This window comes from Leclercia sp. CFBP8987 (assembly GCF_034044995.2).
Classification (GTDB): domain Bacteria; phylum Pseudomonadota; class Gammaproteobacteria; order Enterobacterales; family Enterobacteriaceae; genus Enterobacter; species Enterobacter tamurae.
The window spans coordinates 4,752,775-4,868,117 of the sequence record NZ_CM188255.1; the positions used below are offsets into that span (position 1 = coordinate 4,752,775).

The window sequence follows — 115,343 nt, forward strand, 5'->3', positions numbered from 1 at the left end:
ACCCTGCGGTAACCATCGCGCTGTGGCTGTTTGCCTGCTTCGACAAACGCAAGGTTGTTCCCTTTATTGTGGCGCAGTTTGCCGGTGCCTTTTGCGCCGCAGCGTTAGTTTACGGGCTCTATTACAATCTGTTTGCTGACTTCGAACAGACACACCATATGGTACGCGGCAGCGTCGAGAGCCTTGACCTGGCGGGTATCTTCTCAACCTATCCGAATCCGCACATTAACTTTGTGCAGGCCTTCGCGGTGGAGATGGTGATCACCGCTATTCTGATGGGCGTCATCATGGCGCTGGGTGATGATGGCAACGGCATTCCGCGCGGGCCGCTGGCACCGCTGCTGATCGGTTTACTGATTGCGGTGATCGGTGCGTCCATGGGGCCGCTGACGGGCTTCGCCATGAACCCGGCGCGTGACCTGGGGCCAAAGACCTTTGCCTTCTTCGCGGGCTGGGGCGATGTGGCCTTTACCGGCGCGAAAGATATTCCCTACTTCCTGGTGCCGCTGTTCGGCCCGATCGTTGGGGCATCGCTGGGCGCATTCGGCTATCGTAAGCTAATTGGACGCCATCTGCCGTGCGACACCTGTGTGGTTGAGGAGAAGAAAAGCCTCTCCCCGACTGAATCAAAAGCTTCGCTGTAATCTGACTACGGGACTCATAAAATGACTGACAAAAAATATATCGTTGCGCTCGACCAGGGCACGACCAGCTCCCGCGCTGTCGTTATGGATCATGACGCGAACATCGTCAGCGTGTCACAGCGCGAATTCGAGCAAATCTACCCTAAGCCAGGCTGGGTTGAACACGACCCGATGGAGATCTGGGCATCGCAAAGTTCAACGCTGGTTGAAGTGCTGGCGAAAGCGGATATCAGTTCCGACGAGATTGCGGCAATTGGCATCACCAACCAGCGTGAAACCGCCATTGTCTGGGAACGCGAAACCGGTAAGCCGATTTATAACGCCATCGTCTGGCAGTGCCGCCGTACCGCGGATATCTGCGAGAAACTCAAGCGAGACGGCATGGAAGAGTACGTGCGCAGCGCCACCGGCCTGGTGGTGGACCCGTACTTCTCCGGCACCAAGGTGAAATGGATCCTTGACCACGTTGAAGGCTCCCGCGAGCGCGCCAAACGCGGCGAACTGCTGTTCGGCACCGTGGACACCTGGCTTATCTGGAAGATGACCCAGGGGCGCGTTCACGTCACCGATTACACCAACGCCTCGCGCACCATGCTGTTCAACATCCATGAGCTGGACTGGGATGACAAAATGCTGGACGCGTTGGACATCCCGCGTGCCATGCTGCCGCAGGTGCGTAAATCGTCTGAAGTGTACGGCCAGACCAACATCGGCGGTAAAGGCGGCACCCGTATTCCGATTGCCGGGATCGCCGGCGACCAGCAGGCGGCGCTGTTTGGCCAGCTGTGCGTCAAAGAAGGGATGGCGAAAAATACCTACGGCACCGGCTGCTTCATGCTGATGAATACCGGCGAGAAGGCGGTGAAATCAGAGCATGGCCTGCTGACCACCATCGCCTGCGGCCCGCGCGGGGAAGTGAACTACGCCCTCGAAGGCGCGGTATTTATGGCCGGGGCCTCGATTCAGTGGCTGCGCGACGAGATGAAGCTTATCAGCGATGCCTTCGACTCGGAGTATTTCGCCACCAAGGTGAAAGACACCAACGGGGTGTATGTGGTACCGGCCTTTACCGGTCTGGGCGCGCCATACTGGGATCCGTATGCCCGCGGGGCGATTTTCGGCCTGACGCGTGGGGTGAACTCTAACCACATTATCCGCGCCACGCTGGAGTCGATTGCCTATCAGACCCGTGACGTGCTGGAAGCGATGCAGGCTGACTCCGGCATTCGTCTGCACGCCCTGCGTGTCGACGGCGGCGCGGTGGCTAACAACTTCCTGATGCAGTTCCAGTCTGACATTCTGGGCACCCGCGTGGAGCGCCCGGAAGTGCGTGAAGTAACGGCGCTGGGGGCGGCTTACCTTGCCGGTCTGGCGGTCGGCTTCTGGCAGAACCTGGATGAGCTGCAGGAGAAAGCGGTCATCGAGCGTGAATTCCGCCCGGGCATCGAAACCACCGAACGCAACTACCGTTACAGCGGCTGGAAGAAAGCCGTGAAACGCGCCCTGGCGTGGGAAGAGCACGACGAGTCCTAATAGTTCCCCTCACCCTAACCCTCTCCCCAAAGGGGAGAGGGAATTGGAACACCCTCGCGGGTCCCCAGCCCGCACCCCACCCCACTCTGTGATAAACTTCGTGCAATTCCTTTTGACCGCACGAGTACCCCATGAAACGTGAACTTGCTATCGAATTCTCCCGCGTGACCGAAGCCGCCGCCCTGGCAGGCTACAAGTGGCTTGGCCGTGGCGACAAAAATATCGCCGACGGTGCCGCCGTCCATGCCATGCGCATTGTGCTTAACCAGGTCAACATCGACGGCACCATCGTGATTGGCGAAGGCGAAATCGACGAAGCACCAATGCTGTTTATCGGTGAGAAAGTCGGAACCGGCAACGGCGACGCGGTGGATATTGCCGTCGACCCGATTGAAGGCACCCGCATGACCGCCATGGGGCAGGCTAACGCCCTGGCCGTGCTGGCCGTGGGCGATAAAGGCACCTTCCTCAATGCGCCCGATATGTATATGGAGAAGCTGATTGTCGGGCCGGGCGCCAAAGGGGTTATCGATCTCAATCTGCCGCTGGCGGATAACCTGCGCAATATCGCCGCCGCGCTCAATAAACCGCTGAGCGAACTGACGGTCACCATCCTGGCAAAACCGCGTCATGATGTAACGATTGCCCACATGCAGCAGCTGGGTGTGCGCGTCTTTGCTATTCCCGATGGTGACGTGGCGGCCTCTATCCTCACCTGCATGCCGGACAGCGAAGTCGACGTGCTGTATGGCATCGGCGGCGCGCCGGAAGGGGTGGTTTCCGCCGCGGTGATCCGTGCTCTCGACGGCGATATGCAGGGGCGTCTGCTGGCCCGTCACGACGTGAAAGGCGACAGCGAAGAGAACCGCCGTATCGGTGAGCAGGAGCTGGTCCGCTGTGCCGCAATGGGCATCGAGGCCAATACCGTGCTGCGTCTCGATGATATGGCGCGCAACGATAACGTCATCTTCTCGGCCACCGGCATCACCAAAGGCGACCTGCTGGACGGCATCACCCGCAAAGGCAATATGGCCACCACCGAAACGCTGCTGATCCGCGGTAAATCACGCACCATTCGCCGCATTCAGTCGATTCACTATCTCGACCGCAAAGATCCCGACGTGCAGACCCACATTCTGTAAAACCATTTGATCAATTGAGCTTTCCGGCCCCCACGGGCTGGAAATCTCCCTCTCAGGTAAGGAAGATAGAACCCGAGATCAGCACAGGAGAACATCATGGCAGACTGGGTAACAGGTAAAGTCAAAAAGGTAGAGTTCTGGACCGATGCGCTATTTAGTCTCACCGTCCATGCGCCCATTCATCCCTTTACGGCCGGGCAATTTGCCAAGCTGGGGCTGGAAATCGACGGCGAACGCGTGCAGCGCGCCTACTCCTATGTCAACGCGCCGGATAACCCGGATCTCGAGTTCTATCTTGTCACCGTCCCCGATGGCAAACTCAGCCCGCGCCTGGCGGCCCTCAAACCAGACGATGAGATCCAGATCGTCAGCGAAGCCGCTGGTTTCTTCGTGCTTGAGGAAGTTCCGGACTGCGACACTCTGTGGATGCTGGCGACCGGTACCGCCATTGGCCCGTATCTGTCGATCCTGCAATACGGGAAAGACCTGGAACGTTTTAAAAACATCGTGCTGGTACATGCCGCACGCTATGCCGCTGATCTGAGCTATCTGCCACAGATGCTGGAACTGCAGAAGCGCTATGAAGGGAAAGTGAAAATTCAGACGGTGGTGAGCCGCGAAACGGTGCCAGGTTCCCTGACCGGACGCGTACCGGCGCTGATTGAAAACGGTGAACTGGAAGCTGCCGTTGGCCTGCCGATGACCGCCGAGACCAGCCATGTGATGCTGTGCGGCAACCCGCAGATGGTGCGCGACACCCAACAGCTGCTGAAAGAGACCCGGCAGATGACCAAGCATTTACGCCGTCGGCCGGGCCATATGACTGCAGAGCACTACTGGTAATTAACGGTACTTTACGTCGATCGTATCTTTGCCGTATTTGTTCTCGCCCTGGGTGCCCACAAACGCGCCCAGGTCGACAATAATCATCACAAAAATAATGGTCGGGATCAGCCTGCCAACCACCCACGGCAGCATGGAAGGCAGCATCGACCAGTTGCCCGCCAGTAGCATCCACGCCAGCACTACCAGCAGCGCCCATAGCCCCGAGCGCCCCCGATCGTGCAGACGTTTCACTAATACCGCCGCGGTCGGCCACAGCAGCGAAACCAGCGCGAATGCCGCCGTCTGGGTATTTAGCCACGCGTTATTGGCAAGAATAAACAGACCCAGCATGGCGACAATCCATACGCCAATCCAGATCCAGAAATCACGGCGTCCAATACGCCCTTTGAATGAAAACAACCACTGCTGTATGGTCATGCCAGGTTCCTTATTATCATTGCGGAGCGTAGTTTACCCTGGAGTCGCATCCTTTTGACAAGCCAGCCAGATATCGTTTTAATCGTCACAGTAACATTCAGAGACTTTATTGATGAAGATGTGGTTTCACCTTATTTGGCTGGGTTTAACACTGTCGTGCGCGAGCGTTTCTCTGCGCGCTGCTGAGACATCCGCACCGGCAACCGCTCCCTATGTGATGCCGGGCGCGCCGTCGTTTGATCAATCCATTAGCCTGTTCCGCGAGGGCTTCAACAGCGATAACCCCACTTTGTCGCTGAATGAGTTTCGCGCCATAGATGGCGCCCGCGATACCCCCAATCTGACCCGCGCCGCCAGCAAAATTAATGAGAATTTGTACGCTTCAACGGCGCTGGAACGCGGAACGCTCAAAATCAAGAGCATGCAGATCACCTGGTTGCCGATCCAGGGGCCGGAGCAGAAAGCCGCCAAAGCCAAAGCGCTGGAGTACATGAGCGCCATTTTACGGGCGTTTACCCCGGCGTTGACCAAATCACAAAGCCAGCAAAAGCTGCAAAAGCTGCTGGCTGCCGGTAAAAACAAACGTTACTACGCCGAAATGGAAGGCGCGGTTCGCTATGTAGTGGCAGATAACGGCGAAAAGGGGCTGACCTTCGCTGTTGAACCGATTAAGCTGGCGTTATCTGAGACCCTCGGCGGGGCGAATTAATGACAAAAAGCAAAGCCTTTCGAGGGAAAATCTCTATACTGATTCACAGACCATGCTGCCCAGCCGGGTGGCCATATTCCTTAATTCGCTCTTGAGCGTGGAGAATTGAAATGCGACATCCTTTAGTGATGGGTAACTGGAAACTGAACGGCAGCCGCCACATGGTAAACGAGCTGGTAGCGAACCTGCGTAAAGAGCTGGCTGGCGTGACGGGCTGTGCTGTTGCGATCGCTCCGCCGGACATGTACCTGGATATGGCTAAACATGCCGCAGACGGCAGCCACATCGTTCTGGGTGCACAGAACGTTGACGTTAACCTGTCTGGCGCGTTCACCGGTGAAACTTCCGCTGAAATGCTGAAAGATATCGGCGCGAAATACATCATCATCGGCCACTCTGAGCGTCGTACTTACCACAAAGAGTCCGACGAATTCATCGCTAAAAAATTCGCTGTGCTGAAAGAGCAGGGTCTGATCCCGGTTCTGTGCATCGGTGAAACCGAAGCCGAAAACGAAGCGGGCAAAACGGAAGAAGTCTGCGCACGTCAGATCGACGCCGTGCTGACCACTCAGGGCGCGAGCGCGTTCGAAGGCGCGGTTATTGCTTACGAGCCAGTATGGGCGATCGGTACCGGCAAATCTGCCACCCCAGCGCAGGCTCAGGCAGTTCACAAATTCATCCGTGACCACATTGCTAAAGCAGACGCGAAAGTGGCTGAGCAAGTGATCATCCAGTACGGCGGTTCCGTAAACGCAGCGAACGCCGCTGAGCTGTTCACCCAGCCGGACATCGACGGCGCGCTGGTTGGCGGCGCATCCCTGAAAGCAGACGCTTTCGCGGTGATCGTTAAAGCAGCAGAAGCGGCTAAACAGGCGTAATCGCCTTCATCCCTCTCCCCTATGGGGTGTACGGTCCGGGGACATGGTAGACAGGTGTTCGGGGACATGGTGAACACTTTTTAACATCCTTTACCCATGGTGATCGACTTTTTCTTCAGGTCGATCACCCCCACTTTCGTGCTGTACCACCACACCTCGTAACAACCGTCCTCCTGTGTCTCCCTCAGCCCCACCTGCTCGCCCCTGAACGCCTTGCCCGCGCTCAGACTGACACCCTTCACGCTCAGCTTCCCGCTGATATCCACCTTCCTGACCATCACGCCCCCGTCGTATTCCGGCGGTGTGGTGTGGCTGCGGTACTGCCGCACGGACGGCTGGTAGCGTGAGGCCGGAACCGCCATATCCAGCCCCTCATGGGGCCGTTCGAGGTTATACACCGTCCGCCAGTGGTCGAAGGCGCGCTGCAGCTCGCTGCTGTCCGCGAACCACTTACCCTGCAGGACTTCCGCCTTCAGGCTGCGGTGAAAACGCTCCAGCTTGCCCTGGGTCTGCGGATGGTAGGGCCGGGAGTGGCCCACCCGTATCCCCTGGCGCATCAGCCACAGCTCAAGCGCCGTCCAGGTGCCGGTGGTGTCGCCCCAGGGTGCGCCGTTGTCCATCGTCATCCGGTCCGGCAGGCCGTAGCGTTCAAACACCCCGACCAGTTGCTGCTGCACGGTCTCACGCCGTTCATCGGGGCAGTGCATCAGGCACAGGGAAAAACGGGAGTGGTCGTCCAGCAGGGTGAGCGGATGGCAGCGCCCGCCGCCGAAGGGAAAGTGGCCCTTGAAATCCATCTGCCAGAGCCGGTTCGGGGCCTCATGTTCGAACCGGCCTGTGGCCGGAACGCCCGGTGCCACACCCGGCAGCAGGCCGTGGCGGGCCATCAGGTTATGGACGGTGCTGAAGGCGGGCATGCGGTGGCCCTGGTCTTCCAGCCAGCGCTTGATCTTGCGGGCGCCCCAGCGTTCATGACGGGCATGGGCCATCCGCAGCAGGTCAGCGATGTCGTCTGATGAACGGTTGGGGGAATGACGGGGCGTACGGGGACGATCCTGAAGGCCGGATAAACCGTCCTCAGTCCAGCGATGAAGCCACTTGTAGCCGGTGGCAGGTGAGATGCCGTAGTGACGGCACAGTGCGCGGATGTTCGCCCCGTCCTGCGAGGCGAACAATACAAACTCGGTACGTAATGACATGGTATCTCTCGCATCCCAGGGCATAAGCGACTCCATAAACGGGTTCTTATGCCTCAGTTGTAAGTGTCTACCATGTCCCCGAACAAGTGTTCATGATGTCCCCGGACCGTACAGGGGAGAGGGCAAGGGTGAGGGGAACAGACCGCACTGAACTACAATTTCCCCAGAACACTAAACCACAGATAGTCCAGCGGCAGCAGCACCAGATACGTTGCCACCGCCAGCGCCAGGCAGAGCAGCATCCCCGCCCGGGCAGGCACCCTCCCCAGCCCCATCGCTACCACAATCGGTGACGCCTGATACGGCAGCAGCGGTGTGGAGTACCCCAGTACCTGAATCATAATTACCGACAATAACGGGAAGCCGGTGGCGTCCGAGAAGCTTTGCGCCAGGGTGGTGTACAGCGCCGGAACACCGTTGGCGGTCATGATGAAATTCAGCGCGGTGGTAATGCCGGTCAGCGCAAGGAAACTGGTGAACGGCGCATCGGCATCCAGCGGCATCACCCGCATCAGCGCCTCGCCCACCGCACTGCCGATCCCGGTCTGTGTTACGGTGATCGCCAGTCCAAGGATGCCCGCCACGTAAATACAGGTCCGCATGTTCACCCCGGCCGAGAACTCCTCCCCGGTGATAAAACCGATCCGCGGCAACATCACCACCAACGACGCCGCAAGCCCGGTCCACGCCGGACCAATCCCGTGCCAGCTCTCCGTCACCCACATCACCAGCACCAGCGCCAGCAGCCAGGCGAGACGCTTTTCATCACGACCCATGGGCGCCGGCGGCGTCAGATCCTTCACTGGTTTTGGGGCGCCAGGGAACAGCCAGCAGATCAGGCCGATCAGAATCAGGCCCTTAAGAATGCCCAGCACCGGCGTGTGCAGCAGCAGGTATGGGACATAGTTGAGATGAATACCGTACGAGCCTTCGGCCGCCCCGCTCATCACCAGGTTGGGCACGTTGGCCGGGAGGATAGTGGCCGACAGCTGGAAGGTGCCAAAGCCCACCGCCAGCGCCAGACCAAACCACGCCCGGGAGCCGTCGGCAATACCGGCCCGCTTCGCCATCGCCGCCACAATCGGCATCAGCAGCGCGATGCGCCCCATGTTGGAGGGCATTACAAATGCCAATGCATAGGTGAGCAGCACCACGCTGGCCACCATCAGCGGCCAGGAGTCGTTGAGCCTGGACGACAGCGCCCGCGCCGCCCTGTCCGCCAGCCCGGTTTTGCGGATCGCCACCCCCAGCACAAATCCGCTGAACACCAGCCAGAATGCCGACGAGGCAAAGCCGCCGAAGATCACCTCCGGCGGCGCAATTTTAGCGATCATCGCCGCGGTAAAGAACAGCAGCGCGGTGAGAAATTCCGGCAGCAGGGAGGTTGCCCACAGGATGATGGTGACGACGATAATCAGCGAGGGCAGAAACAGCGGGTGAGTGAACCAGAGCGACATGCCTGTCTCCTGTAGAATTTTTCAGCAAGTCTACGGCGGCAGGCTGCGGGAGTAAACGCTATTTATGGTGGGGTCACTGCAGGATATCGCATTGATGATCCTGCAATTCCTCAGCCGAGGCGAGGTTAAACGTCAGCAGATTGCGCTCGGTTGCCAGCAGGATAAACGACCCATCCGCCTGCTGGGCCATCGCCATACCGTAGCGCCCCATATGCTTGCGCGCATCAGGAACCTCTTCAGCCAGCATCATGAATGGGCTGCGTTTCACCAGCTCCGCTTCCGTCACCCGACGCGCCAGATACTCGTGCCCTTCCAGCCCGCCGGGGAACGGCAGCCATTGGGTGCTGATTTTTCCCTGATTAGCATTGAGCTTCTCGCGCACGTCCGGGCGCAGGCAGGAGATATGGATATGAAAATGATTTTGCGTGCGCCCGGCCCGCGAATTAATGGCCAGCGATACCGCGCTGTTGGGTATCTCCGCGCCGTGCTTCAGACGCATAAAACTGCGCGCCTGCCATGCCAGCCAGAAGAAGTTGGGGGGTCTGCGCCTTCGTCAGCAGGGGGCTTTCGCTGCCATTGATCCGGTACGTTGGCATCAGCAGATACTGCAGCGGGCCGTTGCGATCCTTGAAGACCACGTAGCCTGCATCGGGCTTTACCTGGGCACAGGGGGCGGGATTGCGGTGTTGCAGCTGTCCGGGCAGACACTGGTCGAGAACAATATGGCGTAACGCATCAGGATGACCGGCGGTCTTGAACCAGACACCGACGATGACACTCGTCACCACCACCAGCGCCAGGAGGAGTAAAACGGCTTTTTTCATGACGCGTTCCCTGTTTTCGGTTGAACCAAAAGAGTAACGCACTTTAATGACAAACAAAAAAGCCCGACAGTATGATTCTGCCGGGCTTTCAAACGCTATGGATGATTAACGCTTGCTGATCTCATCGAAAGTACCGCCATTCGAGAAGTGATCTTTCTGCGCTTTGGTCCAGCCGCCGAACACCTGATCGATGGTGAACAGCTTCAGTTTCGGGAATTCGTTTTCATACTTCTTCGCCACCGCTTCATCACGTGGACGGTAGAAATTCTTCGCGGCGATCTCCTGGCCTTCCGGGGTGTAGAGATACTTCAGGTAGGCTTCCGCCACGGCCCTGGTGCCTTTCTTGTCCGCTACTTTGTCGACCACAGAGACGGTCGGCTCAGCCAGAATGGATTCGCTTGGGGTCACGATTTCAAACTTGTCTTTACCCAGCTCGTTGGTCGCCAGCAGGGCTTCGTTTTCCCACGCAATCAGCACATCGCCAATACCGCGTTCCACAAAGGTGTTGGTAGAACCGCGCGCGCCGGAGTCCAGCACTTCAACGTTTTTAAACAGCGACTTCACGAAATCCTGGGCTTTAGCCTGGTCGCCATTGTTCTGGTGCAGAGCGTAACCCCAGGCGGCCAGATAGTTCCAGCGTGCGCCGCCGGAGCTTTTTGGGTTCGGGGTGATGACCGACACGCCCGGTTTAACCAGGTCGTTCCAGTCGTGGATCTGTTTCGGGTTGCCTTTACGCACGAGGAAAACGATGGTGGAGGTGTATGGCGCAGAGTTGTCTGGCAGACGTTTGATCCAGTTTTTATCAATACGACCGCGTTCCGCGATAGCGTCCACGTCATATGCCAGCGCCAGGGTCACCACATCGGCTTCGATACCGTTGATGACCGAGGTCGCCTGCTTACCGGAGCCACCGTGCGACTGGCGGATCACCACGTTATCGCCGGTTTCCTGTTTCCAGTGAGCGGCGAACGCCTTGTTGTACTGGTCGTACAGCTCACGTGTCGGATCGTAAGACACGTTCAGTAACTGGATATCCTTTGCCAGAACGCTGGTCGATGCCAGCAGTAAAGTTAACCCCACGCCCCATTTGTTCATCGTCCCACTCTCTTAATATTGTGTTTGATGAGTGCAGCGTGCCAGAAAGCGAACCAATGATTAAAGAATAAAAAAAGATTGGCTATAACGTAGAGGAATAAAAATCAGGCGATGGGTGTAAAAAAGCCGGGTGGCGGCTTCAAGGTAAAAGCAAAACGGTAACCCAGGGTTACCGTTTTTAGTGTTTTCACCCTCTCCCGTGGGAGAGGGCTGGGGTGAGGGCATCAGACTGCACAAATCCAGTAGGCCGCCACCCGGCAACAAATCGCTGATTAGTACAGTTTTTTCGCGCAGTCCAGCCAGTCACCTTTGAACGGACGCTTCATGCTTTCGATGGCGTCGATGATGTCATGGTGAACCAGTTTTTCGTTCTGAATCCCGACGCAACGGCCGCCGAAGCCCTGCTGCAGCAACTCAATAGAGTACGCGCCCATACGGGAGGCCAGGATACGGTCGTAAGGACCCGGGGAGCCGCCGCGCTGGATGTGGCCGAGAACCGTGGCGCGGGTTTCGCGTTTGGTTTCGGTTTCGATGTAGCGTGCCAGCTCTTCGATGTCGCAGATGTGCTCGGTGATCGCCACGATGGCGTGTTTTTTACCTTTAGCGATCCCGGCTTTGATTTCCGCAACCAGGTCTTCACGGCTGAATTCGACTTCCGGCACCACCACGAACTCACAGCCGCCAGCAATGGCTGCTGCCAGGGTCAGGTCGCCACAGTAGCGGCCCATCACTTCAACGATGGAGATACGCTGGTGTGAAGAAGAGGTGTCGCGCAGACGGTCAATCGCTTCAACCACGGTGCCCAGAGCAGTGAAGAAACCGATGGTGTAGTCGGTGCCCTTGATGTCGTTGTCGATGGTGCCTGGCAGACCGATGCACGGGAAGCCCATTTCAGTCAGGCGTTTTGCGCCCATATAGGAGCCGTCACCACCGATAACCACCAGCGCGTCGAGGCCGCGTTTTTTCATGTTCTCGATAGCCACTTCACGGATGCGCTCTTCGCGGAATTCCGGGAAACGCGCGGAACCGAGGAAGGTACCGCCGCGGTTAATCATGTCGGAGACACTGTAGCGGTCGAGCTGCACCATGCGATCTTCATACAGGCCCAGATAACCGTCATAGATACCAAAAACTTCCAGACCTTCCGTCAACGCAGCACGAACTACGCCACGAATTGCTGCGTTCATGCCGGGCGCATCACCGCCGCTTGTCAACACACCGATTTTCTTAATCATGACTACCTCTGAACTTAGGAATGCAAAAATGAAATCTGTTGCCGGAAGACTTCTGACGACCAACGAATACTGCAAATAGTATATCAATCACTTCCAGCTGAATTGATTCAGGTCAGGCCATATGGCGGTTATTTTTCCACAAAATGCTGGCCTGGTTCACTTTTTTACAACGAATTACGAAAGCTCAAATGTCCATTGCCTGGCTTAGGTACGACTGAGCAGGGATCCTGGTGGATAATGACGTCTGACCCCGGGAAACGCTGCAAAATCGCCTGCTCCACCTGCTCAGCCACCAGATGTGCCTGAACCAGCGGCAGGTTATCTTCCATTTCTAAATGAATCTGAATAAAGCGGGTCGGCCCTGACTGCCGCGTGCGAAGATCGTGAGCACCGCTGACGCCTGGCCAGGAGGTCACAATTTCAAAGATTTCATGCCGTTCTGCGTCTGGCAAGGCGCGATCGAGAAGCGATTGCACCGCCTCGTACCCCATGCGCAACGCACTGTATAAAATATAAAAGCCAATCCCTAATGCAAACAGTGCATCGGCCCGGTGCCAGCCATACCAGGCCAGACCGAGCGCAACCAGGATCGCGCCGTTCATCATAACATCAGACTGATAATGAAGCATATCGGCCCGTACCGCCTGACTTTGTGTTTTACGCACAACCCAGCGCTGGAACGTTACCAGAACCAATGTGCTAATAAGTGCAATAACCGTCACCACCACGCCGACCCCGGGATCTTTCATCGGCGATGGGGTATACAGGTGCTGAATGCCGGTTAAAAAGAGGAACAGCGCCGAACCGGAAATAAACATGCTTTGCGCCAGCGCCGCCAGCGATTCCGCTTTGCCGTGACCAAACGTATGCTCTTCATCCGCTGGCTGCAGGGAGTAGCGCACTACCCACAGATTAGTGACCGAGGCGGCAATATCCACCAGAGAATCGACCAGCGCCGCCAGAATACTGACTGAACCGGTATACCACCATGCGAAAATTTTAATCACTAACAGGCACGACGCCATGATCGTCGCAGCGATTGCGGCCCGGCTTACCAGCCGCCCATAGGATTGATTCATAAACACTCCTGTCATGCTATGCCGCTAGTATAACGGATGCAGAGGAGGCATTAAGATGAATAAACGGTTACGACGTTTGAATGATGGGCAAAAAAAACCCCCTCATCATGAGGGGGAAGACAGGGATGGTGTCTATGGCAAGGAAAACAGGGTCTACTGGTTACTACGGGTATTGCTACTAAAAAGCGTCGATTCAGCGTTCTTTTGCATCCGTGCAACCTCCCGCAACTGATCCATCCGTTGCTGGTGTTTCTGGTTCAAAACCGCTTGCTGCTCGGGCGTTAGCAGGTGAAACATCTGGTTGCGGACCTTGGCCATTTCGACCTGTCGGGCAACCTGCTCCTGCGCCATTTTATCTGCCTGAGCGCGCACAGCGCTTTCGTCAAAATTTTCTGCGGTGACAAGGCGGTGCATTGTCTCCATTTCGCTAACATTAACAGGGGGCTGGTCATGACGAGCCCGCTGCATAAGATCTCGCATCTGTTGACGCTGATGTTCGGTTAAACTTATGCCGTCGAACATATGGCCCTGGCCACTCTGCTGCGCGATGCCCTCCGTTGAGGGGCGGTTATCGCCGGTGATGACTCCAGCAGCCTGGCTAAATGCACTAAACGCCAGCGTTGAGGCCATGACGGCAGCGGTAACTTTGCGCATCACTTACTCCCAAAATCTTTCGTGTCGCGATTCAACGAGAGACAGTCTACGATTCAGGCTGCAAACATGCGTCAGGGGGTGTAAAACAACGTAAAGTCATGGATTAGATAGCCTTGATGACGTAATTTCTGCCTCGGAGGTATTTAAACAATGAATAAAATCCTGTTAGTTGATGATGACCGAGAGCTGACATCCCTTTTAAAGGAGTTGCTCGACATGGAAGGCTTTGACGTGTCGGTGGCCCACGACGGGGAGCAGGCGCTGAGTCAGCTCGACGATAGCATCGACTTGCTTTTGCTCGACGTCATGATGCCGAAGAAGAACGGTATCGACACCCTTAAAGAGCTGCGCCAGACGCACCAGACCCCAGTCATTATGCTGACCGCGCGCGGCAGCGAACTCGATCGTGTATTGGGCCTTGAGCTGGGTGCCGATGACTATCTGCCTAAACCTTTTAACGACCGTGAACTTGTGGCGCGTATTCGGGCGATCCTGCGCCGTTCTCACTGGAGCGAGCAGCAGCAGAACACCGACAACGGCTCGCCGACGCTGGAAGTCGACTCCCTGAGCCTCAATCCGGGCCGCCAGGAAGCCAGCTTCGATGGCCAGGCGCTGGAACTCACCGGCACCGAATTCACCCTGCTTTATCTGCTGGCGCAGCATCTGGGCCAGGTGGTATCGCGTGAACATCTGAGCCAGGAAGTGCTGGGTAAACGCCTGACCCCGTTTGACCGTGCGATTGATATGCACATCTCCAACCTGCGCCGCAAATTACCGGAGCGCAAGGATGGTCACCCGTGGTTTAAAACCCTGCGTGGACGCGGCTATCTGATGGTGTCCGCTTCATGATAGGCAGTTTAACCGCCCGCATCTTTGCCATCTTCTGGCTGACGCTGGCACTCGTTTTAATGCTGGTTTTGATGTTACCTAAACTCGACTCACGCCAGATGACGGAGCTCCTCGACAGCGAGCAACGTCAGGGTGTGATGATCGAGCAGCACGTGGAAGCAGAGCTGGCCATCGATCCGCCCAATGATTTGATGTGGTGGCGCAGGCTGTTTCGCGCTATCGAAAAATGGGCGCCGCCCGGACAACGCCTGCTGCTGGTCACCAGCGAAGGCCGCGTGATTGGGGCCGATCGCAATGAAATGCAGATCATCCGCAACTTCATTGGCCAGGCGGATAACGCCGATCATCCGCAAAAGAAAAAATATGGTCGGGTAGAGATGGTGGGGCCATTCTCCGTCAATGACGGGGAAGATAACTATCAGCTCTACCTGATTCGTCCAGCGAGCAACTCCCAGTCCGACTTTATCAACCTGCTGTTCGACCGCCCGCTGCTGCTACTGATTGTCACGATGCTGGTGAGTTCACCGCTGCTGCTGTGGCTGGCATGGAGCCTGGCGAAACCGGCGCGTAAGTTGAAAAACGCTGCGGATGAAGTGGCGCAGGGCAACCTGCGACAGCACCCGGAACTGGAAGCCGGGCCGCAGGAGTTCCTGGCGGCGGGTGCCAGCTTTAACCAGATGGTGACCGCGTTGGAGCGGATGATGACCACCCAGCAACGGCTGCTTTCTGATATCTCCCACGAACTGCGCACCCCGCTGACGCGTCTGCAACTGGGCACCGCCCTGCTGCGCCGCCGGAGCGGTGAGAGCAAAGAGCTGGAGCGTATCGAAACCGAAGCGCATCGTCTGGACAGCATGATCAACGACCTGCTGGTGATGTCCCGCAATCAGCAGAAAAACGCGCTGGTCAGCGAAACGGTGAAAGCCAATCATCTGTGGCATGAGGTGCTGGATAACGCGGCATTCGAAGCGGAGCAGATGGGGAAATCCTTCACCGTCAACTTCCCGCCGGGGCCATGGCCGCTGTACGGTAACCCCAACACGCTGGAGAGCGCGCTGGAGAATATCGTGCGTAACGCCCTGCGCTATTCGCATACCAAAATCGAGGTGGCGTTCTCGGTGGACAAAGACGGTATCACCATCAACGTCGATGATGATGGTCCTGGGGTCAGCCCGGAAGATCGCGAGCAGATTTTCCGTCCCTTCTACCGCACCGACGAGGCGCGTGACCGTGAATCAGGCGGTACCGGGCTGGGTCTGGCGATTGTCGAAACCGCTATTCAGCAGCACCGCGGCTGGGTGAAAGCGGACGACAGCCCGCTGGGGGGATTGCGTTTAACGCTCTGGCTGCCGTTGTATAAGCGTTCGTAATTATCCTCTCCCCAACGGGGAGAGGATAGATTATCTTCCCCACAATCTCCGCGCATTGTCTTCGATCTTGTGGCTAAGTCGCCGCTTCTGCATAGTTCGGGTCCAGCTGATCGATAACCCCGCCGCCGACAGCAGGCGGTGATACTGATCGTCATCAAAAGGCATATGCCAGGCGATAGCGCAGGCGTCATGCACCGAGACATCGCTCAGGCGGGAAACCAGCGTCAGCGGCGCATCCGCCGAAACTTTACCCGCGACAATCACCCGATATAACCAGCCGGTTATCCCGGCATTTTGCATTTGCGTGGCGATATCGGTGATCCCGAAGTGGAAATTGAGTTTGAAGCACGGGGAGCGCGGCTGGGTCACCTGGATCAGGGCGTCACCCCAGCGAAAGATATCCCCGATAAAGACGTTCTTCTCGGTTAGCCCCTCAGTAGAGAGGTTTTCGCCAAACGCCGGGGCGACAAAAAGCCCGGCCTGGTCAGGGTATTCGCTTGCCCAGTACGCATAATGCTCGCGTGGATAGTGGCACAGCGCGCGATCCGGCCCGCCGTGGATTTTCTTCTCCGCCTGCTGATCGCCCACCAGCCCCTTTTCGGTGAGGGTGAGTTCGCCGTCAACCTGCACTTTAGCAATCGCGCTCGGGCGACTGCCGTCATAATCCTTTATTTTTCCAATAAATACGTTAGCTGGATAGTCCATCGCGGCTCCTTACGCAGATTGTGGGTATAAAAAAAGCGAGTCATCAGACTCGCTTCTCACAGACGGCTTTGCACCTTATTTTTTAGCGGCGAAACGTGCTGCTGCTTCGTCCCAGTTCACCACGTCCCAGAAGGCTTTGATGTAGTCCGGGCGACGGTTCTGGAATTTCAGGTAGTAAGCGTGTTCCCACACGTCCAGGCCCACGATTGGGAAACCGGATGCGCCAGAGATTGCTTCACCCATCAGCGGGGAATCCTGGTTTGCAGTTGAAACCACAGCCAGTTTGTCGCCTTTCAGGACCAGCCATGCCCAGCCAGAGCCGAAACGGGTCGCAGCGGCTTTTTCAAACTCCGCTTTGAAGTTGTCAACGGAGCCGAAGTCGCGCTCGATAGCGGATTTCAGGTCACCCTGCAGGGTGGTACCGGTTTTCAGGCCTTTCCAGAAGAAGCTGTGGTTAGCGTGGCCGCCCGCGTTGTTACGCAGTACGGTTTTCTTGTCAGCCGGCAGTTGATCCAGTTTGGTGATCAGCTCTTCAGCAGGCAGGCTGGCAAATTCTGGCAGGCTTTCCAGCGCCGCGTTGGCGTTGTTAACGTAAGTCTGGTGGTGTTTGGTGTGATGGATCTCCATCGTCTGCTTGTCGAAATGCGGCTCAAGGGCGTCGTAAGCGTACGGCAGGGATGGCAGGGTATAGCTCATAATCATCTCCATTATTGTCGGGCGGCAAACGTGTTAATGCCGCGTAAGCAGTTGGTTCATTATAGTTAATTAAATGATATTGAAAATGTTTATCAATGCCGTAGTTTTAATAAGGTTATAACTTTTAGTTATGTCACTGATCTGGCGGGGCGTGTGGTGGCACTCAGGGGTAAGCAGATATTCTATTACGCCGCGTTATGGCTGCGGTGGCGCCACTGAACCGGGGTCATCCCCACTTCGCGGTTAAACACCACCGAGAAATAGTTACTGTCCTCAAAGCCGCACTGCATGGCGACTTCGCTGACCATCAGTTCGGTGTGCTGCAGCAGATACTGCGCGTGGCAGATGCGCAGCTGGCGCAGGTAGTGGTTTACCGTCATCCCGGTCTGGGTACGGAACTGCTGGCGCAGGGCTCGCTCGCTGCACTGCTCCTGCTCGCAAAACTTCTCCAGCACAAAGCTGCGGTTCAGGCTACCGGCCAGAGCGGTGATCAGCTTATCCAGCAGCGCTTCCGGTTCGCTGGCCGCCGGGTTATCCGGGGCATAACGGTAGCGTTTGAGCATGATCGTCAGCTGGGCAAACAGCAGCTCGGCCATGTCGAACGCGTGGGCATCGTTCTTCAGGCTCTCCTGCTCCAGCTGGGCGATCACCGGGCGCACCTGCGCCATGCCGTTGCTGCCCAGCCGCCAGTGCGGAGTGCCGCCGGCCCTGAGAAAACCGGGAATGTTCGCCGCCCAGTCCACGTTGAGCTTCAGCCGGTCGGGGCAGTAGATGATGTTCTGCAGCACCAGATCGTTAACCGAGGCGTAGGAGTGTTTGTCTTCCGCGCGGATATAAAACAGGTCGCCGCGGGTGATGCGGTACGGGCGATCGTTAAGGATATGCAGGCCATTGCCGCGCCACACCAGCACCAGCTCGCAGAAGTCGTGGGTGTGCTCAGCAAAGACATTTTGCGGATAGCGGTCCGCCACCGCGACGGCCTGGGCGGCGGATGCAAAAAAATCGGCTCTGCGAAGAATCAACTGTCCTGCCACATCACAACCTCACCCGGGAACAACCTGCCATTATTACCCGGTTTGCGGCAATAAAACGGTGATTTTCCTCGCGTTACTGAAGCGAGGCATCCCGGCCCTGGCGAATGTCGCGCGGGGACCAGGAAAACTCCCGGCGAAACAGGGTCGAAAAGTGGTTACTGTCGCCGAAACCGCAGCGATAGGCGATATCCGTGACGCTATCGTCGGTATGGCGCAGCAGATGGCGCGCTTTGATCAGCCGCAGCCGGTTCAGGTAACGCTGCGGCGTCTGCCCGGTGTGCTGCTTCAGCTGGCGATGCAGGGTGCGTAGCGAGAGCGAAAAGTTATCCGCCAGCGTCTCCCAGCAGACATCCTCCGCAAAGTGATCTTCCAGCCAGGCCATCAGCTGATTGAGCCGGGCATCGTTATCCGCCGCCCCTTCCACCAGGCTACCCCGTCGCAGCAGCACCAGCAGTTGCATAAACAGGATCTCGCGGCTGGCGAGGGCGTGGGTGGTCTGTCCCTCTTCGGACTGCTCCATCTGGCTGACCAGCTGGCGCACCTGCTGCAGCGTGGACTGATTCACCCGCCAGTGCGACGGGTAGTGACCGTCCTGCTCCTGAGGCAACAGCTGGTTCAGTCCCGACAAAAACTGGAACGCTTCCGGGGAGCGATAGAGCACGTTGGTCAGGCACAGGTTGTCGGTATGTTCATACATATGCCGATCATGATCGCGGACAAAGCACACCGTGCCGCCGCTGATGGTGTAGGGCTGTCCGTTGAAGACATGGATGCCCGTGCCGTGCTCTACGATCACAATCTCATGGAAATCATGATGATGTTCCGGAAAGGCAGCCTGGGGCAGCCGCGGCTCAATCGCCACAGGCGAGTGGCCTGAAGGGAAAAAATCCACGCTGTGCAGTACGGTCATAACGGTTCACCAGATGATAAATGTTCTCAAAATAGTAATTTAGGGTTTCCCGGCTCACCTTAAATTTTCGACAGCAAATGGCGCAAAGCCTGTCGCTTTTTCAAGAAACGGCGGGAAAGATCCGGAAATGCGCCCACCGTCACATCCCCCGAAATCCCGGCTATTGGCGGGAAATGTGAACTCCCTCACGTTCATCTTTGCTTTCTTGCCAGCGCCTGAAATGCGCTGTCAGTGGCAAGAAGGTCACTGACGCTTCCCTTTTTTACACTGTCCGGCAATGACTTCAGGAAGGACCGGACCATGACTTTTCGCCATTGTGTGGCTGTCGATTTAGGCGCATCCAGCGGCCGCGTAATGCTGGCGAGCTACCACCGCGAGCAGCGCACCCTCTCCCTGCGCGAAATCCACCGTTTCGTGAACTGCCTGCAAAAGCAGGACGGGTTTGACTGCTGGGATATCGACACCCTGGAAGCGGAGATCCGCACCGGGCTGAATAAGGTGTGCGAAGAAGGCATTCACATCGACAGCATCGGGATTGACACCTGGGGCGTGGATTACGTGCTGCTGGACAGCAACGGCGAGCGCGTGGGCCTCCCAGTCTCCTATCGCGATAGCCGCACCGACGGGGTGATGGCGCATGCGTTAGCACAGCTCGGGAAAGCGGAGATCTATGGCCGGAGCGGCATCCAGTTCCTGCCGTTTAATACTCTGTATCAGCTGCGCGCCCTGGTGGAACAGCAGCCGGAACTGGTGGCGAACGTTGCGCATGCCCTGCTGATCCCGGACTACTTCAGCTACCGTCTCACCGGCCAGATGAACTGGGAATATACCAACGCCACCACCACCCAGCTGGTGAACATCAATTCTGACTCCTGGGACGAGAACCTGCTCAACTGGACCGGCGCGCCGCGCGACTGGTTTGGCACCCCAACCCATCCGGGCAACGTGATTGGTCACTGGATCTGCCCGCAGGATAACGCGATCCCGGTGGTGGCTGTCGCCAGCCACGACACCGCCAGCGCGGTGATTGCCGCCCCGCTGGCCTCGAAGGATGCGGCGTATCTCTCCTCCGGCACCTGGTCGCTGATGGGCTTTGAGAGCAAAACGCCTTACACCAGCGATAACGCGCTGGCAGCGAATATCACCAACGAAGGCGGGGCCGAGGGCCGCTACCGGGTGCTGAAAAACATCATGGGCCTGTGGCTGCTGCAGCGGGTGCTGAAAGAGCAGAACATCTCTAACCTGCCGGAGCTTATCGCAGAAACCGAAAAGCTGACGGCCTGCACTTTCCTGATCAACCCGAATGACGACCGCTTTATCAATCCGGCCAATATGAGCGCCGAGATCCAGGCCGCCTGCCGCGACAGCGCCCAGCCGGTGCCGGAGAGCGCCGCCGAGCTGGCGCGCTGCATCTTTGACAGCCTCGCCCTTCTGTATGCCGAGGTGCTGCACGAGCTGGCGACCCTGCGCGGTAAGCCCTTCAGCCAGCTGCACATTGTCGGCGGCGGGTGCCAGAACCAACTGCTGAACCAGCTCTGCGCTAACGCCTGCGGTATCACGGTGTTAGCCGGGCCGGTTGAGGCGTCGACACTCGGCAATATCGGCATTCAGCTGATGACCCTCGACGAGCTGACCAACGTGGATCAATTCCGTCAGGTGGTGACCGGCAACTACGGCCTGACCACCTTTACCCCTCATCCCGATCATGAGATTGCCCGCTACCGCACGCAGTTTCAGCAACAACGACCGACAAAGGAGCTTTGCGCATGACCACTCAACTTGAACAAGCCTGGGAACTGGCTAAACAGCGTTTCGCCGCCGTGGGCGTGGATGTCGAGGAGGCTCTGCGTCAGCTCGACCGTCTGCCCGTCTCTATGCACTGCTGGCAGGGCGATGACGTCGCCGGTTTTGAGAACCCGGGTGGCGCGCTGACCGGCGGGATCCAGGCCACCGGTAACTATCCGGGTAAGGCGCGTAATGCCGCCGAACTGCGGGCGGATCTGGAGCTGGCCCTGAGCCTGATCCCGGGGCCAAAGCGCCTGAACCTGCATGCTATCTATCTGGAATCCGACGAGCCGGTGGAGCGCAATGCCATCAAGCCGGAACATTTTAAGAACTGGGTCGAGTGGGCAAAAACCAACAAGCTGGGGCTGGATTTCAACCCCTCCTGCTTCTCGCATCCGCTGAGCGCCGACGGCTTTACCCTCGCCCACGCCGACGACGAGATCCGTCAGTTCTGGATCGACCACGTCAAGGCCAGCCGTCGCGTGTCGGCCTGGTTTGGCGAACAGCTGGGCACCCCGTCGGTAATGAACATCTGGATCCCGGACGGGATGAAAGACATTACCGTTGACCGCCTCGCCCCGCGTCAGCGTCTGCTGGCGGCGCTGGATGAGGCGATCAGCGAGAAGCTGAACCCGGCGCACCACATCGACGCCGTGGAGAGCAAGCTGTTCGGCATTGGCGCCGAAAGCTACACCGTAGGCTCCAGTGAGTTCTACATGGGTTACGCCACCAGCCGTCAGACCGCCCTGTGCCTGGACGCGGGCCACTTCCATCCCACCGAAGTGATCTCCGACAAAATCTCCGCCGCGATGCTGTATGTACCGCATCTGCTGCTGCACGTCAGCCGCCCGGTACGCTGGGACAGCGACCACGTGGTGCTGCTGGATGACGAAACCCAGGCCATCGCCAGCGAGATTATTCGCCATGACCTGTTTGACCGGGTGCACATCGGCCTCGACTTCTTCGACGCCTCCATCAACCGCATCGCGGCCTGGGTTATCGGCACCCGCAACATGAAAAAAGCCCTGCTGCGCGCCCTGCTGGAGCCCACCGCCGAGCTGCGCGCGCTGGAAGCCGCAGGGGATTACACCGCGCGTCTGGCGCTGCTCGAAGAGCAAAAATCCCTGCCGTGGCAGGCGGTATGGGAGATGTACTGCCAGCGCAACGACGCTCCGGCGGGCAGCCAGTGGCTGGATACCGTGCGGGCTTATGAGCAGGACGTATTAGTTAATCGCAAGTAAAGACATTGCCCGGCGGCGCTTCGCTTGCCGGGCCTACGGGTAAAAGTAGGCCGGGTCAGCGCAGCGCCACCCGGCATTTTCAAAGGAAACACAGAATGCAGACCATCACTCAATCCTGGTTCGTCCAGGGCATGATCAAAGCCACCTCCGACGCCTGGCTGAAAGGCTGGGACGAGCGCAACGGCGGCAACCTGACGCTGCGCCTGGACGACGCGGATATTGAACCCTTTGCCGCCGACTTCCATCAGAAGCCGCGCTATATCGCCCTGAGCCAGCCGATGCCGCTGCTCGCCAACACGCCGTTTATCGTCACCGGTTCAGGCAAGTTCTTCCGCAACGTGCAGCTCGATCCCACCGCCAACTTAGGGGTGGTAAAAGTGGACAGCGACGGCGCGGGCTACCACATTCTTTGGGGGCTGACTGACGACGCGGTGCCAACCTCTGAGCTGCCGGCCCACTTCCTCTCCCACTGCGAGCGAATCAAGGCCACCAGTGGGAAAGATCGCGTGATCATGCACTGCCATGCCACCAACCTGATCGCCCTGACCTTCGTGCTGGAGAACAACACGGACGTTATCACCCGTCAGCTGTGGGAAGGCAGCACCGAGTGTCTGGTGGTGTTCCCGGATGGTGTAGGCATTCTGCCGTGGATGGTGCCGGGTACCGATGAGATCGGCGAAGCCACCGCCATTGAGATGCAAAAACATTCGCTGGTGCTGTGGCCATTCCACGGTGTGTTCGGCAGCGGCCCGACGCTGGATGAGACCTTTGGTCTGATCGACACCGCCGAGAAGTCTGCTGAAGTGCTGGTAAAGGTTTATTCGATGGGTGGCATGAAGCAGACCATCACCCGGGAAGAGCTGATTGCGCTGGGCAAACGCTTTGGCGTCACCCCTATGCAGTCGGCGTTAGATCTGTACAAATAAGAACATCGCGCCCCGCTCACCGAGACGGGGCGAACTACACCTGCAAACCCTACAAAAATCACCTCATTAAGTGGAGTAAAAGCAATGAAAATAAAGACAAGCTTGATCCTCACCGTTGCCGCCCTGGCGTTGTCCGGTTCTGCTTTAGCGGAAGTAAAAATCGCCCTGGTGGCGAAATCCTTAGGTAATGGCTTCTTCGAAGCGGCAAACGTGGGTGCCCAGGAGGCAGCCAAAGAGTTAGGTGATGTTAAAGTGATCTATACCGGACCGACCACCACCACGGCCGAAGCGCAGATCGAAGTGCTGAACGGGTTGATCGCCCAGGGGGTGGATGCGATCGCCATCTCCGCCAACGATCCTGATGCCGTGGTGCCAGTGCTGAAAAAAGCGATGCAGCGCGGGATCAAAGTGGTGTCATGGGACTCCGGTGTGGCGAAAGCCGGACGCCAGATCCACCTCAACCCTTCCAATAACGCGCTGATTGGCGAGACCAACGTCAAGCTGGCGGCCGAAGCGCTGAAAGCGCTGAACGTGGAGAAAGGCGATGTGGCGGTGCTGAGCGCCACCCCAACCTCCACCAACCAGAACACCTGGATTGCCGAGATGAAAAAGGTGCTGCCGCAGTACCCGTCCGTCAACCTGGTGACCGTGGCCTATGGCGACGATCTGTCGGATAAGAGCTACCGCGAAGCGGTCGGCCTGCTGAAAACCTACCCGGATCTGAAGGTGATCGTCTCTCCGTCGTCGGTCGGCATCGTGGCCGCAGCGCAGGCGGTGAAAGATCAGGGCAAGATCGGCAAAGTCTATGTTACCGGCCTGGGCCTGCCTTCTGAGATGGCCGGCGCGGTGAAATCCGGTGCCAGCAAAAGCTTCGCCATCTGGAACCCGATCGACCTCGGGTATGCCGCAACCTACTTAGCGGATGACCTGGTAAAAGGCACGGCGACCAAAGACGAAGCCAGCATGGGCAAACTGGGCAAAGTGAAGCTGGATGCCGACGGCAGCGGCGCGATGGCTGAGCCGTTTGTTTACGATGCCAGCAATATTGATAAGTTCTCGAAGATTTTCTAACAACTTCACCCCTCACCCTAACCCTCTCCCCAAAGGGGAGAGGGAACCGATCGAGCCCCTCGCCCCTATGGGGAGAGGGGTTGGGGTGAGGGGGAATTTCTGGAGAACTATCATGACCCCATTGCTTCAGCTTAAAGGCATCACCAAGGTTTTCCCCGGTGTGCGCGCCCTTGAGAACGTGCAGCTCGAACTCTGGCCCGGCAAAGTCACCGCCCTGATCGGTGAAAACGGCGCGGGCAAATCAACGCTGGTCAAAGTGATGACCGGCATCTACCAGCCCGACGAGGGCGAGATCCTCTACAAAGCCATTCCCATCAACCTGCCGACCCCGGATTCGGCGCACAAGGTGGGCATTACCGCCATCCACCAGGAGACCGTCCTGTTCGACGAGCTGTCAGTCACCGAAAATATTTTTGTCGGTCAGTACCTCTATAAAGGCATTTTCAAGAAGCTCGACTGGCCGGAGATGCACCGCCGGGCGCAGGCGATCCTTACCCGTCTCGAGGTGCAGATTGACCCGCGCGCGACGCTGAAAACCCTGAGCATCGCCCAGCGCCATATGGTGGCGATTGCCCGGGCGCTGTCGTTTGACGCCCAGGTGGTGATCCTCGATGAACCCACCGCCGCCTTGTCGCAGCATGAAATTCTTGAGTTCTATCAGATCGTTGAACGCCTGAAGCTGGAGGGGAAAGCGATCCTGTTTATCTCACACAAGTTCGACGAGATTTTTGAGCTGGCGGATCACTACACCATCCTGCGCGATGGCGTGTTTGTCGGTGCCGGGGCCATCAACGACATCACCGAAGAGCGGATGGTGGCGATGATGGTGGGCCGCGCCATTACCCAGACCTTCCCGAAAGTGGCGTGCGAAAAAGGCGACACCGTGCTGGAGGTGAAAAATCTCTGCCACCCCACCGAGTTCGCTAACATCTCCTTCACCCTGCGCAAAGGCGAGATCCTCGGCTTTTACGGGCTGGTGGGGGCCGGGCGCACCGAGCTGATGCAGGCGCTCTCCGGCGTCTCGCGTCCCTCCTCCGGCAGCATCGTGCTGAACGGTAAAGAACAGCATTTCCGCCAGCCGGCGGACGCCATCCGGGCCGGGATTGTCTGCGTGCCGGAAGAGCGCCAGAAGCAGGGGGCGATTATCGAGCTGTCGATTGCGCAGAACATCAGCCTGCCGCAGCTCAGCAAGCTCAACCCCAACGGGGTGCTGCATGACGATCGCGAGTGGCAGCTGGCGGATGAATACGCCAGACGCCTGCAGGTGAAAGCCTTTAGCTGGAAGCAGGCGGTGGAAACCCTCTCCGGCGGCAACCAGCAGAAGGTGGTGATCGGCAAATGGCTGGCGACCCACCCGGACGTCATCATCCTCGATGAACCGACCAAAGGGATCGATATCGGTTCCAAAGCGGCGGTGCATCAGTTTATGTCCGAGCTGGTCAGTCAGGGCCTGGCGGTGATTATGGTCTCCTCCGAACTGCCGGAAGTGATGGGCATGGCCGACCGCATTATCGTGATGCATGAAGGGCTGATGGTGGCGGAATATCAGGCGGGGGGCGCGACGGCAGAAACCATCGTCAGCGCCGCCAGCGGTGCCAGACAGGAGGCCGCATAATGGTGCAACAGCTGCTTAAACACCGCGAGGCGCTGCTGGCGGCGGTGATCGTCCTGATGATTATCGCTATCGGCGCTCGCGTCCCGTCGTTTATCGCCCCGGGCAACCTGGTGGAGATGTTTAACGACACCTCGATTCTGATCATTCTCGCCCTCGGGCAGATGATGGTGCTGCTCACCAAGGGCATAGACCTGTCGATGGCGGCCAACCTGGCGCTGACCGGGATGATTGTCGCCCTGATTAACTTTAACTACCCCGAGGTACCGGTCTGGGCGCTGCTGATCCTCGCCACCGTGCTGGGCCTGGTAATGGGCGTCATCAACGGCCTGCTGGTGTGGAAGATGGGCATTCCGGCGATTGTGGTGACGCTCGGCACCATGAGCATCTACCGCGGGATTATCTTCCTGCTCTCCGGCGGCGGCTGGGTCAACTCCAACCAGATGGGGGCTGACTTCCTCGGCCTGCCGCGTGCGTCGGTGCTGGGCCTACCAGTGCTGAGCTGGTGCGCCATTGCCGCCCTGCTGCTGGTGGGCTATTTCCTGCGCTACAGCCGCACCGGACGCGCGCTCTACACTGCGGGCGGCAACGCGACGGCGGCGTACTACACCGGGATCAACGCCGGGAAGATGCAGTTCGTCAGCTTCTGCCTCTCCGGAGCGCTGGCCGGGTTCTGCGGCTATCTGTGGATCTCGCGCTTTGCGGTGGCCTATGTCGACGTGGCGAACGGCTTTGAGCTTCAGGTGGTGGCGGCCTGCGTCATTGGCGGCATCAGCACCATGGGCGGTACTGGCCGGGTGCTCGGTTGCCTGTGCGGAGCGCTGTTCCTCGGGGTGATCAACAATGCCCTGCCGGTGATTGGCGTATCGCCTTTCTGGCAGATGGCGATCTCCGGAACGGTGATCGTGATTGCGGTGCTGCTCAATGAGCGCGGCAACAAACGCAAAGGACGGCTGATCCTGCGCGATGCGGCGCTGGCTCGTCAGAAACAGGCGGTAAGATCATGAGTAAAGTAATGACGTCTGAAGAGATTAAAAACACCCCCGCCCCGGCAGGCATTTTCCAGCGCCTGCTGTGCTGGGAAGGTTTTCTGCTGGCGGTCACCCTGGCGGTCTTTGTGGGTAACGCCCTGGCCTCGCCATACTTCCTTGATATCTGGAACCTGTCCGACGCCACGTTCAACTTCACCGAAAAGGCGATCATCGTCCTGCCGATGGCGATGCTGATTATCGCCCGGGAAATTGACCTGTCGGTGGCCTCCACCATCGCCCTGAGTTCCACGGTGATGGGCTTTTGTGCGGCGGCCGGGCTGGATACGCCATGGCTTGTCTGCGTGGGCTTAGGGGTGGGGCTGTTGTGCGGGCTGTTCAACGGCCTGCTGGTAACCCGCTTTAACCTGTCGTCGATTGTGATCACCATCGGCACCATGAGCCTCTATCGCGGGATCACCTACATTCTGCTGGGCGACCAGGCGCTGAATGCGTACCCGGAGAGCTTCGCGTGGTTTGGTCAGGGGTATGTCTGGGGCGCGCTGTCGTTTGAGTTCGCGCTGTTTATCGTGCTGGCGGTCGTGTTTGCCTTCGTGCTGCACAAGACCAACTTCGGGCGTCGCACCTATGCCATCGGCAATAACCCGACCGGGGCCTGGTATTCCGGCATCAACGTCAAGCGTCACAACCTGCTCCTCTTTGCCCTGGTGGGGCTGATGGCCGGACTGGCCTCGGTGCTGCTCACCTCGCGTCTGGGCAGTACCCGTCCGACCATTGCGATGGGCTGGGAGCTGGCGGTGGTGACCATGGCGGTACTCGGTGGGGTCAATATTCTCGGCGGTTCCGGCAGCATGGTAGGCGTGATTATCGCCGCCTTCCTGATGGGGCTGGTCACCTTCGGCCTGAGCCTGCTCAACGTGCCGGGCATCGTGATGTCGGTGATCATCGGCGCGATGCTGATTTTGGTGATCTCCCTGCCGATCGTCACCCGCCGGATTATGCAGCGAAGACGGATTTAATCCCCTCACCCCTGCCCTCTCCCCAAAGGGGAGAGGGAGAAAGGCCGCACGGAGCAGTCCCCTCGCCCCTCCGGGGAGAGGGTTAGGGTGAGGGGCGCAGATTTGCAAAATCACCATTAAGGAGAATTATCATGAGCTTTATGTTGGCGCTGCCGAAAATCAGCCTGCACGGCGCAGGCGCAATCGGCGATATGGTTAAGCTGGTGGCAACCAAACAGTGGGGCAAGGCGTTGATCGTCACCGATGGTCAGCTGGTAAAAATGGGCCTGCTCGACAGTCTGTTTACCGCCCTCGACGAACAGCAGATGTCATATCAGCTGTTCGACGCGGTCTTCCCGAATCCGACGGAGGAGCTGGTGCAGGAAGGTTTTGCCGCTTACCTGGCCGCAAAGTGCGATTACATTATTGCCTTCGGCGGCGGCAGCCCGATCGACACCGCGAAAGCGATTAAAATTCTCACCGCCAATCCGGGCCCGTCCACCGCCTACTCCGGCGTCGGCAAGGTGATCAACGCCGGGGTACCGCTGGTGGCGATCAACACCACCGCCGGCACGGCGGCAGAGATGACCAGCAATGCGGTGATCATCGACTCCGCGCGTCAGGTCAAAGAGGTGATCATCGACCCGAACATCATCCCGGATATCGCCGTGGATGACGCCAGCGTGATGCTTGATATTCCGGCGTCTGTTACGGCCGCCACTGGGATGGACGCCCTCACCCACGCCATCGAAGCGTATGTCTCCGTGGGTGCTCACCCATTGACTGACGCCAACGCGCTGGAGGCCATTCGCCTGATCGCCCGCTGGCTGCCGGAAGCGGTGGATAACGGGCATAACCTGGAGGCACGCGAGCAGATGGCCTTCGGCCAGTATCTGGCCGGGATGGCCTTCAACAGCGCCGGACTCGGGCTGGTGCACGCCCTGGCCCACCAGCCGGGAGCCACGCACAACCTGCCGCACGGCGTGTGTAACGCCATCCTGCTGCCGATCATCGAAAACTTTAACCGTCCGAACGCCGTGGCGCGCTTTGCCCGCGTGGCGCAGGCGATGGGCGTCGATACCCGCGAGATGAGCGACGAAGCGGCCAGCATGTCGGCCATTCAGGCGATTCGTGACCTGAGCACCCGCGTCGGCATTCCGTCCGGCTTCAGCACGCTGGGCGTGACCAAAGCCGACATCGAAGGCTGGCTCGATAAAGCCCTCGCCGACCCCTGTGCACCCTGCAACCCGCGCGTTGCCAGCCGCGACGAGGTGCGCGAGCTCTATCTGGAGGCATTATGATCCGCAAAGCCTTTGTGATGCAGGTGAACCCTGACGCACACGAAGAGTACGAACGTCGCCACAACCCGATCTGGCCCGAGCTGGAAGCGGTCCTGAAAGACCACGGCGCGCACCACTACGCCATCTATCTGGATAAGAGCCGTAACCTGCTGTTTGCCACGGTAGAGATCGAGTCGGAAGAGCGCTGGAACGCGGTGGCAAACACCGATGTCTGCCAGCGCTGGTGGAAATATATGGGGGAAGTGATGCCCTCTAACCCGGACAACAGCCCGGTGAGTACCGGGCTGCAAGAGGTGTTTTACCTGGCCTGATGGGTCAACGCTGCCGCGCTCGCGGCAGCGATATCCCGCTTATTGCTCAACGTAAACGCCGACAACACCGTCACCGCCAGCACAAAACAGCCCAGCATCAGGTAGGTCTCCTGGAAGCCGATCCGGTCATACATATTCCCGGCAAAGGCGGAGAGGAAAATCGCCGCCAGCTGTTTGGCAAAGTTGAAGCCAATCAGGTAGATGGTGGCCGACAGTCGGGTATCGAACACGCCGGTAATGTACTTGAAGGCGCCCACCAGCAGGAACGGCACTTCCAGGGCGTGCAGCATCTTCAGGGCCACCACTTCCACGGCGGTGGTCGCAAATGACGAACCAATAATGCGCGTCGCCATTATCACCCCGGCAATCAGCAGCGTATTTTTTGCGCCGATGCGGTTAATGATCCACGGGGAGCAGAACATGATGATGGCGTTGCAGATCTCCCCGGCGGTGGTCGCAAAGCCAAACGCCCGCGTCCCCTCCTCCGGCGTGGCGAAAAAGGTTTTAAAGAAGGTGGCGAACTGCTGATCGAAGACGTCATACACGCAGGCCACGCCAATCACGTACAAAATGAACATCCACATTTTGCGCTGGCGGAACAGGTTAAAGACGGTTCGGGCAGTGATCTGCGGCTGGTTAGCGCCGAGGGCGTTCATCACCTGCGCGGTCTGGTTGGGCTTCGGTTTGGCGACCACCAGCAGCAACATCAGTATCAGCGCCGCCCCGGACCCCATCCAGAATACATATGAGGGATCGATACTGAACAGCACCCCACCCGTCGAGGCGCATAGCCCCCAGCCCAGACAGCCAAACATACGCGCCTTGCCGTACTCAAAGAAACTGTTGCGGCTCACGCGTTCGATGTAGGCCTCAATCGCGCCCGACCCTGCCGAGAAGACGAAGCCGATATAGATCCCACCGCTCAGCGCCCCAAGCCAGATATTGGTTTTCAGCAGCGGAGCGAAGACGAAGAGAAAAAAGGGCGCGAACAAAAACAGCAGCACCGCGATGATCCACAGCAGGTGTTTTTTCAGCCCCAGTTTGTCCGACACTATCCCCAGCACCGGCTGGAACGAGATGGCAAACAGCGAGATGCAGGAGAAGACGATCCCGGTATGGGTTTTATTCAGGCCGATGATATCCGACAGCCAGATCGGCAGAAACGGGAAGCAGGTGGCCATGATGAAGAAGTAGAGAAAGAAGAACGACCCGAAGATCCAGAAGTTAGGGTTGTCTTTGTGGGTACAGGCAGTCGTGTTCATTATTTTTATCCTCAACTCAGGGCCGGTCGCCCGGCCCATTGCCCTTATACGCGTTCAACGCCAATCAGGATGGCGGTTTCCGGATCCAGCACCGGCAGAGCCAGCCCCGCCTGCATCAGCCATTCGCCACTCACCGTTTGCGGGGACTCCATCCACGCCGGCAGCTTGCGCATGGTGTGTCCCCCTTCGCCAGTCAGGCGGATATTGGGGTGATCGAGCAGGGTGATGCGGTACTGCGCGCTGGCTTCGAGGCCCGGCATGCGCAGCGGCATCATCAGGGTGTAATCCGGCATCGCCAACTGGCTGACAATAAACAGCCCCTGGCGCTGATCCTGACTCACTATCCCCTGCGCCAGCGTGGTGCTGTCGGGCATATCCACCCGCCACTGGGTGCCGTGGTGGATCACCTCCCGCCACTGCTTATGCAGGGCCGCATAGTGCCGGTAGCCTTCGCGCTCCTGCTCATCCACGGCGAGGGGATCCAGCTCCAGTCCCATATGGCCGAACAGCGCCGTCAGGCCCCGGAAGGCAATGCTGTGCTGACGGAAAGTGGCATGGCATTTATGATGACCGATATGCGCGCCCATCACCTCCGGCGGGAAGAAGTAGCTCATGCCACGCTGGATAGTATTACGTTCCAGCGCGTCGTTGTTATCCGACGCCCAGAAGCGATGGCAGCGGGTCAGGACTTCATAGTCGATACGCCCGCCGCCGGAGGAGCAGGATTCAAACTCCACGTGCGGGAAGCGCTCGCCCAGGGTGTCCAGCAGACGGTAGAACTGGCGGGTCTGGGCGTCGGCAGCGGCTTTGCCGTTATGGCCCGGCTGCACCAGCTCGCGGTTCATGTCCCACTTCACGTAGTCCACCGCGTGCTCGCCCAGCAGCCAGCTTATGCGCTCCAGCAGGTAGTTGAAGGCGGCAGGAATGTTGAGGTTCAGCACCCACTGGTGGCGACCGGTGGCCTGCTCATAACCTGGCAGAGCCAGCACCCAGTCCGGGTGGGCACGATACAGATCGGAGTCGGGGTTGATCATCTCCGGCTCGACCCAGATACCAAACTCCATCCCGAGACTTTTAACGTGGTTGATCACCGGCGTTAAGCCGTTGGGGTATTTCTGCTCGTCGAGATACCAGTCCCCCAGCGCCGCATGATCATCGTTGCGCCCTTTAAACCAGCCATCGTCGATGATAAAGCGCTCCACCCCCAGCGAAGCCGCTTCGTCTGCCATCCGCATGATGTACTCAGGGTCGTGGTTAAAGTAGATCCCCTCCCAGGTATTGAGATGCACCGGGCGCGGCTTGTTCTCCGGGAAACGGATGATGTTGCTGCGCAGATAGCGGTGGAACTGCTGACTCATGCCGTTCAGCCCCTGGCTGGAGTAGCTGGCGTAGAGGCGTGGCGTCCACAGGGTTTCCCCCTCCGCGACCGCCATCTCACCCGGCAAATAGAGCGCTTCGGCCTGCAGGTAACGACGGCCATCGGTTTTGACCTCCGCGCGCAGGCGATGGTTGCCGCTCCAGCCCAGGTGCACGCCCCAGACGTCGCCGTGCATTTCGCTAAAGCCCGGCGTGCCGCCGATCAGGGCCGGGAAATGCTCGTGGGAGCTGCGGCCGCGGCGGTTTTCGATCACAAAACTGTCGTGCTCCAGCAGCAGGCGATGCGGCTGGAATTCGCGGATCCAGCGGCCATGAAACGCCATCACCTCGCGGGCACGTTCCGCCAGCGGCAGGGTGACGGCCAGGCGATCAACCTGCCACGGCTGGCTTTTAAGGTTAGTCAGGCCGTGGCGAATCGCCAGCACGCCGCTGTCATCTAGGGCGATCTCGCTGGTCAAACGCAGGCCGGCGGTATCATCTTCGGCGGTGAGGGTCAGGGATTGTCCCTGCTGCGCTACCGCGACGGTACGAAACCGCGGCGAGCCATCCAGCCCCTGTCTGTGACCTTCAATGCCCGGGGCGCCGAACAGCCCGTGGGCAAGTTCAGCCATCAGCGTGATCGGGGAGTCAACGTCCAGTCTGCCGTTGGCGATTGGGCGGGATAACGTAGCCGCATCCTGCGGCGAAAAGTGGCGAAGGTGCGGCCCCCAGTAAAGAATTTCGGCGAACGGGTGGGTTTTGATTATCACATCCACCGTTTCGCTCGCGAGTCGTAAAACTGCCTCTTGCATCGGACATCTCCTGTCATCGGGATATCCTGAGTGTTGATCCGAAACGTTTCGGATACAAACCAAAACGTTTCGGATCTGTGATCGGGTTTAGAAATTGGGGAAAATTATGCCGTCTGGCCCGGGGAGAATTCTGGCTGCCACAGCACCTGAAGCTGGCTGATGTCGTCGCCGTTAATCAGCTGGAGCACCATATCGGCGATCTGCTTGCCCACCCCCTGACGGGTGGACTGGATCACCGCCGCCACATCGATATCGACAATGCTGTCCTGCGGCAGACCGTCGTACACCACCAGCGCCACGGCGTTCTCGCCGGTTAAACGTCCCATCTGTGCCAGCGCCATCGCGGCCCCGTCGCCATGGGTGTTGCAGTCGGTGACGATCGCCGTTGGAGCGACATCCAGCGCCAGCAGCGCCTGAGTGGTGGTGTAACCCGCCCGGCGTGAAGGTGGCATGGTGCGCAGCCATTCGCTGGAGAGCCCCGCCTCGTTCAGGGCATCAAGGTAGCCCTGGCGGCGCTGGGTAATAAACGCCTGATTGTTGCTCTCACCCAGCAGCGCGATGCGCTGATGACCCTGCCCGATTAACCGTCGGGTCGCGTTATACGTGCCCGCATAGTTATCGAAGTCAAACCAGGCGTAGGGCTTCGGCAAATGGCTGCGGCCCAGCGCGAGGAACGGGAACCCGGCGGCCTGCAACTGCTCGAGACGCGGATCGTTATCCAGGGTATGGGCCACGATCAGCGCATCCACGCGACGGCTCTGCACCATGCGCATGTAGCTGTGCTTGTCGGCCAGATCGTCGTCGGCAATCAGTAATAGATCGATCTCATGTTGCGCCAGTTCGTGGCTAATTTCGCCGACCATCTCCATAAAGACGCTGTTATTGAGCGGAACGGGATGCACCGGGAAGACCAGCCCTACCGCGTCGATTTTGCCCATCTTCAGACGACGGGCAAAGGTATTCGGCCGATAGCCGCGGCGCTGCGCTTCGGCTTCCACGCGGGCACGCGTCTCGCTGGAAACGTCAAAATAGCCGTTGAGGGCGCGGCTCACCGTCGTTACCGACAGTCCCAGTTCTTTGGCAATGGCTTTAAGCGACATGATTATCCGTGTCTTTGGGTGTTAGTTTTGTTCCGCCACCATGAGCGCCCAGGTATCGGGCTCAAGGGCTTTGAAGATGTGCGGCTGGTCTGCAGGATAGCAAATATAGTCCCCTTCCCCGAGCGCTTCCGGTGCGTCGATGAGGCCAACCAGCGCCCGACCCTGAGTAATAATAATGTGTTCAACGGAACCCGGCGGATGGGGATGAGATATACGATCCGCACCCGGCTGCGCCATCAGCATGTAGATATCACGTCGGGCCCCCGGCGGGCAGGTCGCCAGCAAAATGGCCTCATAGTTAGCCTGTTCGGCACTGACTTTTGTCCCTTCGCCACGGCGGATCACCTGGGTCGTGGGCTGTTGCGGTTCCAGCAAACGGGCAAAGGGAATATCCAGCGCCACGCAGAGCGACCACAGGGTTTCGAGGCTGGGATTGCCGTTGCCGGACTCCAGTTGGGAGAGGGTGGATTTGGCGATCCCGGCCCGGCGAGCGATCTCTGCCAGTGAAAGCCCGGTCCGCATGCGCTCCCGCACCAGGCTTTTGGCGATTACGCTGATTGGCTGCGTCATAAAACGGTCTCTTGTTCTATAAATCGAACGAATCGTTCATCTTGATAAACGAATGTGATGCGTTCATTATAATGGATACTCGTTCGATATGGCTAAAATTGTATGAAACAGGCTTTCTCTTGTCTCAAAGGCGACACCATCAAGGCGATTATTCTCGTGTGTCTGGCGGTGGGCGTGGTGGGGATGTCCTACGGCTCGCTGGCGATGGCGTATGGCTTCCCGCTGTGGGTACCCTTTGTGCTCTCGATTTCGGTGCTGGCGGGCGCCTCGGAATTTATGTTTATCGGCATCGTCGCCAGCGGGGGCAACCCCCTTGCCGCAGCGGCGGCCGGGCTACTGGTCAACGCCCGCCATGTCCCCTTCGGCGTGACGGTGCGTGAGCTGGTGGGAAAACGCGGCGCCAGCTTTCTTGGCTGCCACATTATGAATGACGAAAGCGTGGTGTTTGGCCTGTCGCAAAAAACACCTGAGCAGCGCAAGGCCGCCTACTGGCTCTGCGGTCTGGGGGTGGCAATTATCTGGCCGCTGGGCACCCTGCTGGGGGCGATGGTCGGCAAGCTGCTGCCAGAGCCGGAAACCATCGGGCTGGATGCGGTGTTCCCGGCCATTTTACTGGCGTTGGTCGTTCCCGCCTTTAAGAACCGCACCACGCTGATCCGCGCCTGCAGCGGCGCGGCCCTGTCCCTGGCCGCCGTACCCTTTGCCCCGGTCGGCCTGCCGGTGCTGCTTTCCCTGCTTGGCCTCGCGACGAGGAAGAAATAATGGAAAACATGACCGTCTTTATTCTCGGCATCGCCCTGCTGTCGGCGGGCACCTACCTGATGCGTCTCGGCGGAGCGAAACTGGGCAGCCGGTTAGCGCTGTCTGAACGCTCCCAGGCGCTGCTGTCGGATGCGGCAACGGTACTGTTGTTTTCGGTGGCGCTGGCGACCACCTTCTATGAAGGGGAACATTTTGCCGGAATGGCGCGGGTGCTGGGCGTAGGCTTTGCGGTTTTCCTCGCCTGGCGCAAGGTGCCGTTGATTTTCGTGATCGTCGCAGCGGCAGTGGTGACGGCGTTATTACGCCTGGCAGGCATAAACTAAAAAAGCGCCCCGGGGGCGCTCTTTCGACAGATACTGTGCTGTTATTTGTTCAGTTCAGCGGTCATGTGTACACGGTTACCGGCGAAAGCCTGAGTAATGGTGTAAGACGATGCGCCTGCCTGCTCGGCCTGAGCCGCGATTTTCGCTTCTGCGCCATCAATGGTGCTGGCGGAGGCGGTAACAGACTGGGCAGCGAAAGAACCGAAAGAGGTAGCCAGAGCGATTACTGCAACAAAAGTTTTGATGGTTTTCATGATATAAATCCTTGCGATGAGTTGTTGTTGTAAGGCGTTGTGCCTTGATGTGATAAATAATAGGCCTTATCACCGACAACTGATAGCGGAAGGATTTGCTCTCAACATTCAAAATTATTGATCAATAATCAGACGTTCCGGATGGGTATAAATCGTGGCTCTTCCTGGCTTGCAGAACCCAACCAGCGTCAGGTTACAGCGCTCGGCCACCTCAACCGCCAGTGTGGTGGCTGCAGAGACCGCAAAAAGAATCTCAACCCCGCACATCGCCGCCTTTTGCACCATCTCATAGCTGGCCCGGCTGGAGACCAGCGCGGCACCCTGCTGCCAGGCGTCACTCTCTCCCGCCCGACGACCCAACAGTTTATCCAGCGCCACATGGCGTCCGACATCTTCATGCCCGCCCGCGATCTCGCCCGACGGCATTACCCAGGCGGCGGCATGGGTACAGCCACTCAGCTGTCCGATGGGCTGCACGTCGTTGAGATGCGCCAGCGCCCGATCGAGATGGGCAAGGTTAAAACGCTGGGTGAAGGACAGCGGCACCACGGGCTTGCCGATATCGTTAAGCTGCTCCACGCCGCAGACGCCGCAGCCGGTGCGCCCCGCCAGCGCCCGCCGACGTTCTTTTAATCCCATAAAGCGGCGGCTGGAGAGTTCAATCTGCACTTCGAGACCATTGCAAACGGATATCACCTCCATGCCGTAGATCTCACGCGGGTGCTCAATGATGCCTTCAGACAGCGAAAAGCCGATGGCAAAGAGCTCCAGATCTTTCGGCGAGGCCATCATCACCACGTGGGAGATACCGTTATAAACCAGCGCGACGGGCACCTCTTCCGCCAGGAAATCGGGAGTCGGAAGGCTAATCTGAGGGGGTCTGTGTACCCGGCGCTCTGCCACGCCGACAGGTAGCGACGTAATGCGGGTATCACCATTTTGTTTCAACACAACGAATATCCTGAGCAACCACGGGGGAGGCCTGCTATTGCACCATACTTTTCCAGCCTGGCGCATAGTATGGATCAATTTTTACCGCCCTGTCCGCGCAACTTTACCGAAGATTCAAACCCGAGGGAGAAACAGATTTGTAACAGTTTCGGGGCACCATGTGATCAATATCACATTTTATAATCATCACCGTGATAATACGTTCACTTTGTTTTAACGCCGTTGGAACAAGCGTACCGACATTGTGGTATTCTGGCATACCCCTCGTGGAAATGAGGGTTTAACGCAAATTTTCAACTTTGCGGTCAAAAAATAGCCGTGAAGTAAAACAATAATCACCCCCAATAATTCGCGCGCAGGCGCGAGGAAATGAAGGGTAGCAATGTCGAAACAAGGAGTGACCATGCAGGTCAGCAGAAGGCAGTTCTTTAAGATCTGCGCTGGCGGTATGGCAGGCACCACGGCGGCGGCACTGGGCTTTGCGCCCGGCGTAGCGCTGGCGGAAACACGGCAGTACAAACTGCTGCGCACCCGCGAAACCCGTAACACCTGTACGTACTGCTCTGTCGGCTGTGGGCTGTTGATGTATAGCCTCGGTGACGGTGCAAAAAACGCCAAAGCATCTATTTTCCATATCGAAGGTGACCCGGATCATCCGGTCAACCGCGGTGCGCTCTGCCCGAAAGGGGCAGGTCTGGTGGACTTCATCCACTCAGAAAGCCGCCTGAAATTCCCGGAATATCGCGCGCCAGGCTCCGATAAATGGCAGCAAATTGGCTGGGACGAAGCGTTCGATCGCATCGCTAAGCTGATGAAAGAAGATCGCGACGCCAACTTCATGGCGCAGAACGCCGAAGGCACCACCGTTAACCGCTGGCTCTCCACCGGCATGCTGTGTGCCTCTGCCTCCAGTAACGAAACCGGCTATTTAACCCAGAAATTCACGCGCGCACTCGGTATGCTCGCGGTCGACAACCAGGCGCGTGTCTGACACGGACCAACGGTAGCAAGTCTTGCTCCAACATTTGGTCGCGGTGCGATGACCAACCACTGGGTCGACATCAAGAACGCCAACCTCATCGTGGTGATGGGCGGTAACGCCGCCGAAGCGCACCCCGTCGGGTTCCGCTGGGCGATGGAAGCCAAAATCCACAACGGTGCGAAACTGATTGTGATCGATCCCCGCTTTACGCGTACTGCGTCAGTGGCGGATTTCTACACCCCGATTCGTTCAGGTACTGACATCACTTTCCTGTCAGGCGTACTGCTGTACCTGCTAACCAACGAAAAATATAACCGCGAATACACCGAAGCCTATACCAACGCCAGCCTTATCGTGCGTGAGGATTATCACTTCGAAGATGGCCTGTTCAGCGGTTACGACGCCGATAAACGCAAGTACGACAAAACCAGCTGGAACTACGAGCTGGATGAGAAAGGCTTTGCGAAGCGCGACACCACCCTGCAACACCCGCGCTGCGTCTGGAACCTGCTGAAAGAGCACGTCTCCCGCTATACGCCGGACGTGGTGGAGAACATCTGTGGGACGCCGAAGGCCGACTTCCTGAAGGTGTGCGAGATGATCGCTGAAACCAGCGCTCACGATAAAACCGCCTCGTTCCTGTATGCCCTTGGCTGGACGCAGCACTCTGTCGGCGCGCAGAACATCCGCACCATGGCGATGGTTCAGCTGCTGCTCGGCAACATGGGGATGGCTGGCGGCGGCGTCAACGCCCTGCGCGGTCACTCCAACATTCAGGGTCTGACTGACCTCGGTCTGCTGTCGCAAAGCCTGACGGGTTATATGAACCTGCCAAGCGAGAAACAGACCGACCTGCAAACCTACCTGACGGCCAGCACACCAAAACCGCTGCTCGAAGGCCAGGTGAACTACTGGGGCAACTATCCGAAGTTCTTCGTCTCAATGATGAAGGCCTTCTATGGTGACAAAGCGACGGCGGAAAACAGCTGGGGCTTTGACTGGCTGCCGAAGTGGGACAAGGGTTACGACGTTCTGCAGTACTTCGAGATGATGAACCAGGGTCAGGTCAACGGCTATATCTGCCAGGGCTTTAACCCGGTGGCGTCGTTCCCGAACAAGAACAAAGTTGTCGCCTCTCTGTCGAAACTGAAGTTCCTGGTGACCATTGACCCGCTTAACACCGAGACGGCGACCTTCTGGCAGAACCACGGTGAATCGAACGATGTCGATCCATCGAAGATTCAGACCGAAGTGTTCCGTCTGCCGTCCACCTGCTTCGCGGAAGAGAACGGTTCTATCGTCAACTCCGGCCGCTGGCTGCAGTGGCACTGGAAAGGCGCGGACGCCCCGGGCATCGCCATGAACGACGGCGAGATCCTGGCCGGCATCTTCTTACGCCTGCGTAAGATGTACGCCTCTGAAGGCGGCGCGAACCCGGAACCGGTGCTGAACATGACCTGGAACTACTCGACGCCGGAAAATCCATCCCCGGAAGAAGTGGCGATGGAGAGCAACGGTAAGGCGCTGGCGGATGTTATCGACCCGGCCACCGGCGCGGTTCTGGCGAAGAAAGGCGATCAGCTCAGCACCTTTGCGCACCTGCGTGATGACGGCACCACCTCCAGTGGCTGCTGGATCTTTGCCGGGAGCTGGACGCCGAAAGGCAACCAGATGGCCAACCGCGACAACGCCGACCCGTCAGGTCTCGGCAATACGCTGGGCTGGGCATGGGCGTGGCCGCTGAACCGCCGCATTCTCTATAACCGTGCCTCCGCTGACCCGCAGGGCAACCCGTGGGATCCGAAGCGTCAGCTGCTGAAGTGGGACGGCGCCAAATGGGGCGGCGTGGATATTCCGGACTACAGCACTGCCGCACCAGGCAGCGATGTCGGGCCGTTTATCATGCAGCCTGAAGGGATGGGACGTCTGTTTGCTATCGATAAGATGGCGGAAGGCCCGTTCCCGGAACACTACGAGCCGTTTGAGACGCCGCTGGGCACCAACCCGCTGCACCCGAACGTGGTCTCTAACCCGGCCGCCCGTATCTTTAAAGGCGATTTCGAGGCGCTGGGTAAAAAAGACAAGTTCCCGTATGTCGGCACCACCTACCGTCTGACCGAGCACTTCCACTACTGGACCAAGCACGCGCGGCTTAACGCCATCGCGCAGCCGGAACAGTTCGTGGAGATCGGCGAGAAGCTGGCGAATAAACTCGGCATCAATCAGGGCGATACCGTCAAGGTCTCCTCCAACCGCGGCTACATCAAGGCCAAAGCGGTGGTGACCAAGCGTATTCGCACGCTGAACGTTCATGGTCAGCAGGTGGATACTATCGGTATTCCGATTCACTGGGGTTATGAGGGCGTGGCGAAGAAAGGGTTTATTGCCAACACCCTGACGCCATTCGTCGGTGATGCGAACACGCAGACGCCGGAGTTCAAGGCCTTCCTCGTGAACGTGGAAAAGGTGTAACGGAGACGACTTATGGCTTATCAATCGCAAGACATTATTCGTCGTTCCGCGACTAACAGTTTCACCCCCGCGCCTCAGGCGCGGGACCACCAGCAGGAAGTGGCGAAGCTTATCGACGTGACCACCTGTATCGGCTGTAAAGCCTGTCAGGTGGCCTGTTCGGAGTGGAACGACCTCCGTGATGAAGTGGGTCACAACGTCGGGGTGTATGACAACCCCGCCGATCTGACCGCCAAATCCTGGACGGTGATGCGCTTCTCGGAAGTGGAGCAGAACGACAAACTGGAATGGCTGATCCGCAAAGATGGCTGTATGCACTGCGCGGATCCGGGCTGCCTGAAGGCTTGCCCGTCTGAAGGGGCGATCATTCAGTATGCCAACGGCATCGTCGACTTCCAGTCCGAGCAGTGCATCGGCTGCGGCTACTGCATCGCAGGCTGTCCGTTCGACGTGCCGCGCCTGAACCCGGAAGACAACCGCGTCTACAAATGTACGCTGTGCGTCGACCGTGTGAATGTCGGCCAGGAGCCGGCCTGCGTGAAGACCTGTCCAACCGGCGCCATTCATTTTGGCTCCAAAGAGGACATGAAAACGCTGGCGGGCGAGCGTGTATCCGAGCTGAAAACCCGCGGTTACGACAACGCAGGCCTGTACGATCCGGCCGGTGTTGGCGGTACCCACGTGATGTACGTGTTGCACCACGCCGACAAGCCGAATCTGTATCACGGCCTGCCGGAGAACCCGGAGATCAGCGCCACGGTGAAATTCTGGAAAGGCATCTGGAAACCGCTGGCCGCCGTCGGGTTTGCCGCGACGTTCGCCGCGAGCATCTTCCACTACGTCGGTGTCGGGCCGAACCGCGCGGAAGAGGAAGATGACAACCTGCATGAAGAGAAAGACGAGGTGCGCAAATGAGAAGACGTGACACCATCGTGCGCTACACGGCGCCGGAACGTATCAACCACTGGGTCACCGCCTTCTGCTTCATGCTGGCGGCGATAAGCGGGCTGGGGTTCTTCTTCCCCTCCTTCAACTGGCTGATGCAGATCCTCGGTACGCCGCAGCTGGCGCGCATCCTGCACCCGTTTGTCGGGGTGGTGATGTTCGCCTCGTTCATCATCATGTTTTTCCGCTACTGGCACCACAACCTAATCAATCGGGATGATATCTTTTGGGCGAAGAATATTCGTAAGATCGTCGTCAACGAGGAAGTGGGTGATACCGGACGCTATAACTTCGGCCAGAAATGCGTATTCTGGGCGGCGATTATCTTCCTGGTCCTGTTGCTGGCAAGTGGCGTGATCATCTGGCGTCCGTACTTTGCGCCTGCTTTCTCAATCCCGGTGATCCGATTTGCGTTAATGCTGCATTCATTTGCCGCAGTGGCGTTAATTGTGGTTATCATGGTGCATATCTACGCCGCCCTCTGGGTGAAAGGCACCATTACCGCGATGGTGGAAGGCTGGGTCACTAAGACGTGGGCGAAGAAACATCACCCGCGCTGGTACCGTGAAGTCCGCCAGAAACAGGAAAAGTCATCTGAATGAGTATTCGCATAATCCCGCAAGATGAGCTGGGTTCGAGCGAGAAACGCACGGCGGAAGTGATTCCGCCGCTACTGTTCCCCAGACTGAAAAACCTCTACAACCGCCGCGCGGAACGCCTGCGTGAGCTGGCAGAGAACAACCCGCTTGGCGACTATCTGCGCTTTGCCGGGCTGATCGCTCATGCCCAGGAAGTAGTGCTGTACGACCATCCGCTGCAGATGGATCTGACCGCGCGCATTAAAGAGGCGAACGTTCAGGGCAAGCCGCCGCTGGATATCCACGTCCTGCCGCGCGATAAGCACTGGCAAAAACTGCTGCACTCGCTGATAGCCGAGCTGAAGCCTGAGATGAGCGGCCCTGCGTTGGCGGTGATCGAGAATCTCGAGAAAGCCTCCGAGCAGGAGCTGGAGCAGATGGCAAGCGCGCTGTTTGCCTCTGATTTTTCCTCAGTCAGCAGCGATAAAGCGCCATTTATCTGGGCCGCCCTGTCGCTCTACTGGGCGCAAATGGCCAGTCTGATCCCAGGCAAAGCCCGCGCTGAGTACGGTGAAGCACGCCAGTTCTGCCCGGTGTGCGGTTCGATGCCGGTCTCCAGCATGGTGCAAATCGGTACCACTCAGGGGCTGCGCTATCTGCACTGCAACCTGTGCGAAACCGAGTGGCACGTGGTGCGCATCAAATGCAGCAACTGCGAACAGACCCGCGATCTGAACTACTGGTCGCTGGAGAATGAGCAGTCAGCGGTGAAAGCCGAAAGCTGTGGCGACTGCGGCACTTACCTGAAGATTTTATATCAGGAAAAAGACCCGAAAGTGGAGGCCGTCGCTGACGATCTCGCCACGCTGATCCTGGACGCCAAAATGGAGCAGGAGGGCTTTGCCCGCAGCTCGATCAACCCGTTCCTGTTCCCGGGTGAAGGGGAGTAATTCCCTTTTAGCCCGGTAGATTTTGCTGCCGGGCTAAATTACTGGGATAGTGCAGGAATGACATGCTGCGGATCGTTAGCAATAGCACGTAGTAGCGCCTTAGCCGGACCTGTAGGTGAACGTCTGCCTTGTTCCCAGTTGCGCAGTGTATCGACACTCACCGAGATTAAATTTGCGAATTTACTCTGCGAAAGGCCGGATGCCTGACGGATTTCTTTAATTTTCATGGCATCGATTTGAAAGGTGCGCGACGGCTCGCGTTTGCCCTCGGCAATTTCATTCATCTGAGCCATGCTTTGGGTTAACCGCTCGAATAGCGCCTTATCCATTACCACCTCTCAATAATCATTTTCAGTACGGCTTTCTCATTCGCTGACAGGTCATCTTTGATCCCTTTGCGATAGATAAGCAGCAATCGAATTTCATTCTCACGCGAGCGATGAAAATAAATAACTCTCACGCCACTACGCTTTCCCTTCCCTCCGGCAAGCCAACGAATCTTGCGTAAGCCTCCCGTGTGCTGAATCAGATCGCCATAGTCAGGCTGCGTTGCCAGAAATACCTGCAGTTTATGGTATTCGTCGTCATCCAGTAATTCTTTGACGTCTTCGGTAAAGATATCCGTTTCAATGAAGAGCATTAAACATACGCCATTGGCTTATAATATCAAATGTTAAATGTACGTCAATGACGTACCCCACTCCTGTTACGTTATTGAGTTGAAGTGGACAAATCCACTCGTTCCGCTCAGTACATTTTGTTTTTGCGAGCCGCTTTCCAGATTCGAATCCTCAACAAAACCCACTGTTTTCATCAGCCGAAAACCAGTCTATAACGCTGTATATTCATACAGAAAAAAGGACATAAATAAGCCTATGGAAAAGGATTCGCATTTTACGCTGCTGGTGTTATTTTGTGTTAATAGATAACACAACAGGAAACCACAATGCCCAGAACAACCAGTATCACCCTCGGCGAAAACCTGGACCAGTTCATCAACAGAATGATTGAAAGCGGACGTTATGGCTCGACAAGCGAAGTTGTTCGCTCCGCACTGCGTTTGCTGGAAGAACATGAATTGCGAACCGGTAAACTCCGCGAAGCTCTTGAAGAGGGCCTGCTTAGTGGAGAGAGTTCGCTAACGTTACAAGAGATAGCAGCAAGGAAAAAACGTAACTTAAATGTATAGACTCTCTAATCTGGCAGCTGAAGATTTTGAAGCAATCTATGAATACACATGGCGTCGTTTCGGCCCGTTACAGGCCGACAAATATACAAATGAACTGGACGGACTGCTGAAGTTGCTGGCAAGAAATCCGTTAATGGGAAGGGATTGTCATAACTTGATTGACGGTGCACGTCGGCATGATTACGGCCAGCATGCCATATTCTATCGGCACGCGGATGACGCTGTTTTTGTCATCCGCATCCTGCATCAGCAAATGGACCCTTTACGACATTTCCGCTAGCACCACTACTCTTCCTCGTTACCACCCTCTTCATAGGCGCCAAACGGCTTCGCGGGTAGCACGATATAGGTTCCTTCAAATACTGCGCCAGACGTCTCGTCACCGAACAGTTCCACCAGCATCTGCACGCGGGCTTTGCGGCCGCGGGCCAGTCGGTCGAGATCGCCGCTCAGCGAGCCTAAATCCGCCACTGCGCTCGGCTTGCCGCTGATAGGACGACTGTAACGAATATGGGCATCGGCGAGGATGATAGTGCCGCCAAGATGGCGCTCGCGCAGCATCAGCCAGATGAGTCCCCAGCCGGTGAGCGTCGCCAGCGAGAACAGGCTGCCGGCAAACAGGGTGTGGTGCGGATTCTGATTGCCGCTCTCCGGCATGGTGGTGATGAATTTTTGCCCGGTGTACTGCTGAATGCGCACCCCCATCTTTTCGCTCAGGGGGATGTGCTGATACCAGGCCTGCTGCAGCTGACCGCACCAGTCGGCGCGATGCAGGATATCATCCAGCGAGGCGATGGGTTTGATCATCAAAAAGTGGCGAATCGGGGTGGTTTGCGGGGTAGTGATTTCGCCCTGGTTGATAAAACCCAGCTTGGCAAAGAACTCCACCGCATCTTCGCGCGCGCTACAGGTGACGCGCTTCACGCCCTCCTGACGGGCAACAGACTCCAGCGTCATCGCCATCAGCGTGCCGAGACCTTTGTCCTGCACAGAAGGGTGCACCGCCATAAAGCGGATGGAGGCTTCGTTATCGGCATTGATATACAGCCGCCCGACGGCCACCAGGTTGCCCTCTTCATCCATCACCATCTGGTGATGCGCCATGGCGTCCCAGGCGTCGCGTTCCGACCCTTTCGGCTGATGTAAGGGCTTACGCAACATCTCCCAGCGGAACTGATAGTAAAGCGCTAACTCTTCTTCCGTTTGCGGTACTCGAAGGTGATACATAGCTGTACTCTCTCTTGTTACCCGCGGCCGTACCATCAGCTCACTCATACCTGGAGCCAGAACGTGACGGGGCCATCATTTACCAGCGAGACCTGCATATCTGCAGCGAATCGTCCGGTCTGTGTATGCATCTCTTGCTGACGGCAACGGTCAACAAAGTATTCATATAACGCTTCTGCCCGATCCGGCGCCGCTCCTTTTGAGAAGCCCGGGCGCATGCCGCGCTCGGTATCGGCTGCCAGCGTAAACTGCGACACCACCAGCACGCTGCCCCCCGCCTGCTGCACGTTAAGATTCATTTTGCCTTCCGCATCGCTGAAGACACGATAACCCAACACGCGCTCGCATAAGCGGTTGGCCTTTTGCTCGTCGTCATCCCTTTCGACACCTAACAGGACTAAAAGTCCCGGGCCAATTTCACCCGTCACCTCTCCCTCCACGGTGACGCTGGCACGGGTTACGCGCTGGATTAATGCAATCATGGTTGGTCTGCTTCTCGTCGTTTTTCGGCTTCGGCCGCTTTTTTTAGTTCGCGATATACCCCGAGAGTGACAGTAATCTCGGCGCCAAGCAAGACGATACACCACGTCCAGTAAACCCAGAGGAACAAAATGGGGATCACTGCCAGCACGCCATAAATCAGCTGATAGGAGGGGAACATGGTGATGTAAAGCGCGAAGCCTTTCTTGCCCAGTTCGAAAAGCAGAGCGGCCACCATCGCCCCCACCATCGCATCCCGGTTAGGTACGCGCGTGGTAGGAACAATGCTGTACAACAACCAGAACGCGAGCCAGGACAAGAGCAGCGGGAAGATACGCAGCACATCGTCAATCACACTGTTGAGTTCGCTGGCCCAGCGTAACGAGAGCAGATAAGAGCTGATCGCCAGGCTGGCCCCGGCCAGTAGCGGCCCCAGGGTCAGGATCATCCAGTACACCGCAAACGAGTAAACTTTGGGGCGCGCCCGGGTGCTGCGCCAGATGGTATTGAGCGCACTATCAATGGCGTACATCAGCAGCAGCGCAGTGACAATTAGCCCGCACGCCCCAACCGCCGTCATCTTGCTGGAGTTAGCGACAAACTGCTCGATGTAATTCTGAATCACATCCCCGGTGGCCGGCATAAAGTTGGCAAAGACAAAATGGCGGAGCTGCAGGCTGACATCCGAAAACATCGGAAAGGCGGCAAAAAGGGCAAAAATAACGGCCACCAGCGGCACCAGCGACAACAACGACACGTAGGCGAGGTTGCCTGCCAGCGTGGTCATGTTGTCCTCATCGATGCGGTGCCAGAGGAGTTTTAGCCACGCACGCAGCGGTCGGGTGTGGTGGCTGGCTTTTTGATGAACGGTTTTTAGCATAACTGCTTCGCAAAGTAGTCGGGGATCGTCTGTTTTCCGGTCACCAGAATTGACGTGATACCCAACTGGTTAGCTCCCTCTATATTATCGACGTTATCGTCAAAAAAGATGGCGTCGGCTGCAGAGAATCCTTCCGCCTGCAGAACAGCCTGGTAGATCCGCGCTTCCGGTTTGCGCATCCCCATCTCCTGAGACAGATAGATCTTGTCCGCAGCCGCTTTCACGTCAGGATATTCTTCCGGCCAGAAGGTCGTGTGCAGACGGTTGGTATTGGACAGCACCACCACCCGATGCCCCTGCTCGCGCAGCTTGTGCATGATGGCAATCACCTCGGGACGAATGCCGACAAAGATCGCCTGCCAGCCGTGGGAGAACTGTTCGTAACTGAGAGGAAGTTCCATCTCATGGCAGAGCTTTTCAGCAAATTGTTCATCCGAAATCTCACCGCGCTCATGCTGATGGAAGGCGTCGCCCATCGTAAAACTTTGCTTAAGCGTCGCCAGCGGAACGCGGCTGAAATCACTCCATGTTCCCAGCACACGATTGAAGTCGATATCGACGATTACGTTTCCTAAATCAAAGATATAGAGCATGTGTTTCTCCTTTTCGCCGTGAAAAGTAACTGTAGCGGGAAAGAAGATGTTTGGCTATGCGCCAGCGCCAGCTTAGAGAAAGGAAGGCACGGCCTGCGCCACGCTGGCTTCGTTGACATCAGATTCCATCATTGCCCCGTGAAGAATATAAAGAGATGAAATCGTCCGTTGTCTTACCGTAATTTTGCCAATAAAAAAGCCGCTGATCGCTCAGCGGCTTTTTGCTTTCCGGGTGGCGATAACGCTCACCCGGCATACGCACCGTATTAGTCGCGAGGACCACGGCCCGCACGTTTACGGTCGTTCTCGGTCAGGTGACGTTTACGGATACGGACGGAGGTAGGAGTAACTTCTACCAGTTCGTCGTCATCGATAAATTCCAGAGCCTGTTCGAGGGACATTTTCTGTGCCGGAACCAGCGTGGTTGCTTCGTCAGTACCGGAAGCACGCATGTTGGTCAGTTTTTTACCGGTCAGGCAGTTTACCGTCAGGTCGTTAGAACGACTGTGAATACCGATGATCTGGCCTTCGTAAACTTCTGCACCGTGACCCAGGAACAGCTTACCGCGATCCTGCAGGCTGAACAGGGCGAATGCCACCGCTTTACCCTGGCCGTTAGAGATCAGCACGCCGTTCTGGCGCTGGCCGATTTCACCTGGCTTAACGTCATCGTAGTGGCTGAAGGTGGAGTACAGCAGACCAGTACCGGAAGTCATGGTCATGAACTCAGTACGGAAGCCGATCAGGCCACGTGCCGGGATCAGGTAATCCAGACGAATACGGCCTTTGCCGTCAGGGATCATGTCTTTGACATCGCCCTTACGCTCGCCCATTGCCTGCATCACAGAACCCTGGTGCTGTTCTTCGATATCCAGCGTCACGTTCTCGAACGGCTCTTGCATACGGCCATCGATCATACGGTTGATAACTTTCGGACGGGACACAGCCAGTTCGAAGCCTTCACGACGCATGTTTTCGATCAGTACAGACAAGTGCAGCTCGCCACGACCGGATACACGGAACGCGTCCGCATCTTCGGTTTCTTCAACACGCAGTGCCACGTTGTGCACCAGCTCTTTGTTCAGGCGGTCAAGGATCTGACGAGAGGTAACGTATTTACCTTCTTTGCCACAGAACGGAGAGGTGTTGACGTTGAAGAACATGGTTACGGTTGGTTCATCAACGGACAGCGCTGGCAGCGCTTCGACGTTTTGCGGATCGCAAAGGGTGTCGGAGATGTTCAGTTCGCCCAGACCGGTGATAGCAATGATATCGCCCGCTTCGGCTTCGGTGGATTCAATACGCTCCAGACCGAGGTGAGTCAGTACTTTACCGACTTTACCGTTACGTGTTTTACCTTCGCTGTCGATAACAGTGATCTGCTGGTTAGGCTTCACTTTACCGCGTTTGATGCGACCAATACCGATTACGCCAACGTAGTTGTTGTAATCCAGCTGGGAGATCTGCATCTGGAACGGACCATCAAGGTCAACGGTTGGTGCTTTAACGTGGTCAACAATCGCCTGATACAGCGGGGTCATGTCTTCCGCCATATCATTGTGATCGTTACCCGCGATACCCATCAATGCAGATGCATAGATGATTGGGAAATCGAGCTGCTCGTCGCTTGCGTCCAGGTTAACGAACAGGTCGAAGACCTGATCCACAACCCAGTCAGGACGCGCGCCAGGACGGTCAACTTTGTTGATAACCACGATTGGCTTCAAACCATGGGCAAACGCCTTTTTGGTTACGAAGCGCGTCTGCGGCATTGGGCCATCCATTGCGTCAACGACCAGCAGAACGGAGTCTACCATGGACATTACACGTTCAACTTCACCACCGAAGTCGGCGTGCCCAGGGGTATCAACGATGTTGATACGGTAGTCATTCCATTTGATAGCGGTGTTTTTAGCGAGGATGGTAATCCCACGCTCTTTCTCCAAATCGTTGGAGTCCATCACGCGTTCGGTGGCTTCAGCACGCTCATTACTGAAGGTACCGGATTGCTGCAGCAGCTTATCAACCAGGGTAGTTTTACCATGGTCAACGTGCGCGATGATGGCGATATTACGCAGATTTTCGATCACAACTTTGCCTCAGGCATTTAGAAATAGCGCGTTATTGTACACGGATTAATCGCACTACAAAACAGGATCACAAACATCCCCCGCAAACAAGTATCGCAGAGATGCTTTGTGATCGCTTTCACGGAGCGGTAAAAGGGCACTTTAACGTAAATTGCACCAATATGGTGCTCAATGTTCACATTGAAGCACTATACTGGTGCAACAAAACCATCATGGTGCAGCCCTTTTGCACTATGGTGCGCATGATAGCGCCTTTTTGGGGTGTTTTAAAAGTTGGCACAGATTTCGCTTTATAAAAAATACGGCAACTAAGGGCAACATCGCCTGCCTTACACAGAATTTGAAGACTTCGTTACCACGACGACAATGACCAATCTGGAGAGTTAAGTATGTCCGCTGAACACGTTTTGACGATGCTGAACGAACATGAAGTGAAGTTTGTTGATCTGCGCTTCACCGATACCAAAGGTAAAGAACAGCACGTCACAATTCCTGCTCATCAGGTAAATGCCGAATTCTTCGAAGAAGGCAAAATGTTTGACGGCTCCTCGATTGGCGGCTGGAAAGGTATTAACGAATCTGACATGGTTCTGATGCCTGACGCATCCACTGCGCTCATTGACCCGTTCTTCGAAGAATCTACCCTGATCATCCGTTGCGATATCCTCGAGCCAGGCACCCTGCAGGGCTACGACCGCGACCCACGCTCTATCGCTAAACGCGCTGAAGAGTACCTGCGCTCCACCGGCATCGCAGACACCGTTCTGTTCGGGCCAGAGCCAGAGTTCTTCCTGTTCGACGACATCCGTTTTGGTGCGACCACGTCCGGTTCTCACGTTGCTATCGATGATATCGAAGGCGCATGGAACTCCTCCACCAAATACGAAGGCGGCAACAAAGGTCACCGTCCTGCGGTTAAAGGCGGTTACTTCCCGGTTCCACCGGTCGACTCTTCACAGGACATCCGTTCTACCATGTGTCTGATCATGGAAGAGATGGGCCTGGTTGTTGAAGCGCACCACCATGAAGTTGCAACTGCTGGCCAGAACGAAATCGCCACCCGTTTCAACACCATGACCAAGAAAGCGGACGAAATTCAGATCTACAAATACGTTGTGCACAACGTTGCGCACCGTTTCGGTAAAACCGCGACCTTCATGCCAAAACCAATGTTTGGTGACAACGGTTCCGGTATGCACTGCCACATGTCCCTGTCCAAGAACGGTACTAACCTGTTCGCTGGCGACAAATATGCCGGTCTGTCCGAGCAGGCGCTGCACTACATCGGTGGTGTTATCAAACACGCTAAAGCGATCAACGCCCTGGCGAACCCAACCACTAACTCCTACAAGCGTCTGGTCCCAGGCTACGAAGCGCCGGTAATGCTGGCCTACTCTGCCCGTAACCGTTCTGCTTCTATCCGTATTCCGGTGGTTTCATCGCCAAAAGCGCGTCGTATCGAAGTGCGCTTCCCGGATCCAGCGGCTAACCCATACCTGTGCTTCGCAGCACTGCTGATGGCGGGCCTGGACGGTATCAAGAACAAGATCCATCCGGGCGAAGCGATGGACAAAAACCTGTACGATCTGCCGCCAGAAGAAGCGAAAGAGATCCCACAGGTTGCAGGCTCTCTGGAAGAAGCCCTGCAGGAACTGAACGCAGACCGTGAGTTCCTGACGGCTGGCGGCGTGTTCACCGACGAAGCGATCGATGCTTACATCGCGCTGCGTATGGAAGAGAACGATCGTGTTCGCATGACGCCACACCCGGTTGAGTTCGAACTGTACTACAGCGTTTAATCTTCAATCCCTGTCGCGCGGCCTTTTCCGCGCGAGATTGATAGCCGTTTTTTGTTGCCGTGGAAACTTTTCAGCCCATCTTCGGATGGGCTTTTTTCTCCACCAACAAGCTGATCTCACGCGCTTTTTACCGCAAAAACACTATACTGCACTAAAATAGTGCAACCAACTCCAGGAGACTGCTGAATGGCAACTGGCACGCTGCCCGATGCTGGGCAGATCCTCAATTCTCTTATCAACAGCATCTTACTGGTCGACGACGATCTGGCGGTGCATTACGCCAATCCCGCGGCCCAGCAGCTGCTTGCCCAGAGTTCACGCAAGCTTTTTGGCGCGCCGCTGCCCGAGCTGTTGAGTTATTTTTCCCTGAATATTGGCCTGATGCAGGAGAGCCTGCAGGCGGGACAAGGCTTTACCGATAACGAGGTCACGCTGGTGATCGACGGGCGCTCGCATATTCTCTCCCTGACTGCGCAACGGCTGCCGGAAGGCCTGATCCTGCTGGAGATGGCACCGATGGATAACCAGCGTCGCCTGAGTCAGGAGCAGCTCCAGCATGCCCAGCAGATTGCAGCCCGCGATCTGGTGCGCGGCCTCGCCCATGAGATAAAAAATCCGCTCGGTGGCCTGCGCGGTGCGGCACAGCTATTAACCAAAGCCCTGCCCGATCCGGCGCTGGCGGAATACACCAACGTCATCATTGAGCAGGCCGATCGTCTGCGTAATCTGGTGGATCGCCTGTTAGGTCCGCAACAGCCCGGGATGCACGTCACCGAGAGCATTCATAAAGTGGCCGAGCGCGTCGTCAAACTGGTGTCGATGGAGCTGCCGGATAACGTCAGGCTGATTCGGGATTACGATCCCAGCCTGCCGGAACTGCCGCACGATCCCGACCAGATTGAGCAGGTATTACTGAATATCGTGCGTAATGCCCTGCAGGCGTTAGGGGCGGATGGCGGAGAAATTATCCTGCGTACCCGCACCGCGTTTCAGCTCACCCTGCACGGCACGCGCTACCGTCTGGCGGCCCGTATCGACGTGGAAGATAACGGCCCGGGCATCCCTTCCCATTTACAGGACACGCTGTTTTACCCGATGGTCAGCGGCCGTGAAGGCGGGACCGGGCTTGGCTTATCGATTGCCCGTAATTTGATAGATCAGCACTCCGGCAAAATTGAATTTACCAGTTGGCCGGGTCATACCGAGTTTTCGGTTTACCTGCCAATCAGGAAATAGAGGGTTAGGTTATGCAACGAGGGATAGTCTGGGTAGTTGATGACGATAGCTCCATTCGCTGGGTGCTTGAACGGGCGCTTACCGGAGCAGGATTGAGCTGCACCGCTTTTGAAAGTGGAGCCGAGGTGCTTGACGCCCTCACCACCAAAACCCCGGACGTGCTGCTGTCCGATATCCGTATGCCGGGGATGGACGGTCTGGCGTTGTTAAAACAGATCAAACAACGCCACCCTATGCTGCCGGTCATCATAATGACCGCGCACTCCGATCTGGATGCGGCCGTTAGCGCCTACCAGCAGGGGGCATTCGATTACCTGCCAAAACCGTTCGATATTGACGAGGCGGTGGCGCTGGTTGAGCGCGCCATCAGCCACTATCAGGAACAGCAGCAGCCGCGTAACGCCCCGGTATTCGGCCCTACCACCGATATCATTGGCGAAGCGCCAGCGATGCAGGATGTGTTTCGCATCATCGGTCGCCTGTCACGCTCGTCCATCAGCGTGCTGATTAACGGCGAGTCAGGTACCGGGAAAGAGCTGGTCGCGCATGCCCTGCATCGCCACAGCCCGCGCGCCAAAGCCCCGTTTATCGCCCTGAATATGGCGGCGATCCCCAAGGATTTGATCGAGTCCGAGCTGTTTGGTCACGAAAAAGGGGCCTTTACCGGCGCCAACACCATTCGTCAGGGCCGCTTTGAGCAGGCCGACGGCGGGACGCTGTTTCTGGATGAGATCGGCGATATGCCCCTCGACGTCCAGACGCGACTGCTGCGCGTGCTGGCGGACGGTCAGTTTTACCGCGTGGGCGGCTATGCGCCGGTCAAAGTCGATGTGCGCATTATTGCCGCCACCCACCAGAACCTCGAGCTGCGCGTCCAGGAGGGAAAGTTCCGTGAGGACTTGTTCCACCGCCTGAACGTCATTCGCGTTCACCTGCCGCCGCTGCGCGAGCGCCGGGAAGATATCCCGCGCCTGGCACGGCATTTCCTGCAGGATGCTGCCCGTGAACTGGGGGTTGAAGCCAAACTGCTGCATCCGGAGACCGAAGCCGCCTTAACGCGTCTCGCCTGGCCGGGCAACGTGCGTCAGCTGGAAAACACCTGTCGCTGGTTGACGGTAATGGCCGCCGGTCAGGAAGTATTAATTCAGGATCTGCCGCCTGAGCTTTTCGAAACCCATGTTCCGGAAAGCAGCACCGGGCAGAGCCTGCCCGACAGCTGGGCCACGCTGCTGGCACAATGGGCCGATCGCGCCCTGCGTTCCGGTCATCAAAATCTGCTCTCCGAAGCACAGCCCGAGATGGAACGTACGCTGCTCACCACTGCGCTGCGCCATACTCAGGGCCACAAGCAAGAGGCGGCACGCCTGCTCGGCTGGGGTCGTAATACCCTGACGCGGAAGTTAAAAGAGTTGGGAATGGAGTGATTTTACTCGCAGTGTAAAGTGCACAAAGTGGTGTTATTTTGCGCTTTACTGTTCCGATGAGTTAAGTATGATCTTGCCCGGGAAAACGAGGGAGCATCATGCTGGAATCTATCGTAACTATGTTGTCTGGCGGCGTCGAAGCCAGCGCAGCAGCGGGACATACACCACAAGCGGCCATTGCAGCCGTGCTGTGTGCAGCGCTGGTGGGGTTGTTTAGCTAGAGGGTTTGCCGGGTGGCGGCTTCGCCTTACCCGGCCTACTCGATTCGGTACGCCTTAAATCACGCGTGAGAACTGCTGTAAGCGCGCTTTCTGACGCAGGTAGGCGTCAAAGCACATGCAGATATTACGAATCAACAGGCGCCCTTTTGGCGTGACCTCAATCGCCCTCTCCGTAACATCCACCAGCCCATCCTTCGCCAGTGGCGCCAGCAGCTTCAGGTCTTCCACAAAGTAATCGCTAAACTGCAGATCCCACTGCGCTTCGATGTCGCTGAAATCGAGGCGAAAGTTACAGATCAGCGCTTTAATCACATCCCGGCGGATACAGTCGTCGCGGGTTAAGGCGATGCCGCGCCACAGGGCGTTACCGGTGTCATCCACCTGCTGATAATAGTGCTTCAGCTCTTTCTGGTTCTGCGCATAACAGTCGCCAATCATGCTGATGGCTGAAACGCCCATCCCCAGCAGATCCGTATCGCCCTGGGTGGTGTAACCCTGGAAATTACGATGCAGAACCCCCTCACGCTGGGCAATGGCCAGCTCGTCATCCGGGCGGGCAAAGTGATCCATGCCGATAAACTGGTAGCCGGTCTCGGTCAGTGAGGTGATGGTTTCCTGCAGGATATCCAGCTTTTGCTGGGCGGAAGGCAGGTCGGCATCCTTGATTTTGCGTTGGGCCGCAAACAGCGTCGGCAGGTGGGCATAGTTGAAGACGCTCAGGCGATCCGGGTTAAGCTCCGCCACGCGCTTCAGCGTGAAGGCAAAGCTTTCCGGCGTCTGCTTCGGCAGGCCATAAATCAGGTCGATATTGGTAGAGGTAAAACCTATCTCCCGCGCGTGATTCAACAGGGCGAAGATAAACTCTTCATCCTGCTCGCGGTTGACCAGACGCTGGACCTCTTTGTTGAAGTCCTGCACGCCCATACTCAGACGGTTAAAACCTTCGCCACGCAAGTGATCGAGCACATCCAGCTCGATTTCGCGCGGATCCACTTCGATGGAGATTTCCGCATCCGCATCGAAACGGAAGTTATCCCGCAGCAGGTTCATCAGGCGGCTAATTTGCGCTTTATTCAGGTAGGTCGGCGTACCACCGCCCCAGTGGAGCTGGCTGACGTGGCGACCGGCAAACTGCGGCGCGCGATGCAGGATCTCCTGCTCAAGCGCATCCAGATACTGATCCGCTTTGTGCTGCTGGCGGGTGACAATTTTATTGCAGCCGCAGAAGTAGCAGAGCTTGTGGCAGAACGGGATATGAACATACAGAGAGAGCGGGCGGTCAGGGTAACGCGCGACCGCCTGCTGAAATTGGCTATCACCGAAGGCGTCGGAAAACTCCAGCGCGGTTGGATAAGAGGTATAACGCGGCCCGGAATAGTTATATTTTTGGATCAGGGCCAGATCCCAGTCGATAGTTGGTACAGACATGTTCACTCCTTCCGTTGGTGTCGCGTTCGTATACGGCGGCCCGTTCTGGCCCCTGTGCGGGCCATGAATCGGGTGCGCAGCCACTTCTGTCGCCGCGACAACCGCCGTAGTTTAACGAATAACCACACCAGATAACATATAACCGGAAGGGTTATAAGCAGGACGATAAAGCCTGCCGGGTGCAAATGTTAGTTTCCACCTTTCAGCAGGCGCATCATGTCATCCTGCTTCTCTTCTTCTTCCTCTTCCTCTTCTTCGTCGTCATAAGAGAGGCCGAGCTTCTGCATCAGTTCATCAATGCGATCCAGTTTGGCATCAACCCAGGACTGCTCTTCAGCATTCAGGGTTTCACCCTCTTCAAGACGTTCCAGCAGCGCGTCCAGGCGCTCATCATTTTCCAGCAAATCCAGCTCAGCCTGCGGTGAAAGCATAGGTTTCTCGCTCTTGGGTTTGTGCTGCCTGGTGACCGGGACATCGGTCACGCCTAATGGAACAGGTGTTTTACTGCCGATACGCGGGTCTTTCTGCTGCTTGTTTTTCGCAGACGCGCCCGATTCACCGCTGCCGCTTGCGCGACTGCCCGCGGCATGACCACGATGCTTTTTATCGCGTTTGCGATCGCGCGCTTCCTGATTCAGTTCTTCGCGCGTTTTGCGGCGTGCTTTTGCTGGACGTTTAGCGCCTGCAGCGGAGGTCGGTTTTTTCATGTTGTTTTGTCTTTAACTCGTTTTCTTCAGTATAGAATTGCGGCGAAATCTAGCAGAAAGCAAGCAAAGAAAAAAGGCGACAGAGCAATCTGTCGCCTTTTTTCCTGACTCACAACCCGTTAAGGGTCTGACAATCCCTGTTTGCTGACAACTAACCCTGTTTTTCCGTTAGCAGGTACCGTCCGTGATATGTCCTTTTCCTTTTTCAACGCCTCCAGGCGTACGTCTTCCTGACTGTCCTTTGTCTTCGCCTCCTGGCGCTCCTGACCCTTATCCTTAAGTCCGCTTCCTGTCGGCATCCTCGCCGTTGAACGCTACTTTACGCTGCCAGGCTAAACCTACAACCCACCCACACGGCTTATGCGGGACTTTCAGATTAAGACTAAGCGTTAATAGGCTGATTTTAATGGTTTTGATTTTTTAACACCCTACGACTTTTCTTAAATCTCCCATAGTACAAAGGGCAGATCTCTTACAAAGCACAGGGTTTTTACTTACAGCGAGGTTGCCGATGGGAAAAGCCTTTTCTCTCTGTTCAGGTATAATCCCCCTAACGTTACGAATTTCTGGAGACAACCACGTGACCAACCTGAATTATCACCAGACGCATTTTGTACTTAGTGCGCCTGATATTCGCCATTTACCCGCTGATACGGGTCTTGAAGTGGCATTTGCTGGCCGGTCCAACGCGGGGAAATCCAGCGCTCTGAATACCCTGACCAATCAGAAAAGCCTGGCCCGTATCTCTAAAACGCCTGGCCGTACTCAGCTGATTAACCTGTTTGAAGTTGCGCCGGGCAAGCGCCTGGTTGACCTGCCGGGCTATGGCTATGCCGAAGTGCCGGAAGAGATGAAAATCAAATGGCAGCGCGCGCTGGGTGAATACCTGGAGAAACGCCTGTGCCTGAAAGGTCTGGTGGTACTGATGGATATCCGTCATCCGCTTAAAGATCTTGATCAGCAGATGATCCACTGGGCTGTTGAAAGCGGGATCCAGGTGCTGGTGCTACTGACCAAAGCCGATAAGCTCGCCAGCGGGGCGCGTAAAGCGCAGGTGAATATGGTGCGTGAGGCGGTGCTGGCGTTCAACGGTGACATCCAGGTGGAACCCTTCTCTTCACTGAAGAAACTCGGCGTGGATAAACTGCGTGAGAAGCTGGATCGCTGGTACAGCGAGCTGGTACCCGCGACAGAAGCGGAAGAGTGATGATAAGCGCGGCGATGTCCGCGCTTTTTTTTGCGCTGAATTTTTTCTTTGCCGCAATAAAAAACGCCCCAGTCATTACTGACTGGGGCGGCTAAAATATTCAGCCAAATCCGATTACGTGAAGTAAAAGGTCTGAAAGATAGAACATCTTACCTCTGTACCCTACGCGAATAACTCTACCCTTTTTTAGACTATAGACAAAGCACTTTTTGTAGTTTTTTTTCATTCTTTACATAGGGAATTCTAATGATCATCACAAAACGTTCATGGATATGTTGCTTACTTACAGAAACTGTTCATATCCCATAAAGAGTTAGTGAGCCTGATCCCAGTTTTCTCCGCTACCCACTTCCACCAGCAACGGCACATCCAGTTTCACGCTGTTTTCCATCAGTTCATGGATCTTTTTCGAGACCGCTTCCAGATCGTCTTTGTGCACTTCAAACACCAGTTCATCGTGTACCTGCATGATCATGCGAACCCGTGGCTGCTCTTTCTCCAGCCAGGCATCGACGGCGATCATTGCACGTTTAATGATATCCGCCGCCGTTCCCTGCATCGGGGCGTTGATTGCGGCACGCTCAGCGCCGGCACGGCGGGCTGCATTGCTGGATTTAATGTCCGGCAGATAGAGGCGACGTCCGTCCAGCGTTTCGACATAGCCTTTTTCTTTCGCCTGCGCGCGAGTGCTCTCCATATACTGCAGCACGCCCGGATAGCGTTCGAAATAGAGATCCATGTACTTCTGCGACTCTTTACGCGGGATATTGAGCTGACGGGAGAGACCGAAGGCGCTCATGCCGTAGATCAGACCAAAGTTGATCGCTTTTGCACTGCGACGTTGTTCCCCGGTCACGCTCTCCAGGGACATACCAAACACTTCGGCCGCCGTCGCCCGGTGGATATCCTGCCCTTCCGCAAAGGCGGTTAACAGGCCTTTATCCCGCGACAGGTGCGCCATAATTCGCAGCTCAATCTGGGAATAGTCAGCAGAGACAATAACGTAGTCCTGCGGCGCAATAAACGCCTGACGGATACGACGCCCCTCTTCATTACGTACCGGAATATTTTGCAGGTTAGGATCGGTTGAGGACAGTCGTCCGGTAGCCGCTACCGCCTGATGATAGGAAGTATGCACGCGACCTGTTTTCGGGTTGATCATCAGCGGCAGCTTATCGGTGTAGGTCGATTTCAGCTTGGCCAGCCCACGGTATTGCAGGATCACTTTTGGCAGCGGATAGTCCAGCGCCAGCTCCTCCAGCACCTCTTCAGAGGTGGAAGGCGCACCGCCCGGGGTTTTCTTCAGCGGCTTAATGCCCTGCTTTTCGAACAGGATCGTCTGCAACTGTTTGGTGGACGAGAGATTAAACGGCTCGCCGGCAATCTCATGCGCTTTTTGCTCGAGTTCGTTCAGGCGCAACGCAATCTCTTCCGAGTGCTTATGCAGCACTGCCGGGTCGATCTTCACGCCGTTGCGCTCAATCCGGGACAGGACCGGTACCAGCGGCATCTCGATATTCTGGAACACGTTTAGCGGCCCGGCGTCTTTTTGCAGCTTTGGCCACATCTTTAAATGCAGTTGCAGCGTGACGTCGGCATCTTCAGCCGCATAGTGTCCCGCCTCTTCCAGAGCGATCTGGTTAAACGTCAGCTGATTCTTACCCTTACCCGCGATCTGTTCAAAGGTAACGGTTTTATGCTTCAGCCAGCGATCGGAGAGTGAATCCATATCGTGACGACCGGCAACGCTATCGAGGATATAGGACTCCAGCATGGTATCGAACGCGATGCCCTGCAGTTCAATGCCGTAGTTCTGCAGGATGCCACGGTCGAACTTCAGGTTTTGCCCCACCTTGAGGGCTTTATCGTCTTCCAGGATCGGCTTGAGGAGCTCAAGCACGCGCTCGCGGGAAATCTGCTCAGGGGCGTCCAGATAGTCGTGAGCGACCGGCACATAGGCGGCAACGCCAGGTTCCGTAGCAATGGAGAGGCCGACCATATTGGCGGAGACATTATCGAGACTGTCGGTTTCGGTATCAAAAGCGAATACCGGGGCCTGCTTTAATTTTTCAATCCAGACCTGCAGCTGCGCTTCGTCGAGGATGGTTTCGTAGTGTTCAGAAGAGAGGATGCTGGCTTCTTCTTCCGGCTCTTCTTCTGCATCAACTACCAGCGTCTCTTTTGGCTTGGTCGCCGATCTTGCCCCTTTCGCCTGCAGCCATTTCCCCGCTTCAAGATCGGTTATCCAGCGTTTGAATTCATACTGTTTAAACAGGCTCAACAGCTCTTCGGCAGCAGGTTGCTGCACTTCAAGCTGTTCGCAGGTCAGCTCCAGCTCCACGTCGGTTTTGATGGTCGCCAGCTGATAGGAGAGGTAGGCCACCTCTTTGTTTTGCTCAAGCTTGGCGGCCATGGTTTTGGCACCGCGGAAGGTTAACCCGGCAATTTTATCCTGCTCGCTATAGAGCGTATCCAGCCCACCCAGACCCTGCAGCAGCGCCTGGGCCGTCTTTTCGCCCACGCCGGGCACGCCCGGGATGTTATCGGAGGAATCACCCATCAGGGCAAGGAAGTCGATGATCAGTTCCGGCGGCACGCCATACTTAGTCACCACCTCTTCCGGGCCGAGGATGGTATTGGTCATGGTGTTAATCAGGGTGATCCCCGGCGTAACCAGCTGCGCCATGTCTTTATCACCGGTACTGATCAATACCGGGCGGCCCATTTTCTCCGCTTCCCGCGCCAGGGTACCGATCACATCGTCCGCTTCCACGCCAGAGACGGCCATTAAGGGCAGCCCCATCGCTTTTACCATTTTATGCAGAGGCTCAATCTGCGCACGCAGATCGTCCGGCATCGGCGGGCGATGGGATTTGTAGTGTTCAAACAGCTCATCCCGGAAAGTTTTGCCTTTCGCATCGAAGACTACAGCGGCATGGCTCGGCTGATACTGCAGGATCAAGCTACGCAGCATATTCAGCACGCCGTACATTGCGCCAGTAGGCTCTCCCGCGCTGTTAGTCAGCGGAGGAAACGCATGATACGCCCGATAGAGGTAAGACGAACCGTCGACGAGAATAAGCGGATTTTCGGGGATTTGAACCATAATGTCCGTGCCTTTAAGTAATTTATGGATAAAGGATGCCACAGAAGGATGAAAACATCAGTTTTTCGCGGCCATTACAGCCAAAGATTTTGCGATCCTGAGGATCGCTCGCAAATCAAATCTGTGGATAAGTTTGTGAATAGTTTCTGCGGCCTGGACTAAATGTGCTATCTAACGATCTTCACAATAATAATTATCTTTAATTATCAATATATTATTATTTGATCTCGATCTCATATTTCTGGTTGATGACAATTTACTCCATGTGGATATAAGCCACGCCGGATCCGCGCCACAGAATTTTTCGCCACCAGACAGGCAAATCAGAATTCCTGCCGGGTTAAAGCGCCTTCCTTCGGATGTTTTCTGGTAAAATCAGCGTCCGGTGTCTGTTTATCAGGCGCTAACTATAGCTAACCACCTGAAAACATTCATCATGTCTAAATTGCTGGCTGCGATAATACTCTTGTTGAGTATCGCATTAACGATTATGGTCACCATCGCCTGTTCGGTGCCGATCATTATCGCCGGAATAATTAAACTGCTCTTACCGATCCCGGCCGTCTGGCGTGCAGTCTCTGCATTTTGTAACTTCATGATGTACTGCTGGTGTGAAGGCCTGGCGGTACTCCTGCGTCTCAATCCGCAGCTGAAATGGGATGTACAGGGTCTGGAAGGGCTGAACAAGAAAAGCTGGTATTTGCTTATCTGCAACCACCATAGCTGGGCCGATATTGTGGTGTTATGCGTGCTGTTCCGCAAACATATCCCGATGAACAAATACTTTCTTAAGCAGCAACTCGCCTGGGTGCCTTTTATTGGTCTGGCCTGCTGGGCGCTGGATATGCCCTTCATGAAACGCTATTCACGTAGCTATCTGATTCGCCATCCTGAGCGCCGCGGCAAGGATGTCGAAACGACCCGCCGCTCGTGTGAGAAGTTTCGCGCCCATCCCACCACCATCGTCAATTTCGTCGAAGGTTCTCGTTTTACCGAAGAGAAGCAGCAGCAAACCCGCTCGCCGTATGCCAACCTGCTGCCGCCAAAAGCAGCCGGGATCGCCATGGCGCTTAGCGTACTGGGACACCAGTTCGACAAATTACTGGACGTCACGCTCTGCTATCCCGAAAACGATAAGACACCGTTTTACGATATGCTCAGCGGCAAGTTAACCCGGATCGTAGTACGTATTAATCTGGTGCCTGTGGCAGAAGAATTACACGGGGACTATGTCAGCGATAAGAACTTCAAGCGACGTTTCCAGCTCTGGCTGAATACGCTGTGGAATGATAAAGACGCGCAGATAAGCGATATTAAAGCGGAATACAAAAACGCCGGTCATTGACCGGCGTTTTCTTTATTACTTCTTCTCAACCAGATATTTCACGGTATCAGCATATTGCTGGACGAAGATGTCCATGCTGCTGGTATCCATACCCTGCATATTCAGCTGATATTTGCCGTTAACAAACATCGCAGGCACGCCGCGCAGCTGCAGATCGGCAGCGGCTTTTTCCTGCTGGGCCACCAGGGATTTCACGACGAAGCTATTCCAGGCTGCGTCGTATTCTTCACCTTTAATACCGGCATCAACAAAGACCTTACGGATATCAGCCGTGGTTTGTACAGCCTGTGTTTTCTGAACCGCTTCAAACATCGGTGCAGTAATCTTATCTTCCACACCAAGCGCCATCGCAACAGCCCATGCCTGAGTCAGATCTTTGCCCAATGGGCCAAGAAACTCAACGTGATACTTGGTCATTTTGGTGCCTTCTGGCAGTTTCTTCTTCACGCTATCGGCAACATGCAGAACCTGCTCGAACTCATAGCAGTGCGGGCAATAGAATGAGAAGAACTCAAGAACCTGAGGTTCTCCGGCAACCGGTTTGTCGAGGGTAATATACTGCTTGCCATCGGTGAACTGTGCAGCCGATGCGCTAAAAGCCAGAATCATACCTGCCAGCGCCAGCCATATTTTTTTCATGATCAACTCTCTCCTGGGTGTGTTCGATTAATACATGGGCGTTAATTGCAAAGGGGGTTCCTGCAGAACCTTTACCTGTTCAATAAATGTGGATATCTGGTTACGCCAGTAATCTTCCCCGGTAAGCCACGGGAAGTTTCTGGGGAAAGCGGGGTCGTCCCAACGCCTGATTAACCATGCAAGATAATAAACAAAACGCATGGCACGTAAAGGTTCGATTAATGCAATTTCGTCTGAATCAAAGGAACTGAACTCTTCATAGGCTTCGATAATGGTCTCCAGCTGCATCCGCTGCTCGGCTTTATCGCCATTCAGCAGCATCCAGAGATCCTGAATGGCAGGTCCCATTCGTGCATCATCGAGATCGACAAATAACGGCCCATCACGCCAGAGAATATTTCCGGCATGGCAATCACCATGCAGGCGCAGCGTGGTTACGTTGTTATCCCAGCGCGGTATGATGGCGTTAATTAAGCCATCTGTTGCCGCCAGGAATTGTGCTTTCAGCCCGGAAGGAATGAGCGTGGATGTTTCAAATACCTGACGCGGTTCAAGCAAGTATTCCTGAATACTGATCGCAGGGCGCGCGGTAAAGGCACTTTTCTGACCCGTCTGATGAATACGCCCTAAATAACGGGCAACCCACTCCATCTGATCGATATTATCAGCTTCAAATTGCCGGCCACCGAGACTGGGAAAGACAGCAAAATAGAACCCCTGATGCGACAGCAGCGTCCGATCGTTGAATTTAAGGGGAGCGGCGACGGGAACATCATCGGCCACCAGGTCGAGTGCGAACTGATGCTCTTCCTGAATTTGTTCAGCTGACCAGCGCTGCGGGCGATAAAATTTCACCACAAAGCGCCGGCGATCCTCGTCCTGAAACTGGTAGACGCGGTTCTCATAGCTGTTTAATGGAGTCAGGCCTGAGTCCACCCGGATGCCCTGTTCAAACAGCGCATCCATAATGGTATCCGGGTGTAAGGTCTGGAAAGTAAAAGCCTGGTCGGTCATCCGATCATCCGGAAATTATACGAATGATTGAGGATATCATTTAACGGCGTTTACGGTGGCGCCTCTTACAAGCTTTTACTCTTTAATTACGCCACGCGCGCGCAGCAGAGCGGTTTTGAAATCTTCTTCATAATCTTTCTGGATACCCGGGATCACCGCATCTTTACCGGAATCACGCATTTTCAGGTGATAGATCAGAATGTCGTCAGAAAGGTCGGTCAGCTCACCGTCATAACCTGACTCCTGCGCCAGTTTCTGTAAGAATTGCATCAGGTTAAGTTCTGGCTCTTTCTGCCAGGCTGGCTGGAGGAGTTCAATAACTTCGTTCAGACGTTTACATTTCATGGTAATACTCCTTTCATTTATAGTGACACGTTAGCAGGGTCAAACCCACAAGAAAAGAGGCGATATTGTTGAGCCAGATATGCAGGATCACCGGTGTGATACTCGCCGGAGGCAAGGCGTCCCGTATGGGTGGAAAAGATAAGGGCTTGCAGGAGCTGAACGGCCTGCCGTTATGGCAGCACGTTGCGCGAACCCTGCATAAGCAGATCAGCACAATCGTAGTGAGTGCTAATCGCAATATTGCTACTTATCAGGAAAGCGGGTATCCCGTTTACGCGGATCTGCTGGCTAATTACCCCGGGCCGCTGGCAGGTATGCTTTCGGTCATGCAGCAGTGCGATGCGGAATGGTTCCTGTACTGTCCTTGCGATACACCCTTTATCCCGGATTGCCTGGCCGAGCGGCTGGTAAAAAACAGGGAATCGGCACCTGTAGTCTGGGCACATGATGGCGATCGCGATCATCCCACTATTGCGTTAATGCATCGCCAGCTGATGCCGGTATTAAAGAACTACTTAGCCGCTGGCGAGCGTCGTGTGATGGTCTTTATGCGCCAGGCGGGCGGGCATTCCGTTGATTTTAGCGATATGAAACAGGCATTTATTAATATGAATACCCTCGAAGAGATGCAAGCTGTTCAGAGGCACAAATGATACCGGTTTTAGCGATTGCCGCCTGGAGCGGTACGGGAAAAACGACGCTGTTAAAAGTGATTATCCCGGCACTCTGTGCCAGAGGTGTGCGCCCGGGGCTGATCAAACATACCCACCACAATATGGATATCGATACTCCGGGGAAGGACAGCTACGAGCTGCGCAAGGCCGGTGCGGCGCAAACCATCGTCGCCAGCAGTCAGCGTTGGGCTTTAATGACCGAAACGCCTGACGAAGAGCAGATCGATCTGACTTATCTCATCAGCCGGATGGATCATTCGACGCTGGATCTGATGCTGGTAGAAGGTTTTAAGCATGAACCGGTGGCAAAGATCCTGCTGTTCAGAAGCGATACCGGGCATAATATCAATGAGTTAACACTTGATGAGCATGTCATCGCTGTGGCCAGTGATATTCCACTGTCGCTTCAGGTACCGGTATTAGATATTAATGATGCGGAGGGCGTGGTTGATTTTATCCTGCAATGGAAACAAACGTTGTAGGCCGGGGAAGGCGCAGCCGCCATCCGGCATTTTCCCCGCCGCAACGCAAAAAGCCCATCCGGGAGGATGGGCTTTTTGCTTATTTGATGCCTGGCAGTTCCCTACTCTCGCATGGGGAGACCCCACACTACCATCGGCGCTACGGCGTTTCACTTCTGAGTTCGGCATGGGGTCAGGTGGGACCACCGCGCTACAGCCGCCAGGCAAATTCTGTTGTTCACCCCGCCCGCAGGCGTGATGAGTAATCTGTAATCAGCTGAAAATCGTCTTTCAAATCCGCCGAAACAGCTTCGGCGTTGTAAGGTTAAGCCTCACGGTTCATTAGTATCGGTTAGCTCAACGCATCGCTGCGCTTACACACCCGACCTATCAACGTCGTCGTCTTCAACGTTCCTTCAGGACCCTTAAAGGGTCAGGGAGAACTCATCTCGGGGCAAGTTTCGTGCTTAGATGCTTTCAGCACTTATCTTTTCCGCATTTAGCTACCGGGCAGTGCCATTGGCATGACAACCCGAACACCAGTGATGCGTCCACTCCGGTCCTCTCGTACTAGGAGCAGCCCCCCTCAATTCTCCAGCGCCCACGGCAGATAGGGACCGAACTGTCTCACGACGTTCTAAACCCAGCTCGCGTACCACTTTAAACGGCGAACAGCCGTACCCTTGGGACCTACTTCAGCCCCAGGATGTGATGAGCCGACATCGAGGTGCCAAACACCGCCGTCGATATGAACTCTTGGGCGGTATCAGCCTGTTATCCCCGGAGTACCTTTTATCCGTTGAGCGATGGCCCTTCCATACAGAACCACCGGATCACTATGACCTGCTTTCGCACCTGCTCGAGCCGTCACTCTCGCAGTCAAGCTAGCTTATGCCATTGCACTAACCTCCTGATGTCCGACCAGGATTAGCTAACCTTCGTGCTCCTCCGTTACTCTTTAGGAGGAGACCGCCCCAGTCAAACTACCCACCAGACACTGTCCGCAACCCGGATTACGGGTCCACGTTAGAACACCAGCCATTAAAGGGTGGTATTTCAAGGTTGGCTCCACGCAGACTGGCGTCCACGCTTCAAAGCCTCCCACCTATCCTACACATCAAGGACCAGTGTTCAGTGTCAAGCTATAGTAAAGGTTCACGGGGTCTTTCCGTCTTGCCGCGGGTACACTGCATCTTCACAGCGATTTCAATTTCACTGAGTCTCGGGTGGAGACAGCCTGGCCATCATTACGCCATTCGTGCAGGTCGGAACTTACCCGACAAGGAATTTCGCTACCTTAGGACCGTTATAGTTACGGCCGCCGTTTACCGGGGCTTCGATCAAGAGCTTCGCGTTGCCGCTAACCCCATCAATTAACCTTCCGGCACCGGGCAGGCGTCACACCGTATACGTCCACTTTCGTGTTTGCACAGTGCTGTGTTTTTAATAAACAGTTGCAGCCAGCTGGTATCTTCGACTGATTTCAGCTCCACGAGCAAGTCGCTTCACCTACCATCAGCGTGCCTTCTCCCGAAGTTACGGCACCATTTTGCCTAGTTCCTTCACCCGAGTTCTCTCAAGCGCCTTGGTATTCTCTACCTGACCACCTGTGTCGGTTTGGGGTACGATTTGATGTTACCTGATGCTTAGAGGCTTTTCCTGGAAGCAGGGCATTTGTTGCTTCAGCACCGTAGTGCCTCGTCATCACACCTCAGCGTTGAATAAGGTTCCGGATTTACCTGGAACCTCCGCCTACATGCTTAAACCGGGACAACCGTCGCCCGGCCAACATAGCCTTCTCCGTCCCCCCTTCGCAGTAACACCGAGTACAGGAATATTAACCTGTTTCCCATCGACTACGCCTTTCGGCCTCGCCTTAGGGGTCGACTCACCCTGCCCCGATTAACGTTGGACAGGAACCCTTGGTCTTCCGGCGAGCGGGTTTTTCACCCGCTTTATCGTTACTTATGTCAGCATTCGCACTTCTGATACCTCCAGCAGACCTCACAGTCCACCTTCAACGGCTTACAGAACGCTCCCCTACCCAACAACACATAGTGTCGCTGCCGCAGCTTCGGTGCATGGTTTAGCCCCGTTACATCTTCCGCGCAGGCCGACTCGACCAGTGAGCTATTACGCTTTCTTTAAATGATGGCTGCTTCTAAGCCAACATCCTGGCTGTCTGTGCCTTCCCACATCGTTTCCCACTTAACCATGACTTTGGGACCTTAGCTGGCGGTCTGGGTTGTTTCCCTCTTCACGACGGACGTTAGCACCCGCCGTGTGTCTCCCGTGATAACATTCTCCGGTATTCGCAGTTTGCATCGGGTTGGTAAGCCGGGATGGCCCCCTAGCCGAAACAGTGCTCTACCCCCGGAGATGAGTTCACGAGGCGCTACCTAAATAGCTTTCGGGGAGAACCAGCTATCTCCCGGTTTGATTGGCCTTTCACCCCCAGCCACAAGTCATCCGCTAATTTTTCAACATTAGTCGGTTCGGTCCTCCAGTTAGTGTTACCCAACCTTCAACCTGCCCATGGCTAGATCACCGGGTTTCGGGTCTATACCCTGCAACTTAACGCCCAGTTAAGACTCGGTTTCCCTTCGGCTCCCCTATACGGTTAACCTTGCTACAGAATATAAGTCGCTGACCCATTATACAAAAGGTACGCAGTCACACCACAAGGGTGCTCCCACTGCTTGTACGTACACGGTTTCAGGTTCTTTTTCACTCCCCTCGCCGGGGTTCTTTTCGCCTTTCCCTCACGGTACTGGTTCACTATCGGTCAGTCAGGAGTATTTAGCCTTGGAGGATGGTCCCCCCATATTCAGACAGGATACCACGTGTCCCGCCCTACTCTTCGAGTTCACAGCAGGTGTATCTTCGTGTACGGGAGTATCACCCTGTACCCTGCGACTTTCCAGACGCTTCCACTGACACACATGCTGATTCAGACTCTGGGCTGCTCCCCGTTCGCTCGCCGCTACTGGGGGAATCTCGGTTGATTTCTTTTCCTCAGGGTACTTAGATGTTTCAGTTCCCCTGGTTCGCTTCGTTAAGCTATGTATTCACTTAACGATAGTGTGACGAATCACACTGGGTTTCCCCATTCGGAAATCGTCGGTTATAACGGTTCATATCACCTTACCGACGCTTATCGCAGATTAGCACGTCCTTCATCGCCTCTGACTGCCTAGGCATCCACCGTGTACGCTTAGTCGCTTAACCTCACAACCCGAAGATGTCTCTTTCGATTCATCATCGTTTTGCGAAAATTTGAGAGACTCGAACACACCTACCATCTGCTCTTATTACGGAGAGCAGACACAGTGTGTCGTTTCAATTTTCAGCTTGATCCAGATTTTTAAAGAGCAAATATCTCAAACATGACTTAACAGTCAGTTTTGAGATACTGATTGGTTGTGCCTTTCACTCACACCCAGCAAGTGGCGTCCCCTAGGGGATTCGAACCCCTGTTGCCGCCGTGAAAGGGCGGAGTCCTAACCGCTAGACGAAGGGGACACGATGTGTCGCGACTTCGCAGCCGTCTTGCTCGTTACTTTTCATCAGACAATCTGTGTGGACACTGCAAAGGCAGGTTCTTTAAGGTAAGGAGGTGATCCAACCGCAGGTTCCCCTACGGTTACCTTGTTACGACTTCACCCCAGTCATGAATCACAAAGTGGTAAGCGCCCTCCCGAAGGTTAAGCTACCTACTTCTTTTGCAACCCACTCCCATGGTGTGACGGGCGGTGTGTACAAGGCCCGGGAACGTATTCACCGTAGCATTCTGATCTACGATTACTAGCGATTCCGACTTCATGGAGTCGAGTTGCAGACTCCAATCCGGACTACGACGCACTTTATGAGGTCCGCTTGCTCTCGCGAGGTCGCTTCTCTTTGTATGCGCCATTGTAGCACGTGTGTAGCCCTACTCGTAAGGGCCATGATGACTTGACGTCATCCCCACCTTCCTCCAGTTTATCACTGGCAGTCTCCTTTGAGTTCCCGGCCTAACCGCTGGCAACAAAGGATAAGGGTTGCGCTCGTTGCGGGACTTAACCCAACATTTCACAACACGAGCTGACGACAGCCATGCAGCACCTGTCTCAGAGTTCCCGAAGGCACCAAAGCATCTCTGCTAAGTTCTCTGGATGTCAAGAGTAGGTAAGGTTCTTCGCGTTGCATCGAATTAAACCACATGCTCCACCGCTTGTGCGGGCCCCCGTCAATTCATTTGAGTTTTAACCTTGCGGCCGTACTCCCCAGGCGGTCGACTTAACGCGTTAGCTCCGGAAGCCACTCCTCAAGGGAACAACCTCCAAGTCGACATCGTTTACGGCGTGGACTACCAGGGTATCTAATCCTGTTTGCTCCCCACGCTTTCGCACCTGAGCGTCAGTCTTTGTCCAGGGGGCCGCCTTCGCCACCGGTATTCCTCCAGATCTCTACGCATTTCACCGCTACACCTGGAATTCTACCCCCCTCTACAAGACTCTAGCCTGCCAGTTTCGAATGCAGTTCCCAGGTTGAGCCCGGGGATTTCACATCCGACTTGACAGACCGCCTGCGTGCGCTTTACGCCCAGTAATTCCGATTAACGCTTGCACCCTCCGTATTACCGCGGCTGCTGGCACGGAGTTAGCCGGTGCTTCTTCTGCGAGTAACGTCAATCGATGAGGTTATTAACCTCACCGCCTTCCTCCTCGCTGAAAGTACTTTACAACCCGAAGGCCTTCTTCATACACGCGGCATGGCTGCATCAGGCTTGCGCCCATTGTGCAATATTCCCCACTGCTGCCTCCCGTAGGAGTCTGGACCGTGTCTCAGTTCCAGTGTGGCTGGTCATCCTCTCAGACCAGCTAGGGATCGTCGCCTAGGTGAGCCGTTACCCCACCTACTAGCTAATCCCATCTGGGCACATCTGATGGCAAGAGGCCCGAAGGTCCCCCTCTTTGGTCTTGCGACGTTATGCGGTATTAGCTACCGTTTCCAGTAGTTATCCCCCTCCATCAGGCAGTTTCCCAGACATTACTCACCCGTCCGCCACTCGTCACCCAGGGAGCAAGCTCCCCTGTGCTACCGTTCGACTTGCATGTGTTAGGCCTGCCGCCAGCGTTCAATCTGAGCCATGATCAAACTCTTCAATTTAAGTTTGATGCTCGTGAATTAAACTTCGTAATGAATTACGTATGTTCACTCAGAGACTTTGGTATTCATTTATCGTCTTGCGACGTTAAGAATCCATGTCACTTTGAGTGCCCACACAGATTGTCTGATAAATTGTTAAAGAGCAGTGCAACGCGGCTTTCGCTCACCGTTGCGAGGTCCCGTATAATACGTTTTCCTCATTCAGAGTCAAGCAATTATTTTCGCTTTTCTCCGCCGGCGTTCATCTCTGAAGCCTGCTGTCACGGCGGTTTGTAATCCGTTGTTCCGTGTCAGTGGAGGCGCATTATAGGGAGTTCTTCGGCAGTGACAAGAGTAAATTTAAAAAAACTAATCAACCGTGCTTTTTTTCACCAAAACACCCATCTTTTAGCCAGAAATTGCGCTAATTGTCGTTTTACCAACCACAACTATCCTGCAGATGGCATACTTACTAGCATTAAGAATCAAGGAATATGCGTTATGCCTTTGAGCGCGCAACAGCTGGCGGCACAAAAAAATCTCTCCTATGTGCTGGCAGAAAAGCTGGCACAGCGAATCCTGGCGGGTGAATACCTGCCAGGTAGCATCCTGCCGGGCGAACTGGAACTGGGTGAGCAGTTTGGCGTAAGCCGAACTGCCGTGCGTGAAGCCGTCAAAACCTTAACCGCGAAAGGGATGGTGCTTCCCCGTCCGCGCATCGGTACGCGCGTGATGCCCCAGGGCAACTGGAACTTCCTCGATCAGGAGCTACTCTCCTGGTGGATGACGGAAGATAACTTCCATCAGGTCATCGATCATTTCCTGGTCATGCGCAGCAGTCTGGAGCCGCAGGCCTGCCTGCTGGCCGCCACGATCGGAACGGCAGAGCAAAAAGCGCGGTTAAATACTCTGATGGATGAGATGGTGCATCTGAAAAAGCACTTCAACCGGGAACGCTGGATAGAAGTGGATATGGCCTGGCATGAGCATATCTATGAGATGAGCGGTAATCCGTTCCTGACCTCTTTTGCCTCGCTCTTTCATTCTGTTTATCACACCTACTTTACGTCTATTACTCAGGACGAGGTGGTGAAGCTGGATTTACACCAGGCTATCGTTGATGCCATTCAGGATAGCGACGGGCTACGCGCCATGACAGCCAGCCAGACACTGCTTGCCACACCAGCACGATAGTCATAAACAACAGGAATTCGAATGACAGTAAAAAAAGCGCGCAGCATGGCGGGTTTGCCATGGATCGCGGCAATGGCTTTCTTTATGCAGGCGCTGGACGCCACCATCCTCAATACCGCTCTCCCGGCGATTGCCGAAAGTCTTAACCGTTCTCCGCTGGCCATGCAGTCAGCCATCATCAGTTATACCCTGACTGTTGCGATGCTGATCCCGGTGAGCGGCTGGCTGGCCGATCGCTTCGGCACGCGGCGTATCTTTATGCTGGCGGTTACCTTATTTACGCTGGGGTCGCTGGCCTGCGCACTCTCCAGTTCACTGGGCGAGCTGGTTGTGTTCCGGGTGATTCAGGGAATTGGCGGCGCGATGATGATGCCGGTCGCGCGTCTGGCGCTGCTAAGAGCCTATCCGCGCAGCGAACTGTTGCCGGTACTTAACTTTGTCACTATGCCGGGCCTGGTCGGGCCGATCCTCGGGCCGGTACTGGGGGGCGTGCTGGTCACCTGGGCCAGCTGGCACTGGATCTTCCTTATTAATATTCCGATTGGCGTCGCCGGTCTTTTCTATGCCCGTAAATTTATGCCGAACTTCACCACCCCGCGGCGCAAATTCGATATGGGCGGGTTCTTCCTGTTTGGACTGAGCCTGGTGCTGTTTTCCAGCGGCATGGAGTTGTTCGGTGAGAAAGTGGTGGCCACCTGGCTGGCCGTCTCCATCATCTTCAGCGGTATTCTTCTTTTTCTTCTTTATATACGTCATGCGCGTCGTCACCCTACGCCGCTGATTTCACTCTCGCTGTTTAACACGCGCACCTTCTCGGTGGGTATTGCCGGAAACATCGCTTCACGTCTGGGTACCGGGTGTGTTCCCTTCCTGATGCCGCTGATGCTGCAGGTCGGGTTCGGTTATCCGGCGCTGATCGCCGGCTGCATGATGGCGCCTACCGCGTTGGGTTCGATTCTGGCGAAATCCGGCGTGACCCAGCTGTTACGCCGGGTGGGATACCGCAGGACACTGGTCGGCGTGACGGTATTTATTGGCGTGATGATTGCGCAATTCTCACTGCAGTCGGCCGCGCTGCCGATATGGATGCTGATCCTGCCGCTGTTTGTACTGGGGATGGCGATGTCCATCCAGTTCACCTCGATGAACACCATTACCCTGGCCGATCTCAGCGATGAGAACGCCAGCGGCGGCAACAGCATGCTGGCGGTGACGCAGCAGCTGTCGATCAGTCTGGGAGTGGCGCTGAGTGCGGCGGTGTTGCGCTTTTATGAAGGGTTCGGCGGTACGAATACTGTCGAACAATTCCACTCAACCTTTATCACCATGGGCGTGATGACGGTGATCTCGGCCCTGGTCTTTATGCTGTTAAAACCGAAAGATGGTCGTAACCTCATTAAAGAACGGCACAAACCTAAACAGAACCCCGTTCCATCAGAACAGGAGTAAGCTGCAGCCGCTGTGGTTGCAGTGCGGGCTGGGTGATACGGTGGATCAGCACATCAATCGCCAGCTCGCCCAGTTCATCCTTGGGCTGATGAATAGTGGTGAGCGGCGGCGTCATATACTGCGCCAGTTCGATATCGTCATATCCCACCACGGCGATATCGTCCGGGACACGAAGCCCCGCCTGATAGAGCGCCTGATAGGCCCCCACAGCCATCGCATCATTACCAATAAACACCGCCTGAGGGCGATCTTTCTGCGCCAGTAAGGACTGCATCGCCTCAAACCCGCCGCTAAATTCAAAGTCACCGGTGATTTGATACCCGTCAGGCACCGGAAGACCGGCGCGCGCCATGGCGACCAGAAAACCTTCCAGCCGCAGGCGGGCAGGGGTTTTATCCAGCGGACCGGTAATGCAGGCGATGCGGGTATGCCCTTTATCAATCAGATGCTGCGTCGCCATGTCCCCACCCAGCAGCGAGTTATCCTGAATCAGATCGCTGGTACCGTCGAACGGCGCCCAGTCCATCATCACCGTGGGAACGGAAGGGTAGCGCTGCATTATCTCGGGCGAGGGTTGATGCGTTTCAGTACACAGGAGTAATAACCCGTCGACGCGCTTTTGCATCAGCGTCTCCAGATTACGGTTCATGCGCTGCTCGTCGCCTTCGGTATTACAGAGCACCAGACTGTATCCGCGCTCAAAACAGCTGCGCTCTACGCCGCGCACCAGCTCAGAGTAAAAGGGGTTGGTACTGGCGGTGATCAGCATGCCAATGGTGCGGGTCTGGTTGAGCTTCAGACTGCGTGCCAGGGCGGAAGGCGCATAATTGAGGGTTTTAACTGCGGCTTCGACCTTCTCCCGGATCGCCTCGCTGACGAAGCGATCGTTATTAATGACATGGGAGACAGTGGAAGTAGAGACGCCCGCCATGCGAGCGACATCTTTCATTGTGGCCAAACGCTACCTCTGCTGACTTAAAAATTCATCGATCTCATTGCGCCAGGGTACAGAAGGCTGTGCGCCTGGACGGGTTACCGCAATGGCCGCCGCCGCATGGGCAAAACGAATCGCGGTATCCAGCGGCTCACCTTCCAGCAGCGCCGTGACCAGCGCACCATTAAAGGTATCGCCTGCAGCGATGGTATCAACAGCTTTCACCTTAAAGCCGGGAACGCGACGACCTTCCCCCTCGACGCTGGCCCATACGCCACGGCTGCCAAGGGTAATGATGACCGTATTGATGCCTTTCTGGTGCAGGGCTTTCGCCGCGCGCGCCGCATCGTCATCGTTTTCAACGCGAATACCCGTCAGCTTTTCGGCTTCGGTTTCGTTAGGGGTGATGATATCCACCAGCGCCAGCAACTCGTCTGATAATACACGGGCAGGCGCGGGATTAAGTACGACAGTGGTGTGATTTTTATGGGCAATTTTTGCCGCCGCCAGCACGCTTTCTACCGGCGTCTCCAGCTGCATCAGCAGCGCGTCGGCACTGACGATACTCTCATGTTGCGCCGCCACGCGTTCAGCGGTCAGCGCCGCATTAGCACCTGCATGAATACCGATAACATTCTCACCTTCCGCGTTGACAAAAATCAGCGCCACGCCGGTTGATTCGCCTTCTACTACGCTGACCGGCGCAATATCGATGTTGTCGCTTGCCAGCTGTTTGCGCACGCGCTCACCGGTATCGTCATCGCCGGTACAGGCGATAAAGGCGATGTTTGCGCCGCTGCGTCCGGCGGCGACCGCCTGGTTTGCGCCTTTGCCGCCAAAGGCGACCTGATAGCGATTGCCGGTTACGGTTTCGCCCGGTGTCGGGAAAGCGTCAAGGTTAAGAATGTGATCGGCATTAATGCTGCCAAGGACAACGAGCTTACCTGCGGTTTTCATCATTGAGGTGTCCATCTGAGAGTGCCACCGGGAGAACCCGGTGGCATATGCCACGCTATTTCTTTATATGTTGTCCCTCAGGCAGCCGGTAGCTGCCTGAATCGCCTGTTACTGCTTGATGACCAGTTTCAGGTCAACAGGGTATTTAGCCTGAACTTTCTCGCCCTTCAGCACTTTGTCAGCAGTCTGCACGCCAGTCGCGCCGATCTGCTCAGGAAGCTGAGCAATGGTCGCAGCCAGTTTGCCATCGTTCACCGCTTTTTCACCATCAGGCGTGCCGTCAAATCCGACAACCATCACATCCGATTTGCCTGCGGTTTGCAGAGCACGCAGTGCGCCCAGCGCCATTTCGTCGTTCTGTGCGAATACCGCTTTAACGTCCGGGTGAGCGGTCAGCAGGTTCTGCATTACGTTCAGACCTTTAGTACGGTCGAAGTCTGCCGGCTGGCTGGCCAGTACATTGAATTTGTGGGCAGCAACGGCCTGCTGGAAGCCTTCGCCACGCTCACGCGCTGCGGAAGTCCCGGCGATACCCTGCAGTTCGATAACCTTGGCACCTTCGCCTGCTTTTTTGGCGATGTAATCACCGGCAATTTTGCCGCCCAGCACGTTATCAGAGGCAATGTGGCTGACCACTTCGCCTTTAGACGCCTGACGGTCCAGGGTGATCACCGGGATATTGGCCTGGTTAGCCATCTTCACGGCGTTACCTACCGCATCGGAATCGGTCGGGTTGATCAGCAGAATTTTGGTGCCGCGAACGGTTAAGTCCTGCACGTTAGCCAGCTCTTTCGCCGGGTTGTTCTGGGAATCCAGGATCACCAGGTTGTAGCCCAGCTTGTCGGCTTCTTTCTGCGCGCCATCCTTCAGGGAGACGAAGAACGGGTTGTTCAGGGTAGAAACCACCAGCGCGATGGTATCTTTCGCCATGGCGTTTGCACTCACAGTTGCGCTCAGCGCGACAGCAGAAACCAGGGTAGCCAGTTTTTTCATGTTCATATCAAAGATGTCCTGTAGTGTCGTCAGTTACTGTTTTTTGTTGTCTACCAGTACCGCCAGCAAAATCACTACCGCTTTGACGATCATCTGGTAATAGGAAGAAACACCTAACAAATTCAAACCATTGTTCAGGAAGCCGAGGATCAGCGCACCGATCAGCGTCCCCACGATACGACCTTTACCCCCTGCCAGGCTGGTACCGCCCAGCACGACCGCAGCGATGGCATCCAGCTCATAACCGGTACCCGCCGTTGGCTGAGCAGAGGAGAGACGTGCCACCTCGATAATGCCCGCCAGCGAGGCCAGCAGGCCGCACAGGGAGTAGACGATAATTTTGACTTTATTGACGCTGATGCCGGACAGACGCGTCGCCGCTTCGTTACCGCCCAGGGCATAGATATAACGACCCAGACGGGTGTGATGCAACATGTACCACGCCGCGAGGAACACCAGCCCCATGATCCACACCGGCGTCGGGATACCCAGCGGGCGGCCGATACCGAACCAGCCAAACAGATCGGCGTTGTCGGTAAAGCCGGTGTTCACCGGGCTACCGTTGGTGTAGACCATGGTCACACCGCGCAGCAGCAGCATCATCACCAGGGTGGCGATAAACGCCTGCACGCGGCCTTTCGCTACAATCATTCCGGTGACGGCTCCAATCGCAGCGCCCAGCGCCAGGGCCGCTGCCACCGCCACCAGCGCGTTGACTTCAATCCCTACAATTGAAGCGGCAACCGCGCCGGTGAGCGCCAGCAGGGAACCGACGGACAGGTCGATACCCGATGTCAAAATCACCAGCGTCATCCCCACCGCCATAATGGCGTTGACGGACGTTTGCTGAAGGATGTTGAACAGGTTATTTACGGTAAAAAAGTTCGGGCTCATGGTGGAGACAATCGCGATCAGCACCAGCAGAGCAATCAGCGATTTTTGTTCCAGCAGCCATGCCTTAGTGAAATAGCGGCGTCCAGAAACAGCCTGGGTAGTCATCTTCTTACTCCTGATCCACGCGATTAAGCTTGCCCACAGCGGCAGCCATCAGAATTTCCTGGGTGGCCTGCTCGCGACTGAATTCACCGCCGAGATGCCCTTCATGCATAACGATAATGCGATCGCTCATGCCTAATACTTCTGGCATCTCGGAAGAGACCAGAATGATGCTCAGCCCGTCAGCCTTGAACTGGTTGATGAGCTGATAAATCTCTTTCTTGGCGCCGACGTCCACACCGCGGGTTGGCTCATCGAGGATCAGCACCTTCGGACGGGTCATCAGGCCGCGGGCAATCGCCACTTTCTGCTGGTTACCGCCGGACAGCAGACCGATAGCCTGTTCCATCGACGGGGTTTTGACGTTAAAGAGGCGGATAAAATCACTGACGGCCTGCTGCTCGTCTTTATGCTTCAGGCTCCCACCGTTGCGGCTGAAGTAGCGCAGCGCGGTCAAGGACATGTTCTCTTTCACCGACATCCCCAGCACCAGACCATCGCGCTTACGGTCTTCGGAGATATAGACGATACCGTTCGCCAGGCCATCCTGCGGAGAGCGGGTAACCACTTCATGCCCATCGAGCGTGACATACCCGCTGGTGCGCGGCAGGGCACCGTACAGCACTTTCATCAGTTCGGTACGGCCAGCCCCCATCAGCCCGGCCACGCCGAGGATCTCGCCCTGGCGCAGCGTAAAGGAGACGTCGTTGACGCCCGGGCCGCACAGGTTATCGACCTTCAGGCGGATATCGCCCGGCTGCTTATCAATACGCGGGTACTGGTCTTCGAGCTTACGGCCCACCATCATCTCAATCAGCGTATCTTCGGTGAGGGTCACCACTTCACGCTCGGCAATAAACTGCCCGTCGCGGAAGACGGTCACGTCATCGCAGATCTCGAAGATCTCTTTCATACGGTGGGAGATGTAGACGATGCCGCGCCCCTGCGCTTTCAGCTCGCGGATCACGCGGAACAGAGAGTCGGTTTCGGTATCGGTGAGGGCGTCGGTCGGCTCATCCATGACGATGACCCGGGATTCGAAGCTCAGCACCTTGGCGATCTCCACCATCTGCTGATCGCCAATGGAAAGGTCACCCACCAGCCGATCGCTTTTGAAGCGCAGGTTCAGCTTCGCCAGCAGTTTGTCGGCTTCGGCATACATCTGTTTCCAGTCAATTTTGCCAAAGCGATTCACAAACTCGCGACCGAGGAAGATGTTCTCCGCGATGGACAGCTGTGGGATCAGGTTCAACTCCTGGTGGATGATGCCGATCCCGGCTTCCTGGGAGGATTTCGGGCCGGTGAAGGTGGTCTCTTTGCCGAGCCACAGCAGCGAACCGGCATCACGTTGATAGATGCCGGTCAGCACTTTCATCATCGTGGATTTGCCGGCACCGTTTTCACCCACCAGCGCCATCACGCGGCCGGCATAGACGTTCAGTGCGGCACCGGAGAGGGCTTTAACGCCCGGGAACGACTTATCGATCCCTTTCAGTTGCAGGAGTGCGTCCATGGTGGCCTCAGAAGGTGACGCCAGCACAGAGAATGATATTCGCATACGGGGAACACTCCCCGCTGCGAATAACCGCCTGGCTGTCAGCGGTATTTTTCTTGAACTGCTCGTGCGTTATGTAACTTATTTTTATGGTGTTTCCCTGGTGTTGTTGCAGCTGCTTGATATGGCCAAGCAACGTTTCGTGGAGCTGCGGATTATGTTGTTTGATTTCCGTTGCGAGAATGGCTTCCTCAACCTGCATCTCGGTTGTCACCACATCCAGTACCTGCATAAACGAGGGCACGCCCTGGGTTAATGCCAGATCAATACGCGTTGTACTGTGAGGAATGGGTAAACCCGCATCACAGACCACCAGCGTATCGGTATGCCCAAGACGGGAGATGACCGATGAGACTTCAGAGTTGAGTACAGTGCCTTTCTTCATTTTCTTGCTCCACTAGCGAAACGTTTCGCTGGCGTCAGTTTAATCTTACCGATGCGCAGAAAACCACCATGGCGTTGCAGATTTGTGATCGTTGTCGAAACGTTTCGCTAAGTGAAATGCGGGGGAGAAGAGGGGGAATATTTGCCGGGTGGCGCTGCGCTTACCCGGCCTACAAAACCGTAGGCCCGCGCAAGCGAAGCGCCGCCGGGCACTAACTAAATCTCGACCTGTGTCCCTAACTCAATGACGCGGTTAGGCGGGATCTCGAACTGGTCGGGCGCACGCAGGGCGTTACGCTGGAGGATAAGGTAGAGCTTGCCGCGCAGGCGCAGATACCACGGGCGTTTGCCGATGATCAGCGACTCGTGCGACATAAAGAACGAGGTCTCCATCATCCGGCAGCTTAAACCTTCCAGACCGCAGCGGTGGAACACCTCTTCCACGTTCGGGGTTTCGCGCCAGCCATAGCTGGCCACTACCCGCCAGAAAGTGGGCGAAAGCTGCTCTATCTGCACGCGGCGAACATTATGCACATACGGCGCATCTTCGGTACGCAGCGTCAGGAGGATCACCCGCTCATGCAACACCTTGTTGTGCTTGAGGTTGTGCATCAGGGCAAACGGAATCACGTTCAGCGCACGCGACATATAGACTGCTGTACCCGGCACACGCACCGGCGGGGATTTCTCCAGCGAGACGATCATCGCATCCAGAGAATTACCGTGCTCGTGCATCCGACGCAGCAGGCGGAAACGCTCGCTCTTCCAGGTGGTCATCACAATGAACATCACCATACCCAGCGTCAGCGGCAGCCAGCCGCCGGAGACAATCTTGTCGAGGTTGGCCGAGAACAGCGGAATATCGATGCAGAGGAAGCCGACCAGAATCATTCCCACGAGGAATTTATTCCAGTGCCAGTTGCGGTACGCCACCGTGGTGGAGAGGATGGAGGTCAGCACCATCGTCCCGGTGACGGCGATACCGTAGGCTGCCGCCAGGTTACTGGAGTGCTCGAAGCTGACGATAACAATCACTACCGCGAAATAGAGCAGCCAGTTAATGAACGGGATGTAGATCTGGCCCGACTCCATCTCTGACGTATGAATGATGCGCATCGGGGAGAGATAACCCAGACGTACGGCCTGACGGGTCAGGGAGAAGACGCCAGAGATCACCGCCTGAGAGGCAATCACCGTCGCCAGCGTGGCGAGGATCAGCATCGGCACCAGCGCCCAGTCCGGGGCCAGCAGGAAGAACGGGTTTTTAATCGCTTCCGGATGTTTGAGCAGCAGCGCGCCCTGGCCGAAGTAGTTCAGCACCAGCGACGGCAGCACCACCATAAACCAGGCCACACGAATAGGCAGTTTGCCGAAGTGCCCCATATCGGCATACAGCGCCTCGACCCCGGTGATGGAGAGCACCACGGCGCCCAGCGCAATAAACGATACGGTTTTGTATTCAAGGAAGAAGTGCACCGCCCACATCGGGTTCAGCGCATGCAGCACGTCCGGATTCGCAATAATGCTGCGTAACCCCAGCACCGCGAGGATCAGGAACCAGGCCAGCATAATCGGCGCGAAGAGTTTCCCCACCAGCCCGGTGCCGTGCTTCTGAATCACAAACAGCAGGGTCAGCACAAGAATGGCCAGCGGAACGACCCATTCCTCAAGCTGCGGCGCGACAATCTCAAGCCCTTCGATTGCCGACAACACGGAGATAGCTGGTGTGATCACCACTTCGCCATAGAAGAAGCTGCCGCCAATCAGCCCGATAATCACCAGGAAGGAGGTCATTTTGGGGGAGGTGTAGCGCCCGGCCAGCGACATTAAGGTCAGGATCCCACCTTCACCGGCATTATCTGCGCGCATGACAAAGGAGAGATATTTAACGGAGACTACTAAGATCAGGAGCCAAAAGATGAGAGACAAAAAACCAAAAACAGCGTCGCGTTCCACGCCAAAACCAAACTGACCGGACAAACATTCACGAAGCGTATAAAGCGGGCTGGTGCCGATATCACCGTACACAACCCCGATCGCCGCGAGCGTTATTGCGGGTAATGATTGCTTATTATCAGTGCTCATAGACTAGTCTTTTCGTTTATATAACAAATGTGTGCTTAGTCCCTTGGCCCACAAAAAGCGCACAGTATGCACGATTAATCGTAGAATCGTACCCCTAAATGCGCCCGCATTAACATAGCGCAAAGAAAATAGCACCGTAGTTCAGTCTATTACCAGCCCAGAACGAAACGTCTATACTCGCTTCAATTAGCCGGGTGTACGGCGAAAGGATGCAAAACAATTATGGCTCACACTCATTTATTAGCAGAAAGAATTTCCCGTCTCAGCGGCGCGCTGGAAAAAGGGCTATTTGAACGTAGCCATGCCATCCGCCTCTGTTTACTGGCGGCACTGAGCGGTGAAAGCGTCTTTCTGCTGGGGCCGCCCGGCATCGCAAAAAGCCTGATTGCCCGCCGGCTGAAATTTGCCTTTCAGCATGCCAGAGCCTTTGAGTATCTGATGACCCGCTTTTCCACACCGGAAGAGGTGTTTGGCCCCCTCTCCATTCAGGCGTTAAAAGATGAAGGACGCTATGAGCGTTTGACGGCGGGCTATCTGCCGGAAGCGGAGATCGTTTTTCTCGATGAAATCTGGAAAGCTGGCCCCGCAATCCTGAATACCCTGCTCACCGCCATCAACGAACGTCGGTTCCGCAATGGCGCGTTTGAAGAAAAAATCCCGATGCGTCTGCTGGTGGCGGCCTCCAACGAACTGCCGGAAGCCGACAGCAGCCTCGAAGCCTTATATGACCGCATGCTGATCCGCCTGTGGCTCGACAAAGTGCAGGACAAAGCGAACTTCCGCTCGCTGCTGATTAGCCAACAGGATGAAAACGATAACCCTGTCCCTGCCGCCCTGCAGGTGACGGATGAAGAGTACCAACAGTGGCAGCAGGACATTGGCAAAATCAAACTGCCGGATACGGTATTTGACCTGGTCTTTATGCTGCGCCAGCAGCTGGATGCCCTGCCGGGCGCGCCTTACGTCTCCGATCGTCGCTGGAAGAAAGCCATTCGTCTCCTGCAGGCCAGCGCCCTGTTCAGCGGCCGCGATGCGGTTGCTCCTATCGATCTGATCCTGCTGAAAGATTGCCTGTGGCATGACGCTAACGGTATGAATCTGATGCAGCAGCAGCTGGAAATATTGATGACCGGACACGCGTGGGGGCAGCAGGAGATGCTGAACCAGCTCGGGGCCATCACCCAGCGCCGCCTTCAGCTTCAGCAGCAGCAAAGCGATAAAACCGCCCTGCGCGTCAGCTGTCAGAGCGGCATGTTTGCCCGCCGCCCGCACTACGAATTGCCGACCGAACTGAGCGAATCCACCCTGACATTGCTCCTCCAGCAGCCGCTTAAGCTCCATGATATGCAGGTCATTCACATCACCATTGAGCGTGAAGCCCTGTCGCTGTGGCTGAGCAAAGGCGGCGAGATCCGCGGCAAACTCAACGGCATCGGCTTTGCCCAGCAGCTGAATATGGAAGTGGACGGCAGTCTGCATCTTGTGATCCGTGACGTCAGCCTGCAGGGCTCGCGCCTTGCGCTGCCCGGCACCGCCTCTGACAGCGTTCCGGAAGAGATCAAACAGCAGCTGGAAGCGCTGGATAATCAGTGGCACCTGCAGCACACCCGCTTCAGCGAGCAGCAAAAATGTCTGTTTATCCACAGCGACTGGCTGGGCCGCATTGAATCCAGCCTCCAGGACGTAAGCGCCCAAATTAAACAGGCGCGTCAATGCTGACGCTGGACACGCTCAACGTTATGCTTGCCGTCGGCGAGGAGGGTATGATCGAAGAGATCATCCTGACTCTGCTGGCCTCGCCACAGCTGGCTGTCTTTTTCGAAAAATTCCCCCGGCTTAAAACCGCCATCACCGACGATCTTCCGCGCTGGCGGGAAAATTTACGCAAAAGGCTGAAAGATACCCGCGTCCCGCCAGAGCTCACCGAAGAGGTGATGTGCTATCAGCAGAGCCAGCTGCTCTCCACGCCCCAGCTGATCGTCCAGTTACCGCAAATTTTAACCCTGCTGGACAAGGTGCACTCCCCCTATGCCAGCCAGGCCCGACAGCTGGTGGTGGATAACGCCACCTTTACGCCCGCTCTGCATACCCTGTTTTTACAGCGCTGGCGATTAAGCCTGGTGGTACAGGCTACCTCCCTCAATCAGCAGTTAATGGAAGAGGAGCGCGAGCAGCTGCTCAGCGAAGTGCAGGAGCGCATGACCTTAGCCGGTGCGCTGGAGCCGGTGCTGGTGGAAAATGAAAACGCCGCCGGTCGCCTGTGGGATATGAGCGCCGGCCAGCTGAAGCGGGGTGATTATCAGCTTATCGTCCGCTACGGTGACTTTCTGGCCCAGCAGCCGGAGCTGATGCAGCTGGCGGAACAGCTGGGCCGCTCCCGGGAGGCGAAGTCGGTGCCAAAAAAGGATGCCCCGCTGGAAACCTTCCGCACCCTGGTGCGCGAACCGGCGACGGTGCCGGAGCAGGTGGACGGGCTGCAGCAGAGCGACGACATTCTGCGCCTGCTGCCGCCCGAGCTGGCCACCCTGGGTATTACGGAACTGGAGTATGAATTTTACCGTCGGCTGGTGGAGAAGCAGCTCCTGACCTATCGCCTGCAGGGTGATGCCTGGCGAGAGAAGGTCAGCCAGCGCCCGGCCGTGCACCAGGATTTCGACGAGCAGCCCCGCGGGCCATTTATCGTCTGCGTGGATACCTCGGGTTCAATGGGCGGCTTTAACGAGCAGTGCGCCAAAGCCTTTTGCCTTGCCCTGATGCGGGTGGCACTCGCTGACAGGCGGCGCTGCTTTATCATGCTGTTTTCCAGCGAGGTGGTGGGCTACGAGCTTTCGGGCCAGCACGGCCTCGAGCAAGCGATCCGCTTCTTAAGCCAGCGCTTTCGCGGCGGGACCGATCTCGCCAGCTGTTTTCGCGCGGTTATCGAACGGATGCAGGGCGGAGAGTGGTATGACGCCGATGCGGTGGTGATCTCGGATTTTATTGCCCAGCGCTTGCCGGATGAGGTGGTGAGCAAAGTGAAGGTGTTGCAGCGGGAACATCAGCATCGTTTTCACGCGGTGGCGATGTCCACCCATGGAAAACCCGGCATCATGCGCATCTTCGATCATATCTGGCGCTTTGATACCGGGTTGCGTAGCCGCCTGCTGCGGCGCTGGAAACGCTAATTACAGCAGCGCATCCACGCTGTCACGAACCTGCTGCGGCCATACGCCACACTGAACCTGGCCGATATGGGACAGCTGCAGCAGTAACATGGTCAGACGAGACTGGCCAATGCCGCCGCCGATGGTCTGCGGCATCTCACCGCGCAGCAGAGCCTGGTGCCACTCCAGCTTGAGACGATCTTCATCCCCGGTGATGGCCAGCTGACGCTGCAGCGCGTCGGCATCAACGCGGATCCCCATGGAGGAGAGCTCAAACGCATCTTCCAGAATCGGGTTCCACACCAGGATATCGCCGTTCAGACCGGCGAGGCCGCTTTCACCTTCGCTGCTCCAGTCATCATAATCCGGCGCACGGACATCGTGACGCTGACCATGGGACAGCTTGCCGCCGATCCCAATCAGGAATACCGCACCCAGCTCTTTAGCGATCGCACGCTCACGGCCTTTGGCATCCAGATCCGGGAAGCGGGTCAACAGCTCCTGGCTATGAACAAACTGGATCGTCTCCGGCAGGAACGGGGTCAGACCAAACTCTTTGCTGACTGCCGCTTCGGTCTCTTTGATCCCGGCATAAATGGCTTCTACCGTCGCTTTCAGCGTGCGGGTATGACGCTCGCCATCACCCATGACACGTTCCCAGTCCCACTGGTCAACGTACACAGAGTGAATAGCGGTAAGACGGTCTTCATCAGGGCGAAGGGCTTTCATGTGCGTGTAAAGCCCTTCGCCCGCGCTGAAGTCGTGTTGCCCCAGAGTTTGACGCTTCCACTTCGCAAGGGAATGAACCACTTCGAACTGGGCGTCTGGCAGTGTTTTCACTTTTACCTGTACCGCTTTTTCGCAACCAGACAGGTTGTCCTGCGTCCCGTCCCCCACGCGGCTTAAGATCGGTGCCTGGACTTCAATAAGACCAAGCTTTTCTTCCAGCTGGCGGGAAAAATGGGATTTAACGAAACTGATCTGGCGTTGTTGTGCGATGTAAGCGGTTTTCATTATTTATACTCCTGCGTCCTGTTGGCATTGATTAAGCAACAAAAAAGAACGTCTTTCAATAATCCAACAATAAAACTCCGTCATGACTTTTGATTCGTTAAAATTAAACGCTAGAATAGAGTTATTCATTAATCTTCATAAGAAAAAGCTATGGAAAATTATCAGATCGACAATCTGGACCGCGGCATCCTTGAGGCGCTGATGGCCAATGCCCGCACGGCCTATGCCGAACTGGCCAAACAGTTTGGCGTTAGCCCGGGCACCATTCATGTGCGCGTAGAGAAGATGAAGCAGGCGGGGATCATTACCGGGGCGCGTATTGACGTTAGCCCCAAACAGCTGGGGTACGACGTCTGCTGCTTTATCGGCATCATTCTGAAGAGCGCCAAAGACTACCCCTCGGCGCTGGCAAAGCTCAACGCGCTAGAGGAGGTGACCGAGGCTTACTACACCACCGGGCACTACAGCATCTTTATTAAGGTGATGTGCCGATCGATCGACGCCCTGCAGCAGGTACTTATCAACAAGATCCAAACAATTGATGAAATTCAGTCCACCGAGACGCTGATCTCCCTGCAGAACCCGATCATGCGTACCATCCGCCCCTGATCGGGCAAATTCATTCCCACATTTTCCACAGGTAGATCCCAGCTCGCTCACAGCGTACAATGATCCCTCTTTATATGAGCGAGCGATCCATGGCAGATATTACTCTTATTAGCGGCAGCACCCTCGGCGGGGCTGAATATGTAGCGGAACACCTGGCTGAAAAGCTGGAAGATGCGGGTTTTTCCACCGAAACGCTGCACGGACCGTTATTAGAAGATCTGCCGATCGACGGGATCTGGCTGTTGATCACCTCCACCCACGGTGCCGGCGATATTCCGGATAACCTTCTTCCTTTATATGAAGAGCTAAAAGAGCATCAGCCTGACCTGGCGAACGTCCGGTTTGGGGCGATCGGCATCGGCAGCCGGGAATATGACACTTTCTGCGGTGCCGTTGAGAAAGTGGAGACCGAACTGAAGTCCTGTGGGGCACAACAGATCGGTGAAACGCTGAAGATCAACATCCTCGATCACGATATTCCGGAAGATCCAGCGGAACTTTGGCTGGCTGAATGGAAAAATTTACTCAAAAACGATTAAAGATCATGCGATCAGATGTGGATAACTCTGGTTAAAAGCTTGGATCAACCGGTAGTTATCCCAAGAACAACTCATGATTACTTTTTGTGCTGTGCATAAGTCGTCGATCTGATCCCAGCTTATACGTTGCAGGATCACCGATCATTCACAGCAAACGATCCTCTCTAAACGCATGATCTTCTTCGGGAGATCCGGCTTATCCACAGAAAACCGCGATCCTAATAAGAGATCACAATAAAACAGATCTCTAAATAAGAAGATCTTCTTTTTAATAGTCAGGATCCCAGTGCTTTCTCGATCGACTAAAGTTGAGTAGAATCCACGGCCCGGGCTTCAATCCATTTTCTTACCGCTTTACGCGAGGCAGACCACCATGTTTTATCAGGATCCTTTTGACGTCATCATCATTGGCGGGGGTCATGCAGGCACCGAGGCCGCAATGGCCGCGGCGCGAATGGGTCAACAGACCCTGCTTTTGACACACAATATCGACACGCTAGGACAGATGTCCTGTAATCCGGCGATTGGCGGCATTGGGAAAGGACACCTGGTAAAAGAAGTGGATGCCCTTGGCGGCCTGATGGCCACCGCGATCGATCATGCCGGCATTCAGTTTAGGATACTAAACGCGAGCAAAGGCCCTGCCGTTCGTGCCACCCGTGCACAGGCAGACCGCGTGCTCTATCGCCAGGCGGTACGCACCGCACTGGAGAATCAGCCGAACCTGATGATCTTCCAGCAGGCGGTTGAGGATCTGATCGTCGAAAACGATCGTGTTGTTGGCGCCGTGACCCAGATGGGTCTGAAGTTCCGTGCCAAAGCCGTCGTACTGACCGTCGGGACTTTCCTCGATGGTAAAATTCATATCGGACTGGATAACTACAGCGGTGGCCGTGCTGGCGATCCGCCGTCCATTCCGCTGTCGCGTCGTCTGCGCGAGCTGCCGCTGCGCGTCAGCCGCCTGAAAACCGGCACGCCGCCGCGTATTGACGCCCGCACTATCGATTTCAGCGTGCTCGCACAACAGCACGGCGATAACCCAATGCCGGTCTTCTCGTTCATGGGCAACGTGGATCAGCATCCGCGCCAGGTGCCGTGCTATGTCACGCACACCAACGAGAAAACCCATGACGTGATCCGCAGCAACCTCGATCGCAGCCCGATGTATGCCGGCGTGATCGAAGGGATCGGCCCACGTTACTGCCCGTCGATCGAAGACAAGGTGATGCGCTTTGCCGATCGTAACCAGCACCAGATCTTCCTCGAGCCGGAAGGGTTGACCTCCAACGAGATCTACCCTAACGGTATCTCCACCAGCCTGCCGTTCGACGTACAGATGCAGATCGTCCGTTCGATGCAGGGGATGGAGAATGCGAAGATTGTCCGTCCGGGCTATGCCATCGAGTATGACTTCTTCGATCCGCGTGACCTGAAGCCGACCCTGGAAAGCAAATTTATTCAGGGGCTGTTCTTCGCGGGCCAAATCAACGGCACGACCGGTTACGAAGAAGCCGCCGCGCAGGGGCTGCTGGCCGGTCTCAACGCCGCGCGTTTCTCTGCCGAGAAAGAGGGCTGGGCGCCGGGTCGTTCTCAGGCTTACCTTGGCGTGCTGGTGGACGACCTTTGCACCCTCGGGACCAAAGAGCCGTACCGCATGTTTACCTCTCGGGCGGAATACCGTCTGATGCTGCGTGAAGACAACGCCGACCTGCGTCTGACCGAAAAAGGGCGTGAGCTGGGTCTGGTGGATGATGCGCGCTGGGCGCGTTTCAACGAGAAGCTGGAGACCATCGAGCGCGAACGTCAGCGCCTGAAGTCCACCTGGGTCAACCCAACCACCGAATCTGTAGACGAAGTGAATGCTCACCTGTCTGCGCCGCTTTCCCGTGAAGCGAGCGGGGAAGATCTGCTCCGTCGTCCGGAGATGACCTACGACCAGCTGATCCAGATGACGCCGTTCGCGCCGGGTCTGGATGACGTGCAGGCCGCCGAGCAGGTCGAAATTCAGGTGAAATACGAAGGCTATATCGCCCGTCAGCAGGATGAGATCGAGAAACAGCAGCGTAACGAGAGCACGATCCTCCCGGCCACGCTGGATTACCGTCAGGTTAACGGCCTCTCCAACGAGGTGATCGCCAAGCTGAACGACCATAAACCGTCGTCCATCGGCCAGGCATCGCGCATTTCCGGCGTCACGCCTGCGGCCATCTCCATTCTGCTGGTGTGGCTGAAAAAACAGGGTATGCTGCGCCGCAGCGCATAATCGTAAGAACTGCCCGGTGATGCGTAGCGATCCGGGCCTACAGAACTCCGTAGGGCGGGTAAGCGTAGCGCCACCCGCCAAAACGCATCTCAACAGGTATTCTCCGTGCTTAACAAACTCACTCGTCTGCTGGATCAAGCCGGTATTTCGCTCACCGATCACCAGAAAAATCAGCTGGTGGGGTATGTCGATATGCTGCACAAATGGAACAAGGCCTATAACCTCACCTCGGTACGCGACCCGAACGAGATGCTGGTGCGTCACATCCTCGACAGCATCGTCGTGGCGCCTCATCTCCAGGGTGAGCGTTTTATTGATGTCGGCACCGGTCCAGGCCTGCCGGGTATCCCACTCTCTATCGTGCGTCCTGAGTGCCAGTTCACGCTGCTGGACAGTCTGGGCAAGCGCGTGCGCTTCCTGCGCCAGGTTCAACATGAACTGAAGCTGGAAAATATTTACCCGGTACAGAGTAGGGTAGAGGAGTATCCCGCCGAGCCGCCGTTTGATGGCGTGATCAGCCGGGCCTTTGCCTCGCTCAACGACATGATCGGCTGGTGTAAGCATCTGCCTGCACAGAACGGACGGTTTTATGCCCTGAAAGGCATCCTGCCTGAAGATGAAATCGCACAACTGCCGGACGGGTTTGAGGTGGAGTCCGCCATCAAATTACGCGTTCCACAGCTGGAAGGTGAGCGCCATCTGGTGATCGTTAAACCAAACAGTTTTTAAAAAAATAATAAAAAATGTGGAAATTGTGCTGTTCTAAGTATGTTAAAAAACAGTCTGAAGGTTAAGAAATAGCCAGCGTTAATTTAACCGCTTTTTTACTGTGGATTTTCTTTGGGTTAACCTGAGTGTGTAGTTAACCCAAAATATAATAAACCCTGAAAATATCAGCTTGCTAAAAGTAGGGGTTAGTAACCAGATCGTAATGTTAAATATTTATTATAAATGTCAATAAAAGGTTTTTGTTGTATACAGGGCTGTTTTGTAAATAGTTACTTAAATTACTCTTTAATATCATAAAGATGAAATATAGCGACTTACTGATTTCAATTATTCGACCTTATCGTAAATGTGTATTTTGTGATCCTGTGCACGCTTTATCGCCAATGTTTCCGCGTAGTTTGCAGTTTTGATGAGTCATTCACAGTTTGACGAAAAGTTAAGAAATAGCGCCGGGGAAAAATATTTAAACATTTATTCACCTTTTCGCTACTTATTGTTTGAAATCACGGGGACGCACCGTATAATTTGACCGCTTTTTGCTGCTTGACTCTGAGCCCTAAAGGACGTTTTATACGACACGCGACATACCTCGAAGTGAGCAGGAGTAAAAACGTGATGTCTGTGTCGCTCTTGAGTCGAAACGTTGCTCGTAAGCTTCTGTTCATTCAGTTTCTGGCGGTGATAGCAAGTGGATTGCTGTTCTGCCTCAAAGACCCCTTCTGGGGCATCTCTGCGGTAAGCGGAGGTTTGGCAGTCGTTTTGCCGAATATGTTGTTTATGATTTTTGCCTGGCGTCATCAGGCGCATACACCTGCCAAAGGCCGCATGGCCTGGTCCTTCGCTCTGGGCGAAGTGTGTAAGGTGTTGCTGACCTTTGCTCTACTGGTGATGGCGCTGGCGGTTTTTAAAGTGGTATTTCTGCCGCTGATAGTGACGTGGGTTTTGGTGCTGGTGGTACAAGTTCTGGCGCCAGCTGTAATCAATAACAAAGGGTAAAAGGCATCATGGCTTCAGAAAATATGACGCCGCAGGATTACATAGGACACCATCTGAATAACCTTCAGCTGGACCTGCGTACATTCTCGCTGGTGGATCCGCATAACCCCCCAGCCACCTTCTGGACGATCAATATCGACTCCATGTTCTTCTCGGTGGCACTGGGTCTGTTGTTCCTGGCCATTTTCCGCGGCGTTGCGAAACGTGCAACCAGCGGCGTTCCAGGGAAATTCCAGACCTTCATCGAAATGATCATTGGCTTCGTCCATGGCAGCGTCAAAGACATGTACCACGGCAAGAGCAAGGTGATTGCACCGCTGGCGCTGACCGTCTTTGTGTGGGTCTTCCTGATGAACCTGATGGACCTGCTGCCGATCGACCTGCTGCCGTTTATCGGCGAGCATATCTTCGGTCTGCCTGCCCTGCGTGTGGTGCCGTCTGCTGACGTGAACATCACCCTGTCCATGGCACTGGGCGTATTCATCCTGATTCTTTTCTACAGCATCAAAATGAAAGGTGTAGGCGGCTTCGTGAAAGAGCTTACCTTGCAGCCGTTCAACCACTGGGCGTTTATTCCGATCAACCTGATCCTGGAAGGCGTTAGCCTGCTGTCCAAACCGATTTCTCTCGGTCTGCGACTGTTCGGCAACATGTATGCGGGTGAGCTGATTTTCATTCTGATCGCGGGTCTTCTGCCGTGGTGGTCACAGTGGATTCTGAATGTGCCTTGGGCCATTTTCCACATCCTGATCATTACGCTGCAAGCCTTTATCTTCATGGTTCTGACGATCGTCTATCTGTCGATGGCATCTGAAGAGCACTGATTCTTTACCAACACTACTACGTTTTAACTGAAACAAACTGGAGACTGTCATGGAAAACCTGAATATGGATCTGCTGTACATGGCTGCCGCTGTGATGATGGGTCTGGCGGCTATCGGTGCTGCGATCGGTATCGGCATCCTCGGGGGCAAATTCCTGGAAGGCGCAGCGCGTCAACCGGATCTGATTCCTCTGCTGCGTACTCAGTTCTTTATTGTTATGGGTCTGGTGGATGCTATCCCGATGATCGCTGTAGGTCTGGGTCTGTACGTGATGTTTGCTGTCGCGTAGTAAGTAGATTTAAACCCTAAGCCACAGTTGTAAATTTAAAGAGGTATTGTGCTGTGAACATGAACGCAACAATCCTCGGCCAGGCCATCGCGTTTGTTATCTTTGTCTGGTTCTGCATGAAGTACGTATGGCCGCCTTTAATGGCAGCCATCGAAAAACGTCAGAAAGAAATTTCTGACGGACTGGCTTCTGCAGAACGCGCTAAGAAAGATTTGGACCTTGCACAGGCCAACGCGACCGACCAGCTGAAAAAAGCGAAAGCGGAAGCCCAGGTAATCATCGAGCAGGCGAACAAACGTCGTTCTCAGATCCTGGACGAAGCGAAAGCTGAAGCAGAACAGGAACGTACTAAAATCGTGACGCAAGCGCAGGCAGAAATTGATGCCGAGCGTAAACGTGCTCGCGAAGAGCTGCGTAAGCAGGTCGCGATTCTGGCTGTTGCTGGCGCCGAGAAGATCATCGAACGTTCCGTGGATGAAGCTGCTAACAGCGACATCGTGGACAAACTTGTCGCTGAACTGTAAGGAGGGAGGGGCTGATGTCTGAATTTGTTACGGTAGCTCGCCCCTACGCCAAAGCAGCTTTTGACTTTGCTATCGAACACCAAAATGTCGATCGCTGGCAGAACATGCTGGCGTTTGCCGCTGAGGTAACGAAAAACGAACACATGGCCGAGATGCTTTCAGGTGCACTGGCACCAGAAACCCTCGCCAGTTCGTTCATCGCCATTTGCGGTGAGCAGTTAGACACTAACGGTCAGAACCTGATTCGGGTAATGGCAGAAAATGGTCGTCTGAAAGCGCTCCCGGATGTTCTTGAGCAGTTCGAGCACTTACGTGCCCTCAGTGAAGCCACCGTTGAAGTTCAGGTAACTTCTGCGTCTGAGCTGAGTAACGAACAGCTTGCGAAAATCACCGCCGCGATGGAAAAACGTCTGTCACGCAAAGTGAAGCTGAATTGCAATATCGATAAGTCTGTAATGGCGGGCGTAATCATCCGAGCGGGTGATATGGTCATTGATGGCAGCGTACGCGGCCGTCTTGAGCGCCTTGCAGACGTCTTGCAGTCTTAAGGGGACTGGAGCATGCAACTGAATTCCACCGAAATCAGCGAACTGATCAAGCAGCGCATTGCTCAGTTCAGTGTTGTGAGTGAAGCTCACAACGAAGGTACTATTGTTTCTGTAAGCGACGGTGTTATCCGCATCCACGGCCTGGCCGATTGTATGCAGGGTGAAATGATCTCCCTGCCGGGTAACCGTTACGCTATCGCACTGAACCTGGAGCGCGACTCCGTAGGTGCAGTTGTGATGGGTCCTTACGCTGACCTCGCCGAAGGCATGAAGGTTAAGTGTACTGGCCGTATTCTTGAAGTTCCAGTTGGCCGTGGCCTGCTGGGTCGCGTGGTGAACACCCTGGGTGCGCCAATCGACGGTAAAGGTCCGGTTGATAACGATGGCTTCTCGCCAATCGAAGTTATCGCCCCGGGCGTAATCGACCGTCAGTCCGTCGACCAGCCGGTGCAGACCGGTTATAAATCCGTTGATGCGATGATCCCAATCGGCCGTGGCCAGCGTGAGCTGATCATCGGTGACCGTCAGACCGGTAAAACCGCGATGGCAATCGATGCGATCATCAACCAGCGCGATTCCGGCATCAAATGTGTGTACGTGGCTATCGGCCAGAAAGCGTCCACCATTTCCAACGTGGTTCGTAAACTGGAAGAGCACGGCGCGCTGGCTAACACCATCGTTGTTGTGGCTACCGCTTCTGAATCTGCTGCACTGCAATACCTGGCACCGTATGCCGGTTGCGCAATGGGCGAATACTTCCGTGACCGCGGTGAAGATGCTCTGATCGTTTATGATGACCTGTCCAAACAGGCCGTTGCATACCGTCAGGTTTCCCTGCTGCTCCGTCGTCCACCAGGACGTGAAGCATTCCCGGGCGACGTATTCTATCTGCACTCCCGTCTGCTGGAGCGTGCATCCCGCGTTAACGCGGAATACGTTGAGAACTTCACTAAAGGTGAAGTGAAAGGCCAGACCGGTTCTCTGACCGCACTGCCAATCATCGAAACCCAGGCGGGTGACGTTTCTGCGTTCGTTCCGACCAACGTAATCTCCATTACCGATGGTCAGATCTTCCTGGAAACCAACCTGTTTAACTCCGGTATTCGTCCGGCAGTTAACCCGGGTATCTCCGTATCCCGTGTGGGTGGTGCAGCGCAGACCAAGATCATCAAGAAACTGTCCGGTGGTATCCGTACCGCGCTGGCACAGTATCGTGAACTGGCAGCGTTCTCCCAGTTTGCATCCGATCTTGACGATGCAACCCGTAAACAGCTTGACCACGGTCAGAAAGTGACCGAACTGCTGAAACAGAAACAGTATGCCCCTATGTCAGTCGCACAGCAGGGCTTGGTACTGTTCGCAGCAGAACGTGGTTATCTGGGGGATGTAGAACTGGCGAAAATCGGTAGCTTCGAAGCCGCACTGCTGGCTTTCGCTGACCGTGACCACGCTCCGCTGATGCAAGAGATTAACCAGTCCGGTGGCTATAACGACGAAATCGAAGGCAAGCTGAAGAGCCTGCTCGATTCCTTCAAAGCAACCCAGTCCTGGTAACGTCTGGCGGTCTGTCTTAGGGCAGACCGCAAGGCATTGAGGAGAAGCTCATGGCCGGCGCAAAAGAGATACGTAGTAAGATCGCAAGCGTCCAGAACACGCAAAAGATCACTAAAGCGATGGAAATGGTCGCCGCGTCCAAAATGCGTAAATCGCAGGAACGCATGGCGGCCAGCCGTCCTTATGCAGATACCATGCGCAAAGTGATTGGTCACCTTGCGAGCGGTAATCTGGAATATAAGCATCCTTACCTGGAAGAACGCGACGTTAAGCGCGTGGGCTACCTGGTGGTGTCGACCGACCGTGGTTTGTGCGGTGGCTTGAACATTAACCTGTTCAAAAAGCTGCTGGCGGATATGAAAGTCTGGTCTGATAAAGGCGTTCAGAGCGAAATCGCGATGATCGGCTCTAAAGGCGTCTCTTTCTTTAATTCCGTAGGTGGCAATATTGTCGCCCAGGTGACCGGTATGGGTGATAACCCGTCCCTGTCCGAACTGATCGGCCCGGTAAAAGTGATGTTGCAGGCCTTTGATGAAGGCCGTCTGGACAGGTTGTACGTTGTAAACAACAAATTTATTAACACCATGTCTCAGGTTCCGACCCTCACGCAACTGCTGCCGTTACCGGCATCAGATGATGCTGAGTTGAAGCATAAATCCTGGGATTACCTGTATGAACCCGATCCGAAACCGCTGCTGGATACCCTGCTGCGTCGTTACGTTGAATCCCAGGTTTATCAGGGTGTGGTAGAAAACCTGGCCAGCGAGCAGGCCGCACGTATGGTGGCGATGAAAGCCGCGACCGACAATGGCGGCAGCCTGATTAAAGAGCTGCAGTTGGTATACAACAAAGCTCGTCAGGCCAGCATTACTCAGGAACTCACCGAGATCGTCGGTGGTGCATCCGCGGTATAACCAGGTTAATTCGTAGAGGATTCAAGATGGCTACTGGAAAAATTGTCCAGGTAATCGGCGCCGTGGTTGACGTCGAATTCCCTCAGGATGCCGTACCGCGCGTGTACGATGCTCTTGAGGTTCAGAATGGTAATGAGCAGCTGGTGCTGGAAGTTCAGCAGCAGCTCGGTGGTGGTATCGTGCGTACCATCGCCATGGGTTCTTCCGACGGTCTGCGTCGTGGTCTGGATGTAAAAGATCTCGAGCACCCAATCGAAGTACCAGTAGGTAAAGCAACCCTGGGTCGTATCATGAACGTCCTGGGTCAGCCGATCGACATGAAAGGCGATATCGGCGAAGAAGAGCGTTGGGCTATTCACCGTTCAGCACCTTCCTATGAAGAGCTGTCCAGCTCTCAGGAACTGCTGGAAACCGGCATCAAAGTTATCGACCTGATGTGTCCGTTCGCGAAGGGCGGTAAAGTCGGTCTGTTCGGCGGTGCGGGTGTGGGTAAAACCGTAAACATGATGGAGCTGATCCGTAACATCGCGATCGAGCACTCCGGTTACTCCGTGTTTGCAGGCGTGGGTGAGCGTACTCGTGAGGGTAACGACTTCTACCACGAAATGACCGACTCCAACGTTCTGGACAAAGTATCCCTGGTTTACGGCCAGATGAACGAGCCACCAGGAAACCGTCTGCGCGTTGCGCTGACCGGCCTGACCATGGCTGAGAAGTTCCGTGACGAAGGTCGTGACGTACTGCTGTTCGTTGACAACATCTACCGTTACACCCTGGCCGGTACGGAAGTATCCGCACTGCTGGGTCGTATGCCATCAGCGGTAGGCTACCAGCCGACCCTGGCGGAAGAGATGGGTGTTCTGCAGGAACGTATCACCTCTACCAAAACCGGTTCTATCACCTCCGTTCAGGCGGTATACGTACCTGCGGATGACTTGACTGACCCATCACCAGCCACCACCTTTGCTCACTTAGATGCAACCGTGGTACTGAGCCGTCAGATCGCGTCTCTGGGTATCTACCCGGCCGTTGACCCGCTGGACTCCACCAGCCGTCAGCTGGATCCACTGGTTGTTGGTCAGGAACACTACGACACCGCGCGTGGCGTACAGTCCCTGCTGCAGCGTTATCAGGAACTGAAAGACATCATCGCCATCCTGGGTATGGATGAACTGTCTGAAGAAGACAAACTGGTGGTAGCACGCGCACGTAAGATCCAGCGCTTCCTCTCCCAGCCGTTCTTCGTAGCAGAAGTATTTACCGGTTCTCCGGGCAAATACGTTGCGCTGAAAGACACCATCCGTGGCTTTAAAGGCATCATGGAAGGCGAATACGATCACCTGCCGGAGCAGGCGTTCTATATGGTGGGTTCCATCGACGAAGCCGTGGAAAAAGCCAAAAAACTTTAACGCCTTAATCGGAGGGTGATATGGCAATGACTTACCACCTGGACGTCGTCAGCGCAGAGCAACAAATGTTCTCTGGTCTGGTCGAGAAAATCCAGGTAACGGGTAGTGAAGGTGAACTGGGTATCTTCCCGGGTCACGCACCACTGCTCACCGCCATTAAGCCTGGTATGATCCGCATCGTTAAACAGTTCGGTCATGAAGAGTTTATCTATCTGTCCGGGGGCATGATTGAAGTGCAACCTGGCAGCGTGACCGTACTGGCTGATACCGCAATTCGTGGCCAGGATCTCGACGAAGCGCGAGCTCTGGAAGCGAAGCGTAAAGCAGAAGAGCACATCAAGAGCTCTCATGGCGACGTGGATTACGCTCAGGCGTCTGCAGAGCTGGCCAAAGCGATCGCGAAACTGCGCGTTATCGAGTTGACCAAAAAAGCGATGTAACACCGGCTTGAAAGTACGAAAGCCAGTCTGGTCTCCAGGCTGGCTTTTTTTATGGTTTCGTTTCATTAAATCTGAAATCAAAACGATGTTTTATTATTTTGTGATTTAGCTCACAAAATGATTGATCGGCAAAATGTTGAGGAGTAGACTCCGTTTTGTGATGTATGTCACATAACTGAACTTCAAAAACATCAGGATGCCATCATGAAAACCATCAACAAAATCATCGCCCTTTTCAGCAACATGAACGTCTCTTTCGGTACGTTCAATCTGTAATTGCTGACCTGCCGGGCGGCGCCACGCTTACCGTTGTGTGATAAGCGAAGCGCCTCCCTGGTTATTGGGTCTGCACCTGCGTTTTATCAAACTCCTTCCCGTCACTGTTCACGCTTTTACCCTTCACGATAAAGTAGTTCGTGTTATCGATGGTTCCCACGACCGCATCATCATATTCACCGGGCTGATTCCGGATCGACAGGTTGCCGGTAAACGTCCCCTGGGTTGTGACGTCTCCGTACGGGCTCGGGCGGAAGATGTAGTTAAATCGCTGGTTATCCACCGCCAGGTTGTTCTCCACTACCAGCTTGCCCGGGTTAAAGTTATCGGTGAAACCGTCCAGATGGTTGCCGGTGGCTTTACTGTTGCGGATTTGATGCGCCACAGGCTGCCCTTCCCCGCCGAGCTTGAAGCCGTTACTGGTATTGTTGCTGGCAACCGAGTTCTCGATCACCACCACACCGTTGGCGCCATCTTCAATCTTGTTGAACAGGTCGAAACCGTCATCGATATTGTCGTGGGCATAGCATTTCTCCAGCCGGTTGCCGTCGCCTACCCGCATCTTCACTGCGAAGCCATCGGCGTTAATCTTACCGGGATCTTCGTTGGCCCAGGATTCAGAATCCACCACCCGGTTATAGCTTGCCCATAACGGACGACCAATCTTCTCAGGAGAGGAGATCTGGATCCCGGTATCGTCATTACGGTACGCCCTGACGCGCTCGATCAGGTTATGGCTACCCTGAACGCGCAGGCTTTTCTCCGTGACGTCGATACCCTGGATATGCCAGTAGCTGGCGTCGAGCAGCAGACCGCGGATCACCACTTCACCTTCAGCCTGAAGCGTTTTGAGCTTGTCGCGGCTGCCACTGGCCGAGAGCGGGATCTCGCTTCGCGGATAATCGCCGCTTTTCAGCACCAGCTTACCGCCGGGGGCCAGCAGCGCGATGGCGGTGGCGAGATCCAGCGGCGCATCGACTGTACCTTTCGCCTCCGCTTTGCCGTCCGGGGCGGCATACAGAAGCGCCGTGTCCCTGTCTGCGACGCGTTCCACGGTGAGCTGCTGGTTCACCGGTGTGCCCTGAGACGGGGTAAAGGCCACCGTAAAGGTGCTGGTCTGCTCAAGACGGGCGGGCAGGGTGTACATCTCCCCCGCTTTTACCGTTTTCTCATTACCGATCACCACTTCGTTTTGCCGGACGCTGAATACTCCGTCTTCATTGGCGCGCGCCTGCAGCAGATAATTCCCGGAAGCGCTGACGTTCCCGGAAGCCAGTTGCACCATGACCGGCAGCGGCTCTGCCTGCCACGGCGGCGAAGATACGGTATGGGCGGGGCTGGTGGTCAGCGAGGCGTTGGTCACCGTGATTTTGGCATTCCGGGAGGCGAAGAAGCCGACGTAGTAGCGATCCGGGTTTTGCACCGAAATCAGATCCGCGCGCGGCACGCTCTTGCTCACCCAGCTGTCGCTGTCCAGCGGGGCCCAGGCGGTAATAAAGCCATCGTCCGTGCGCTGAAGTTTGAGGCGAAACGCCGGGGTCTGGCTCAGGTTCACCTCTTCTTTATAACTCTGTTTTTTAATGGCCGCCCCGGCATCCCCCCATGGATGGCTGATCCCCTCCCGGGTGATGGCCTGCATTTTCACCCGCTGATGATCTTTTTTATCCTGGGTCATAATGGCGTTCATCACCAGGTTTGATGCCGCAGGGAACTCTTCATAACCGGTTTTCAGCGGCGCCTGACGTGGGTTACCGAGGACATCCCGCACCAGCAGCCCGGCGCCTTCCTGCGCGGCAGGTTTTGCGCCATTCTCCGGTCCAAACTGATCCACCCGGATGTTGGCCTGCAGGACGAAGTTCTCGCTCGCCGGCAGTTCGGTATAGAAGAAAGTTAGCCCGTCGTGGGAGTTGGCAATTTTGCCGCCACGGCTCTCCACCGTGATCGCTTTTGTCAGGTCGGCGCTCTCCTGCGGCGTGAGCTTTTTCCCGTCGATAGTGACATCATTGACGCCAATTTTTTCGGGCAGCACGTTGGAAGAAAAATTCACATCCGTGGATTGCCCAAACGCAATGGCTTTCCAGACATGGGGCTGTTCGGCGGCCGTTGCGGAAAAAGCGCTACACATCATCAGGGCCAGAGGTATTTTAGACTTCATCTTATTCTCCTGAATAATAATTGAGCGCCATTATCATCAGAATAAAACGGTGTTTCTTTTTTGTATGTCACATATTTCAATAATTAAAACAGTGTTTTGCTTATTGATGGCTTTATTCATGAAGCGAAAGAATCGCTAACATGTTGTGCGGGCTGGAGACTTCTCTAAAGGGCGCTATATTCCATAAGCAAAGTCCTCTATTCTGCTGTAAAAAGAACCTTTAAACAGCCCGGGACCGGCGAGGTTGTGCGTTTTACCGCCTCTCCATTTTATGGCGCAAAATATGTAGAATTTTCAACGCCAAAGGGTTTTACTTTCACTCAAATTACAGTCAGGACGTGTATGTTGAACAATGCTATGAGCGTGGTCATTCTTGCCGCAGGCAAAGGCACCCGCATGTATTCCGATCTTCCAAAAGTGCTGCACACCCTGGCAGGGAAAGCGATGGTGCAGCATGTCATTGATGCCGCTAATGAAATGGGCGCGAGCCAGGTTCACCTGGTCTATGGCCACGGTGGCGATCTGCTGAAGCAGACGCTGCATGACGACAAGCTCAACTGGGTACTGCAGGCAGAACAGCTGGGTACCGGACATGCCATGCAGCAGGCGGCGCCGTTCTTCTCTGACGACGAAGACATCCTGATGCTCTACGGCGACGTGCCGTTGATCTCCGTAGAGACGCTGGCCCGCCTGCGTGCTGCGAAACCGCAGGGCGGGATTGGTCTGCTGACCGTCAAGCTGGACGATCCTTCCGGCTATGGCCGCATCACCCGTGAAAACGGCAAAGTGACGGGCATTGTCGAGCACAAAGATGCCACCGATGCACAGCGTGAAATCCAGGAAATTAACACCGGGATTCTGATCGCCAATGGCGCAGACATGAAGCGCTGGCTGTCGCAGCTGAACAACAACAATGCGCAGGGCGAATTCTACATCACCGATATCATCGCGATGGCGTATCAGGAAGGGCGTGAGATTGCCGCCGTTCATCCGGCGCGCATCAGCGAAACGGACGGCGTGAATAACCGCCTCCAGCTCTCCCGCCTGGAGCGTATCTATCAGTCCGAGCAGGCAGAAAAGCTGCTGCTGGCGGGCGTGATGCTGCGCGATCCGTCACGTTTCGATCTGCGTGGGGTGCTCAATCACGGGCGCGACGTCGAGATCGATACTAACGTTATTCTGGAAGGCAACGTAACGCTGGGTAACCGCGTCAAAATTGGCACCGGTTGCGTGATTAAAAACAGCGTGATTGGCGACGACTGTGAAATCAGCCCTTACAGCGTGGTGGAAGATGCCCACCTGGAAGCCGCCTGCACCATCGGGCCGTTCGCCCGTCTGCGTCCGGGTGCTGAACTGCTGGAAGGTGCCCACGTCGGCAACTTCGTCGAAATGAAAAAAGCGCGTCTGGGCAAGGGCTCAAAAGCCGGGCATCTGACCTATCTGGGCGATGCTGAGATCGGCGACAACGTGAATATTGGTGCCGGGACCATCACCTGCAACTACGACGGCGCGAACAAGTTCAAAACCATTATTGGCGATGACGTGTTTGTCGGATCCGATTCGCAGCTGGTGGCACCTGTCACCATCGGCAAAGGCGTCACCATTGCCGCAGGCACGACCGTGACGCGCGATGTGGCCGAAAACGAGCTGGTGATCAGCCGCGTGCCGCAGGTGCAGAAGCAGGGCTGGAAACGCCCGGTGAAGAAGAAGTAACCGATTTATCCCTCGCCCCTTTGGGGAGAGGTCCGGGTTGAGGGGATAACATAATCCCCCGCCCAAAGGCAGTCTCTAAAAATATAACCCCACTCTCTACAAGGCTCGGGGCGCCCAAAAAGGGCACATACAGGTCAGCGACAACGCAGGCGAAAGCCTCTATTCGGAATCTAAAACTATGTGTGGAATTGTTGGCGCAGTCGCGCAGCGTGATATTGCTGAAATCCTTCTCGAAGGGTTACGTCGTCTGGAATACCGTGGTTACGACTCTGCCGGTCTGGCAGTGGTCGATGCAGAAGGGCACATGACCCGTCTGCGTCGCCTCGGTAAAGTAAACATGCTGTCGCAGGCCGCGGAAGAAACTCCGCTGCACGGCGGCACAGGCATTGCCCATACCCGTTGGGCGACCCACGGTGAACCTTCTGAAGGCAACGCGCACCCGCATGTCTCTGAACACATTGTGGTGGTGCATAACGGCATCATCGAAAACCACGAGCCGCTGCGCGAAGCGCTGACTGAACGCGGGTATACCTTCGTGTCAGAAACCGACACCGAAGTGATCGCTCACCTGGTTCACTGGGAGCTGGAGCAGGGCGGTACGCTGCGTGAAGCCGTACTGCGTGCCATCCCTCAGCTGCGCGGCGCCTACGGCACGGTGATCATGGACAGCCGCGATCCATCCACCCTGCTGGCCGCCCGTTCGGGCAGCCCGATGGTGATTGGTCTGGGAATGGGCGAGAACTTTATCGCTTCCGATCAGCTGGCGCTGCTGCCGGTGACCCGTCGCTTTATCTTCATGGAAGAGGGCGATATTGCCGAAGTGACCCGCCGCGACGTGAAACTGTTTGATAAATCTGGTGCGCCGGTGAAGCGTCAGGATATCGAATCCAGCCTGCAGTACGACGCGGGTGACAAAGGTGCTTACCGTCACTACATGCAGAAAGAGATCTACGAGCAGCCAAACGCCATCAAAAACACCCTGACCGGGCGCATCAGCCACGGCGAGGTGGATCTGAGCGAGCTGGGGGCTAACGCCAACGAGATGCTGGCTAACGTCGAGCATATTCAGATCGTGGCCTGCGGCACCTCCTACAACTCCGGTATGGTCTCCCGCTACTGGTTTGAAGCCCTGGCCGGTGTGCCATGCGACGTCGAAATCGCCTCTGAATTCCGCTATCGCAAATCGGCCGTGCGCCGTAACAGCCTGATGATCACCCTGTCGCAGTCCGGTGAAACCGCCGACACCCTGGCGGCGCTGCGTCTGTCCAAAGAGCTGGGTTACCTCGGTTCGCTGGCGATCTGTAACGTGCCGGGCTCCTCGCTGGTGCGTGAATCCGATCTGGCGCTGATGACCAACGCCGGCACCGAAATCGGCGTGGCCTCAACCAAAGCGTTCACCACTCAGCTGACGGTCCTGCTGATGCTGGTGGCGAAACTGGCCCGTCTGAAAGGGGCGGATGCCTCTGTTGAGCATGACATCGTGCACGGCCTGCAGGCGCTGCCGAGCCGCATTGAGCAGATGCTCTCTCAGGACAAACGTATTGAAGCCCTGGCGGAAGCTTTCTCTGACAAACATCACGCCCTGTTCCTTGGCCGTGGCGATCAGTACCCGATCGCGCTGGAAGGCGCGCTGAAGCTGAAAGAGATCTCCTACATCCATGCGGAAGCTTACGCTGCAGGCGAGCTGAAACACGGCCCGCTGGCGCTGATCGATGCGGATATGCCGGTGATCGTGGTGGCACCTAACAACGAACTGCTGGAAAAACTGAAATCCAACATCGAAGAAGTCCGTGCTCGCGGCGGTGTTCTGTTTGTCTTCGCAGATAAAGATGCCGGTTTCGTCAGCAGCGACAACATGCACATCATCGAGATGCCGCATGTGGAAGAGGTGATCGCGCCAATCTTCTATACCGTACCGCTGCAGCTGCTGGCGTATCACGTCGCGCTGATTAAAGGCACCGACGTTGACCAGCCGCGTAACCTGGCGAAGTCCGTTACCGTAGAATAATCCCTCCAGCTCCACCTTCGGGTGGAGCTTTTTTTATCCGCGTTTTTAAATGACAAACTGTCATATTCAGCTATTTTTTTCAGTGTCACAGAAAGAAAATTTTTCTGAAATCATAGTGTCATAAAATATATCAACTATCTGATAATAAACAATTATTCTTATTTTCTTTAAGCGAAATTGTGACTGTCATAAAACTGTCATAATTCGTACATTTCTCTGTCACCTGTTTGTCCTATTTTGCTCATCGTAGCCACTAAACAACGATTTACGAAAATCTTGCAGGAGACATTATGAAAGTTATGCGTACCACTGTCGCAACTGTTGTCGCCGCGACCTTATCGATGAGCGCGTTCTCTGTATTCGCAGAGGCAAGCCTGACTGGCGCTGGTGCAACCTTCCCTGCGCCGGTGTATGCCAAATGGGCTGATACCTACCAGAAAGAGACTGGTAACAAGGTGAACTACCAGGGTATCGGCTCCTCCGGTGGCGTTAAACAAATTACCGCAAATACCGTTGATTTCGGTGCATCTGATGCGCCGCTGTCGGATGAAAAACTGACGCAGGAAGGCCTGTTCCAGTTCCCGACCGTTATCGGTGGTGTTGTGCTGGCCGTGAATATCCCTGGCCTGAAGTCCGGCGAGCTGGTGCTGGATGGCAAAACCCTGGGCGATATCTATCTCGGCAAAATCAAAAAATGGGATGACGAAGCCATCACCAAACTGAACCCGGGCGTGAAACTGCCTTCGCAGAACATCGCTGTGGTTCGTCGTGCTGACGGCTCCGGTACCTCCTTCGTCTTCACCAGCTACCTGGCGAAAGTGAACGAAGAGTGGAAATCCAAAGTGGGTTCCGGCTCTACCGTGAACTGGCCGACCGGCCTGGGCGGTAAAGGTAACGACGGTATCGCGGCCTTCGTACAGCGTCTGCCTGGCTCAATCGGCTATGTAGAATATGCTTACGCCAAGCAGAACAACCTGGCGTACACCAAGCTGATTTCTGCTGATGGCAAACCGGTTAGCCCGACCGAAGAGAACTTTGCTAATGCTGCCAAAGGCGCTGACTGGAGCAAATCCTTCGCACAGGATCTGACCAACCAGAAAGGTGACGAAGCCTGGCCAATTACCTCTACCACCTTCATCCTGGTCCACAAAGATCAGAAGAAGCCAGAGCAGGGCGCTGAAGTGCTGAAGTTCTTCGACTGGGCATACAAAAATGGCGGCAAACAGGCTAATGACCTGGATTACGCCAGCCTGCCGGACAGCGTGGTTGAGCAGATTCGTGCTGCATGGAAAACCAACGTGAAAGACAGCAGTGGTAAAGCGCTGTACTAACAGGATATTTTTGACGAAGATGGCGGGTGGCGTGAGCTTACCCGCTAACTTTCGTGAAACGTCTCAAACAGAAGAGTAATTTATGGCTGCAACCAAGCCTGCATTTAACCCTCCGGGTAAAAAAGGTGACATGATTTTCAGCGCGCTGGTAAGACTGGCTGCGCTGATTGTGCTATTGCTGCTGGGCGGCATTATCGTGTCTCTGATTTTCTCCTCGTGGCCGAGCATCCAGAAATTTGGTTTCTCCTTCCTGTGGACCAAAGAGTGGGATGCCCCGAACGATATCTACGGTGCGCTGGTGCCGATCTACGGCACGCTGGTGACCTCCTTTATCGCCCTGCTGATTGCCGTGCCGGTGAGCTTCGGTATCGCCCTGTTCCTGACGGAACTGGCGCCGAGCTGGCTGAAGCGTCCGCTGGGTATTGCCATTGAGCTGCTGGCGGCAATCCCGAGTATCGTTTACGGCATGTGGGGCCTGTTTATCTTTGCCCCGCTGTTCGCGACATACTTCCAGGAGCCGGTGGGCAACGTCCTGTCGAATATTCCGTTTGTCGGCGCGCTCTTCTCCGGTCCGGCGTTCGGTATCGGGATCCTGGCCGCAGGCGTCATCCTCGCTATCATGATTATTCCGTACATCGCGGCGGTGATGCGCGATGTCTTCGAACAGACCCCGGTGATGATGAAAGAGTCGGCCTACGGCATCGGCTGCACCACCTGGGAGGTTATCTGGCGCATCGTCCTGCCATTTACCAAAAATGGGGTGATTGGCGGTGTAATGCTGGGTCTGGGTCGTGCGTTGGGTGAAACCATGGCCGTGACCTTTATCATCGGTAACACCTACCAGCTCGACAGCGCCTCCCTCTACATGCCGGGCAACAGCATCACCTCGGCGCTGGCTAACGAATTCGCTGAAGCGGAGTCGGGCCTGCACGTTGCCGCGCTGATGGAACTGGGCTTAATTCTGTTTGTTATTACCTTCATCGTTCTGGCGATCTCCAAAGTGATGATCATGCGCCTGGCGAAAAATGAGGGGGCACGCTAATGGCAACGCTTGAAATGCAAAACACCGTGGAGCTGGCGGAATCACGCCGCAAAATGCAGGCGAAGCGCCGCATGAAGAACCGCCTCGCGTTGACGCTCTCGATGGCGACGATGGCCTTTGGTCTGTTCTGGCTGATCTGGATCCTGTTTTCCACGGTAACGCGCGGTATCGACGGCATGTCGCTGGCGCTGTTTACCGAGATGACCCCGCCGCCAAATACGGCGGGCGGTGGTCTGGCGAACGCCCTGGCGGGCAGCGGCCTGCTGATCCTCTGGGCGACCGTGTTTGGTACGCCGCTCGGCATCATGGCGGGGATCTATCTGGCGGAGTACGGCCGTAAATCCTGGATTGCGGAAGTGATCCGCTTCATCAACGACATTCTGCTCTCTGCCCCGTCGATTGTGGTCGGTCTGTTCGTCTACACCATCGTGGTGGCGCAGATGGAGCACTTCTCCGGCTGGGCTGGGGTGATTGCGCTGGCGCTGCTGCAGGTGCCGATCGTCATCCGTACCACCGAGAACATGCTGAAACTGGTGCCGGACAGCCTGCGTGAAGCGGCCTACGCGCTGGGCACGCCGAAGTGGAAGATGATTTCTGCCATCACCCTGAAGGCGTCTATCTCCGGGATCCTGACCGGCGTCCTGCTGGCCGTGGCCCGTATTGCCGGTGAAACCGCACCGCTGCTCTTTACCGCCCTCTCCAACCAGTTCTGGAGCACGGACATGATGCAGCCGATCGCCAACCTGCCGGTCACCATCTTTAAATTTGCGATGAGCCCGTTTGCCGAATGGCAGTCACTGGCCTGGGCCGGGGTACTGATTATTACCCTGTGCGTACTGTTACTGAACATTCTGGCGCGCGTTATTTTCGCGAAGAAGAAACACGGTTAATTATTGACGGCGTGGCACGCTGCGGCGCCGGATGAGGAAATGAGTCAATGAGTATGGTCGATACTGCCCCGGGGATCCTTTCGGTTCGTGATCTGAACTTCTACTACGGCAAGTTCCATGCCCTGAAAAACATCAACCTGGATATTGCTAAAAACCAGGTCACGGCATTTATCGGTCCGTCGGGCTGTGGAAAATCCACGCTGCTGCGTACCTTTAACAAAATGTATTCACTCTATCCGGAGCAGCGCGCCGAAGGCGAGATCCTGCTTGATGGCGATAACATCCTGACCAATACCCAGGATATCGCCCTGCTGCGTGCCAAAGTGGGCATGGTGTTCCAGAAACCAACGCCGTTCCCGATGTCCATTTATGACAATATCGCCTTTGGCGTGCGCCTGTTTGAGAAGCTCTCCCGTGCCGATATGGACGAGCGCGTGCAGTGGGCCTTGACCAAGGCCGCATTATGGAACGAAACCAAAGATAAACTTCACCAGAGCGGATACTCTCTCTCCGGTGGTCAGCAGCAGCGTCTGTGCATTGCGCGTGGTATCGCCATTCGCCCGGAAGTGTTATTGCTGGATGAACCGTGCTCAGCGCTGGATCCGATCTCTACCGGCCGTATCGAAGAGCTGATCACTGAGTTAAAACAGGATTACACCGTAGTGATCGTCACCCACAACATGCAGCAGGCCGCGCGTTGTTCAGACCACACGGCGTTTATGTACCTGGGCGAGTTGATTGAGTTCAGCAACACGGACGATCTGTTCACCAAGCCCGCGAAGAAACAAACAGAAGACTACATCACCGGACGCTACGGCTGATTCAGGAGGGCGCAATGGATAATCTCAATCTTAATAAACACATTTCCGGCCAGTTCAACGCAGAGCTGGAAAGCATCCGCACCCAGGTGATGACCATGGGCGGAATGGTCGAGCAGCAGCTTTCTGACGCGATCACCGCGATGCATAACCAGGACAGCGAGCTGGCGAAGCGCGTGGTGGAAGGCGATAAACACGTTAACATGATGGAAGTGGCGATCGACGAAGCCTGTGTGCGCATCATCGCCAAGCGTCAGCCGACGGCGAGCGACCTGCGTCTGGTGATGGCGATCATCAAAACCATCGCCGAGCTGGAACGTATTGGCGACGTAGCGGACAAAATCTGCCGCACCGCGCTGGAGAAGTTCTCTCATCAGCACCAGCCGCTGCTGGTGAGCCTGGAGTCGCTGGGGCGCCACACCGTGCAGATGCTGCACGACGTGCTGGATGCCTTTGCGCGTATGGATCTGGATGAAGCGGTGCGTATTTACCGTGAAGACAAGAAGGTCGACCAGGAGTACGAAGGCATTGTGCGTCAGCTGATGACCTACATGATGGAAGATACGCGCACCATCCCAAGCGTTCTGACCGCCCTGTTCTGCGCCCGCTCTATTGAACGTATCGGTGACCGTTGCCAGAACATCTGCGAATACATCTTCTACTTCGTGAAGGGCCAGGATTTCCGTCACGTTGGCGGGGATGAGCTGGACAAAATGCTCGCGGGTAGCGATCCAAAAGAGTAATTTTTCTCTGACGCCAGCTTTGCTGGCGTTATATTTAAATATCAAACTATTTTCTCTGCGAATAACTCACCGTATCGCTGCGTAATAATATTGCCGTCAGTCACACTTCACTCTTTTCCCGGTTGTTTTCTTTTCTCTTCTACCCTAAAACATCCCGTTATTAAAGTGAGCAACTGAAACACCTTAATACGCTAATAACGTTATTAAGCAAAACTGGATTGTTACCGCTATTACGCGGGCAAAACCTGAAAGTGATTATCTCCTTACGGAGGTTAATCGCTTTCAGGTTTTTTTATTTTAAAAGATAAATTAACAGGGACTAATATTATGTTCAGGAGAACCCTTATTACCTCGGCTATTTTAATGATGGCACCTCTCGGTCATGCCGGGTCTGCGTCATTAACGGTAGAGCAGCGCCTCGAATTGCTGGAAAAGGCGTTAAAAGAGACCCAAGCAGAGCTCCAGCAGTATAAGGATAAGGAGATCGTCAAAACCCAGGCCGCCACCCCGGCGAAAAAACCAGCTGCCGTGCTGGTCAAAACGGGGGAGGCCACTACCGGGGAGGTTTATTCCTCCGTCACCATGAAAGACTTTAGTAAATTCGTGAAGGATGAAATTGGCTTTAGCTATAACGGCTATTTCCGCTCCGGCTGGGGCACGGCATCCCATGGTGCGCCGAAATCCTGGGCAATTGGATCCCTCGGACGATTCGGCAACGAATATTCTGGCTGGTTCGATTTGCAGCTTAAGCAGCGGGTCTACAACGAAGGCAATAAACGCGTCGATGCCATTGTGATGCTGGATGGCAACGTGGGCCAGCAGTACTCCACCGGCTGGTTTGGCGATAACGCGGGCGGGGAGAACTATCTGCAGTTCTCCGATATGTACGTCACCACCCAGGGCTTCCTGCCGTTTGCCCCGGAGGCGGATTTCTGGGTCGGGAAGCACGGCGCGCCAAAAATCGAAATCCAGATGCTGGACTGGAAAACCCAACGCACGGATGCCGCTGCGGGCGTCGGGCTGGAAAACTGGAAAGTGGGGCCCGGCAAGGTGGATATTGCGCTGGTGCGTGAAGATGTGGACGACTATGACCGTCAGCTCAAAAACAAGCAGCAGCTGAATACCAACACCATCGACCTGCGTTATAAAGCGCTGCCGGTGTGGGATAAGGCCTCGCTGATGCTCAGCGGGCGCTATGTCGCGGCCAACCAAAGCTCAAGCGAGAAGTATAACCAGGACAACAACGGCTATTATCCGTGGAAAGACACCTGGATGGTGGGCACCACCTTAACGCAAAAACTGGATGGCGGTGGATTCAACGAGTTTTCCGTCCTGCTGGCAAATAACTCCATTGCCAGCAGCTTCTCGCGCTATGCCGGCTCCAGCCCGTTTACCACCTCCAACGGGCGCTATTATGGCGATCATACCAACGGGACGGCGGTGCGCGTGACCTCGCAGGGAGAGATGTATCTGCGGGATGACGTGATCATGGCCAGCGCGCTGGTCTACTCTTTCGGGAATGACGTTTACAGCTATGAAACCGGGGCCCATTCCGATTTCGAATCCATCCGCGCGGTTGTGCGCCCGGCGTATATCTGGGATCAATATAATCAGACCGGCGTTGAGTTGGGTTATTTCAGACAGCAAAATACCGATCTGACCGGCAATAAATATTATGAGTCAGGCTATAAAACCACGCTGTTCCATACCTTCAAGGTCAATACCAGTATGTTGACCTCCCGCCCGGAATTACGTTTTTATGGAACCTATATTAAAGCGGACGAGACGGAATTAGATAATTTCACTTTCGAAGACCAAAAAAAGGATCAGTTTGCCATTGGCGCGCAGGCTGAAATCTGGTGGTAACCGGATCGCATATAAGGACACTATTAATGAAACGAATGAATACCGCGTTATCCGTTATTACACTCTGTTTATCTCTCGGACATCCGGCGTTCGCGGCAGATCTCCCCGCCGCTCCGGATCCCGCTCACCCGCTGAGCCAGTATGTCACGCAGGTGAATGCCGACAATACGGTGACGTATCGCTACTTCGCTCCGGCAGCGAAAAGCGTATCGGTGGTGGTGGGGGTCCCGACCCCGGAAAACATCCATCCGATGACCAAAGACGCCTCAGGTCTCTGGAGCTGGCGAGGTCCGGTGATGCAGCCCAATCTGTATGAATATTTCTTCAACGTCGACGGTGTGCGCAGCATTGATACCGGCACGGCGATAACCAAGCCGCAGCGGCAGGTGAACACCAGCATGGTGCTGGTGCCGGGCAGTCTTCTGGATATTAACCCGGTTCCGCACGGGGATCTGATTACCCTGACCTATCATTCGGCTGCGCTGAAATCGGAGCGTCAGCTATTCGTCTGGACGCCGCCGGGCTACAACGGACAGGGAAAACCGCTGCCGGTGCTCTATTTCTATCATGGCTTTGGTGATACCGGGCGTTCGGCTATCGATCAGGGGCGTATCGCGCAGATCATGGATAACCTGCTCGCGGCCGGAAAAATTGCGCCGATGCTGGTGGTGGTGCCGGATACGGAAACCGATGCCGCGGGCATCGTTCCTGAAACCTTCGTGCCTAACGAGCGACGTAAGGACTTCTATCCGTTGAATGCCCAGGCTGCCGACCGGGAGCTAATGAACGACATCATTCCGCTGGTAAGCCAGCGGTTTAACGTGCGTGACGATGCCGAAGGACGGGCGCTGGCGGGGCTGTCGCAGGGCGGCTATCAGGCGCTGGTCTCCGGGATGAACCATCTTGAACGCTTTGGCTGGCTGGCTACCTTTAGCGGCGTTACCACTACTACGGTGCCGGATGCGGGCGTCAGCGCGCGGCTCAACGATCCGCAGGCCATCAATAAACAGCTACGCAATTTCACCGTCGTGGTGGGCGAGAAAGATGCAGTGACAGGCAAGGATATCGCCGGGTTGAAGCAGGAGCTTGAGCAACGCCAGATCAAATTCGATTATCACGAATATCCGGGCCTGAACCATGAGATGGATGTCTGGCGACCGGCCTATGCGGAATTCGTCCAGAAGCTGTTTAAATAGCAAAAAGCCGTAAAGCGAGTCGCTTTACGGCTTATCCGTTTTAGCGGGTAAGGTGCCAGCCGCGCGCTTTCCACATTTCCGGCAACTGGGCCAGATCGGTAAAGGTGGTCACCTTCGGATGGTCGAGCGGCGGGTTGTGCGGATCGGCGCAGAAGTAAAACACCTCCATGCCCGCGGCGATCCCCGCCTGCGCGCCTGCGCTGGAGTCATCCACCAGGACGCAGTTCTCCACGTTGACGTTCATCGCTTTCGCGGCATGGAACATCATGGCCGGATCGGGTTTCCAGCGCTGAATATCGTAGCCGCTGAACAGTTTTTCCGGGAAATGGTGCAGCATCTGTAGCTTGCCAAGGGAGTGCTGCATTTTGCTTACCGGACCGTTAGAGACCACGCACATCGGCACCGCCATTGAATCCAGCAAGGCGCTGGCCCCGGCGATCGTCTCCAGTTCGGAGTCGAAGAGGCGTGCGACCTCGGCGCGGTAAACAGGCTCCAGATCCGCTTTCGCGAGGCTGACGCCGTGTTCGGCGTTAATAATGTCGATGATTTCGTAGAGCTTCACGCCTTTAAAGCGTTTGAACGTCTCTTCGAGATCGAGCATGATACCAAATTCCTGGAACATGGTGACATACGCCCGGGAACAGATGACCTCACTGTCGACCAGCGTACCGTCGCAGTCGAAAAATACCGCTTCAATCTGAGACATGCATTTCCCTTTCTTAACAAGTTTAACGTTTACGTGCTGCATTACGTTGAGACGCAATCGTTGCCGTATAAGCAAATTCAATGAAAAAAAGTGCCCCTCAACCGCCCCTATTGTCGCATTTTGGTATAGGATAGCGACGGATTTTCCCTCCTTGTTCGGAAATAGATGATGAGTCAACAACACACTACCCAGTCTTCTGGCGCGGGTTTGCTTGAGCGCGTGTTTAAACTGCGCGAACACGGCACGACGGCACGCACCGAAGTGATCGCCGGTTTCACCACCTTCCTGACGATGGTCTATATCGTTTTCGTGAACCCGCAAATTCTGGGCGTTGCTGGCATGGATACCAGCGCCGTCTTCGTTACGACCTGTTTGATCGCCGCCTTCGGCAGCATCCTGATGGGACTGTTCGCTAACCTGCCGGTTGCTCTGGCACCGGCGATGGGTCTTAACGCCTTCTTCGCCTTTGTGGTGGTTCAGGCGATGGGCCTGCCGTGGCAGGTGGGGATGGGCGCTATCTTCTGGGGCGCCGTCGGTCTGCTGATCCTGACCATTTTCCGCGTGCGTTACTGGATGATTGCCAATATTCCCGTCAGCCTGCGCGTGGGCATCACCAGCGGTATCGGCCTGTTCATCGGCATGATGGGGCTGAAAAACGCCGGTGTGATCGTGGCGAACCCGGAAACCCTGGTCAGCATCGGTAAACTGACTTCCCACAGCGTGCTGCTGGGCGTGCTGGGCTTCTTCATCATCGCGATTCTGGCCTCACGTAACATTCACGCGGCGGTGCTGGTCTCCATTATTGTGACCACCCTGCTGGGCTGGATGCTGGGCGATGTGCACTACAGCGGCATCGTCTCCGCGCCGCCGAGCGTCACTACCGTGATCGGCCATGTCGATCTGGCGGGCTCGCTGAACCTGGGTCTGGCCGGGGTGATCTTCTCCTTCATGCTGGTGAACCTGTTTGACTCCTCCGGGACGCTGATCGGCGTGACCGATAAAGCCGGGCTGGCGGACGAGAAGGGCAAATTCCCACGCATGAAGCAGGCGCTGTATGTGGACAGCATCTCTTCCGTAGCTGGCTCCTTTATCGGGACCTCGTCCGTAACGGCCTACATCGAATCCTCTTCCGGGGTCTCTGTGGGTGGCCGTACCGGTCTGACCGCTGTGGTGGTTGGCCTGCTGTTCCTGCTGGTGATCTTCCTGTCACCGCTGGCGGGCATGGTGCCACCGTATGCCGCCGCGGGCGCGCTGATCTACGTGGGCGTGCTGATGACCTCCAGCCTGTCGCGCGTGAAGTGGGACGATCTGACCGAAGCGGTTCCGGCATTTATTACCGCGGTGATGATGCCGTTCAGCTTCTCCATCACCGAAGGGATTGCGCTGGGCTTTATCTCTTACTGCGTGATGAAGGCGGGCACCGGACGCTGGCGTGAAATAAGCCCGTGCGTGATGGTCGTTGCGCTGCTGTTCGTGCTGAAGATTGCGTTTATTGATGCGTAACAAACAGCAAGCCCTTTTCTAAGAAAAGGGCTTTAGTGTTTGCACCCTCTCCCCGTGGGAGAGGGCCGGGGTGAGGGCACCAGCCCTCAACTCCCCCTACGCTTTAACCCGCTGAATATACTTCCCAAACGCACTCAATTGCCCGCTCAGATGGTCCAGCGTGCTCTGGTCAATCACTTCACCCGTCTGCGGGTCGACCTTGTTCTGAATCACGCCGCCCATAAACTCCGGCTTGTTCATCACCATCGCATCCAGGAACACCAGGATCTGGCGCAGATGATACTGACAGCGTGCGCCGCCAATCGCCCCCATGGAGCTGGTCTGGATCAGCACCGGTTTACCTGCCAGCGGCTGGTCCGGCAGGCGGGAGAGCCAGTCAATGGCGTTCTTCAGGCCACCCGGCACGGAGTAGTTATATTCCGGAGTGACAATCACCACGCCGTCCGCTTCGCGGATCTGCGCCGCCAGCGCTTCTACGGCAGCCGGGAACCCCTCTTCCTGCTGCACATCCGCGTCATACAGGGGAATATCGCCAATCGACGGCAGAGCGCTAATCTCCATGCCCTCGGGCGCCAGCTTCGGCAGCGTGCGGGCAACCATCCCGTTGAATGAACCCTTGCGCAGGCTTCCCAGTAACGTAACAACCTTTAACGTATCAGACATCACTACTCCTTCTTGAAAGGTCAGGTGAGGATAATCGCTTTTTCCGCCGGGAGACTGGTCAGGCGCATCAGGCGTGCGGCCGGTTCGTTCGCGCGGGCGGGGACGTCCGGCAGACTGTGCCATCCGAGGCGGCTGTCGAACTCCCAGATTTTTAGCCGTTCAATGGCCGGGGTAACGGCAATAGACCAGATCAGGACATCTTCGGCGTCGCTTAAGGCTTCAACCTGGGCGGCTCTGGTGGCCCGCAGGCGACCGGAGCCCGGTAACAGTTGCAGCAGGCTGGCGCAATCACTGGCATCGCCTGAAAGCTTACGGATGCTCTGGCGCAGGGTAATCAGCTGCGCTCTGGCTTCGTGGGGATCGTTCTGGTTACGCACCCATAAGTTCTCATTGCTGGAGAGCGGGTAGATGTCATGGGCGTGGGATCCATCCGGGCTGCGGAATGCCCGCTGCAGCTCCATATCCAGACCGCAATCGCCTTCAGTCGTCAGCGCCAGGCCCACGATATTGCCGGCGTAGGCAATGGAAAAACGGGGAAGCTCCGGATCGGCAAACACCGGTCGTCCCTCGGGCTCGGTGATCACGTCCGGCAGCTCGCTGGTGCCATAAAGCATAAACAACAGTTCAGCCAGCAGCATCCGGGAAGCCAAAAACCGTGTACGGCGATGTTCAGGAAGCTTCCGCGCGTCGTTATAACAGGATGAAGAGAGTCTGGTTGAAACCAGCCGCCCCTCGGTCAGCTTCCCTCTTGCAAAATGCGTAGCCATTTTTCGCTCCATGATAATGGTCAGTAGTCGGGTTAAACGGTTACATGATTATCGCTTAACTCGCTTACTGTTTTAATGGCTAAATGGAGGTAAGGGAAGTTTTGCGGCGGAACTTTACATTTTCTTAGGCAAAATCAGGGGTCTTAGCGCAGCGGCGGGCCGTACAGCGCCTTGATCGTCTCTCTCAGCCAGAGGATTTTGGGATTGTGGCTGTTACGCTTATGCCAGATCAGGGTGAAGGGTACGGTGAGCTTCTGGGCCTGGGCTTCATCAATGGGGATCGGCAGGGCGATCAGCTTTCGCTGGTGGAGTTGATTGTAGTGTTGGCAGTAATGCGGGGCGGTGGCAATGTAGTTATGACCCGGCTGCGCCGCCATAAACATCGACTGCTCGAACCCCGGCAGGCTCATGGCGATATTGCGCGGACGCCCCATCTCCCTCAGCACTTCATCCAGCGCCCAGGTATCGCTGCGCTCCCAGAAGATGCTGATATGCGGGTAGCGCAGGAAGGTCTCGAGATTCCACTCCTCCTGCAGCGCAGGATGGTCTTCGCGCAGATAGACGCAGGGACGATCGCTGAACAAAATTTCGTAGTCGATAAACCACGGCATCAGCTTTAACAGCTCCCGGGAGCGGGGGTGCGTTTCGCGCCCGGTAAAACCGAGATCGACCTCCCCCCGGGTAATGGCGTCCAGCGAATCGTAATCCCAGTGGCGCATCTTCACCGTGGCCTGCGGGTAACGCTGGTTTACCTGCTCCAGCAGGGTGTTAAAGCGGATCAGCATCAGCGGCGTTTCCGCCGCCAGCTCAAACGTCAGGCCGCCAGGCGAGTCATGGTGGAATTTATCGAGGATCTGGTTGCCAATCTGCATCCAGTCGGCCAGATCCTGCTCCAGACTCGTCGTCAGCGGCGTCGGCAGCAGCCCCAGCGGGGTCTTCACAAACAGCGGATCGTCAAACCAGTCGCGCAGCTTCGCCAGCGATTTACTTACCGCGGACGGGGTGACGTTCATCCGTTTCGCGGCTTTGGTAACGCTGCGTTCCTGCAGCAAAAGCTGCAGGCACAACAACAGGTTAAGATCGAGACTGCTGAGGGGCTTCTTCATGGTGCGCTGTGGGCCGGATAAGCAAAAGGAGGAGGATGCAAAGCATGCTACAGCCAATCAGCACCCCGATCAGCATATTCAGTGCATTCAACCCGATTATGGCCGCCAGCCAAATCCACAGCGACGAACCACAGACCTGGGCGATACCCAGCACCGAGCTTGCCACCCCGGCGCGCAGGGCAAACGGGCCCAGCGC

At 55.8% G+C, this 115,343-nt stretch carries 105 protein-coding genes, 1 tRNA gene, 3 rRNA genes and 1 pseudogene (2 of these 110 only partly in view); 60 read left to right on the plus strand and 50 right to left on the minus strand.

Annotated features, from left to right (window positions below; genetic code table 11):
* The 4 genes from SOM40_RS22890 to fpr all read left to right on the plus strand — a co-directional run.
* Positions 1–644, plus strand: the 3' portion of a protein-coding gene (locus tag SOM40_RS22890; RefSeq protein WP_106995784.1) for an MIP/aquaporin family protein. Its footprint begins 202 nt before the window's first position; 644 of the gene's 846 nt are visible here — the last part of the coding sequence; the start codon falls outside the window, past its left edge; the stop codon is at positions 642–644.
* A gap of 21 nt (positions 645–665) precedes the next feature.
* Complete coding sequence (gene glpK / locus SOM40_RS22895; RefSeq protein WP_106995783.1) at positions 666–2,177, plus strand: glycerol kinase GlpK; 1,512 nt, start codon at positions 666–668, stop codon at positions 2,175–2,177.
* Positions 2,178–2,308: 131 nt separating this feature from the next.
* Complete coding sequence (gene glpX / locus SOM40_RS22900) at positions 2,309–3,319, plus strand: class II fructose-bisphosphatase (RefSeq protein WP_320531162.1); 1,011 nt, start codon at positions 2,309–2,311, stop codon at positions 3,317–3,319.
* Positions 3,320–3,415: 96 nt separating this feature from the next.
* The gene (fpr, locus tag SOM40_RS22905; RefSeq protein ID WP_106995781.1) at positions 3,416–4,162 is read left to right on the plus strand and encodes a ferredoxin--NADP(+) reductase; all 747 of its coding nucleotides are present in this window, start codon (positions 3,416–3,418) and stop codon (positions 4,160–4,162) included.
* On the opposite strand, the gene SOM40_RS22910 is transcribed toward fpr, so the two are convergent.
* Positions 4,163–4,582 carry a DUF805 domain-containing protein gene (locus SOM40_RS22910; RefSeq protein WP_106995780.1) on the minus strand — a complete coding sequence of 140 codons (420 nt, stop codon included), beginning with the start codon at positions 4,580–4,582 and terminating at the stop codon, positions 4,163–4,165.
* Between the two features lie 112 nt (positions 4,583–4,694).
* Between SOM40_RS22910 and SOM40_RS22915 the strand changes: the two genes are divergently transcribed.
* Positions 4,695–5,291 carry a DUF1454 family protein gene (locus SOM40_RS22915; RefSeq protein ID WP_320531161.1) on the plus strand — a complete coding sequence of 199 codons (597 nt, stop codon included), beginning with the start codon at positions 4,695–4,697 and terminating at the stop codon, positions 5,289–5,291.
* Between the two features lie 110 nt (positions 5,292–5,401).
* Positions 5,402–6,169: a triose-phosphate isomerase gene (tpiA, locus tag SOM40_RS22920; protein ID WP_106995778.1), complete on the plus strand. Its 768-nt coding sequence runs from the start codon at positions 5,402–5,404 to the stop codon at positions 6,167–6,169.
* A gap of 80 nt (positions 6,170–6,249) precedes the next feature.
* Here the strand turns inward: tpiA and SOM40_RS22925 are convergent, their stop codons facing one another.
* The 7 genes and pseudogenes from SOM40_RS22925 to cpxP form a co-directional block, all read right to left on the minus strand.
* Positions 6,250–7,392 (minus strand): IS481 family transposase, encoded by a 1,143-nt coding sequence (locus tag SOM40_RS22925; RefSeq protein WP_422655540.1) that lies wholly within the window; start codon positions 7,390–7,392, stop codon positions 6,250–6,252.
* 128 nt (positions 7,393–7,520) lie between these two features.
* Positions 7,521–8,825 (minus strand): SLC13 family permease, encoded by a 1,305-nt coding sequence (locus tag SOM40_RS22930; protein ID WP_320529752.1) that lies wholly within the window; start codon positions 8,823–8,825, stop codon positions 7,521–7,523.
* 73 nt (positions 8,826–8,898) lie between these two features.
* A pseudogene (locus SOM40_RS22935) lies at positions 8,899–9,649 on the minus strand (CDP-diacylglycerol diphosphatase).
* Between the two features lie 105 nt (positions 9,650–9,754).
* Positions 9,755–10,744, minus strand: a complete 990-nt coding sequence (locus SOM40_RS22940) for a sulfate ABC transporter substrate-binding protein (protein ID WP_166184862.1) — start codon at positions 10,742–10,744, stop codon at positions 9,755–9,757.
* Positions 10,745–11,016: 272 nt separating this feature from the next.
* A complete protein-coding gene (pfkA, locus tag SOM40_RS22945; RefSeq protein WP_106995774.1) occupies positions 11,017–11,979 on the minus strand; it encodes a 6-phosphofructokinase in 963 nt (320 codons plus the stop codon).
* A gap of 164 nt (positions 11,980–12,143) precedes the next feature.
* Positions 12,144–13,058, minus strand: a complete 915-nt coding sequence (gene fieF / locus SOM40_RS22950; RefSeq protein WP_106995773.1) for a CDF family cation-efflux transporter FieF — start codon at positions 13,056–13,058, stop codon at positions 12,144–12,146.
* Between the two features lie 153 nt (positions 13,059–13,211).
* A complete protein-coding gene (gene cpxP / locus SOM40_RS22955) occupies positions 13,212–13,712 on the minus strand; it encodes a cell-envelope stress modulator CpxP (RefSeq protein ID WP_312190986.1) in 501 nt (166 codons plus the stop codon).
* 150 nt (positions 13,713–13,862) lie between these two features.
* On the opposite strand from cpxP, the gene cpxR reads away from it, so the two are divergent.
* Positions 13,863–14,561, plus strand: coding sequence for an envelope stress response regulator transcription factor CpxR (cpxR, locus tag SOM40_RS22960; protein WP_106995771.1), 699 nt, complete (start codon positions 13,863–13,865; stop codon positions 14,559–14,561).
* Entirely contained in the window at positions 14,558–15,931 is a 1,374-nt protein-coding gene (cpxA, locus tag SOM40_RS22965; RefSeq protein ID WP_106995770.1) for an envelope stress sensor histidine kinase CpxA, read from the plus strand. The genes cpxR and cpxA overlap by 4 nt, the downstream gene beginning before the upstream one ends.
* Before the next feature lie 30 nt (positions 15,932–15,961).
* Here the strand turns inward: cpxA and yiiM are convergent, their stop codons facing one another.
* The 4 genes from yiiM to rhaS (SOM40_RS22985) form a co-directional block, all read right to left on the minus strand.
* Positions 15,962–16,636, minus strand: a complete 675-nt coding sequence (gene yiiM, locus SOM40_RS22970) for a 6-hydroxyaminopurine reductase (RefSeq protein ID WP_106995769.1) — start codon at positions 16,634–16,636, stop codon at positions 15,962–15,964.
* A gap of 75 nt (positions 16,637–16,711) precedes the next feature.
* Positions 16,712–17,332, minus strand: coding sequence for a superoxide dismutase [Mn] (sodA, locus tag SOM40_RS22975; RefSeq protein WP_106995768.1), 621 nt, complete (start codon positions 17,330–17,332; stop codon positions 16,712–16,714).
* Between the two features lie 185 nt (positions 17,333–17,517).
* Positions 17,518–18,366 (minus strand): HTH-type transcriptional activator RhaR, encoded by an 849-nt coding sequence (gene rhaR / locus SOM40_RS22980; protein ID WP_320529753.1) that lies wholly within the window; start codon positions 18,364–18,366, stop codon positions 17,518–17,520.
* 73 nt (positions 18,367–18,439) lie between these two features.
* Positions 18,440–19,276: an HTH-type transcriptional activator RhaS gene (gene rhaS, locus SOM40_RS22985; RefSeq protein ID WP_106995766.1), complete on the minus strand. Its 837-nt coding sequence runs from the start codon at positions 19,274–19,276 to the stop codon at positions 18,440–18,442.
* Between the two features lie 300 nt (positions 19,277–19,576).
* Between rhaS (SOM40_RS22985) and rhaB the strand changes: the two genes are divergently transcribed.
* From rhaB to rhaM, 9 genes are all read left to right on the plus strand, one after another.
* A complete protein-coding gene (gene rhaB, locus SOM40_RS22990) occupies positions 19,577–21,046 on the plus strand; it encodes a rhamnulokinase (RefSeq protein WP_320529754.1) in 1,470 nt (489 codons plus the stop codon).
* On the plus strand, positions 21,043–22,302 hold the full coding sequence (gene rhaA / locus SOM40_RS22995; protein WP_261645393.1) for an L-rhamnose isomerase: 1,260 nt from the start codon (positions 21,043–21,045) through the stop codon (positions 22,300–22,302). The genes rhaB and rhaA overlap by 4 nt, the downstream gene beginning before the upstream one ends.
* Before the next feature lie 95 nt (positions 22,303–22,397).
* Positions 22,398–23,228, plus strand: a complete 831-nt coding sequence (gene rhaD / locus SOM40_RS23000; RefSeq protein ID WP_320529755.1) for a rhamnulose-1-phosphate aldolase — start codon at positions 22,398–22,400, stop codon at positions 23,226–23,228.
* 84 nt (positions 23,229–23,312) lie between these two features.
* Positions 23,313–24,299 (plus strand): rhamnose ABC transporter substrate-binding protein, encoded by a 987-nt coding sequence (rhaS, locus tag SOM40_RS23005; RefSeq protein WP_106995762.1) that lies wholly within the window; start codon positions 23,313–23,315, stop codon positions 24,297–24,299.
* A gap of 112 nt (positions 24,300–24,411) precedes the next feature.
* The gene (locus tag SOM40_RS23010) at positions 24,412–25,914 is read left to right on the plus strand and encodes a sugar ABC transporter ATP-binding protein (RefSeq protein WP_320529756.1); all 1,503 of its coding nucleotides are present in this window, start codon (positions 24,412–24,414) and stop codon (positions 25,912–25,914) included.
* Entirely contained in the window at positions 25,914–26,918 is a 1,005-nt protein-coding gene (locus SOM40_RS23015; RefSeq protein ID WP_320529757.1) for an ABC transporter permease, read from the plus strand. Before SOM40_RS23010 ends, SOM40_RS23015 begins: the two co-directional genes overlap by 1 nt.
* Positions 26,915–27,919: an ABC transporter permease gene (locus SOM40_RS23020; protein ID WP_320529758.1), complete on the plus strand. Its 1,005-nt coding sequence runs from the start codon at positions 26,915–26,917 to the stop codon at positions 27,917–27,919. The genes SOM40_RS23015 and SOM40_RS23020 overlap by 4 nt, the downstream gene beginning before the upstream one ends.
* 131 nt (positions 27,920–28,050) lie before the next feature.
* Entirely contained in the window at positions 28,051–29,199 is a 1,149-nt protein-coding gene (fucO, locus tag SOM40_RS23025; protein ID WP_320529759.1) for a lactaldehyde reductase, read from the plus strand.
* The gene (rhaM, locus tag SOM40_RS23030) at positions 29,196–29,510 is read left to right on the plus strand and encodes an L-rhamnose mutarotase (RefSeq protein ID WP_117386836.1); all 315 of its coding nucleotides are present in this window, start codon (positions 29,196–29,198) and stop codon (positions 29,508–29,510) included. The genes fucO and rhaM overlap by 4 nt, the downstream gene beginning before the upstream one ends.
* Here the strand turns inward: rhaM and SOM40_RS23035 are convergent.
* The 4 genes from SOM40_RS23035 to SOM40_RS23050 form a co-directional block, all read right to left on the minus strand.
* Positions 29,498–30,772, minus strand: coding sequence for an MFS transporter (locus tag SOM40_RS23035; RefSeq protein WP_320529760.1), 1,275 nt, complete (start codon positions 30,770–30,772; stop codon positions 29,498–29,500). The two genes, rhaM and SOM40_RS23035, sit on opposite strands and share 13 nt — an antisense overlap.
* 44 nt (positions 30,773–30,816) lie before the next feature.
* Positions 30,817–32,940, minus strand: coding sequence for an alpha-galactosidase (locus SOM40_RS23040; RefSeq protein WP_320529761.1), 2,124 nt, complete (start codon positions 32,938–32,940; stop codon positions 30,817–30,819).
* A 104-nt stretch (positions 32,941–33,044) separates the two neighbouring features.
* Entirely contained in the window at positions 33,045–34,040 is a 996-nt protein-coding gene (locus SOM40_RS23045; RefSeq protein ID WP_320529762.1) for a LacI family DNA-binding transcriptional regulator, read from the minus strand.
* A gap of 21 nt (positions 34,041–34,061) precedes the next feature.
* Positions 34,062–34,610: a helix-turn-helix domain-containing protein gene (locus SOM40_RS23050; protein ID WP_106995753.1), complete on the minus strand. Its 549-nt coding sequence runs from the start codon at positions 34,608–34,610 to the stop codon at positions 34,062–34,064.
* A 102-nt stretch (positions 34,611–34,712) separates the two neighbouring features.
* Between SOM40_RS23050 and SOM40_RS23055 the strand changes: the two genes are divergently transcribed.
* Positions 34,713–35,372, plus strand: a complete 660-nt coding sequence (locus SOM40_RS23055; protein WP_106995752.1) for an AzlC family ABC transporter permease — start codon at positions 34,713–34,715, stop codon at positions 35,370–35,372.
* A complete protein-coding gene (locus SOM40_RS23060) occupies positions 35,372–35,695 on the plus strand; it encodes an AzlD domain-containing protein (RefSeq protein ID WP_166184917.1) in 324 nt (107 codons plus the stop codon). Before SOM40_RS23055 ends, SOM40_RS23060 begins: the two co-directional genes overlap by 1 nt.
* A 41-nt stretch (positions 35,696–35,736) precedes the next feature.
* Here SOM40_RS23060 and SOM40_RS23065 read toward each other — a convergent pair whose 3' ends face one another.
* On the minus strand, positions 35,737–35,949 hold the full coding sequence (locus tag SOM40_RS23065; protein WP_106995750.1) for a YdgH/BhsA/McbA family protein: 213 nt from the start codon (positions 35,947–35,949) through the stop codon (positions 35,737–35,739).
* A gap of 114 nt (positions 35,950–36,063) precedes the next feature.
* Positions 36,064–36,900: a formate dehydrogenase accessory sulfurtransferase FdhD gene (fdhD, locus tag SOM40_RS23070; protein ID WP_106995749.1), complete on the minus strand. Its 837-nt coding sequence runs from the start codon at positions 36,898–36,900 to the stop codon at positions 36,064–36,066.
* A gap of 403 nt (positions 36,901–37,303) precedes the next feature.
* Here fdhD and fdnG point away from each other — a divergent pair, with 403 nt between their 5' ends.
* Genes fdnG through fdhE form a run of 4 tightly spaced genes read left to right on the plus strand, consistent with a single transcriptional unit; the run spans position 37,304 to position 42,827 of the window.
* Entirely contained in the window at positions 37,304–40,354 is a 3,051-nt protein-coding gene (gene fdnG, locus SOM40_RS23075) for a formate dehydrogenase-N subunit alpha (protein WP_320529780.1), read from the plus strand.
* Between the two features lie 12 nt (positions 40,355–40,366).
* Positions 40,367–41,269, plus strand: a complete 903-nt coding sequence (gene fdxH / locus SOM40_RS23080) for a formate dehydrogenase subunit beta (protein WP_106995747.1) — start codon at positions 40,367–40,369, stop codon at positions 41,267–41,269.
* Complete coding sequence (gene fdoI / locus SOM40_RS23085) at positions 41,266–41,901, plus strand: formate dehydrogenase cytochrome b556 subunit (protein WP_106995746.1); 636 nt, start codon at positions 41,266–41,268, stop codon at positions 41,899–41,901. Before fdxH ends, fdoI begins: the two co-directional genes overlap by 4 nt.
* Entirely contained in the window at positions 41,898–42,827 is a 930-nt protein-coding gene (gene fdhE / locus SOM40_RS23090) for a formate dehydrogenase accessory protein FdhE (protein WP_320529763.1), read from the plus strand. Before fdoI ends, fdhE begins: the two co-directional genes overlap by 4 nt.
* Positions 42,828–42,865: 38 nt before the next feature.
* Here fdhE and nadS read toward each other — a convergent pair whose 3' ends face one another.
* On the minus strand, positions 42,866–43,156 hold the full coding sequence (nadS, locus tag SOM40_RS23095; protein WP_061096529.1) for a NadS family protein: 291 nt from the start codon (positions 43,154–43,156) through the stop codon (positions 42,866–42,868).
* Positions 43,156–43,467, minus strand: a complete 312-nt coding sequence (locus SOM40_RS23100; protein WP_106995744.1) for a glycosyltransferase family protein — start codon at positions 43,465–43,467, stop codon at positions 43,156–43,158. The genes nadS and SOM40_RS23100 overlap by 1 nt, the downstream gene beginning before the upstream one ends.
* A 306-nt stretch (positions 43,468–43,773) precedes the next feature.
* Between SOM40_RS23100 and SOM40_RS23105 the strand changes: the two genes are divergently transcribed.
* Together SOM40_RS23105 and SOM40_RS23110 are read left to right on the plus strand one after the other, a co-directional pair.
* Positions 43,774–44,016, plus strand: a complete 243-nt coding sequence (locus SOM40_RS23105; protein ID WP_106995743.1) for a type II toxin-antitoxin system ParD family antitoxin — start codon at positions 43,774–43,776, stop codon at positions 44,014–44,016.
* On the plus strand, positions 44,009–44,296 hold the full coding sequence (locus tag SOM40_RS23110) for a type II toxin-antitoxin system RelE/ParE family toxin (protein WP_320529764.1): 288 nt from the start codon (positions 44,009–44,011) through the stop codon (positions 44,294–44,296). The genes SOM40_RS23105 and SOM40_RS23110 overlap by 8 nt, the downstream gene beginning before the upstream one ends.
* 5 nt (positions 44,297–44,301) lie before the next feature.
* Here SOM40_RS23110 and fabY read toward each other — a convergent pair whose 3' ends face one another.
* The 5 genes from fabY to typA all read right to left on the minus strand — a co-directional run bounded on the left by fabY (position 44,302) and on the right by typA (position 49,286).
* Entirely contained in the window at positions 44,302–45,243 is a 942-nt protein-coding gene (gene fabY / locus SOM40_RS23115; RefSeq protein ID WP_166184932.1) for a fatty acid biosynthesis protein FabY, read from the minus strand.
* A 44-nt stretch (positions 45,244–45,287) separates the two neighbouring features.
* The gene (dtd, locus tag SOM40_RS23120) at positions 45,288–45,725 is read right to left on the minus strand and encodes a D-aminoacyl-tRNA deacylase (RefSeq protein WP_106995740.1); all 438 of its coding nucleotides are present in this window, start codon (positions 45,723–45,725) and stop codon (positions 45,288–45,290) included.
* Complete coding sequence (locus tag SOM40_RS23125; RefSeq protein ID WP_106995739.1) at positions 45,722–46,603, minus strand: virulence factor BrkB family protein; 882 nt, start codon at positions 46,601–46,603, stop codon at positions 45,722–45,724. Before SOM40_RS23125 ends, dtd begins: the two co-directional genes overlap by 4 nt.
* Complete coding sequence (gene yihX, locus SOM40_RS23130) at positions 46,597–47,196, minus strand: glucose-1-phosphatase (RefSeq protein WP_106995738.1); 600 nt, start codon at positions 47,194–47,196, stop codon at positions 46,597–46,599. The genes SOM40_RS23125 and yihX overlap by 7 nt, the downstream gene beginning before the upstream one ends.
* A 266-nt stretch (positions 47,197–47,462) precedes the next feature.
* Positions 47,463–49,286 carry a ribosome-dependent GTPase TypA gene (gene typA / locus SOM40_RS23135; RefSeq protein WP_320529765.1) on the minus strand — a complete coding sequence of 608 codons (1,824 nt, stop codon included), beginning with the start codon at positions 49,284–49,286 and terminating at the stop codon, positions 47,463–47,465.
* Between the two features lie 389 nt (positions 49,287–49,675).
* On the opposite strand from typA, the gene glnA reads away from it, so the two are divergent.
* The 4 genes from glnA to SOM40_RS23155 all read left to right on the plus strand — a co-directional run bounded on the left by glnA (position 49,676) and on the right by SOM40_RS23155 (position 53,966).
* Entirely contained in the window at positions 49,676–51,085 is a 1,410-nt protein-coding gene (glnA, locus tag SOM40_RS23140) for a glutamate--ammonia ligase (protein ID WP_262660826.1), read from the plus strand.
* A gap of 186 nt (positions 51,086–51,271) precedes the next feature.
* The gene (gene glnL, locus SOM40_RS23145; protein ID WP_142487613.1) at positions 51,272–52,321 is read left to right on the plus strand and encodes a nitrogen regulation protein NR(II); all 1,050 of its coding nucleotides are present in this window, start codon (positions 51,272–51,274) and stop codon (positions 52,319–52,321) included.
* Between the two features lie 11 nt (positions 52,322–52,332).
* Entirely contained in the window at positions 52,333–53,745 is a 1,413-nt protein-coding gene (glnG, locus tag SOM40_RS23150; protein ID WP_039032185.1) for a nitrogen regulation protein NR(I), read from the plus strand.
* 98 nt (positions 53,746–53,843) lie between these two features.
* Positions 53,844–53,966, plus strand: a complete 123-nt coding sequence (locus SOM40_RS23155) for a YshB family small membrane protein (protein WP_146145546.1) — start codon at positions 53,844–53,846, stop codon at positions 53,964–53,966.
* Positions 53,967–54,020: 54 nt separating this feature from the next.
* On the opposite strand, the gene hemN is transcribed toward SOM40_RS23155, so the two are convergent.
* Together hemN and yihI are read right to left on the minus strand one after the other, a co-directional pair.
* Positions 54,021–55,394 (minus strand): oxygen-independent coproporphyrinogen III oxidase, encoded by a 1,374-nt coding sequence (gene hemN / locus SOM40_RS23160; protein ID WP_106995734.1) that lies wholly within the window; start codon positions 55,392–55,394, stop codon positions 54,021–54,023.
* Positions 55,395–55,582: 188 nt separating this feature from the next.
* Positions 55,583–56,101 carry a Der GTPase-activating protein YihI gene (gene yihI / locus SOM40_RS23165; protein WP_320529766.1) on the minus strand — a complete coding sequence of 173 codons (519 nt, stop codon included), beginning with the start codon at positions 56,099–56,101 and terminating at the stop codon, positions 55,583–55,585.
* 580 nt (positions 56,102–56,681) lie between these two features.
* Between yihI and yihA the strand changes: the two genes are divergently transcribed.
* Positions 56,682–57,308 (plus strand): ribosome biogenesis GTP-binding protein YihA/YsxC, encoded by a 627-nt coding sequence (gene yihA / locus SOM40_RS23170; protein WP_320529767.1) that lies wholly within the window; start codon positions 56,682–56,684, stop codon positions 57,306–57,308.
* 100 nt (positions 57,309–57,408) lie between these two features.
* Here yihA and spfP read toward each other — a convergent pair whose 3' ends face one another.
* Positions 57,409–57,456 carry a small protein SpfP gene (spfP, locus tag SOM40_RS23175; RefSeq protein ID WP_071892919.1) on the minus strand — a complete coding sequence of 16 codons (48 nt, stop codon included), beginning with the start codon at positions 57,454–57,456 and terminating at the stop codon, positions 57,409–57,411.
* Positions 57,457–57,621: 165 nt separating this feature from the next.
* Positions 57,622–60,414, minus strand: a complete 2,793-nt coding sequence (gene polA, locus SOM40_RS23180; RefSeq protein WP_261645379.1) for a DNA polymerase I — start codon at positions 60,412–60,414, stop codon at positions 57,622–57,624.
* A 436-nt stretch (positions 60,415–60,850) separates the two neighbouring features.
* Between polA and yihG the strand changes: the two genes are divergently transcribed.
* The gene (yihG, locus tag SOM40_RS23185; RefSeq protein ID WP_261645378.1) at positions 60,851–61,759 is read left to right on the plus strand and encodes a 1-acylglycerol-3-phosphate O-acyltransferase, YihG family; all 909 of its coding nucleotides are present in this window, start codon (positions 60,851–60,853) and stop codon (positions 61,757–61,759) included.
* A 15-nt stretch (positions 61,760–61,774) separates the two neighbouring features.
* Here yihG and dsbA read toward each other — a convergent pair whose 3' ends face one another.
* The 3 genes from dsbA to SOM40_RS23200 form a co-directional block, all read right to left on the minus strand.
* On the minus strand, positions 61,775–62,398 hold the full coding sequence (gene dsbA, locus SOM40_RS23190; protein WP_106995728.1) for a thiol:disulfide interchange protein DsbA: 624 nt from the start codon (positions 62,396–62,398) through the stop codon (positions 61,775–61,777).
* Between the two features lie 27 nt (positions 62,399–62,425).
* Positions 62,426–63,412 carry a serine/threonine protein kinase gene (locus SOM40_RS23195; RefSeq protein ID WP_106995727.1) on the minus strand — a complete coding sequence of 329 codons (987 nt, stop codon included), beginning with the start codon at positions 63,410–63,412 and terminating at the stop codon, positions 62,426–62,428.
* A gap of 75 nt (positions 63,413–63,487) precedes the next feature.
* Entirely contained in the window at positions 63,488–63,757 is a 270-nt protein-coding gene (locus SOM40_RS23200; RefSeq protein WP_106995726.1) for a YihD family protein, read from the minus strand.
* Positions 63,758–63,882: 125 nt separating this feature from the next.
* Between SOM40_RS23200 and mobA the strand changes: the two genes are divergently transcribed.
* Positions 63,883–64,410 (plus strand): molybdenum cofactor guanylyltransferase MobA, encoded by a 528-nt coding sequence (mobA, locus tag SOM40_RS23205; protein WP_501050352.1) that lies wholly within the window; start codon positions 63,883–63,885, stop codon positions 64,408–64,410.
* Complete coding sequence (gene mobB / locus SOM40_RS23210) at positions 64,407–64,913, plus strand: molybdopterin-guanine dinucleotide biosynthesis protein MobB (protein WP_320529768.1); 507 nt, start codon at positions 64,407–64,409, stop codon at positions 64,911–64,913. The genes mobA and mobB overlap by 4 nt, the downstream gene beginning before the upstream one ends.
* Positions 64,914–65,001: 88 nt before the next feature.
* On the opposite strand, the gene rrf is transcribed toward mobB, so the two are convergent.
* From rrf to SOM40_RS23230, 4 genes are all read right to left on the minus strand, one after another.
* A 5S ribosomal RNA gene (rrf, locus tag SOM40_RS23215) occupies positions 65,002–65,117 on the minus strand.
* A 96-nt stretch (positions 65,118–65,213) separates the two neighbouring features.
* A 23S ribosomal RNA gene (locus SOM40_RS23220) occupies positions 65,214–68,120 on the minus strand.
* 219 nt (positions 68,121–68,339) lie between these two features.
* Positions 68,340–68,414 (minus strand) — tRNA-Glu (locus SOM40_RS23225).
* 87 nt (positions 68,415–68,501) lie between these two features.
* Positions 68,502–70,043, minus strand: a 16S ribosomal RNA gene (locus SOM40_RS23230).
* Together the 16S, 23S and 5S rRNA genes with 1 tRNA gene alongside form the textbook arrangement of a ribosomal RNA operon.
* A gap of 480 nt (positions 70,044–70,523) precedes the next feature.
* Here SOM40_RS23230 and SOM40_RS23235 point away from each other — a divergent pair.
* Both SOM40_RS23235 and mdtD read left to right on the plus strand, forming a co-directional pair.
* Positions 70,524–71,216, plus strand: coding sequence for a FadR/GntR family transcriptional regulator (locus tag SOM40_RS23235; protein ID WP_106995522.1), 693 nt, complete (start codon positions 70,524–70,526; stop codon positions 71,214–71,216).
* A 21-nt stretch (positions 71,217–71,237) separates the two neighbouring features.
* Entirely contained in the window at positions 71,238–72,665 is a 1,428-nt protein-coding gene (mdtD, locus tag SOM40_RS23240; protein WP_261644900.1) for a multidrug transporter subunit MdtD, read from the plus strand.
* Here the strand turns inward: mdtD and rbsR are convergent.
* The 7 genes from rbsR to kup form a co-directional block, all read right to left on the minus strand.
* A complete protein-coding gene (gene rbsR / locus SOM40_RS23245; protein WP_166184991.1) occupies positions 72,631–73,623 on the minus strand; it encodes a ribose operon transcriptional repressor RbsR in 993 nt (330 codons plus the stop codon). The genes mdtD and rbsR overlap by 35 nt on opposite strands.
* 3 nt (positions 73,624–73,626) lie before the next feature.
* The gene (gene rbsK, locus SOM40_RS23250; protein ID WP_320530866.1) at positions 73,627–74,556 is read right to left on the minus strand and encodes a ribokinase; all 930 of its coding nucleotides are present in this window, start codon (positions 74,554–74,556) and stop codon (positions 73,627–73,629) included.
* A 108-nt stretch (positions 74,557–74,664) separates the two neighbouring features.
* Positions 74,665–75,555, minus strand: a complete 891-nt coding sequence (gene rbsB, locus SOM40_RS23255; protein ID WP_032615470.1) for a ribose ABC transporter substrate-binding protein RbsB — start codon at positions 75,553–75,555, stop codon at positions 74,665–74,667.
* Positions 75,556–75,582: 27 nt separating this feature from the next.
* Positions 75,583–76,548, minus strand: a complete 966-nt coding sequence (rbsC, locus tag SOM40_RS23260) for a ribose ABC transporter permease (protein WP_106995525.1) — start codon at positions 76,546–76,548, stop codon at positions 75,583–75,585.
* 4 nt (positions 76,549–76,552) lie between these two features.
* A complete protein-coding gene (gene rbsA, locus SOM40_RS23265) occupies positions 76,553–78,058 on the minus strand; it encodes a ribose ABC transporter ATP-binding protein RbsA (protein ID WP_166184997.1) in 1,506 nt (501 codons plus the stop codon).
* A gap of 7 nt (positions 78,059–78,065) precedes the next feature.
* Positions 78,066–78,485, minus strand: coding sequence for a D-ribose pyranase (gene rbsD / locus SOM40_RS23270; RefSeq protein WP_106995527.1), 420 nt, complete (start codon positions 78,483–78,485; stop codon positions 78,066–78,068).
* Positions 78,486–78,700: 215 nt separating this feature from the next.
* Entirely contained in the window at positions 78,701–80,569 is a 1,869-nt protein-coding gene (gene kup, locus SOM40_RS23275) for a low affinity potassium transporter Kup (protein ID WP_106995528.1), read from the minus strand.
* Between the two features lie 222 nt (positions 80,570–80,791).
* Here kup and ravA point away from each other — a divergent pair, with 222 nt between their 5' ends.
* Both ravA and viaA read left to right on the plus strand, forming a co-directional pair.
* The gene (gene ravA, locus SOM40_RS23280) at positions 80,792–82,288 is read left to right on the plus strand and encodes an ATPase RavA (protein ID WP_320530792.1); all 1,497 of its coding nucleotides are present in this window, start codon (positions 80,792–80,794) and stop codon (positions 82,286–82,288) included.
* Positions 82,282–83,733: an ATPase RavA stimulator ViaA gene (gene viaA / locus SOM40_RS23285; protein ID WP_225759923.1), complete on the plus strand. Its 1,452-nt coding sequence runs from the start codon at positions 82,282–82,284 to the stop codon at positions 83,731–83,733. The genes ravA and viaA overlap by 7 nt, the downstream gene beginning before the upstream one ends.
* Here viaA and asnA read toward each other — a convergent pair whose 3' ends face one another.
* Positions 83,734–84,726, minus strand: a complete 993-nt coding sequence (gene asnA / locus SOM40_RS23290) for an aspartate--ammonia ligase (RefSeq protein ID WP_106995531.1) — start codon at positions 84,724–84,726, stop codon at positions 83,734–83,736. It lies immediately after the preceding gene.
* Between the two features lie 150 nt (positions 84,727–84,876).
* Here asnA and asnC point away from each other — a divergent pair, with 150 nt between their 5' ends.
* The 13 genes from asnC (at position 84,877) to SOM40_RS23355 (ending at position 96,364) form a co-directional block, all read left to right on the plus strand.
* Entirely contained in the window at positions 84,877–85,335 is a 459-nt protein-coding gene (gene asnC, locus SOM40_RS23295; protein WP_014172275.1) for a transcriptional regulator AsnC, read from the plus strand.
* A gap of 89 nt (positions 85,336–85,424) precedes the next feature.
* Entirely contained in the window at positions 85,425–85,874 is a 450-nt protein-coding gene (gene mioC, locus SOM40_RS23300) for an FMN-binding protein MioC (RefSeq protein WP_320530793.1), read from the plus strand.
* A 373-nt stretch (positions 85,875–86,247) separates the two neighbouring features.
* The gene (mnmG, locus tag SOM40_RS23305; RefSeq protein ID WP_106995533.1) at positions 86,248–88,137 is read left to right on the plus strand and encodes a tRNA uridine-5-carboxymethylaminomethyl(34) synthesis enzyme MnmG; all 1,890 of its coding nucleotides are present in this window, start codon (positions 86,248–86,250) and stop codon (positions 88,135–88,137) included.
* 105 nt (positions 88,138–88,242) lie between these two features.
* The gene (gene rsmG, locus SOM40_RS23310; protein ID WP_312189408.1) at positions 88,243–88,866 is read left to right on the plus strand and encodes a 16S rRNA (guanine(527)-N(7))-methyltransferase RsmG; all 624 of its coding nucleotides are present in this window, start codon (positions 88,243–88,245) and stop codon (positions 88,864–88,866) included.
* Positions 88,867–89,481: 615 nt separating this feature from the next.
* Complete coding sequence (gene atpI / locus SOM40_RS23315) at positions 89,482–89,862, plus strand: F0F1 ATP synthase subunit I (RefSeq protein WP_166185005.1); 381 nt, start codon at positions 89,482–89,484, stop codon at positions 89,860–89,862.
* Positions 89,863–89,870: 8 nt separating this feature from the next.
* Entirely contained in the window at positions 89,871–90,686 is an 816-nt protein-coding gene (gene atpB, locus SOM40_RS23320; RefSeq protein ID WP_106995536.1) for a F0F1 ATP synthase subunit A, read from the plus strand.
* A gap of 49 nt (positions 90,687–90,735) precedes the next feature.
* Positions 90,736–90,975 (plus strand): F0F1 ATP synthase subunit C, encoded by a 240-nt coding sequence (gene atpE, locus SOM40_RS23325; protein ID WP_000429386.1) that lies wholly within the window; start codon positions 90,736–90,738, stop codon positions 90,973–90,975.
* Between the two features lie 53 nt (positions 90,976–91,028).
* A complete protein-coding gene (atpF, locus tag SOM40_RS23330) occupies positions 91,029–91,499 on the plus strand; it encodes a F0F1 ATP synthase subunit B (protein WP_032615498.1) in 471 nt (156 codons plus the stop codon).
* Between the two features lie 14 nt (positions 91,500–91,513).
* Positions 91,514–92,047: a F0F1 ATP synthase subunit delta gene (atpH, locus tag SOM40_RS23335; RefSeq protein WP_106995537.1), complete on the plus strand. Its 534-nt coding sequence runs from the start codon at positions 91,514–91,516 to the stop codon at positions 92,045–92,047.
* 12 nt (positions 92,048–92,059) lie between these two features.
* Positions 92,060–93,601 carry a F0F1 ATP synthase subunit alpha gene (atpA, locus tag SOM40_RS23340; protein ID WP_106995538.1) on the plus strand — a complete coding sequence of 514 codons (1,542 nt, stop codon included), beginning with the start codon at positions 92,060–92,062 and terminating at the stop codon, positions 93,599–93,601.
* 50 nt (positions 93,602–93,651) lie between these two features.
* A complete protein-coding gene (gene atpG / locus SOM40_RS23345) occupies positions 93,652–94,515 on the plus strand; it encodes a F0F1 ATP synthase subunit gamma (RefSeq protein ID WP_106995539.1) in 864 nt (287 codons plus the stop codon).
* A gap of 26 nt (positions 94,516–94,541) precedes the next feature.
* Positions 94,542–95,924 (plus strand): F0F1 ATP synthase subunit beta, encoded by a 1,383-nt coding sequence (gene atpD / locus SOM40_RS23350; protein WP_106995540.1) that lies wholly within the window; start codon positions 94,542–94,544, stop codon positions 95,922–95,924.
* A gap of 20 nt (positions 95,925–95,944) precedes the next feature.
* Positions 95,945–96,364: a F0F1 ATP synthase subunit epsilon gene (locus SOM40_RS23355; RefSeq protein ID WP_106995541.1), complete on the plus strand. Its 420-nt coding sequence runs from the start codon at positions 95,945–95,947 to the stop codon at positions 96,362–96,364.
* A 337-nt stretch (positions 96,365–96,701) separates the two neighbouring features.
* Here the strand turns inward: SOM40_RS23355 and SOM40_RS23360 are convergent, their stop codons facing one another.
* Positions 96,702–98,795, minus strand: coding sequence for a right-handed parallel beta-helix repeat-containing protein (locus tag SOM40_RS23360; protein ID WP_320530794.1), 2,094 nt, complete (start codon positions 98,793–98,795; stop codon positions 96,702–96,704).
* Between the two features lie 342 nt (positions 98,796–99,137).
* Here SOM40_RS23360 and glmU point away from each other — a divergent pair, with 342 nt between their 5' ends.
* From glmU to SOM40_RS23405, 9 genes are all read left to right on the plus strand, one after another.
* The gene (gene glmU, locus SOM40_RS23365; RefSeq protein WP_320530795.1) at positions 99,138–100,508 is read left to right on the plus strand and encodes a bifunctional UDP-N-acetylglucosamine diphosphorylase/glucosamine-1-phosphate N-acetyltransferase GlmU; all 1,371 of its coding nucleotides are present in this window, start codon (positions 99,138–99,140) and stop codon (positions 100,506–100,508) included.
* Between the two features lie 178 nt (positions 100,509–100,686).
* Complete coding sequence (glmS, locus tag SOM40_RS23370; protein WP_262671154.1) at positions 100,687–102,516, plus strand: glutamine--fructose-6-phosphate transaminase (isomerizing); 1,830 nt, start codon at positions 100,687–100,689, stop codon at positions 102,514–102,516.
* A 290-nt stretch (positions 102,517–102,806) separates the two neighbouring features.
* A complete protein-coding gene (pstS, locus tag SOM40_RS23375) occupies positions 102,807–103,847 on the plus strand; it encodes a phosphate ABC transporter substrate-binding protein PstS (protein WP_225759919.1) in 1,041 nt (346 codons plus the stop codon).
* An 82-nt stretch (positions 103,848–103,929) separates the two neighbouring features.
* Complete coding sequence (pstC, locus tag SOM40_RS23380; protein ID WP_312079157.1) at positions 103,930–104,889, plus strand: phosphate ABC transporter permease PstC; 960 nt, start codon at positions 103,930–103,932, stop codon at positions 104,887–104,889.
* Complete coding sequence (pstA, locus tag SOM40_RS23385) at positions 104,889–105,779, plus strand: phosphate ABC transporter permease PstA (RefSeq protein ID WP_106995547.1); 891 nt, start codon at positions 104,889–104,891, stop codon at positions 105,777–105,779. The genes pstC and pstA overlap by 1 nt, the downstream gene beginning before the upstream one ends.
* A gap of 47 nt (positions 105,780–105,826) precedes the next feature.
* Positions 105,827–106,600, plus strand: a complete 774-nt coding sequence (pstB, locus tag SOM40_RS23390; RefSeq protein ID WP_106995548.1) for a phosphate ABC transporter ATP-binding protein PstB — start codon at positions 105,827–105,829, stop codon at positions 106,598–106,600.
* Between the two features lie 14 nt (positions 106,601–106,614).
* A complete protein-coding gene (gene phoU / locus SOM40_RS23395) occupies positions 106,615–107,340 on the plus strand; it encodes a phosphate signaling complex protein PhoU (protein ID WP_106995549.1) in 726 nt (241 codons plus the stop codon).
* Positions 107,341–107,667: 327 nt separating this feature from the next.
* Positions 107,668–109,206: a carbohydrate porin gene (locus tag SOM40_RS23400; RefSeq protein ID WP_320530796.1), complete on the plus strand. Its 1,539-nt coding sequence runs from the start codon at positions 107,668–107,670 to the stop codon at positions 109,204–109,206.
* A gap of 26 nt (positions 109,207–109,232) precedes the next feature.
* Positions 109,233–110,402 carry an esterase gene (locus tag SOM40_RS23405; protein ID WP_414672295.1) on the plus strand — a complete coding sequence of 390 codons (1,170 nt, stop codon included), beginning with the start codon at positions 109,233–109,235 and terminating at the stop codon, positions 110,400–110,402.
* A gap of 40 nt (positions 110,403–110,442) precedes the next feature.
* On the opposite strand, the gene yieH is transcribed toward SOM40_RS23405, so the two are convergent.
* Positions 110,443–111,108 carry a 6-phosphogluconate phosphatase gene (gene yieH, locus SOM40_RS23410; RefSeq protein WP_320530797.1) on the minus strand — a complete coding sequence of 222 codons (666 nt, stop codon included), beginning with the start codon at positions 111,106–111,108 and terminating at the stop codon, positions 110,443–110,445.
* A gap of 168 nt (positions 111,109–111,276) precedes the next feature.
* Between yieH and SOM40_RS23415 the strand changes: the two genes are divergently transcribed.
* Positions 111,277–112,611 (plus strand): NCS2 family permease, encoded by a 1,335-nt coding sequence (locus SOM40_RS23415; protein WP_225759917.1) that lies wholly within the window; start codon positions 111,277–111,279, stop codon positions 112,609–112,611.
* 96 nt (positions 112,612–112,707) lie between these two features.
* Here the strand turns inward: SOM40_RS23415 and SOM40_RS23420 are convergent, their stop codons facing one another.
* The 4 genes from SOM40_RS23420 to SOM40_RS23435 all read right to left on the minus strand — a co-directional run.
* The gene (locus SOM40_RS23420; protein ID WP_106995553.1) at positions 112,708–113,274 is read right to left on the minus strand and encodes an NADPH-dependent FMN reductase; all 567 of its coding nucleotides are present in this window, start codon (positions 113,272–113,274) and stop codon (positions 112,708–112,710) included.
* 20 nt (positions 113,275–113,294) lie between these two features.
* Positions 113,295–114,041 (minus strand): 4'-phosphopantetheinyl transferase family protein, encoded by a 747-nt coding sequence (locus SOM40_RS23425; protein ID WP_225759916.1) that lies wholly within the window; start codon positions 114,039–114,041, stop codon positions 113,295–113,297.
* 143 nt (positions 114,042–114,184) lie between these two features.
* Positions 114,185–115,147 (minus strand): HTH-type transcriptional regulator YidZ, encoded by a 963-nt coding sequence (gene yidZ / locus SOM40_RS23430; protein ID WP_106995555.1) that lies wholly within the window; start codon positions 115,145–115,147, stop codon positions 114,185–114,187.
* Positions 115,116–115,343, minus strand: the end of a protein-coding gene (locus SOM40_RS23435) for an MFS transporter (RefSeq protein ID WP_320530798.1). The gene runs 948 nt beyond the window's last position; 228 of the gene's 1,176 nt are visible here — the last part of the coding sequence; its start codon lies beyond the right edge, outside the window — the gene reads right to left on this strand; its stop codon occupies positions 115,116–115,118. Before SOM40_RS23435 ends, yidZ begins: the two co-directional genes overlap by 32 nt.

Coding starts and splice junctions, on each gene's coding strand:
- fdhE (WP_320529763.1), top strand. CDS start 41,898: ATGAGTATTCGCATAATCCCGCAAGATGAGCTGGGTTCGAGCGAGAAA.
- fucO (WP_320529759.1), top strand. CDS start 28,051: ATGAGCTTTATGTTGGCGCTGCCGAAAATCAGCCTGCACGGCGCAGGC.
- cpxR (WP_106995771.1), top strand. CDS start 13,863: ATGAATAAAATCCTGTTAGTTGATGATGACCGAGAGCTGACATCCCTT.
- SOM40_RS22910 (WP_106995780.1), bottom strand. CDS start 4,582: ATGACCATACAGCAGTGGTTGTTTTCATTCAAAGGGCGTATTGGACGC.
- cpxP (WP_312190986.1), bottom strand. CDS start 13,712: ATGCGCAAAGTTACCGCTGCCGTCATGGCCTCAACGCTGGCGTTTAGT.
- SOM40_RS23400 (WP_320530796.1), top strand. CDS start 107,668: ATGTTCAGGAGAACCCTTATTACCTCGGCTATTTTAATGATGGCACCT.
- fdxH (WP_106995747.1), top strand. CDS start 40,367: ATGGCTTATCAATCGCAAGACATTATTCGTCGTTCCGCGACTAACAGT.
- kup (WP_106995528.1), bottom strand. CDS start 80,569: ATGAGCACTGATAATAAGCAATCATTACCCGCAATAACGCTCGCGGCG.
- SOM40_RS23420 (WP_106995553.1), bottom strand. CDS start 113,274: ATGTCTGATACGTTAAAGGTTGTTACGTTACTGGGAAGCCTGCGCAAG.
- SOM40_RS23360 (WP_320530794.1), bottom strand. CDS start 98,795: ATGAAGTCTAAAATACCTCTGGCCCTGATGATGTGTAGCGCTTTTTCC.
- rhaB (WP_320529754.1), top strand. CDS start 19,577: ATGACTTTTCGCCATTGTGTGGCTGTCGATTTAGGCGCATCCAGCGGC.
- fdoI (WP_106995746.1), top strand. CDS start 41,266: ATGAGAAGACGTGACACCATCGTGCGCTACACGGCGCCGGAACGTATC.
- polA (WP_261645379.1), bottom strand. CDS start 60,414: ATGGTTCAAATCCCCGAAAATCCGCTTATTCTCGTCGACGGTTCGTCT.
- SOM40_RS23100 (WP_106995744.1), bottom strand. CDS start 43,467: ATGCTCTTCATTGAAACGGATATCTTTACCGAAGACGTCAAAGAATTA.
- tpiA (WP_106995778.1), top strand. CDS start 5,402: ATGCGACATCCTTTAGTGATGGGTAACTGGAAACTGAACGGCAGCCGC.
- rbsK (WP_320530866.1), bottom strand. CDS start 74,556: ATGAAAACCGCAGGTAAGCTCGTTGTCCTTGGCAGCATTAATGCCGAT.
- mobA (WP_501050352.1), top strand. CDS start 63,883: ATGGGTGGAAAAGATAAGGGCTTGCAGGAGCTGAACGGCCTGCCGTTA.
- SOM40_RS23015 (WP_320529757.1), top strand. CDS start 25,914: ATGGTGCAACAGCTGCTTAAACACCGCGAGGCGCTGCTGGCGGCGGTG.
- yihI (WP_320529766.1), bottom strand. CDS start 56,101: ATGAAAAAACCGACCTCCGCTGCAGGCGCTAAACGTCCAGCAAAAGCA.
- atpD (WP_106995540.1), top strand. CDS start 94,542: ATGGCTACTGGAAAAATTGTCCAGGTAATCGGCGCCGTGGTTGACGTC.
- rbsD (WP_106995527.1), bottom strand. CDS start 78,485: ATGAAGAAAGGCACTGTACTCAACTCTGAAGTCTCATCGGTCATCTCC.
- SOM40_RS22925 (WP_422655540.1), bottom strand. CDS start 7,392: ATGCCCTGGGATGCGAGAGATACCATGTCATTACGTACCGAGTTTGTA.
- dtd (WP_106995740.1), bottom strand. CDS start 45,725: ATGATTGCATTAATCCAGCGCGTAACCCGTGCCAGCGTCACCGTGGAG.
- SOM40_RS23125 (WP_106995739.1), bottom strand. CDS start 46,603: ATGCTAAAAACCGTTCATCAAAAAGCCAGCCACCACACCCGACCGCTG.
- SOM40_RS23195 (WP_106995727.1), bottom strand. CDS start 63,412: ATGACCGACCAGGCTTTTACTTTCCAGACCTTACACCCGGATACCATT.
- glpX (WP_320531162.1), top strand. CDS start 2,309: ATGAAACGTGAACTTGCTATCGAATTCTCCCGCGTGACCGAAGCCGCC.
- pstC (WP_312079157.1), top strand. CDS start 103,930: ATGGCTGCAACCAAGCCTGCATTTAACCCTCCGGGTAAAAAAGGTGAC.
- SOM40_RS22915 (WP_320531161.1), top strand. CDS start 4,695: ATGAAGATGTGGTTTCACCTTATTTGGCTGGGTTTAACACTGTCGTGC.
- rbsC (WP_106995525.1), bottom strand. CDS start 76,548: ATGACTACCCAGGCTGTTTCTGGACGCCGCTATTTCACTAAGGCATGG.
- SOM40_RS23415 (WP_225759917.1), top strand. CDS start 111,277: ATGAGTCAACAACACACTACCCAGTCTTCTGGCGCGGGTTTGCTTGAG.
- rhaA (WP_261645393.1), top strand. CDS start 21,043: ATGACCACTCAACTTGAACAAGCCTGGGAACTGGCTAAACAGCGTTTC.
- rhaM (WP_117386836.1), top strand. CDS start 29,196: ATGATCCGCAAAGCCTTTGTGATGCAGGTGAACCCTGACGCACACGAA.
- glmS (WP_262671154.1), top strand. CDS start 100,687: ATGTGTGGAATTGTTGGCGCAGTCGCGCAGCGTGATATTGCTGAAATC.
- rhaD (WP_320529755.1), top strand. CDS start 22,398: ATGCAGACCATCACTCAATCCTGGTTCGTCCAGGGCATGATCAAAGCC.
- SOM40_RS23050 (WP_106995753.1), bottom strand. CDS start 34,610: ATGACGCAGCCAATCAGCGTAATCGCCAAAAGCCTGGTGCGGGAGCGC.
- yieH (WP_320530797.1), bottom strand. CDS start 111,108: ATGTCTCAGATTGAAGCGGTATTTTTCGACTGCGACGGTACGCTGGTC.
- glnL (WP_142487613.1), top strand. CDS start 51,272: ATGGCAACTGGCACGCTGCCCGATGCTGGGCAGATCCTCAATTCTCTT.
- SOM40_RS23155 (WP_146145546.1), top strand. CDS start 53,844: ATGCTGGAATCTATCGTAACTATGTTGTCTGGCGGCGTCGAAGCCAGC.
- SOM40_RS23010 (WP_320529756.1), top strand. CDS start 24,412: ATGACCCCATTGCTTCAGCTTAAAGGCATCACCAAGGTTTTCCCCGGT.
- atpH (WP_106995537.1), top strand. CDS start 91,514: ATGTCTGAATTTGTTACGGTAGCTCGCCCCTACGCCAAAGCAGCTTTT.
- rbsB (WP_032615470.1), bottom strand. CDS start 75,555: ATGAACATGAAAAAACTGGCTACCCTGGTTTCTGCTGTCGCGCTGAGC.
- hemN (WP_106995734.1), bottom strand. CDS start 55,394: ATGTCTGTACCAACTATCGACTGGGATCTGGCCCTGATCCAAAAATAT.
- pfkA (WP_106995774.1), bottom strand. CDS start 11,979: ATGATTAAGAAAATCGGTGTGTTGACAAGCGGCGGTGATGCGCCCGGC.
- SOM40_RS23055 (WP_106995752.1), top strand. CDS start 34,713: ATGAAACAGGCTTTCTCTTGTCTCAAAGGCGACACCATCAAGGCGATT.
- glmU (WP_320530795.1), top strand. CDS start 99,138: ATGTTGAACAATGCTATGAGCGTGGTCATTCTTGCCGCAGGCAAAGGC.
- asnC (WP_014172275.1), top strand. CDS start 84,877: ATGGAAAATTATCAGATCGACAATCTGGACCGCGGCATCCTTGAGGCG.
- viaA (WP_225759923.1), top strand. CDS start 82,282: ATGCTGACGCTGGACACGCTCAACGTTATGCTTGCCGTCGGCGAGGAG.
- SOM40_RS23235 (WP_106995522.1), top strand. CDS start 70,524: ATGCCTTTGAGCGCGCAACAGCTGGCGGCACAAAAAAATCTCTCCTAT.
- mobB (WP_320529768.1), top strand. CDS start 64,407: ATGATACCGGTTTTAGCGATTGCCGCCTGGAGCGGTACGGGAAAAACG.
- atpE (WP_000429386.1), top strand. CDS start 90,736: ATGGAAAACCTGAATATGGATCTGCTGTACATGGCTGCCGCTGTGATG.
- atpB (WP_106995536.1), top strand. CDS start 89,871: ATGGCTTCAGAAAATATGACGCCGCAGGATTACATAGGACACCATCTG.
- yidZ (WP_106995555.1), bottom strand. CDS start 115,147: ATGAAGAAGCCCCTCAGCAGTCTCGATCTTAACCTGTTGTTGTGCCTG.
- cpxA (WP_106995770.1), top strand. CDS start 14,558: ATGATAGGCAGTTTAACCGCCCGCATCTTTGCCATCTTCTGGCTGACG.
- SOM40_RS23425 (WP_225759916.1), bottom strand. CDS start 114,041: ATGGCTACGCATTTTGCAAGAGGGAAGCTGACCGAGGGGCGGCTGGTT.
- SOM40_RS22930 (WP_320529752.1), bottom strand. CDS start 8,825: ATGTCGCTCTGGTTCACTCACCCGCTGTTTCTGCCCTCGCTGATTATC.
- fabY (WP_166184932.1), bottom strand. CDS start 45,243: ATGTATCACCTTCGAGTACCGCAAACGGAAGAAGAGTTAGCGCTTTAC.
- nadS (WP_061096529.1), bottom strand. CDS start 43,156: ATGGATAAGGCGCTATTCGAGCGGTTAACCCAAAGCATGGCTCAGATG.
- SOM40_RS23405 (WP_414672295.1), top strand. CDS start 109,233: ATGAAACGAATGAATACCGCGTTATCCGTTATTACACTCTGTTTATCT.
- yiiM (WP_106995769.1), bottom strand. CDS start 16,636: ATGGACTATCCAGCTAACGTATTTATTGGAAAAATAAAGGATTATGAC.
- SOM40_RS23105 (WP_106995743.1), top strand. CDS start 43,774: ATGCCCAGAACAACCAGTATCACCCTCGGCGAAAACCTGGACCAGTTC.
- SOM40_RS23065 (WP_106995750.1), bottom strand. CDS start 35,949: ATGAAAACCATCAAAACTTTTGTTGCAGTAATCGCTCTGGCTACCTCT.
- atpA (WP_106995538.1), top strand. CDS start 92,060: ATGCAACTGAATTCCACCGAAATCAGCGAACTGATCAAGCAGCGCATT.
- pstA (WP_106995547.1), top strand. CDS start 104,889: ATGGCAACGCTTGAAATGCAAAACACCGTGGAGCTGGCGGAATCACGC.
- atpG (WP_106995539.1), top strand. CDS start 93,652: ATGGCCGGCGCAAAAGAGATACGTAGTAAGATCGCAAGCGTCCAGAAC.
- rhaS (WP_106995766.1), bottom strand. CDS start 19,276: ATGACCGTACTGCACAGCGTGGATTTTTTCCCTTCAGGCCACTCGCCT.
- phoU (WP_106995549.1), top strand. CDS start 106,615: ATGGATAATCTCAATCTTAATAAACACATTTCCGGCCAGTTCAACGCA.
- SOM40_RS23035 (WP_320529760.1), bottom strand. CDS start 30,772: ATGAACACGACTGCCTGTACCCACAAAGACAACCCTAACTTCTGGATC.
- atpI (WP_166185005.1), top strand. CDS start 89,482: ATGTCTGTGTCGCTCTTGAGTCGAAACGTTGCTCGTAAGCTTCTGTTC.
- mioC (WP_320530793.1), top strand. CDS start 85,425: ATGGCAGATATTACTCTTATTAGCGGCAGCACCCTCGGCGGGGCTGAA.
- dsbA (WP_106995728.1), bottom strand. CDS start 62,398: ATGAAAAAAATATGGCTGGCGCTGGCAGGTATGATTCTGGCTTTTAGC.
- rhaS (WP_106995762.1), top strand. CDS start 23,313: ATGAAAATAAAGACAAGCTTGATCCTCACCGTTGCCGCCCTGGCGTTG.
- SOM40_RS23060 (WP_166184917.1), top strand. CDS start 35,372: ATGGAAAACATGACCGTCTTTATTCTCGGCATCGCCCTGCTGTCGGCG.
- ravA (WP_320530792.1), top strand. CDS start 80,792: ATGGCTCACACTCATTTATTAGCAGAAAGAATTTCCCGTCTCAGCGGC.
- glpK (WP_106995783.1), top strand. CDS start 666: ATGACTGACAAAAAATATATCGTTGCGCTCGACCAGGGCACGACCAGC.
- SOM40_RS23020 (WP_320529758.1), top strand. CDS start 26,915: ATGAGTAAAGTAATGACGTCTGAAGAGATTAAAAACACCCCCGCCCCG.
- pstB (WP_106995548.1), top strand. CDS start 105,827: ATGAGTATGGTCGATACTGCCCCGGGGATCCTTTCGGTTCGTGATCTG.
- pstS (WP_225759919.1), top strand. CDS start 102,807: ATGAAAGTTATGCGTACCACTGTCGCAACTGTTGTCGCCGCGACCTTA.
- rbsA (WP_166184997.1), bottom strand. CDS start 78,058: ATGGACGCACTCCTGCAACTGAAAGGGATCGATAAGTCGTTCCCGGGC.
- mdtD (WP_261644900.1), top strand. CDS start 71,238: ATGACAGTAAAAAAAGCGCGCAGCATGGCGGGTTTGCCATGGATCGCG.
- SOM40_RS23200 (WP_106995726.1), bottom strand. CDS start 63,757: ATGAAATGTAAACGTCTGAACGAAGTTATTGAACTCCTCCAGCCAGCC.
- fpr (WP_106995781.1), top strand. CDS start 3,416: ATGGCAGACTGGGTAACAGGTAAAGTCAAAAAGGTAGAGTTCTGGACC.
- sodA (WP_106995768.1), bottom strand. CDS start 17,332: ATGAGCTATACCCTGCCATCCCTGCCGTACGCTTACGACGCCCTTGAG.
- yihX (WP_106995738.1), bottom strand. CDS start 47,196: ATGCTCTATATCTTTGATTTAGGAAACGTAATCGTCGATATCGACTTC.
- SOM40_RS23040 (WP_320529761.1), bottom strand. CDS start 32,940: ATGCAAGAGGCAGTTTTACGACTCGCGAGCGAAACGGTGGATGTGATA.
- glnG (WP_039032185.1), top strand. CDS start 52,333: ATGCAACGAGGGATAGTCTGGGTAGTTGATGACGATAGCTCCATTCGC.
- SOM40_RS22940 (WP_166184862.1), bottom strand. CDS start 10,744: ATGAACAAATGGGGCGTGGGGTTAACTTTACTGCTGGCATCGACCAGC.
- fieF (WP_106995773.1), bottom strand. CDS start 13,058: ATGAATCAATCCTATGGGCGGCTGGTAAGCCGGGCCGCAATCGCTGCG.
- SOM40_RS23045 (WP_320529762.1), bottom strand. CDS start 34,040: ATGTCGCTTAAAGCCATTGCCAAAGAACTGGGACTGTCGGTAACGACG.
- mnmG (WP_106995533.1), top strand. CDS start 86,248: ATGTTTTATCAGGATCCTTTTGACGTCATCATCATTGGCGGGGGTCAT.
- asnA (WP_106995531.1), bottom strand. CDS start 84,726: ATGAAAACCGCTTACATCGCACAACAACGCCAGATCAGTTTCGTTAAA.
- glnA (WP_262660826.1), top strand. CDS start 49,676: ATGTCCGCTGAACACGTTTTGACGATGCTGAACGAACATGAAGTGAAG.
- yihG (WP_261645378.1), top strand. CDS start 60,851: ATGTCTAAATTGCTGGCTGCGATAATACTCTTGTTGAGTATCGCATTA.
- SOM40_RS23110 (WP_320529764.1), top strand. CDS start 44,009: ATGTATAGACTCTCTAATCTGGCAGCTGAAGATTTTGAAGCAATCTAT.
- SOM40_RS23355 (WP_106995541.1), top strand. CDS start 95,945: ATGGCAATGACTTACCACCTGGACGTCGTCAGCGCAGAGCAACAAATG.